At 39.3% G+C, this 115343-nt stretch carries 93 protein-coding genes; 42 read left to right on the top strand and 51 right to left on the bottom strand.

The genetic code is table 11. The features are described 5' to 3' along the window. Positions 1 to 934: 934 nt before the first annotated feature. On the bottom strand, positions 935 to 1630 hold the full coding sequence (locus HRT55_RS13345; RefSeq protein WP_291622020.1) for a DUF4386 domain-containing protein: 696 nt from the start codon (positions 1628 to 1630) through the stop codon (positions 935 to 937). A gap of 4 nt (positions 1631 to 1634) precedes the next feature. Further along, a complete protein-coding gene (locus HRT55_RS13340; RefSeq protein ID WP_291622018.1) occupies positions 1635 to 2096 on the bottom strand; it encodes a DUF6326 family protein in 462 nt (153 codons plus the stop codon). Positions 2097 to 3030: 934 nt separating this feature from the next. On the opposite strand from HRT55_RS13340, the gene HRT55_RS13335 reads away from it, so the two are divergent. Continuing rightward, positions 3031 to 4683, top strand: a complete 1653-nt coding sequence (locus tag HRT55_RS13335; protein WP_291622016.1) for a PepSY domain-containing protein — start codon at positions 3031 to 3033, stop codon at positions 4681 to 4683. A 148-nt stretch (positions 4684 to 4831) separates the two neighbouring features. Here the strand turns inward: HRT55_RS13335 and HRT55_RS13330 are convergent, their stop codons facing one another. The 18 genes from HRT55_RS13330 to HRT55_RS13245 all read right to left on the bottom strand — a co-directional run bounded on the left by HRT55_RS13330 (position 4832) and on the right by HRT55_RS13245 (position 29455). After that, positions 4832 to 7153 carry a TonB-dependent receptor gene (locus HRT55_RS13330; protein WP_291622014.1) on the bottom strand — a complete coding sequence of 774 codons (2322 nt, stop codon included), beginning with the start codon at positions 7151 to 7153 and terminating at the stop codon, positions 4832 to 4834. A 429-nt stretch (positions 7154 to 7582) separates the two neighbouring features. Beyond that, positions 7583 to 9595: a TonB-dependent receptor gene (locus HRT55_RS13325; protein WP_291622012.1), complete on the bottom strand. Its 2013-nt coding sequence runs from the start codon at positions 9593 to 9595 to the stop codon at positions 7583 to 7585. After that, positions 9596 to 9946 (bottom strand): Plug domain-containing protein, encoded by a 351-nt coding sequence (locus tag HRT55_RS13320; protein WP_291622011.1) that lies wholly within the window; start codon positions 9944 to 9946, stop codon positions 9596 to 9598. 66 nt (positions 9947 to 10012) lie between these two features. Next, entirely contained in the window at positions 10013 to 10696 is a 684-nt protein-coding gene (locus HRT55_RS13315) for a hypothetical protein (protein ID WP_291622009.1), read from the bottom strand. Positions 10697 to 10845: 149 nt separating this feature from the next. Then, positions 10846 to 11148 (bottom strand): cytochrome C oxidase subunit IV family protein, encoded by a 303-nt coding sequence (locus HRT55_RS13310; RefSeq protein ID WP_291622007.1) that lies wholly within the window; start codon positions 11146 to 11148, stop codon positions 10846 to 10848. Between the two features lie 11 nt (positions 11149 to 11159). Continuing rightward, positions 11160 to 11780 carry a cytochrome c oxidase subunit 3 family protein gene (locus HRT55_RS13305; protein ID WP_291622005.1) on the bottom strand — a complete coding sequence of 207 codons (621 nt, stop codon included), beginning with the start codon at positions 11778 to 11780 and terminating at the stop codon, positions 11160 to 11162. Between the two features lie 129 nt (positions 11781 to 11909). Then, a complete protein-coding gene (gene ccoG, locus HRT55_RS13300; protein WP_291622004.1) occupies positions 11910 to 13292 on the bottom strand; it encodes a cytochrome c oxidase accessory protein CcoG in 1383 nt (460 codons plus the stop codon). Positions 13293 to 13461: 169 nt separating this feature from the next. Beyond that, complete coding sequence (locus HRT55_RS13295; RefSeq protein ID WP_291622003.1) at positions 13462 to 14886, bottom strand: sigma 54-interacting transcriptional regulator; 1425 nt, start codon at positions 14884 to 14886, stop codon at positions 13462 to 13464. Between the two features lie 445 nt (positions 14887 to 15331). Further along, positions 15332 to 16309 carry a hypothetical protein gene (locus HRT55_RS13290; protein ID WP_291622002.1) on the bottom strand — a complete coding sequence of 326 codons (978 nt, stop codon included), beginning with the start codon at positions 16307 to 16309 and terminating at the stop codon, positions 15332 to 15334. Positions 16310 to 16564: 255 nt separating this feature from the next. Then, positions 16565 to 18040 carry a tetratricopeptide repeat-containing sulfotransferase family protein gene (locus HRT55_RS13285; RefSeq protein WP_291622001.1) on the bottom strand — a complete coding sequence of 492 codons (1476 nt, stop codon included), beginning with the start codon at positions 18038 to 18040 and terminating at the stop codon, positions 16565 to 16567. 11 nt (positions 18041 to 18051) lie between these two features. Continuing rightward, positions 18052 to 20172, bottom strand: coding sequence for a TonB-dependent siderophore receptor (locus HRT55_RS13280; protein ID WP_291622000.1), 2121 nt, complete (start codon positions 20170 to 20172; stop codon positions 18052 to 18054). A 391-nt stretch (positions 20173 to 20563) separates the two neighbouring features. Further along, the gene (locus HRT55_RS13275; protein ID WP_291621999.1) at positions 20564 to 21922 is read right to left on the bottom strand and encodes a sensor histidine kinase; all 1359 of its coding nucleotides are present in this window, start codon (positions 21920 to 21922) and stop codon (positions 20564 to 20566) included. Between the two features lie 96 nt (positions 21923 to 22018). After that, a complete protein-coding gene (locus tag HRT55_RS13270; RefSeq protein ID WP_291622353.1) occupies positions 22019 to 22717 on the bottom strand; it encodes a response regulator transcription factor in 699 nt (232 codons plus the stop codon). Between the two features lie 186 nt (positions 22718 to 22903). Then, positions 22904 to 24259 (bottom strand): HAMP domain-containing sensor histidine kinase, encoded by a 1356-nt coding sequence (locus HRT55_RS13265; RefSeq protein ID WP_291621998.1) that lies wholly within the window; start codon positions 24257 to 24259, stop codon positions 22904 to 22906. Further along, positions 24249 to 24944, bottom strand: coding sequence for a response regulator transcription factor (locus tag HRT55_RS13260; RefSeq protein ID WP_291621997.1), 696 nt, complete (start codon positions 24942 to 24944; stop codon positions 24249 to 24251). Before HRT55_RS13260 ends, HRT55_RS13265 begins: the two co-directional genes overlap by 11 nt. A 29-nt stretch (positions 24945 to 24973) precedes the next feature. After that, on the bottom strand, positions 24974 to 26110 hold the full coding sequence (locus tag HRT55_RS13255; protein WP_291621996.1) for a type 1 glutamine amidotransferase domain-containing protein: 1137 nt from the start codon (positions 26108 to 26110) through the stop codon (positions 24974 to 24976). A gap of 94 nt (positions 26111 to 26204) precedes the next feature. After that, on the bottom strand, positions 26205 to 28721 hold the full coding sequence (locus tag HRT55_RS13250) for an FtsX-like permease family protein (protein WP_291621995.1): 2517 nt from the start codon (positions 28719 to 28721) through the stop codon (positions 26205 to 26207). Then, positions 28715 to 29455, bottom strand: coding sequence for an ABC transporter ATP-binding protein (locus HRT55_RS13245; protein ID WP_291621994.1), 741 nt, complete (start codon positions 29453 to 29455; stop codon positions 28715 to 28717). Before HRT55_RS13245 ends, HRT55_RS13250 begins: the two co-directional genes overlap by 7 nt. 364 nt (positions 29456 to 29819) lie before the next feature. Here HRT55_RS13245 and HRT55_RS13240 point away from each other — a divergent pair, with 364 nt between their 5' ends. Beyond that, the gene (locus tag HRT55_RS13240; RefSeq protein ID WP_291621993.1) at positions 29820 to 30557 is read left to right on the top strand and encodes a helix-turn-helix transcriptional regulator; all 738 of its coding nucleotides are present in this window, start codon (positions 29820 to 29822) and stop codon (positions 30555 to 30557) included. Between the two features lie 52 nt (positions 30558 to 30609). On the opposite strand, the gene HRT55_RS13235 is transcribed toward HRT55_RS13240, so the two are convergent. The 9 genes from HRT55_RS13235 to HRT55_RS13195 form a co-directional block, all read right to left on the bottom strand. Further along, positions 30610 to 32442, bottom strand: coding sequence for a methyl-accepting chemotaxis protein (locus HRT55_RS13235; protein ID WP_291621991.1), 1833 nt, complete (start codon positions 32440 to 32442; stop codon positions 30610 to 30612). Between the two features lie 191 nt (positions 32443 to 32633). After that, positions 32634 to 34886: a molybdopterin cofactor-binding domain-containing protein gene (locus tag HRT55_RS13230; RefSeq protein ID WP_291621989.1), complete on the bottom strand. Its 2253-nt coding sequence runs from the start codon at positions 34884 to 34886 to the stop codon at positions 32634 to 32636. Then, positions 34883 to 35494: a (2Fe-2S)-binding protein gene (locus HRT55_RS13225; RefSeq protein WP_291621986.1), complete on the bottom strand. Its 612-nt coding sequence runs from the start codon at positions 35492 to 35494 to the stop codon at positions 34883 to 34885. The genes HRT55_RS13230 and HRT55_RS13225 overlap by 4 nt, the downstream gene beginning before the upstream one ends. 35 nt (positions 35495 to 35529) lie before the next feature. Beyond that, positions 35530 to 36180 (bottom strand): nucleotidyltransferase family protein, encoded by a 651-nt coding sequence (locus tag HRT55_RS13220; RefSeq protein ID WP_291621985.1) that lies wholly within the window; start codon positions 36178 to 36180, stop codon positions 35530 to 35532. Then, on the bottom strand, positions 36170 to 37246 hold the full coding sequence (locus HRT55_RS13215; protein ID WP_291621983.1) for an XdhC family protein: 1077 nt from the start codon (positions 37244 to 37246) through the stop codon (positions 36170 to 36172). The genes HRT55_RS13220 and HRT55_RS13215 overlap by 11 nt, the downstream gene beginning before the upstream one ends. Before the next feature lie 109 nt (positions 37247 to 37355). Continuing rightward, complete coding sequence (locus HRT55_RS13210) at positions 37356 to 40460, bottom strand: MlaD family protein (RefSeq protein WP_291621981.1); 3105 nt, start codon at positions 40458 to 40460, stop codon at positions 37356 to 37358. A 2-nt stretch (positions 40461 to 40462) separates the two neighbouring features. Continuing rightward, the gene (locus HRT55_RS13205; RefSeq protein WP_291621979.1) at positions 40463 to 41125 is read right to left on the bottom strand and encodes a paraquat-inducible protein A; all 663 of its coding nucleotides are present in this window, start codon (positions 41123 to 41125) and stop codon (positions 40463 to 40465) included. Beyond that, positions 41112 to 41759, bottom strand: a complete 648-nt coding sequence (locus tag HRT55_RS13200; protein ID WP_291621978.1) for a paraquat-inducible protein A — start codon at positions 41757 to 41759, stop codon at positions 41112 to 41114. Before HRT55_RS13200 ends, HRT55_RS13205 begins: the two co-directional genes overlap by 14 nt. A 168-nt stretch (positions 41760 to 41927) precedes the next feature. Beyond that, a complete protein-coding gene (locus HRT55_RS13195; RefSeq protein WP_291621976.1) occupies positions 41928 to 42884 on the bottom strand; it encodes a c-type cytochrome in 957 nt (318 codons plus the stop codon). Positions 42885 to 43129: 245 nt separating this feature from the next. Between HRT55_RS13195 and yihA the strand changes: the two genes are divergently transcribed. Continuing rightward, positions 43130 to 43816: a ribosome biogenesis GTP-binding protein YihA/YsxC gene (gene yihA / locus HRT55_RS13190; RefSeq protein ID WP_291621973.1), complete on the top strand. Its 687-nt coding sequence runs from the start codon at positions 43130 to 43132 to the stop codon at positions 43814 to 43816. Between the two features lie 96 nt (positions 43817 to 43912). Here the strand turns inward: yihA and HRT55_RS13185 are convergent, their stop codons facing one another. From HRT55_RS13185 to HRT55_RS13170, 4 genes are all read right to left on the bottom strand, one after another. Next, complete coding sequence (locus HRT55_RS13185; protein WP_291621971.1) at positions 43913 to 45718, bottom strand: ABC transporter ATP-binding protein/permease; 1806 nt, start codon at positions 45716 to 45718, stop codon at positions 43913 to 43915. Between the two features lie 548 nt (positions 45719 to 46266). Next, on the bottom strand, positions 46267 to 46548 hold the full coding sequence (locus HRT55_RS13180) for a hypothetical protein (protein ID WP_291621969.1): 282 nt from the start codon (positions 46546 to 46548) through the stop codon (positions 46267 to 46269). Between the two features lie 113 nt (positions 46549 to 46661). Then, positions 46662 to 47045 (bottom strand): HsmA family protein, encoded by a 384-nt coding sequence (locus HRT55_RS13175; protein WP_291621967.1) that lies wholly within the window; start codon positions 47043 to 47045, stop codon positions 46662 to 46664. Positions 47046 to 47180: 135 nt separating this feature from the next. Continuing rightward, a complete protein-coding gene (locus tag HRT55_RS13170) occupies positions 47181 to 47939 on the bottom strand; it encodes an MBL fold metallo-hydrolase (RefSeq protein WP_291621965.1) in 759 nt (252 codons plus the stop codon). Positions 47940 to 48278: 339 nt separating this feature from the next. Here HRT55_RS13170 and HRT55_RS13165 point away from each other — a divergent pair, with 339 nt between their 5' ends. Next, positions 48279 to 49379 (top strand): HDOD domain-containing protein, encoded by a 1101-nt coding sequence (locus HRT55_RS13165; RefSeq protein ID WP_291621963.1) that lies wholly within the window; start codon positions 48279 to 48281, stop codon positions 49377 to 49379. A 186-nt stretch (positions 49380 to 49565) separates the two neighbouring features. Here the strand turns inward: HRT55_RS13165 and HRT55_RS13160 are convergent, their stop codons facing one another. The 5 genes from HRT55_RS13160 to HRT55_RS13140 all read right to left on the bottom strand — a co-directional run bounded on the left by HRT55_RS13160 (position 49566) and on the right by HRT55_RS13140 (position 56209). Further along, positions 49566 to 52655: an efflux RND transporter permease subunit gene (locus HRT55_RS13160; RefSeq protein WP_291622351.1), complete on the bottom strand. Its 3090-nt coding sequence runs from the start codon at positions 52653 to 52655 to the stop codon at positions 49566 to 49568. Positions 52656 to 52667: 12 nt separating this feature from the next. Beyond that, entirely contained in the window at positions 52668 to 53789 is a 1122-nt protein-coding gene (locus HRT55_RS13155; RefSeq protein ID WP_291621961.1) for an efflux RND transporter periplasmic adaptor subunit, read from the bottom strand. Positions 53790 to 53905: 116 nt separating this feature from the next. Further along, complete coding sequence (locus tag HRT55_RS13150; protein ID WP_291621958.1) at positions 53906 to 54628, bottom strand: TetR/AcrR family transcriptional regulator; 723 nt, start codon at positions 54626 to 54628, stop codon at positions 53906 to 53908. A gap of 259 nt (positions 54629 to 54887) precedes the next feature. Next, on the bottom strand, positions 54888 to 55235 hold the full coding sequence (locus tag HRT55_RS13145) for a hypothetical protein (protein ID WP_291621956.1): 348 nt from the start codon (positions 55233 to 55235) through the stop codon (positions 54888 to 54890). 107 nt (positions 55236 to 55342) lie between these two features. Beyond that, complete coding sequence (locus HRT55_RS13140; RefSeq protein WP_291621954.1) at positions 55343 to 56209, bottom strand: LysR substrate-binding domain-containing protein; 867 nt, start codon at positions 56207 to 56209, stop codon at positions 55343 to 55345. A gap of 493 nt (positions 56210 to 56702) precedes the next feature. On the opposite strand from HRT55_RS13140, the gene HRT55_RS13135 reads away from it, so the two are divergent. Beyond that, positions 56703 to 57869 (top strand): S-(hydroxymethyl)glutathione dehydrogenase/class III alcohol dehydrogenase, encoded by a 1167-nt coding sequence (locus HRT55_RS13135; protein WP_291621952.1) that lies wholly within the window; start codon positions 56703 to 56705, stop codon positions 57867 to 57869. 221 nt (positions 57870 to 58090) lie between these two features. Next, positions 58091 to 58933: an S-formylglutathione hydrolase gene (gene fghA / locus HRT55_RS13130; RefSeq protein ID WP_291621950.1), complete on the top strand. Its 843-nt coding sequence runs from the start codon at positions 58091 to 58093 to the stop codon at positions 58931 to 58933. Between the two features lie 123 nt (positions 58934 to 59056). On the opposite strand, the gene HRT55_RS13125 is transcribed toward fghA, so the two are convergent. From HRT55_RS13125 to HRT55_RS13105, 5 genes are all read right to left on the bottom strand, one after another. Then, positions 59057 to 59515 carry a GNAT family N-acetyltransferase gene (locus HRT55_RS13125; protein WP_291621949.1) on the bottom strand — a complete coding sequence of 153 codons (459 nt, stop codon included), beginning with the start codon at positions 59513 to 59515 and terminating at the stop codon, positions 59057 to 59059. A gap of 1 nt (position 59516) precedes the next feature. Further along, complete coding sequence (locus tag HRT55_RS13120) at positions 59517 to 59909, bottom strand: DUF2750 domain-containing protein (protein WP_291621947.1); 393 nt, start codon at positions 59907 to 59909, stop codon at positions 59517 to 59519. A gap of 83 nt (positions 59910 to 59992) precedes the next feature. Then, a complete protein-coding gene (locus HRT55_RS13115) occupies positions 59993 to 61138 on the bottom strand; it encodes a lipocalin-like domain-containing protein (RefSeq protein WP_291621946.1) in 1146 nt (381 codons plus the stop codon). A gap of 23 nt (positions 61139 to 61161) precedes the next feature. Next, entirely contained in the window at positions 61162 to 63636 is a 2475-nt protein-coding gene (locus HRT55_RS13110) for an FtsX-like permease family protein (protein WP_291621944.1), read from the bottom strand. 4 nt (positions 63637 to 63640) lie between these two features. Beyond that, a complete protein-coding gene (locus HRT55_RS13105; protein WP_291621942.1) occupies positions 63641 to 64309 on the bottom strand; it encodes an ABC transporter ATP-binding protein in 669 nt (222 codons plus the stop codon). A gap of 436 nt (positions 64310 to 64745) precedes the next feature. On the opposite strand from HRT55_RS13105, the gene HRT55_RS13100 reads away from it, so the two are divergent. From HRT55_RS13100 to HRT55_RS13080, 5 genes are all read left to right on the top strand, one after another. Then, positions 64746 to 66353 carry a diguanylate cyclase gene (locus tag HRT55_RS13100; protein WP_291621940.1) on the top strand — a complete coding sequence of 536 codons (1608 nt, stop codon included), beginning with the start codon at positions 64746 to 64748 and terminating at the stop codon, positions 66351 to 66353. Positions 66354 to 66723: 370 nt separating this feature from the next. Next, positions 66724 to 67563: a bifunctional demethylmenaquinone methyltransferase/2-methoxy-6-polyprenyl-1,4-benzoquinol methylase UbiE gene (ubiE, locus tag HRT55_RS13095; RefSeq protein WP_291621938.1), complete on the top strand. Its 840-nt coding sequence runs from the start codon at positions 66724 to 66726 to the stop codon at positions 67561 to 67563. 2 nt (positions 67564 to 67565) lie between these two features. Beyond that, complete coding sequence (locus HRT55_RS13090) at positions 67566 to 68267, top strand: SCP2 sterol-binding domain-containing protein (protein WP_291621936.1); 702 nt, start codon at positions 67566 to 67568, stop codon at positions 68265 to 68267. Positions 68268 to 68333: 66 nt separating this feature from the next. Further along, a complete protein-coding gene (ubiB, locus tag HRT55_RS13085; RefSeq protein WP_291621934.1) occupies positions 68334 to 69899 on the top strand; it encodes a ubiquinone biosynthesis regulatory protein kinase UbiB in 1566 nt (521 codons plus the stop codon). Between the two features lie 81 nt (positions 69900 to 69980). Beyond that, positions 69981 to 70391, top strand: a complete 411-nt coding sequence (locus HRT55_RS13080; RefSeq protein WP_291621932.1) for a response regulator — start codon at positions 69981 to 69983, stop codon at positions 70389 to 70391. A gap of 236 nt (positions 70392 to 70627) precedes the next feature. Here the strand turns inward: HRT55_RS13080 and rep are convergent, their stop codons facing one another. Next, a complete protein-coding gene (rep, locus tag HRT55_RS13075) occupies positions 70628 to 72661 on the bottom strand; it encodes a DNA helicase Rep (protein ID WP_291621930.1) in 2034 nt (677 codons plus the stop codon). 112 nt (positions 72662 to 72773) lie between these two features. On the opposite strand from rep, the gene HRT55_RS13070 reads away from it, so the two are divergent. The 10 genes from HRT55_RS13070 to HRT55_RS13025 all read left to right on the top strand — a co-directional run bounded on the left by HRT55_RS13070 (position 72774) and on the right by HRT55_RS13025 (position 86865). Further along, positions 72774 to 73025 carry an accessory factor UbiK family protein gene (locus tag HRT55_RS13070; RefSeq protein WP_291612525.1) on the top strand — a complete coding sequence of 84 codons (252 nt, stop codon included), beginning with the start codon at positions 72774 to 72776 and terminating at the stop codon, positions 73023 to 73025. A 103-nt stretch (positions 73026 to 73128) separates the two neighbouring features. Then, positions 73129 to 74541: a phosphomannomutase CpsG gene (locus tag HRT55_RS13065; RefSeq protein ID WP_291621928.1), complete on the top strand. Its 1413-nt coding sequence runs from the start codon at positions 73129 to 73131 to the stop codon at positions 74539 to 74541. 22 nt (positions 74542 to 74563) lie between these two features. Next, on the top strand, positions 74564 to 75655 hold the full coding sequence (locus tag HRT55_RS13060) for a GNAT family N-acetyltransferase (RefSeq protein WP_291621926.1): 1092 nt from the start codon (positions 74564 to 74566) through the stop codon (positions 75653 to 75655). 3 nt (positions 75656 to 75658) lie between these two features. Continuing rightward, entirely contained in the window at positions 75659 to 75946 is a 288-nt protein-coding gene (locus tag HRT55_RS13055; RefSeq protein ID WP_291621923.1) for a phosphopantetheine-binding protein, read from the top strand. 12 nt (positions 75947 to 75958) lie between these two features. Further along, complete coding sequence (locus HRT55_RS13050) at positions 75959 to 76768, top strand: hydrolase 2, exosortase A system-associated (RefSeq protein WP_291621921.1); 810 nt, start codon at positions 75959 to 75961, stop codon at positions 76766 to 76768. Then, positions 76768 to 77634: a hydrolase 1, exosortase A system-associated gene (locus HRT55_RS13045; protein ID WP_291621919.1), complete on the top strand. Its 867-nt coding sequence runs from the start codon at positions 76768 to 76770 to the stop codon at positions 77632 to 77634. The genes HRT55_RS13050 and HRT55_RS13045 overlap by 1 nt, the downstream gene beginning before the upstream one ends. A 175-nt stretch (positions 77635 to 77809) precedes the next feature. Further along, the gene (gene wecB, locus HRT55_RS13040; protein WP_291621917.1) at positions 77810 to 80092 is read left to right on the top strand and encodes a non-hydrolyzing UDP-N-acetylglucosamine 2-epimerase; all 2283 of its coding nucleotides are present in this window, start codon (positions 77810 to 77812) and stop codon (positions 80090 to 80092) included. A 129-nt stretch (positions 80093 to 80221) separates the two neighbouring features. Continuing rightward, entirely contained in the window at positions 80222 to 82966 is a 2745-nt protein-coding gene (gene prsT / locus HRT55_RS13035) for an XrtA/PEP-CTERM system TPR-repeat protein PrsT (protein ID WP_291621914.1), read from the top strand. A 142-nt stretch (positions 82967 to 83108) separates the two neighbouring features. Continuing rightward, entirely contained in the window at positions 83109 to 85907 is a 2799-nt protein-coding gene (prsT, locus tag HRT55_RS13030; RefSeq protein ID WP_291621912.1) for an XrtA/PEP-CTERM system TPR-repeat protein PrsT, read from the top strand. Positions 85908 to 86097: 190 nt separating this feature from the next. Continuing rightward, positions 86098 to 86865 (top strand): PEP-CTERM sorting domain-containing protein, encoded by a 768-nt coding sequence (locus HRT55_RS13025; RefSeq protein ID WP_291621910.1) that lies wholly within the window; start codon positions 86098 to 86100, stop codon positions 86863 to 86865. A gap of 241 nt (positions 86866 to 87106) precedes the next feature. On the opposite strand, the gene HRT55_RS13020 is transcribed toward HRT55_RS13025, so the two are convergent. Further along, on the bottom strand, positions 87107 to 87409 hold the full coding sequence (locus tag HRT55_RS13020) for a cytochrome c (protein ID WP_291621908.1): 303 nt from the start codon (positions 87407 to 87409) through the stop codon (positions 87107 to 87109). Positions 87410 to 87611: 202 nt separating this feature from the next. Between HRT55_RS13020 and HRT55_RS13015 the strand changes: the two genes are divergently transcribed. The 6 genes from HRT55_RS13015 (at position 87612) to HRT55_RS12990 (ending at position 93315) form a co-directional block, all read left to right on the top strand. Beyond that, on the top strand, positions 87612 to 87923 hold the full coding sequence (locus HRT55_RS13015) for a DUF3630 family protein (protein WP_291621907.1): 312 nt from the start codon (positions 87612 to 87614) through the stop codon (positions 87921 to 87923). Further along, positions 87923 to 88402: a DUF523 domain-containing protein gene (locus HRT55_RS13010; protein WP_291621905.1), complete on the top strand. Its 480-nt coding sequence runs from the start codon at positions 87923 to 87925 to the stop codon at positions 88400 to 88402. The genes HRT55_RS13015 and HRT55_RS13010 overlap by 1 nt, the downstream gene beginning before the upstream one ends. Positions 88403 to 88560: 158 nt before the next feature. Then, complete coding sequence (locus tag HRT55_RS13005) at positions 88561 to 89100, top strand: DUF4442 domain-containing protein (protein ID WP_291621903.1); 540 nt, start codon at positions 88561 to 88563, stop codon at positions 89098 to 89100. 398 nt (positions 89101 to 89498) lie between these two features. Beyond that, on the top strand, positions 89499 to 92447 hold the full coding sequence (locus HRT55_RS13000; protein WP_291621901.1) for a hypothetical protein: 2949 nt from the start codon (positions 89499 to 89501) through the stop codon (positions 92445 to 92447). A gap of 47 nt (positions 92448 to 92494) precedes the next feature. Further along, complete coding sequence (locus HRT55_RS12995) at positions 92495 to 92692, top strand: DUF1289 domain-containing protein (RefSeq protein WP_291621900.1); 198 nt, start codon at positions 92495 to 92497, stop codon at positions 92690 to 92692. Positions 92693 to 92793: 101 nt separating this feature from the next. After that, positions 92794 to 93315 carry a hypothetical protein gene (locus HRT55_RS12990; RefSeq protein WP_291621898.1) on the top strand — a complete coding sequence of 174 codons (522 nt, stop codon included), beginning with the start codon at positions 92794 to 92796 and terminating at the stop codon, positions 93313 to 93315. Between the two features lie 31 nt (positions 93316 to 93346). On the opposite strand, the gene queG is transcribed toward HRT55_RS12990, so the two are convergent. Continuing rightward, on the bottom strand, positions 93347 to 94549 hold the full coding sequence (queG, locus tag HRT55_RS12985; RefSeq protein ID WP_291621896.1) for a tRNA epoxyqueuosine(34) reductase QueG: 1203 nt from the start codon (positions 94547 to 94549) through the stop codon (positions 93347 to 93349). 80 nt (positions 94550 to 94629) lie between these two features. On the opposite strand from queG, the gene HRT55_RS12980 reads away from it, so the two are divergent. The 14 genes from HRT55_RS12980 (at position 94630) to HRT55_RS12915 (ending at position 108656) form a co-directional block, all read left to right on the top strand. After that, positions 94630 to 94788, top strand: coding sequence for a hypothetical protein (locus HRT55_RS12980; RefSeq protein ID WP_291621895.1), 159 nt, complete (start codon positions 94630 to 94632; stop codon positions 94786 to 94788). Further along, complete coding sequence (locus HRT55_RS12975; RefSeq protein ID WP_291621894.1) at positions 94785 to 95141, top strand: NAD(P)H-hydrate epimerase; 357 nt, start codon at positions 94785 to 94787, stop codon at positions 95139 to 95141. Before HRT55_RS12980 ends, HRT55_RS12975 begins: the two co-directional genes overlap by 4 nt. A gap of 134 nt (positions 95142 to 95275) precedes the next feature. Further along, positions 95276 to 95764, top strand: a complete 489-nt coding sequence (tsaE, locus tag HRT55_RS12970; protein ID WP_291621893.1) for a tRNA (adenosine(37)-N6)-threonylcarbamoyltransferase complex ATPase subunit type 1 TsaE — start codon at positions 95276 to 95278, stop codon at positions 95762 to 95764. 17 nt (positions 95765 to 95781) lie between these two features. Continuing rightward, a complete protein-coding gene (locus tag HRT55_RS12965) occupies positions 95782 to 97116 on the top strand; it encodes an N-acetylmuramoyl-L-alanine amidase (protein ID WP_291621891.1) in 1335 nt (444 codons plus the stop codon). 6 nt (positions 97117 to 97122) lie between these two features. Further along, positions 97123 to 99096, top strand: coding sequence for a DNA mismatch repair endonuclease MutL (mutL, locus tag HRT55_RS12960; protein WP_291621889.1), 1974 nt, complete (start codon positions 97123 to 97125; stop codon positions 99094 to 99096). Positions 99097 to 99145: 49 nt separating this feature from the next. Beyond that, the gene (gene miaA / locus HRT55_RS12955) at positions 99146 to 100087 is read left to right on the top strand and encodes a tRNA (adenosine(37)-N6)-dimethylallyltransferase MiaA (protein WP_291622349.1); all 942 of its coding nucleotides are present in this window, start codon (positions 99146 to 99148) and stop codon (positions 100085 to 100087) included. Between the two features lie 162 nt (positions 100088 to 100249). Then, positions 100250 to 100501, top strand: a complete 252-nt coding sequence (hfq, locus tag HRT55_RS12950) for an RNA chaperone Hfq (protein ID WP_291621887.1) — start codon at positions 100250 to 100252, stop codon at positions 100499 to 100501. A 54-nt stretch (positions 100502 to 100555) separates the two neighbouring features. Beyond that, on the top strand, positions 100556 to 101842 hold the full coding sequence (gene hflX, locus HRT55_RS12945; RefSeq protein WP_291621885.1) for a ribosome rescue GTPase HflX: 1287 nt from the start codon (positions 100556 to 100558) through the stop codon (positions 101840 to 101842). Positions 101843 to 101905: 63 nt separating this feature from the next. Continuing rightward, the gene (gene hflK / locus HRT55_RS12940; protein WP_291621883.1) at positions 101906 to 103054 is read left to right on the top strand and encodes an FtsH protease activity modulator HflK; all 1149 of its coding nucleotides are present in this window, start codon (positions 101906 to 101908) and stop codon (positions 103052 to 103054) included. Positions 103055 to 103057: 3 nt separating this feature from the next. Next, positions 103058 to 103945, top strand: a complete 888-nt coding sequence (gene hflC / locus HRT55_RS12935) for a protease modulator HflC (protein WP_291621880.1) — start codon at positions 103058 to 103060, stop codon at positions 103943 to 103945. A 420-nt stretch (positions 103946 to 104365) separates the two neighbouring features. Then, a complete protein-coding gene (locus tag HRT55_RS12930) occupies positions 104366 to 104965 on the top strand; it encodes a hypothetical protein (RefSeq protein WP_291621878.1) in 600 nt (199 codons plus the stop codon). A gap of 127 nt (positions 104966 to 105092) precedes the next feature. Continuing rightward, positions 105093 to 106388, top strand: coding sequence for an adenylosuccinate synthase (locus HRT55_RS12925; protein ID WP_291621877.1), 1296 nt, complete (start codon positions 105093 to 105095; stop codon positions 106386 to 106388). A gap of 505 nt (positions 106389 to 106893) precedes the next feature. Continuing rightward, positions 106894 to 108135: a malic enzyme-like NAD(P)-binding protein gene (locus tag HRT55_RS12920; protein ID WP_291621875.1), complete on the top strand. Its 1242-nt coding sequence runs from the start codon at positions 106894 to 106896 to the stop codon at positions 108133 to 108135. A gap of 128 nt (positions 108136 to 108263) precedes the next feature. Next, on the top strand, positions 108264 to 108656 hold the full coding sequence (locus tag HRT55_RS12915) for a hypothetical protein (RefSeq protein ID WP_291621873.1): 393 nt from the start codon (positions 108264 to 108266) through the stop codon (positions 108654 to 108656). Here the strand turns inward: HRT55_RS12915 and HRT55_RS12910 are convergent. From HRT55_RS12910 to HRT55_RS12900, 3 genes are all read right to left on the bottom strand, one after another. Continuing rightward, the gene (locus tag HRT55_RS12910; RefSeq protein WP_291621872.1) at positions 108653 to 109156 is read right to left on the bottom strand and encodes a histidine phosphatase family protein; all 504 of its coding nucleotides are present in this window, start codon (positions 109154 to 109156) and stop codon (positions 108653 to 108655) included. The genes HRT55_RS12915 and HRT55_RS12910 overlap by 4 nt on opposite strands. An 84-nt stretch (positions 109157 to 109240) precedes the next feature. After that, complete coding sequence (gene sthA / locus HRT55_RS12905) at positions 109241 to 110668, bottom strand: Si-specific NAD(P)(+) transhydrogenase (protein ID WP_291621870.1); 1428 nt, start codon at positions 110666 to 110668, stop codon at positions 109241 to 109243. Positions 110669 to 110768: 100 nt separating this feature from the next. Beyond that, the gene (locus tag HRT55_RS12900; RefSeq protein ID WP_291621868.1) at positions 110769 to 111887 is read right to left on the bottom strand and encodes a fatty acid desaturase; all 1119 of its coding nucleotides are present in this window, start codon (positions 111885 to 111887) and stop codon (positions 110769 to 110771) included. A gap of 196 nt (positions 111888 to 112083) precedes the next feature. Between HRT55_RS12900 and fabR the strand changes: the two genes are divergently transcribed. Beyond that, a complete protein-coding gene (fabR, locus tag HRT55_RS12895; protein ID WP_291612443.1) occupies positions 112084 to 112716 on the top strand; it encodes an HTH-type transcriptional repressor FabR in 633 nt (210 codons plus the stop codon). Between the two features lie 2 nt (positions 112717 to 112718). On the opposite strand, the gene trmA is transcribed toward fabR, so the two are convergent. Together trmA and HRT55_RS12885 are read right to left on the bottom strand one after the other, a co-directional pair. Further along, positions 112719 to 113813, bottom strand: a complete 1095-nt coding sequence (gene trmA / locus HRT55_RS12890; RefSeq protein WP_291621866.1) for a tRNA (uridine(54)-C5)-methyltransferase TrmA — start codon at positions 113811 to 113813, stop codon at positions 112719 to 112721. 487 nt (positions 113814 to 114300) lie between these two features. Then, on the bottom strand, positions 114301 to 114786 hold the full coding sequence (locus HRT55_RS12885) for an RNA-binding protein (RefSeq protein ID WP_291621864.1): 486 nt from the start codon (positions 114784 to 114786) through the stop codon (positions 114301 to 114303). Between the last annotated feature and the right edge of the window lie 557 nt (positions 114787 to 115343).

The raw sequence follows: 115343 nt of genomic DNA, 5'->3' as shown, positions 1-115343 counted from the left end.
CGACTTTAAACCATTCATTCAACAGTAAATTTTTTATATTTCAAGTTATTTAAGCAAGCCCTGAGTATTCGTTATTGAGCTAAGGCGTACCTACAACATCGAAAGCAATGCGGAAATCATTTAAATGTTGAGCGCACAATATTCGTATGATGCAGGCACATGATCTGAACACGTTAATTATGGTGGTATTCAGACTTAAAGGACTATATAGCGCACGGAGAAGTCCTTAGCGGCAATTTGTATTCAGCAGCCTTTTAAGGGGAGTGGAGTGCTCTAATAGTGTCTTGCGGGTATTTAATGTGACTTATCTCAGTTGAATAATCACTGATGCATTTAATTAAATGTACTTGATTAAAAAATTCCACGAGTAGCAATATTTTTACTCGCTGTTAAAAACAGTTTGATTTACATAGACATCCACACCTTTGAAATAATAAAATTTAAATCAAAATAATAACGACAGGAGAGTATAAGTGGCATCGTTCATAGAGTTTTTACAAGGTAATCCTTTATATATCGTTGGCTTGTTTTTTTTAATTATTTTTTTATTGTCAGTTTGCTTAAAAAAGCAATTAAATTGTTAGTGATAGCGTTTATATTATTCATAGGCTACAGCTATTACCTGAACGATATCTTTGATGAATACCAAAGTTCAAATGAAGGTTTTGGGCTATTGGAAAGCAAGGCGGAAAAACTAGTAGATAAAGTCAAAGATACATTAGATCAATAATCAAACTTGAGCAGGTGAAACGGAATGAAAGTAGCAAACTTTTAACAGCCACTTGACTAACTTGATACTAATTGCATTTTGGCTTTAAAGTTAGCTCAACGTTAAAGCGATCAAAACCGCTCTGTAAAGATCTATCCAACTTTGAAGTTAGGTTGCAGAACTGGTTATTGCCAGTCCTGCTACTTTATATATAAAGCTACGCGATTACACAGATTTAAGCTTATCAATTGACGGATCTTTTGCCCCCATGATAAGTAACCATAAACATGTACCAATTTCAGCAATTGATGCAGGTAATCTGACAAAACTAGGAATATCTAGCTCTGGCAGTAGTATTGCTCCGGTAAATCGAATCAAATAACTAATACAACCAAACATTAATAAGATGCCAAAGACTCTCGGTATCAGTCCTGACTTAAATACTAAGTAGCCGAAAGGAAATAACCATAATCCCCAAAAAACTTGAACTATTGTTATGCCATTATTGTATGAACGTAACATTGTCATAACTTGGGCACTTATTTGTTGTGGGGAATATAGCTCTAATAGCGCGGTGTTATTTATGACTGTTAATACATCCAATTTTCCAATCAAGTTAAAAATAGAAATAGGCACACTAATCACGGCAAAAATGACCATAAAAAGGGCAACTTCACGGTTAGTTTTTTCAAATAATTTAAAAAGAGCAAAAGGTAATGCTAAGAAGGCGATGTAACATAAAACGCCACTAAAAATACCCACCCGGAATAAAAATTCTGCAGTTTTGATATTCTCTACAGTTAAAGCTGGGTTATCCCACACTATGAGTTGAGAGGGAACGTAAGCCAAACTCACAATGCCAGTAAGGACAACAATCAAGTAGAGTAAACCAGCAAGTCTAGCATTTTGATTTATTGACATTAATTTACCCTTGGTCTGTATTAAGGTTATTTTTCTGGCAGTTCAACTGCTCATTAGCTTTTGGCCAATTCCAAGCACTCCAAACGATGAACAAACAAATAAAAATTTCAATAACTCCCATCAATATATAGAAGCTCCGCCACTCACTAATTGAAGAGTAAACGGTTAGTGTCATGATGATGGCATAAAAAGCGCCAAATAAGATATTGAGTACCTTACTAAATTTTGCCCTTTGACCTAAAGAGAGGTAAACCATTAATGCAGGTACAGACATTAGCACTGCGACGATAACAAGCTTCATTGGTGTTGTGGTGCCTAGTCCCATAGCTCCATCATTGAACCCCATAACTCGGCCCGGTATCATCAGCGAAATAAAGTCAGCATAAATGAACATGAACATTAAGCTTGCCCATAATGCAGAGAGTTTTATTTTTATATTTATTTTAATGTCTTCTAGTTGCTTCATTTTATTTCCTTTAAGTAGTTAGCCGTAGAGAGCAAACATAGTGCCATTATATATAATGCGATTAAATCAGTTACTTATGTTGTTATAGGTAATCAATTATTGTCAAATCAGTTATTGTTTAGTAAATATCAAAACAGCGGTTAGTAAATTCGACCAGTGCTAGCAGTCAGTTGTTCCATTTCGATATTAATATAGTGCGATAGGTGATTCATTATTAAATAAATGCTATCAATTATCATTTGCTTTTGTCCAGCTATTGCTTAAAACTCTATCTCGCCTTATCATAAATAGAAATAATAATTGTTATTGTTTGCAGCTGTGATTTAGAGAGTGTTATGTTGTTAAGTTTTATTCCCGCCTGGCTGGCCTGCTTTATTTGGTACGGTACCAGTTCACGGCAAACTTTTTTGAAAAAGTCGCTACCAAAATTAGTTAGTAGCATTACCGTAGTAATCCTACTATTGCTGATGTTAGTTATTTTATTGCAGCATTTGCCGACCGTTTCGGCACTAATAACCGGTTTTTCGTTGGTTTGTTGCTTTCTCCCCTTAGTTACTCTGATAAGTGCTTATAAAAAATATTACTTACATCTCAGTAGTGCTTTGATTTTTTTACTAGCGCTATCTTCACCTTTTATTAGTTGGTTAGGACTTAATTTTGGGAGCTATAGCTGATGTGGTCACGTACTTTTGCCGGGTTTTTATTAGGCTTATTGATATCCGTTTCTGTGGTGTTAAATCTGAATCTGCTGTTACCAATAAAAGAAGATACCATGTTATTAATTGGACTTTTGTGCGCTTTCCCTATTTGGGCAGGTATACAAGTCTGGGCTTATTCATTTACTAGTGCGAAGAAGGCTTGGTTAAAGCTAACTATGGTTCTTACGCCCTCGGCTTTACTCAACCTTCTACTACTTTCACTGCGGTAATTAAAGATGAAACGTGATGCACTAAAATCGCTAACCAATGCGCATGCTTGGGTTGGCCTAATTATTTCTACCATATTATTTATTATATTTTTTGCCGGCTCGTTGAGTTTGTTCCGTGAAGACATTATTTCTTGGGAACGCGACCCTTACTTTGTCAGCAGTGAAGAGCTTGAAACTTTTTCCATTGATGCGGTTATTAGCCAAGTAGCAAAAGATTATAAGGTGAATACTCATGGCTACTTTATTTTGCAGATGCCAACAGCAGAGCTGCCAAGTACGAATATATATTTTGAAGAAAAAATAGTAGCAGAGGCTAATCTACCTGATGATCTTGAGGATCATCTAGACGAGCATGTTGAAGATCATATCGATAAACACCTGATCATTTCACCAGACGGTAAAATACTGGGTGATGGCAATGCTTTTGAATGGGGAAATTTCTTATATCAACTGCATTACAATTTACATATTCCTGAGGTGGGTTTGTACTTTGTTGGTGTGGTGACCTTATTCTTTTTTGTCGCGCTACTAAGTGGTGTCGTCATTCACTGGCGTAAGATCATCAGTAAATTCTTTCAATACCGTAAAGACGGTAAAAAAGATAAATTACTCGATGCCCATAACTTGATAGGCGTTATGGGTTTACCATTTCATATTATGTACGCATTTTCAGGTTTGGTATTTAACCTATTAATTGTTTACCAAATATCTTATGCGGTTGCCCTGTATGGCGGTGATCAAGCTAAGTTATTTAAAGCCGCAGGTGTGGTTGATATTCACCTTGAGGAAACGAATGTTGCCATTCCGGTGCAAGGTTTAGATAAGTTATTGCTAACAGCAAAATCATCTCTAGGGGAGGTAGATATAATACGTATGTCTATCGACCATTTTGGCGATGAAAGTGCCTCGGTCACCTTTCGTGGTGATGATAAAAGTCAATTTTCAACGCGCAAAGAAGTGACGTACCATATTGCCTCGGGTCGTGAGCTTTATCTGACCAAAAATAATTATGATAATGATATCCGCGGTGGTTTAGCGGTTATTGCTAGCTTGCATTTTGGTGACTTTGCTGGTTATTCACTACGCATATTGTTTTTTGTCTTGGGTATAGGTACCTGTTATATCATTTTAACCGGCAACTTAATGTGGTTACAAAAAAGAGCTAATTTACGTAGTGAAAAACAAAATAAACTTGGCTTACAACTCGTTAGGGCAATGACCACAGGTGGTTTTATTGGCACTATTTTCGCGACAGCGGTAGGTTTTCTGTGCGCTAGGTTATTGCCATTAGAATTACTGGGTCGTAGTGATGTAATTGGCCAAATTTTCTTTGCTTGTTTAGCGGCTAGCTTGATTGCTTCATTACTGATTAAAGCGCAACAGCAGTTCGCGGCAATCTTCTTAAAAATTACCGCACTGGCTTTAGCGATGATACCTGTTTTAGATTGGTTAATGTTGTCACAAGGTATTGTTGTTATGTTTAACGCAGGGCACTTTGATGTACTTATTGTCGAAGTCATGTTGTTAAGCTTAGCGTTATGTTGTTGGTTAGTATCATCAAGGTTATTTAGTAGCGCAGAAGCTGTTATTGATGAGCAGCTAATAAACACGGATGAACTTACTGAAAATTCAATAGGTAAAGCCAGTGTCATCAATTAAAGTCATTCGTTAAGTTCAGTCGCTAAGAGATTTTTAACATTTTTTAGTCTCTAGAGTAATGAATAATAAAAAAGGAGCCAATTGGCTCCTTTCTTATATGTAGTGAAATTTAGTGACAGTGTAAGTTAACTACTCTGTCTTGAACTAACTAAAAACTCCCTCTAACACTGACACTAATTTGTCGAGGTTTACCTAGGGTAATATAGTGGGTTTGTCTGGTAGCAATGTATTCATCATCAAAAATGTTTTTACCAATTAGATAGACTCCGACACTTTGCCATTCATAACCTAGTTGCATGTTGACTAAGGTACGGCTGTTATTATGCAAATCAAAGTTTGCATCTTCTTCGGTTAGACCTCGAGCGTATGGGTTAACGTCTGCTAGTGAGTCACTGGCATAATTGGCATTTACATCAGCAAAGAAGCCACTATCAGCAACATAAGTACTGCCTATAGTGGCAGTCCATTCAGGTGAGTTAGCAAAGCTACGACCCGATAGGTCAATGCTTCCTTCACCTGGTATTTCCAAGATATAGTCAGTAAATTCACTCTTCGCCTGACCGAGTGCTGAATAGAATGTCAATTGATTATTAAGCTGATAATTTACTTCCACTTCAAAACCTTTTACCGTTGACTTAGCGGCATTTCCAGTTTCGGTATCAAAAGTATTTTCAGATAACTGTGCCACTACTTGTTGATCTTGCCAATCAACATAAAAGATATTGGCATTCGCTATTAACGCACCCTCTAACCAACTAGAACGTAAAGATAGCTCATAGTTATCGGTATACTCAGCATCGTATTGGAATGACTCTGCTCTCGCATCATTGGTGCCAACACCACCGGAACGGTAGCCTTTTTGAAAAGTAAAACTGGTGGTTAAGTCTTCGGTCCAGTGATAGCTGGCGCCTATTTTAGGCAATAAGGTATTAAAGTCAGCATCAACCAGTGGGCTAGTCTTGCTTGCTTGTTGCAATGTGCCGAGAATGTATGCATTTAAGCCGGTAACTAAAGGGATGATGCCTTGATAAGGGGTGCCTTGATAACTAGCGGGATCAGGCATTAATTGACCATTTAGTAAGCTTAAATTTGCGCTGCCAGCATTTTGTTGTTGCTCACGATCCCAGCGTAAACCGGCATAAATATCCCACTGCTCAGATATTTGATAAACAAAGTCAGTGAAAATAGCATAGCTAGTTACTTCACTTTCTGTGGTTGAAGTATTTAAATAGCTTACTGGATCAAAAGCACTGTACTGGCTCATAACTAAATCAGCGGTACCAGCATCTAAGCCATAGTTTCTTTGTAAGAAGCCGCTATCTAAACCAACACTCGCTAACTTGGTATAAGAAGTACCAGAAAGATCGGTGTTTATTTCTTCATTGGAGTAGTAAGCACCGATAATGCCCTGCAATTTTTCATAATCAAAATTAAAGCGTAGTTCCTGACTGAGGCTATCAACATCGGCATCATAAAGTCGGGTGCCTAGATCTGCCGGGGTATTATCACCATCCCAGTCATAACCTGAATTGACAGCAGAATAGGCGGTAACGGCGGTGAAACTCCATTCATCATTAAGCTGATAGTCAACCGCTAGTGTGATCAAGTCGGCATCATAAAACTGTTCTTGTTTATCATTGTTATTGGTATAACGCTGGTCATAAGTGCTGCCAGTCTCCGCTTCATAAACACCGAAGGTGCCACGGGTGTTTTTAGCATGGGTGTAGCTTAGTTGTACTTCAAGGTCTGGTATCGCATCGGGAGTCAGTAAAACTTTTAGCCGATAGAGATCATCTTCATTAAAATCGCTGGTCTCGTTACGGGTAATATTGGTATTAAAGCCATCTATTTCCTTATGCTCGCCGCTAAAACGGAAGGCTAGTTGGTCTTCGATAATACCGCCACCAAAAGAGAGCGCAGCTTCTTTTTCACCGTATTCACCGCCCTGTAAGCGATAAATACCTTGCCATTCATCGGTGGGCTTTTTGGTGTTTAAAATTACCGCACCGGCTAAAGCATTACGACCTTGTAGTGTTGATTGAGGGCCTCGTAAAATTTCTACTTGTTGTGCGTCCCAAGTAGAGAAACCACCGCCGATTATCATCTGTCTTGGTAGCGCCGCGCCATCAACATAAACACTGGCTAAATAGCTATTACCACCACCAGAAACATTTTGACCGTTTATGCCACGAATGCTAAAGCCATTTGACGGCGTTGCGTAAGCATTGGCGGTAAAGCTAAGAGCATCATTAAAATTAGTTATATTTTGTTGTTGAAATTGCTCACTGGTGATAACAGCGACACTGGTGGTGGTTTCTTGCAGAGTCCGCGCAATTTTTTGACCGGTGACAATAATTCTTTCAATTTGCTGTTCTTGCTCAACAACTGCTTGAGTATCGGTATTTGCGCTGACTGTGGCAGACAATAAAAGACCAGCACTTATTGCGCTGGCCACGAGAGATAATTTCATTAGTTAGACCTTTAGGATAACGGTATTGGTAATCGGAATGATAGTCGTTTGCATTAACTGGTCTGATGTTATCAGTAAGTACTGATATTGAAAACAACTTTGTACAAATAGATGACAACTTCTAACGGGTAATTAATATGCTGGTTTGAACTAGTCGAAATTCTTAGGTGAAAGTACTAGCTTGTGTGTCTTGGAATTAATTGGCAATAACATATATAGGTAATTAACAGGCAGAGTAATAGTTAAGAATAATAACCAGTAAAATCATTGTATAAGCGGGCAGATGATTCTTATTTTTCGTGCATGTTATTTGGCTAACTCGGCAAGTTTTATGCTGGTAGATATTGCTGAGGTCAGAGTTAGACTGAAAAATAGCTGTTTTTGAAAACCAGTAGAGAACCTAGGGCTCTCTACTGGTAATTTAGTTAACTAAAAACTGCCTCTAACACTTAAACTAAGCTGCCTTGGCTGACCGATAGTAAGGCGCTCTTCGCCATTATATTCTAAATACTCTTTATCAAAAATGTTGCTGCCTAGTAAGTAAACACCAATAGAGTCCCATTCATAACCCAACTGCATATTAACTAATGTGCGGCTATCATTTTGCACATCATAATATTCGTGGCCGGGTTCGTGGCCACTAATATAAGGGTTAATATATCCTGGTGAAGTACTGGCATAATTAGCGCTGACATTGGCAAATAAACCATTATCAGCGGTATAAGTAGCGCCAATATTTCCGGTCCATTCAGGGGGATCGGCAAAACTTCTGCCTGATAAATCATAAACATCATCGCCATTAACGGCACTTATGCCACTCGTTTTGGTGTTTGATTTAGGTGCGGCAACTAAAAATTCAGTAAATTCACTTTTTGCCTGCCCGATTGATGAATAAAGTTTAAACTGGCTATTTACTTGGTAATTTAGCTCTAGCTCAAAGCCCTGTAGTTTAGAGCTACCGGCATTTTTTGTCTCACTATCATAAACATTACCAGAGAGTTGTATTCTGACTTGTTGATCTGTCCAGTCAATATAAAAGATATTTGCATTAGCGACTAAGGCACCCTCTAACCAAGTAGAGCGTAATGAAAATTCATAATTATTGGTATATTCTGGGTCGTACTGATATGCGGTTGCGGTTGCGGTATTAGTACCGACACCGCCAGAGCGATAACCTTGTTGAAAAGTAAAACTAGTGGTTAAGTCTTCATTCCAGTGATAGCTAACACCAATCTTAGGTAATACAGTGTCAAAGCTGGCATCAACTAACGGGGTTGTGCCATTCGCGTTTTCGACACTATTGTGGATAAAGGCATTAAGTCCGGTGATTAATGGTATGATCCCTTGATATGGTGTGCCTTGATAACTGGCAGGGTCTGGCAGTAAATGGCCATTGTTCAATGCTACCGTGCTATTGTCGGCATTTTTCTGCTCTTCACGGTCGAAACGTAAACCTGCGTAGATATCCCATTGCTCGGTTATTTGATAGACAAAGTCGGTGAATAACGCATAACTGGTCACCTCTGTTGTTGTCTCGCCAGTATTAACATATAGAGCAGGATTAAAAGCGTCATATTGCGCCATTACTAAGCCAGCGGTTCCCGCATCTAGACCATAATTTCTCATTAAAAATTCATCATCTAAACCGGCTCTATCTAATGATAAACTACTCAAGCCAATAGTTTTACTACCTATGTCTTCATTAAAATAGTATGCACCGACTATGCCTTGCAGGTTTTCATAGTCAAAGGTCAAACGTAATTCTTGACTAAATGTATCAATGCTCGTGTTCCAATTATTTCGACTTAGCTCTTCAGCAGTGCCATCGGCATCTCGAATTGAACCGTCATCAACTGTAGAATATGTGGTTACTGAGGTAAAATTCCATACATCATTGAGTAGATAGTCAAGTTTTAACGATACTAAGTCGGCATCATAAAATTGCTTATTGGCAAGATTGTTATAGACATAAGCATGACTATAAACAGAAAATTCTTTAGAGGCGTTGCCATAATTAGGATTGTTAATCCAGTTCAGGCCGCGCTCATTTTCGGCATGGGTATAAGATAACTGAGCGCTAAGGTCTGGCAGGGCATCAGGGGTCAGTAAAAACTTTAAGCGATAAAGTTGATCTTCGCGAGCATTGCCTGGTTGCTTAAGGGTAAGGTTTTCAATAAAACCATCGGCTTCTTTATGTTCACCGCTAAAACGAAAAGCGAGCTGATCTTCAATAAGGCCACCACCAAAAGCGATTGCCGCTTCTCTTTCGCCGTATTCACCAATTTGCAATCTATACTTGCCTTGCCATTCATGCGTTGCTGCTTGAGTATTCATTATTATCGCACCAGCTAATGCATTTCGGCCTTGCAGGGTCGATTGTGGTCCCCGTAAAATTTCTACCTGATTGGCATCCCAAGTAGAGAAACTACCGCCGTCTATCATTTATCTGGGCAATGAGGCACCATCAACATAAACACTGGCTAAATAACTATTACCGCCACCTGAAACATTGGTACCGTTAATGCCACGAATACTAAAACTACCATCGGCAGTTGCATGGGTATTTGCTGTTATCGTTAGGGCATCATAAAAGCTGGTAATATTTTGTTGCTCAATGTCCTGTGCGGTGACAACGGCAACACTGGTGGTGGTTTCTTGTAGGGTACGGGCAAATTTCTGACCGGTAACAATAATTCTTTCAATTTGTTGTTCTTGCTCATCGACTTGCTGAGTATCAGTATTTGCGCTGACAGTGGCAGACAATAACAAACCAGCACTTATTGCACTGGCCACGAGAGATAATTTAATTTATTAAAAAGGAGCCTTTTATGGCTCCTATTTTTTTACTAACTAGCAGTATTAAGGCGCTACATAACTCAGGGTACTGATATACATTAAGCTATCTACTTGCTTGCCGGAATGCATGGCTTGTTTATCTACCGTATGAACACTAGTCAAAATAAAACGTCCACTTTCGTGAGATTTAATCTCAATTTGACCGAGGTTATTGGTGGTGAACTCATGTTGTTTTTTACTTGGTGTAAGTAATGATACTGATTTGTTCGCTAAAGGTTTACCGGCAAAAATGGCAGTGAAAATATTGCCATTAGCAGTAACGGGTACTAGTTCATAAGTTAACTTTGCCATGGTTTCACTGCGACCAACACGGGCTTGTAAGATACCGCCTTGCAGTTTTCCTTCACTAGTTTTCCAAAATTGCCACCAAGCACTATCATCCATTTGCCAAGGTTGCCAAACTTGATCACTAAATAAGCGGGCATCACCTGTGCCATGCACTAGCGCCTCGAAGTGATCATTTTTTTGTGTAAGTGCTGTAATGTTTTGGCGATCTGCAATAAAAACCTGTGAACCGATTAATTTATCTATTTCACTGCCTACTTCTGGTTCTCCCGGTTCCCCAAGGTAAACTCTAACCGGGCCATTATCGTCTCGCTCTAACCAAACTTCGTGGGCGTTACTTTGGTAAGACGTCAGTGCGACTAGCGTGGTAAATAATACTGTTCTAATGCGTAAAAATGACATTGTGATAGTTCCTTATCGCTAAAATTATGAGATCACTATAGTAACAACAAACCACAGATAAAAACAATTCTCATTTGCATCTAAGTGTTTCGCTAGGTTTTAGTTAAGGTTATTGAGTTAACTAAGCTCAAGTGAAAATATGGATATAGTCACAATGTGGTTAATGCCGCTAGCTCTTCAGCAAATAACTCAGTTAAAAAAATCAGGGCAGGAAAAACATGAAAGTAGCTACGCATAAAAAATTGAATGGTACTATTGGCATGATTAAGCTCCATAAAGTAGTCCATTATACGCCGGCCTTTATAAGCAATAGAGCCACAAATTAGCGCGGTGATAGCTAGGCTTGGTTCGGCAGTTTCTGCCACCAAGGCATTGGCTGCGGTAATTATCATTAACAAAATCCAGGAAAAATCGAGCGCACTTATTGAGTTTAGAGATAAGTTATTTTTCATAATAAATATTCCTAACGTAGTACATACAAAAGAGGAAAAATGATCACCCAAGCCAGATCAACCATATGCCAGTAACAAGCAATGGCAGTAAAACCGATATGATTTTCCTTGGTATAACGACCGACTTTAAGTTGGTGAATGGCCCAGAGTAAACTACCGCTAGCCCAACCCACATGTAATAGATGATTGAAAGTCATGTAGTAATACATGGTGTAGAATTCATTGGTATTGGTTTCAATACCTTGGCCGACATTCCAATGGTATTCCCATACTTTAATTACTAGGTAGATGCCACCACAAAAAACCGCTCGCCATAGCCATTTTATACTTTGTTCAGGGTCGTCAATACGAATGGCTGCTAGCGCCTTAGCAACAAAAAAGCTACTAGTGATTAAGGCAAAAGTATTTAACATACCCGCTAAAGTATTTAACTCTAGTGGACCTTGCTCAAACTGCTCTGGGTAGTGCGCTTTCGCAATAAAATACACCAAGAAAAATAAAGCGAATTCTGTCATTTCGGCGAAGATACCCACCCAAACAGCTCTGTTTCCGGGGATTTTGTTAACCGTCTCCGGCTCTGTAGTGACTGAGCCACTACCGTTTAAATGAAATTCAGTTGCTGTAATACTCATATAATTCCCTTACTTAAAAGGCTAGATGGCTTACTAATAGGTTTAGATAAAGCAGGCCACTTGCCTTTTGGGTGAATTACTCGTTTAAGTTACTTCAATGAGTAACTTAAAGTTGTTATTTAAAAGCGCTTAATTGCGAAAGAATACGCTACTCTTTTGCAAGATAATGTCGGGTTGTTCGATAGCTTGAATAATGAAGTTAAAGGTCGTTATTTTTTTCTTTAACTCATAGCCATCAATAGCCAAGGTGATAGGGATCTCTTGCATAACACCAGCGCCAATAAGTACTTTTTTATCAAGTTTTACTTCACTGCTCGCTAAACCATCGACATTAATTTTAAAGTGCAGTGGCACCTGACTTTTGTTTAGAATTTTTAAGGTGAAGGTGTTTTCTACTACCCCTTCAAAATTAACACGATACAAAGCCGTTCTATCGCGAATTACATTGGCTTCTAAGGGGATTCTGCTATCAATAGCAAAAACCACTAAGGCGGTAAAAATTAAGGTTAAGCTAGCATAAGAGACAAGTTTGATATTGAACCTGTTGGTCTCTTTTCCTGCTAATGCTTGCTCACTGGTATAACTTATTAAGCCTTTGGCATAATTAAACTTTTCCATGGTTTGGTCACAAGCATCAATGCAAAGGCCACAATTGATACACTCATATTGAATGCCGTTGCGAATATCTATGCCAGCAGGGCAGACATCGACACACAAGTTACAATCGACACAATCACCTAAACCGAGTGCTTTTGGGTCGTCTTTACGTTTACGAGGCGCCCTGTTTTCACCACGCTTGCTATCGTAAGCCACCATAAAGGTATTTTTGTCGAACATGGCCGACTGAAAGCGAGAGTATGGACAAAAGTGAATGCAAAGATGTTCTCTCATCCAGCCGGCGTTTACATGTGTGCATACGGCAAAAAATAACACCCAGAAAGTTACCGCGCCACTCAAGTCAAAGCTGAATAGTCCACGATATAATTCACCCACTGGGACAAAGTAAGAGATAAAAGTGGTTGCGGTGAGCAGGGACATCAGCAACCAACAAATATGCTTGAGGCTTTTACGGCTAATCTTGTTCATTGTCCACGGGGCTTTATCCAAGGCTATACGTTGATTACGTGTGCCCTCAGTTCTGTGTTCAATCCAAACATAGGCTAACGTCCAAATTGTTTGTGGACAAACATAGCCGCACCAGACACGGCCAAGCCAGGTGGTAATAAAAAATAAGGCAAAGGCTGCAGCCATTAATACCCCCGCCAAAAAGATAAAATCTTGCGGCCAAAAGGTAACGGCAAAGATACGAAATTCTTGGCTAACGACATCGAATAATATCGCTTGTTGGCCGTTAAATTGTACCCAAGGCATGGCAATAAACATCATCATCAGAAGCCAACCGATATTTCGGCGAACTTGTTGGTAAAAACCTTTTTGCTCTCTTACATAGACACCGCCCTCGGCTTTATAGGGTTTGATGATCAGGTGCTCTTCTTTGATATTAAACTTCATTAATTACTACAGGGTCATAATTGAGTAATTACCCTATATCAATAAACGCGCCACAAAATTCGTTGTTTAAGTCGTTGTATTTTAATGTAAATTAAATTTATTGTAAAAGGTAAAGCCACGATATATCGTGTAGTGGCGATATGTCGTGGCTGTTTGCTTTGAGACTGGATTATAGGCGGGATATTTTCAATTTTTTCATTCGTGAACGCAAGGTACTATCAGGTAAGGCAAGTATTTTCGCTGCACCATTATCACCACCAATGCGCCAGCTACAATCATTTAGTACTTCAATAATATAGGCTTTTTCTATCTCAGCTAAGGGCTTATTGGCACTGTTGGTAACGCTATGGCTCTTACTGAAATTTTGACTAATATTGAGCATGCTGGTAGTTGATAAAATGACTTCGCGTTCAAGAATGTTTTGCAGCTCTCTGATATTACCAGGCCAGTGATAGTTGGCTAGTTTGGTCAAACTGCGTTTGTTAATGCCGGTAATATTTTTATTTAACTTAATATTAAGCTGTTTAAGAATACTGTTGCATAACAAGGGGATGTCTTCAATACGCTGCCTTAATGCCGGCATAACAATGGGAAAAACATTTAACCGGTAGTACAAGTCCATACGAAATTTACCTTGCTCAACCATGGCGAATAAATCTTGGTTGGTAGCAACAATAATGCGTAAATCCACTTTAATGGTTTTAGTACCGCCAACACGTTCAAATTCTCGCTCTTGTAACACTCTCAGTAATTTACTTTGCGCCTCGGGGCTTAATTCGCCAATTTCATCTAGAAATAGTGTGCCTTTATCGGCTAACTCAAAGCGACCTTTATGTCTTTCGATCGCGCCGGTAAAGGCACCTTTCTCATGACCAAATAATTCTGACTCGAGTAAGTTAGCACTAAAGGCGGCGCAGTTTACTTTGACTAGTGGCGAGTTATGGCGTTGACTGAGTTGATGTAAATTACGGGCGACCACTTCCTTACCTGTGCCATTTTCACCAAGAATTAATACCGTACTGTCAGTTTTAGCGACCAAGTTAATTTGCTTGAGCATATCTCGAAAGGTTTTGCTGTTACCTTCTAAGCCAGAGCCACTCCAGCTTTCATTAATTTCATCTTGTAAGTAAGTATTTTCTGCTTGCAGCTTTTCGGTCAGCTCTTGTACGGTTTTTAAGGCATATTTGAGCTTTTCATCCGCTAATCGTTGCTGGCTGACATCGCGAAAAACCGCGACCGCGCCTATCAACTCACCCTCTTTATATACGGGTGTTGAAGTGTATTCTACCGGGAAGCTAGTACCATCTTTGCGCCAGAACACTTCATGGGTAATTTTACGCTCTACGCCATCGCGCATGGTATTGTAAATATTACATTCTTCGCTAGGGTAGGGCTCACCATTTGCATGGCTATGATGGTGATATTTATGGATATTTTTACCAAGTAATTCGGCTGACAGCCAGCCAGTCATTTGCTCAGAGGCCGGATTAACAAACACGGCATTACCGTCTATATCAAAGCCATAAACACCTTCGCCGACGGCATTAAGCAGTAGTTGTGAGTCAGCTAAGAACTCTTTTATATTTGCGGCCATGCTTTACCTTCTCTTGCTTATACCAATTGAATTAATGAATGCACCACTTAGCGAGAATTAAAAGGCTTAGAGGCAAGGCAGTGATTGAAGAGAATGGTTATTCCCTTGTCAAAATCAATAACGCCCCATATAAGCCTTTTAAACTCGCCCTTCGGGAGCTCAGTAGCAAACTGATCACATCAAAAAATGAATGAAATATAGAATAATTATGTTTAACTCATTTTTTTTGCTCTAAGCTCGCTACTGAAGCTCTAAGTTGGTCGATTCACTATTTCAATTGGTATTATACGTCAATACACGATATATCGTGGTGTAATGTTAGTTTATCAGTAATAAGGTAAAAGTTCTGGCGGTAGAACAACAAAATTTAATTATAAAAAAGGCCAGTGTTAAAAAGTAACACTGGCCTTGATTTTCGGAATTTTCACTGCGAGCAAAATAGCCGTTATGATTTACTTAACGCTGCTAATTCTTTTTTAGCTAAAAAATTATCCATTTTTGAACGCAGTAATTTATATAACAAAATTGAACCGTCTATTTCTTCTTTACGGTTAGTTAAGCTCTCAATATTTAACCCTAGTGGTAAATCATAAGGCAGAATTGCATCTAATATTTGTTGCAAGCTGTTAACACAATTTCTAATTGATTCGTATAAAGGGTTATCTGCATTAAGAATACGTAAACTGGTCGCCTCTGGAACATTGACGCCTAGCCATTCAATGAATTCTAAGGTCTTTTTACTGCCACATGGCGAGAATGTTAAGATCAAGCGCTGTGGCTTTAAGCCTTGTTTTTGGCATTCAATCGCATAACGGGTAAGTAAATCTATGGTCGCTTGTGGATTGTAAATAGCTTGAGAAATAAAGAAACTACAACCTTGTTTGTGTTTGGTAATTAAACGCTCATGTTCATTTTTCTTACTGGCATGGCGCTCGGCAATAGTGACACCACCAATGAAAAAATCATGAGGGTTATCTACTAAGGTTTTATAAGCATCAGCCAAAGGTAAGGAAACTTTATTATCCTTTGACGGGCTACCAACCAGCACCACATCCTTCACGCCATATTTTTCCCATGCTTCGTTCGCCCATTCATTAAAGTCATCACCATTAGATTGAATAACACTTTTATAAGTAATTACCGGGTGATTAGATTTTTTATTCAATAAAGAAGAATAAAGTCTCGTATCATGGGTTGATTTAAACGGGAAAGGTCTAGGTTTACTAATACGTGAATTTTCATCTTGAATGTCATAAACAATCAGACCATCAAAGTCGATATCACTAACGCGCTCAAGCAATTTGTCGGCAATCTCGCTCACTTTATCAAGTGGTGTATCACTTTTAGGTGGTGTGGTACCAATAAAGTAGACACCTCGATTAATATCATTGTATCTGGTTTGCAGCTCTGATTGCGTAGTCAAAATATTTCTTCTTTATTTGTTTTTTGGATGTTTGGGCGTTTAGATGGCTATATAGTCATTTAAATAGCCGCTTTTGTCAACCATTGAGTGTTGTCTAATGTGAAATATTATTCAGTTAAGGGGTAAATTGGATATTTATGAGGTTTTATCAGAGATGTAAAAAGCGAGTGCTTTGTTAGAGCACTCGCTTTTAGTTGATCTATGGTCAGATTAGCCATGCTGATCAGTTCACTGTAACCTTCATTTAGCTGAGATTTATTCAGCTTGTGCTGCCTTTATCAATGGCGCTAGATAACATTGGTAATTTCGCCAGCGCGCTTTAGAGCTTTGATATAAGGGTTGTCGAACTTGCCAACGGCTTGGTGTTTGTACGGCACGATCATTTTTATGAAAATTTAATACACGCTCATCCCATGGTAAGCCGATAAAATCAAGTAATCGACGGCTTTGCCACTCTATTTCAGAGACTGTGTCTTCATAGTTAACCTCAAGTATTTGCAAACCACTCACTTGATTAAAATGCTGCATAAGCTTTTTATAGCCTTGCCAATAATAAGCAATATCGTCAAGATCAGTGGACCAACTTTGGCTTGCATTAAAGTTCTGGGTAAAAATCGATAAGCCGCAATCCCTAATATCCCGAGTACAGTGAACTATACGAGCATTCGGAAATGCCATAGCGACCAAACCTAAATGCCAAAAGTTAAGAGGTTGCTTGTCGACAACTTTACGCACTGTATCAGGGGCACGTTTCCCCGAATCAACAAGATAATCTTCTGCTAGTTCTTGAACTTGCTGTTTGGACAAATGACTGGCCGTTTCCGGCCATGAAATTTCACCATTACCAAGCCTATCGGGTGTTCCTGTTGCCAAATCAGTTAATACATTCAACTCACCTGCACCAAAGCACTGAGGATGAGAGGCTAAAACTTGCTCAGTTAGCGAAGTACCTGAACGTGGCAAGCCAACAATAAATACTGGCTGATCGGATTGATTACCCCAACCCCGACGTTTTTTGAAAAAGTCGATAGAAAATAATTCAATCATAGTTTCGATATGGGCATCAAAGGATTTACGGTTGAATGCGCCTGAATCTTTCCTGCGAGCGATATTCGCAACAGTATAAGCCTCGAATGCGGCATCATAGTTTTTTTGTTGTTCGTATGCTTTACCTAAGCCGTATCCAACGAGCGATTTTTCTCTATTTTCAAGACTTTCAAGCATATTTTCAGCTTGCTCAATTTCTTGAGAAATATCGATATACTTGCTTAAGTCGAGTAGACTAGCTAGCGCATCTTGTTTTTTAGGCGCAGACTTTATTGCTTGTCGATAGGCATCGGCAGCTTGCTCTGGTTTGCCAATATCTTCGAACAATTGCCCTAGTCCTAAATAGCTAATATATGAATTAGGCTCAAGCTTAATCGCATTGTTATATTCACGCTCTGCTTCGATAACATAACCTAACTTTTGATGGCTTGTTGCTAACATTTGACGTGACATCAAGTGATTTGGCTCAGCTGAAACTGCCAGTAAAAAACACTGTCTAGCCTCTTCAAATTGACTATTGGCATCAAGTAGCTTAGCTAAACCTATCCAAGGGGCTGCAGCCTTAGCATTAAGTTTTATAGAACGCTTAAATGCATCAAGCGCGCCAGCGAAATCGCCAGCGCAGTTAAAATCATTACCACGGTCATACCAATTTCTTGCCGTTAAGGCATTGGTATTTACCATTTCAAAAGCCTCTACATATTCCAACGAAGTGTCATTGTAACAGTGCGGGGAGCACCTAATACAGCACCATAGCGGAATTTGTTAACGCCAGCCACTTGCGTATTTTCAATGTATTTTTCATCAGTTAAGTTCAAAATACCTACAGATACATTAATATTCTCAGTAACAGGGTAGCTGGCGTTTAGGTCGGCAACATTATATCCGTCCCAAGTATGCTCAGCCATAATATTATTTTGACTTTCACCGACATGACGGAAACCGCCGCTTACTATTAGACCTTCTAACGAACCAGATTGCGATTCATAGTTAAGATACATGCTTGCGGTTACCTCTGGGAAAACTGGCGCTGGCACCTCGTCACTACTTTCGATATCTGTATAGCCAATATTAAAGGTAAAACTTAACGCGTCGGTGATAATAGTGTTCGTGGATATTTCTATGCCTTGAACATCTACTTCATCAGCAATAATGGCATAATCAGGATCATTTGGATCTGTTATTGCTACTCCTTTACGTTGAGTTGAAAAAACACCAGCTTGGAATGAAACTCTGTTATCAAACAAGGAGCCTTTTGCGCCAATTTCTATACCATCAGATGTTTCAGCTTGTGTTGGTGAACCATCTTTCAGTACGCGGTATTGAGGCACAAATGCTTGGGCAAAACTTGCATAAACGTTTATATCTTCGGTTACCGAATATGAAGCACCAAGTCTGGTGGTTAAATCACTGTCATTGTAACCATAAGCACTTCGGCGAAAGTTATTTTGCTCTAAATCGTCATAACGAATACCAGCAGTAATGGTAAGATTTTCACTTGGGCGAAGTGCAGTTTCAGCAAAAATTGATTTAAGTTTTGCGTCTGTTGATTGGAAAAGTTGAAACTCACCGTAGTTTGCTTCATCCCAACCGTAATGAGGCATGGCAATTTCATCTAGCGATATTTTTTCCCAGCGATAATTTTCTGCGAATTCACGTGTCCAATCATCTTCTTGGTGAGCTATACCAATAGAAAAATCCTGATTTTGTCCCCAAAAGTTCGCTTGGTAAGCAAGTTGTGCGTCAATAAAAGTCGCATTTAGTTCATTTTGTGCTGCATTTTCAGATAGGTAGGTATAATCACCCGTGGTAAGTCCATCATAGCTATAAATGCCACCAACATGTTTATAATCCATATCAGTTGATTGTTTGCTACCACGTACTGTTAACTTTAAATTATCTAAAAACTCATGGTTAAGTTCGGCATTGTAAAGAACATCTTCGGAATTTACTTCACCGTCAACGAAGCCAAGAAAAGTATTCGTATCTATACCTGCTGGGATTTCACCATTAGGGGTTGGAAAGCCGCCATTTGGATTGGATTCATTTTTACGGTAGGCAACACTGGCTTTTACTGAAGTATCATCACTGATATTCAATATCGCGACCGGGCGAATAGCGGTTGTAGTACGGCCAACGTGATCAGCGTCAAATTTATAATTTCGATAAGCGCCGCTTACTCGGATTAATACTGTATCTGAGTGGCCTATTTCACCTATGTTGACATCAAAATCAACACCGGCACTACCAAATTGGTCAGCACGTAATTTTACACCAGCAAAACTTTCAAGTTCAGGCGATTTTGTCACGGTATTGATAATACCACCGGCACCAACAGGACCCGATGCGATAGAAGCTGGACCTTTTAGTATTTCATAACGTTCTACGAAGGAGTCATCACGTGCGCCCGCGCCTCTAAAGTTATTCTGGACACGGTTATCTACCAGAATAGGTGCGGCAAATCCTCGAGAAAGAAAGCTGGTGGTACCTGAGCCATTACGATCTTCGGTACGGGCAATATTAGGTAATGTAGTTAACGCTTCAATTTGACGAGTAAAATTACGAAGCTCTAGCAGTTCGCTGTCGACAATATCTAATGTAAATGGCAGTTCTTTGGGTGTAATAGCAATACGGTTGATTAGTGATTGTTGAAATTTGCTGGTAACAACAATTTTTTCAATTTCTTGCTCTTTAGCAGCCTTGTCTTCAGCAGAAAGCAACTGAGCATTATCTTCCTGTGCATTAGCACCAAATGATGCGGCAATCGCCAACGCCAATAATGTTCGTTTGTACTTATAGAAATGTATTTTTTTCATTTAATGTACTCATGTTTTAAAGTAGTTAATAATTATTGTTTTATTATTCAGGGAGTGTGATGAACTCACTAATTAGCAGTTGAAACTATTTTTTTGATACAGGATATTCAGCATTTCCCAATATTTTTCAATTGGATTTTAGGCTTTAGAAAGGTAAATAAACTCTGTCTGTTTCGATTTTTAGCTGCATCTTTGGGCTTTCTGCCAGTTACCATGCAAGATGCATGTTTCTTGAATGGTAACTGGCAGAAAGCTGAAATCATTTGCTTAACCCTGATATCGGGAGCTATAAAATATTTAAAGCTACTTTAACAATAAAGCAAATGATAATAATTCCCATTCGCCTGTATTCTCTACGTTTATCAGCAAAACTAAAGTACTTTTACAATTGTTACATTTGTCGGTTACATTTTTCGTCGGATATTGGCAGTAATATAGTTATTTTCAAGCCACTTTTTACTCGATTTGTGGCAAACACTTGGCCATGGCAAGCAATAATTTGTCGTTGTGCTAAAGCCAAGCCTAAGCCAAAACCAGGATTAATAGTTTGCACTTGTATGGTAGGGATGCGATAAAAGGCTTTGAATATATCAGCCAAATGCTGGTGCTCTACGCCAACACCGTCATCGGCAATAGTTAATACTATTTCATCTTCTTCAATAACAAGTGCCAATAGCACTTCGTGCTTGGCATAGCGCAGGGCATTTCTAATAATGTTTTCGAAAGCTTGGCCAAGTAAACGGCTATTACCATAAAATAGTAATGACTCAGGTAGCTCTCTGTTGATTACTTTATCTGGGAACTCAAAACTACCATCGTCAAGAATACTGTCGAGCAAGTCGACCAAATCAAAATTTTCATCACTGGCTTTTGGCTCCTCATTATCTAACCATGCAAGGGTTAGTGAATCTTCAGCAAGTTTACGCATACCTTTAACTTCTAGCGCGATACGTGCCAGCATTTCTTGGCTATTAAGCTCCGATTGCGCACAAGCGAGTGCCATTTCAATGCGCGTTATTGGTGTACGTAATTCATGGGAAAAGTCGGCTATAAATTCTCGCTGGCGAGTTACCATTTTACCTATGCGCTGGGCCATGGCATCAAAGGTCTGCGCGACATGCGTAAATTCATCATTACGATTACCCAAATGAGTACAAACTCGGGCGCTAAAATCACCTTGGCTTAACTTGCGACTGGCTTGCTCTAATCGACGTAATGGTTGCATCATATGTCGGTACAGCAAGGCGGTTAATAAGCTCAGTAGCACCACAGGTAAGGCAATTTTTAACACTAAAGAGGTTATGCCCCAATAACTTCCTGGTCGCATTCTTGCCGGTAATTGCATTAAGAAATGGCTTGTTTTATCAGCAAAGACAACACCCATAACAGGGTTCTCTTTAAAATATAAATGAATCTTCCAGCTGACATCTCTGCCTAAAGTAAATTCTTCAATATAACTCTTTGATAAGCGAGTGCCCGCTAAAGGCTTTAGCCGAGATTGCACAACCGATGCCCAGGTATGCTCTTGCTGTTGAATTTTTTTCATATAGGCGGTTAGCGCAATGATGTCACCTTGAAGATAAAGTTGCTCAGCCTGATCTGCATAAGCAAGTATTTGTTGTTGATGCTCCGTTGCTATATGACTCATACGCAGTTCAGTGTGATTGGATAACAGATCAATAAGCCAATACAGAGCCATTGAACCGGCGACAATAATTAAGCAAAGCTTCCAAAAAAACTGTTTATTCATAATGTTGGTCTCAAAGAGGTTAACTCAGCACCAGTTAGCATTAAGGAACTTAAGTAAAAAGGAAAAACGATGTCTAGCGGGCTTAGTTTAAGTATTTTATTTAAAGCAATAACCGCGGCCATGGGCGGTTTCAATGCGGTTAGCTGACATACCGGCGGCGATGAGTTTTTTTCTTATCCGGCTTAAGTGCATATCTAAACTACGGTCATACAAGCTAAACTCACGATCTAGTACTAAAGGGTATAAAAAAGGCTTACTTAATACTTCATCTTGGTGGGTTACTAAGGCCCAGAGCAACTTGAATTGAATGGCAGTTACTTTGATGGCTTGTTGAGCATATGAAAGTGTCATGTCATGTTTATTGAGTTGTAACATATCAACTTCAAGGTGTTGCTGGCTGGTCGATTTAACTGCCTCAGTAGGATCAACTAAGGTGCGTCTTAATATGGCTTCAATACGAAATAGTAATTCAGTGATATTAAAAGGTTTAGCTAAATAGTCATCTGCGCCTTGTCGAAAGCCTTGTATTCTTTCTTCTTCCGCGCCACAGGCAGTGACCATAATCACTGGGGTTTTTTTATGTTTTCTTAATGAGGTTAATAGCGAGAAGCCATCAAGCTTAGGTAAGCGAGCATCAAGTAAAATGAGATCAAAGTTTAATGATAATGCTGCCGATAGACCTTGCTCGCCATCGGTGCATTGATGAACGTGGTAATGATGCTTAGTTAGTAAAGCTGTAACTTGCTCGTTAAGTGCTAAGTCATCTTCTATGATCAAAATTCGCGCTGGCGGCAGCATAATTAAACACTCAATATAAAAACTGACCGATATCATACCTCTTTTATGCAAATAGTTCTTATTAAGTTTTGAGTGGGTTTAACTTGTTAAGTAATTAATATTATATGAATTTAATTACTTAGCTTAGCGGGTATTTGTATGCCGAAAAGCTCTGACAGCAAAGGCCTATGCTAAAAGGGGTTATTAACTACTAAATAGCACTGAAATCTCGGTCCCCTTATTTATGGCGTTACTGCTACCGTGACTAGGACTCGTGCTGGTACTGCTCACTTTAAGTTGCCAGCCTTGATGTTCACATAAACGTTTCACTATAGATAAACCAAAACCATAGCCGGTACTTTGGCTGCCTTTTACTGCAAGTTCGGTAACTTTGTCGGCAATATCAGCTTCTATACCCGAGCCAGTATCGGCGATAATCAAACGATTATCGAGATAACTAATGCGTACCTCACCCGTGTATGTGTACTGAAAAGCATTGCTGATTAAATTATCTAGCAATACTTTTAACATGCCTTGCTGCAGGTAAAGCCTAGTATTGGTATTGTCGTCAACGACAACTTCAACGGCTTTGTTATTAAGCAAATAACTGTGATCGATAACGGCTTGTTCAATTAAGGCGATTAAATTCACTGCCGATTTATCAACAGAAGTTTGCTCTTCTCGTGCTAATGATAATAAGGTCACAACGGTTTGCTCCATTTGCACACTGGCATCACCAATACGCTTCATTAGGGTATCGACGGCTAGGGCATCATTAGCTTGTTGATCTGCACTTTTATCTAGATTATGGCGGCTTTGATAAACTTCTACCGTATTTTTAATGATGGCAACGGGTGTACGCAGCTCGTGGCTGACATCACGGGTAAAGTTCTTTTCTCTTGCCAGAGCTTGTTTAATTCGCGCCATGGTTTCTTCTAAGGTAGTGGCTAAAATGCCAATCTCATTACGAGGAAATTGCTCGGCAAAATTATCAGGAATATGTTCAGGTGCTACACCATCAACCAAGTCAGCAAGCTGTTGTAATGGCTTAGCGGTGTTACGGCCTAATAACCAAGCAATAAGGCAGGCTATTATCATTAAAACAAAGCTAGCAGCCAGTAATAAACGTAATAAGCTGCCACTCATAGGTCGCACTAACAACATGTCACTCACTTCGGCTAACAAATAAACTTCCTGAAAATCAGGTAGGGCATACAGATGGTAGTGCAGACCTTTTTTACCAAAAAATTCGGCTCGTTTGGGCTCTGTAACTAATTTTGAGGTCACTGCATCCGGTAAAGTGTCTTTGGAAAAGTGCAGTTGCATATTGTTACTGCGAGGTTTTGGCCACTGACCTTGCTGCTGATAACCTTCAGTCAGGTATTTAGCTTCGTTATCCATAGTATTGTAGATAAAGTTATCTTCTAAATCATAGATAAGTGAGAAACTTAAGAGGCCATAAAGACTTGATAGTACAAGGGTAAATATACAAAACTGCGCGACAATACGTCGACTTAAGCTGTGATGTTTTTTTGCTGGAGTGACACTGCTATTTATCATTTTCAATATCCAAAACAAAACCAACACCATGGCGGGTTTTTAACAGTGCAGTGGCAAAGGGTTTATCCAACACAGTGCGTAGCTGATAAATATGTGAGCGTAATGCGTCTGACTCAGTCGGTGCATCACCCCAAAGCTGTTGTGATAATTGTGAGCGACTGACCACCTGCGGGTAAGCATCAATTAACACAGTTAAAATACGATAACCCATGCTATGTAAGTTGAGTAACTGACCATCACGCTGCACCGTTTGACGTTTTTTATCGAGTTGTAACGGGCCAATATTAACCACGTTTTCGCTTTGCAATAAATGTCTTCTTGATAGTGCCAAACAACGCACTTCTAATTCTTGCAAGGAAAAAGGTTTTGTTAAGTAATCATCAGCACCGACAGTAAAACCAGAGACTTTATCGTCAATACTGTCTCTAGCGGTAAGCATTAATATAGGAATATGACGAGTAGACTTTGTCCTAACTTGTTGGCAAACCACTAAGCCATCCATTACCGGCAGATTTAAATCCAGAATAAGCAGATCATAGTGATTATTCAATGCTAGATCTAAGCCTTGCTGTCCTTGCGTGGCAAAATCAAGCACATGACCTTTAGCTTCTAAATAGTCAGCAATATTGCGTGCTATATCGAGCTGATCTTCTACTAATAAAATCTGTAATGCTGTCGATGTCATATTGCTACTGCCAAGTTAGTTATTAATTACTATAGTGTTTTTAACATATCTTTCGCTGGTTGGTAATCAGGTTTTTCCAGTAATAATTGAGCTAAGGTGTTTTTTGCCATTTCGGCCTTGCCTAGCTTTTGTTGTGCTGTGGCGATTTTCATATCTAACATAGGATTATTCATTTCGGCTTGTGCTGCTGTCATTAGCATTAAAGCATTGGCAATTTGACTATTACTTTCGGCCACTTTTAGATAATAAAAACCGTACATGCCCACTAACGGTAAGTGATAATCTGCTTGATTTTCTTTTAAGGTGGTTAATGCGGTCTTATCACCCGCTAACAATTTAGCCACTAGCGCTAAGGTTTTGTCACCTTGGTATTGCTCAGTAACAACGGCTTTAATACCTAGGCTGTTTACCAAAGCATTAGCTACCCCCACGGTTGAACTTGGGTTTTGTCCGGTAATCAAGCGACCATCAATAGCGACGTGACTTAACATAATATCACTGGCTTGAAACTTACCACCACGCTCAATCAATTTGTCTTCTAACAGAAAATCAAATTTCGCTAACCATTTTTTACCAAACAGCTGTTCTTCCACATTGGTAAAACCATTAATAGCTTTGTTAGCAACTAGGTAGCTGCCGTCATTTAACTTAACATCTACTAAGGCGGCTGGACCATGACATACCGCGGCAACTGAGCCTTGTTGTTGATAGATATCAGCAATTAAAGTTTGTAACGCTTTATCTTTAGGTAAGTCAAACATAGCGCCTTTACCGCCAACAATAAAAATACCGTTATATTTACTGGCATCAACCTCTCCCGTGGCTAAGGTATGGGCTAATTTAGCCATAATACTTTTATCAGCCAGCGCCTTGGCATTGTACACTTTGCTAGAGTCGTATTTACCGGCCTCAACTATACCGCCTTTCGCGCTGGCAACATCAACACTAATGCCATTGGCTTTGAAAACTAAATAGGCTTTAGAGAATTCATCAAATTCATATCCGGCTGATTTATCCTCTTGGCCATAACCACTTACCACCATTAAAATCTTCTTACTTACCGAAGCAGCGCTAACTTGCAGGGTTATTAACATTAGGATGATTAGTATCAAACTGCTTAACTTAAAAGTAGTCAGGTTATTCATTTGTTGTTTACGATTTTTCATTGCCGTCTCGCTTATCTATCCATTTATTAGTTGCGCTTAGCATGTCAAAATCAATGTGAAACAAGTGTGAAATGCTCGGGAATATAATAATTATTTATTCTGTCATTAGTTGTCTAATCGAGCTGTTAAGGCTTTTTCTGCTGGCAATAATACCGAGTGAGGTAACACTGGCTAAAATTATAAATAAGGTGACAAACAGCCAAACAAAGTCTGGTTGATAATTTAGCGAGAATTGAGATTTATAAATGAGTAAACCAGCAAGGTAAGTACCCACTATTGCGCCAGCAGCAGCAATCATGGCCGTAATAAGCCATTCAATAATATTAAGTTTTAAACAAGTCATTCGATTAAAACCAAAACTCATAATAATACTATTCTTCTTTTGCTCGTTCGCTTCAACCGCATTAATTGACGCCAATATAACGATGCCAGCCAGTAAGATAATTAGCATTGAGAAGCCTGATATCACCTTAGTTATCATGGCTAAAAGATTGTCGAAACGCTCGGTCATCTGCTGCAATGACACCATACGCAGAGTCGGAAATTTTTGCCATAACTCAGCTAACAGTGGCTGCTGTTGCTCACTTACTTCTAAGCTTGCCATGCTGTAATGGTTAGCTTGAATATGGGCGATCGCTGCTGTTGGTATTTGTATCCAAAAGGTAATAGAGCCGTTACCTGGTTTGAACTCATGACTGGCTGTTATGATAAAGCTATAACGTTGGCCAGAGATAATAAAAGTTAATTCATCACCTAACGACAGACCCATATCGGTCAGCACTTCTTGCTCAACCGATACTTGTTGCCAATTATCGCTATCAGCTTGCCACCAAGTACCCGAAAGAAGGCGATTATTACTTGGCAGCTGGTTATTCCAATGCATTCTAATTTCACGGGAGAAAGTGGCCAAACTATCACTTGGTTTGTCCGTATGCTCAGCCAGTGATTGCTCATTAATTTCAATTAGCTTGGCTTGCATATAACTTTTATTTTGACGAATAATAATATTATGTTCACTGGCCCAGTTTTTCAGGTAACTCAGCTGATCATTGGTTGCTTTCGACACCATTAAGTTGCCATCATGCTGTCGCTGATAAGATGACATAGTCTTGCCTAAATCATGCATTAACATCAGGGTAAACAGCAATAAAAACGCCGATAACCCGACACCTAAAATTTGGGTACTTTTACTGACTAAACGTTGTTTCATCATAAAAAATACAAAGGGTAATAAACCTGATAAATTTTGCGTAAATTTTTCTCCTAAGGTTAATACTAACCAACTTAATAGCAGTATTAATACTATGGTCACCAACATTGCGCCTACTAGCATCATGGTTAATAAAGCATTATCTGAGTAAGCCAAAACAACTATCACTAATACCGCGACAGAGACCAGCTTTTGGCCAAAGTTACTGCCAGTATTTTTTGCGCTAGTAAATAACTTACCGACACTGCTATTAAGTAATGAGTACCAAACCGGTAAGTAAAACAAAGCAAATATCAGACTAATAAAAGCCAAGGTTTTCAGGCTAAGACCATAATGCCATTGCCACTGTAAATTTGGAAAATTGTCAGTTAAATAATGAATGATCAACCAATGACAAGCTGCAGCAGCAAGTAGCGCAATAGGCAATAATAACAACAGGGAAAAGCACCATTTCAATATTGAAACGACAATGCCCGTGCTTTTTGATGCGCCTAAGCTCATACAGACAGCAGAAAAATATTGCTCTTTGTTTTGGTGTTTTAATGCTATTTGTTCAATGGCAATAGCCGCCATAAAGAATAAAATAATAGATGCTAGGCCAATAAAATTTTCTGTGCGTTGCCAAAACAATGCCAGTGGGTGATTACCTTGTTTATGAACAAGTTGCGCTGCTGGTAAATGTTGTTGTTGCCAGTCTTGTAAGGACGATAATTGTGTTGAATCAAGGGCTAACAAATAACGATAATTAATAAGGTTTTCACTAAAGTTAAGTTTTGCCATATCGGCAATATTTATCATGGCGCGCATAGCAACATTATGGCCTGCCATTAATCTATCTGGCTCATGTTTGATTAGCTTGGTGAAGACAAATTCTTGCTTGGCAATATGAACAATATCGCCAGTTTTTAGGTTAAAACTGGCGAACAAGCGGCTATCAAACCAAATTTCACCTTGTTTGGGACCAGTTAAACTTTGCTCTGTATTACCAGCTAGTGAAGTCGCGGTTAGCAACTCTCCTTGTAAGGGATAACTATCAGCCACTGCTTTTAAACTAATATATTGCCAGCTGTCTTGATGACTGAAGTTAATTTTAATTTGCTGCGTTGCTACCAATTCTTTTACCTGTTCAGATAAATCATTAACCTGTTGGTTGGTAAAAGGTTGCCGCTGACTTATTTTCGCATCGGCGCCTAATAATCCTTGTAGATTTTGCGTTAAATACTGCTGAACACTAAAACTCGATTGGGTTAACGCCAACATAAAAATAAGCAATATCGTTTGTGTCCAGCGTAATAATCGTTGCTGTGGCAAATGGTATTCCTGGCGATAAAACTGCCAAGCCAATTTAGTTCTTTCTAATAAGGTTCTGCTTTCTATTAAGGCTCTACTTGTTATTAACATGCTGCCTCCAAGTGTCCTATTTTAGTGTTGTAACCTTTGAGCTGAGTTAAGCCGTCATGGGTTAAGTTAAAAACATGTTCGGCTTTATTGGCTAATACCTGACTGTGAGTCACCATGATCAAAGCGGCATTGCTGTCTTTACAACAATTGAGCAATATATTGGCAATATCTCCAGCACTTTTTTCATCTAGATTACCTGTCGGTTCATCGGCAAAAATAAAGCGAGGCTCAAAAACTAACGCTCTGGCAATAGCTACTCTTTGCTGTTCTCCGCCACTGAGTTCATTTGGGTTATGGTGAATACGGTCTTGCAAACCTACTTTTGTCAACATCACTTTCGCTTTGCTAATAGCCTCTTTATCACCACGTAACTTTAGCGGCAAAGCTACATTATTAAGCGCCGTTAACTCGGGCAGTAAATGAAATTGCTGAAAGATAAAACCAATATCCGGTCGTAGCGCTTCTAAACTAGACTCTTGTTTACCTTTGACACCGTCTTTAACATAAACACCTTGCCCTGAGCTAGGTAGCTCTAAACCTGACATCAACATCAGCAAGCTAGACTTTCCCGCACCGGATGGTCCCATAATGGCGTACGACTGCCCTTGTCTTATGGTGAGGTTTAGCTGTTCGAATAAGGTGACCTTTGTATCATTAAGCGCAAATGATTGGCTAATATTACGTAATTGAATATAGCTGGCTTGAATATTACTGGAGTGAGTAGTACTAGACATGGTTTGTTGCCTTTAATTGCATCAGTTCGCATTAGTGACAACAAGGTTAAAAGGGTCGGTGTGAAATCAATGTGAAATGTTATTTCAAAACTTCCCATGTTAGGTTTTTATATCGCATCTAGATGCGAGTATTGATATCTTAATGCATGGCTAGTGTTGATATTCTTATCTATATGGCAATATTCCCAAATATTCAGCTAGTTATTTCTTTTGGAATAACTAAGAATACCCTTAGCTACTAGGCAGTTAATAATAAAAATTTATAGTTATTACTAATTGGTAGTAAAACAAAGTAATCAGCGGCCGGCGCTTTACTTATAACTCTATAGATAAAGTATTAATCAAATTATATGGGATATTAGCCATGACATTAGGTGAACAGTTAAAGAAATTACGTGCAGAAAAATCGCTAAGTCAGCCGGAACTAGCCGAACTTGCCGGTATCGAGCAATCTTATTTATCAAAACTAGAAAATGATAAGTCACTGCCTTCTAATGAAGTCTTTAGAAAGTTACTCAGTGCATTTTCGTTAACAGCGGAACAACTGATTGAGCCGCTAGAGAAAAGTTATATCAAGAAAAACTTATTAGTGATTGCTGATATCGAACAACTATATCAACAAGCAAGTGTTAAGCAGCTAAAGCAACAGCGTAATTTACTCTATATCGCCAGTAGTTTAATTGTCTTTGCTGTGACCCTGTTTTATCTTGGTTATAGCAAACAAGTTTTTAATGAAAATCTTTATGAGTATCGCTCATATGGCGTGGTGTTGGCAGGAGAGCCAAGTGATATCTTCCAGAACTGGCACGCGCTCATTAATATTAAAGATCGTAATGAGAAAGATGAAATTATGCGACAGCAAAAAGTTGTTATGGCGCAGCGTAGTGACATTCTGGTAAAGCTAATCCCTGAAAACAAAGGCTACTATTTTGAGATGCCCGTCGAAGGGGGTAGTCGTTTATTCCAAAGATCAAAACATGACATGCCTTTACAACAACCCAGAGCTATCAACGCTTGGTTGCAAGTATTGGGTGTTCTGTTAATGATTAGCGGTATTATGGGCTTTGTCTTAGAACGTCGTTTGTTTAAATTGCCCCGTTAGCGTTCATAAGCAACGATTATTTCGTATAGTTTAATCGTTGCTTATCAGTATATTAACTTAGCTTGTGTGATAGTAATTTATAGGTCTTTTCATTGGCTAATGAGCAATTAGAGACACTCGATTTTGCTTGTCCTAATAAATCGGTATTTTTGTCTTTAATATAGGTGATGCTCATGGCTATTTCGTGAATAGCAGCTGTTTGTTCCTGTGTCGATCCTGAAATAGTTTCCGTCATTTGATTTATGGTTTCTACATAACTCATAACATCAGATAGGGTAATACATGAAGTCTCAATATTAGAAAGATTGGCAAGGCTGTTATCTTTGCACTTTTCAACATTGGTGACGGCATGTTTAGTGAGTAATTGCAGCTCATTAATAATTTCAGTTATTCGCCTTGTTGATAATTGCGTTCTGTCGGCGAGGTTCCTTACTTCGTCAGCGACAACTGAAAAACCCCTGCCATGTGCTCCAGCACGTGCCGCTTCAATTGCGGCATTAAGTGCTAATAAATTTGTTTGCTCGGCAATACTTCTAATTTCATTAATAAAGTCGCCGATGGATTGGCATTTTTTTTCTAGTAAACTGATATCCGCTGAAGAATTTACCAGCTCATCGGCATTACCAGATAATGATGAAGCTAACTTATCAAGTTGAGTTTTATTGAGCGTTACATGTTTTGCTATTTCTTGTGCTGTATCGGTAGTTAGCTGAATATTTTGTGCCACTTCCCGAGCACTTGCTTCTAATTCTATGGTCGCAGCAGATACTTGCTCACATTGGGCTGATTGTTCAATAAGGTTAGCCTCGGTCAGTTGAGCATTTTGTTCGACTTGCACACTGACCGTTTGCAAGTCTTTAACGGCTTTATTCATTTTATCGGTAAATCTAATAAAACGGTTAACGGCGTCCACTACCTCGCCAAATTCATCATCTGTTTCTTTCGGAATTTGTAAGGAGAAATCCCTACTTTTAACAATATTTTCAATGCTTGCGACGGCATTTCTAATAGGCAAAATAACAATGTTTATTAACTTAAAAATGAAGACAGATAATGCAATTGAAATAATAATAAACAAGCTAAAAGATATAGTCGTGGCGAAGGTCTCTTCTTTTTCTATGAATGCAGTTGCATCAGTGATAGAAACTTGTAATAAGGATTCTGCATTATGTATTGCTGCGCGCATATCGCCGATAAGGCCTTGAGTAGGTGATAAACCAATTTCACGGTTAATATCGGCATAGGAGTTTATTGAATTTTGATAATTATTAATCAAATTGGTTATGTTTAGGTTATTGGGAAAGCGGGATTTTAATTCAGTTATGCTGATGGCAAGCTTAGTGAGATATTCTTCGTTATTTCTAAGCATGTAATCTTTTTCATGCCGACGCATAGTAAGTAAAATTACTTGGCTTGCTAAATCACTTTGAGATGCGAAAGCTTTTTCTAATTCATGGGTAGCACTACGTAGTTGGGCATATTGTCCTGAGTTTTTGTCTAGGCCCTTAATTACCATTAGTTCAGTTAGTTGGCTGAATGTGTTTTTATACCTCGAAAATAAGTTTGTTAGTTGAGTTAATTGAATATCAGCATGTATGTTTGTATTTTGTTGCTCAATATCTTTTAAAAGGGTAACAAGTAATAAATTATTTTTATTGAATTTTTCTAGATATTTCAACTTTTTCCGAAGCATAAAATCTTTTTCATTACGACGTAATTGCAGCGAATATATTTTTAATTGTTGAACATCATGTTTTAGCTTTTTAAGCTGGCCTATTTGGTTATTAAAATAACTTGTTGTAGTTAGCAGCAGTAACAATGCAAAAATAACCGCTGCTAATAGGATGAGTAGTTTTCGTCTAAGTGATAGGGTTTGGGAAGGCATAAAGAATCTCCGTATTTTAAATTATTCAACCTTGAATACACTAAAGGTAGCACAAATCAAAATAACCAATAATCTTAATAGTTATCATTTAGAATAAGGGTTTAAATATACATTATACAGTTACTCTATTTAGCCGCTTTGAATTGATAGCTGCCCTAAATGATAAGTTGGCAGCATCACTTTTTATTGCTCTAAACGGTAAAGACCTTGCTTACAGGTAAATCACGAATACGTGTTTTGCTGGCGTGATAAATAGCATTTGTGATACTTGGCGCGACTGGTGGTACACCGGGCTCACCAATACCACCCGGAGGTGCGTCAGACTTAACAATATGAACATGCATTTCAGGTACTTGGCCAATACGTGCTACCGGGTAATCATGAAAGTTACTTTGCTGTACCTGGCCATCTTTTACTGATATCTCACCCATCAAAGCAATGGATAAACCAAATACCATAGCACCTTCCATTTGTGCTTTAACCCTATCAGGGGTAATCACAATGCCGCAATCTACCGCGGTATGCATTTCAAGTACGGTGACTTTATTGTTAACTACTTCCACCTTAGTTGCTGCGGCAACAAAAGAGCCAAAGCTACGTAAAAAGCTAATACCCCAACCTTGGTTTTCTGGCAGTTCTTGCTCAACCTTTGCCTTATCACTAATTAAGTTGATTAGGTCTTTCATGCGTTTGGTATCAATTGGGTGGGCAGCTAAGTCTAAATTATAATTAGAGTATTTGAAGCCATTGTCATTTGGATCGACATGACGATCTGCACCGAGTAAATTGAGCCACATCTGTCTGGTGGGCAGTTTTGCTTTTACTGCTAATTCATCGACAAAAGAACCCAAAGCAAAGCCGTTATTGATACAGGCAACTGAGCGAACCCAGCCAGGTCTAACAAAAGAATCGACCGCATGTTTTTCGATGCTTAAATTTTTTAAGGCAAAGGGAATATCACCAAAACCAAGCGCTAGCTGATTATCACTAGGAACTTTAGCTTCGGCATTCCACAACCAACCAATAGGTGGGTAAGCATTACGACTTATCCAATGATCGGCACTGCCATTAGCTGTTAATTCTGCTTTGCAGTAATTGGCTGAAATTGAATGGTAATAGCCATGTTGAATATCATCTTCTCGACTCCAAATGACTTTTACCGGACGCTTGCTCGCCTTAGCTAGTTCAACCGCTTCAACAATAAAATCAGCCTTGGACTTACGACCAAAAGCGCCGCCCATTAGTGTGACATTAAGCTCAATATTGTCTTGTTCGTCTTTTTCTAATCCTAACTCACGGGCAACAGTACCCTTAGCCCACTGAGGGTTTTGAGTGCCGGCCCAAATGGTACACTTTTTACCGTTAACAACAGCGGTCGCTGCTGGAGTTTCCATTGGTGCATGGTGAATGTAAGGCACAGTGTAGGTTGCTGCTATGGTATTATTTTCATTATATTGATGGTTATAAACATCGCCTTTACTGGCAACTGTTTCACCTTGTTGATTCACTTGTTTGACTAACTGTTTACTAAACTCATTGCTGTTATGGTTTTGTTTGTCACCTAGTTGCCATTTGATTTTTAGTTTTTTACGGCCTTCAATAGCGGCCCAAGTATTGTTGGCTAATACTGCGACACCACCTAAAGGATTGATACCTACTGGAATGCTGCGTGTTTTGAGGGCGATAACATTGACCACACCTTTTACTTTTAAGGCTTCACTGGCATCAAAGGAGATCACTTTACCGCCAACCACAGGCGGTCTGACGATAGTGGCAATGAGCATATCGGGCAGTTGAATATCTTGGGCGTATTGCGCTTTACCGGCAACAATATCATCTAGGTCGGTTAACTTGACGTCTTTACCAATAAGTGAAAAGTCACTATTCGCTTTTAATTTAATGGTTTTGCTATCAGGCGGGGTTAGTTTGGCGGCGTGACTGGCAAGCTCACCAAAGCTAATTTTTTCACCGGTAGCGCTATGCACAACATAATGTTTATGTGCTTTAACAGCGCTACGAGGCACTTGCCAAATATTAGCGGCAGCTTGCTCAAGCATATCCCGGGCAACAGCACCTATTTGACGAATGCTGGTGAAATGATTACGAATAGACGCTGAGCCTGCGGTACCTTGTGAGCCGTATTTTGCGTCGGCTTTGGCTTGTACAACCGTTACTTTATGCCAATCAGCTTCTAGCTCTTCGGCAATAATTTGTGGCACACTGGTGCGAATACCTTGTCCCATTTCACTGCGATGACAAACTAAGGTCACCATAGAATCGCTGGCAATACTGACAAAGAAGTTTAATTCATGGCTGAGTGCGCCGGTCGATGACTTGGCTTGTGCCGTACCAACAGGCAAGCTGATACCTAAAACAAAAGCACCCGTTGAAATACCAGCAACTTTTAAGAAACCACGACGACTGACATTTTCAATAGCGTTCATGATGATGCTCCTTGCTTCTTACTAGCAAACTGGCTGGCAGAAAAAACTTCAACTTTGCTTTTATTTGAAGGTGAAGTGCTAACAGGTAAGGTGCTATCAGCTGAGTTACCTGTAGCTGAATGACTGGCTGATAAGCTACTTGCTGATGAATGAGTCGCAGCAGACTTTATTGCAGCCTTAATGCGCTTATAAGTGCCACAGCGACAAATATTACCTTGCATATGTTCAATGATTTGCTCATCGCTTGGTTGAGGAATGGCTTGTAATAACGCAGCTGCACTCATCATTTGGCCACTTTGACAATAACCACACTGGGGCACTTTGAATTCACGCCAAGCAATTTGTACGGCACTTTCACCCAATTTACCGTTATGATCTGCTAAACCTTCAATGGTGGTAATAGCTTGCTCAGCAATAGCCGAGACTGGTGTCACACAAGAGCGCATTGCCTGGCCATTAACATGTACTGTGCAAGCGCCGCACTGTCCTGCTCCGCAACCAAATTTGGTGCCGGTGAGTTTTAACTCATCACGCAGGGCATAAAGCAGTGGCATTTGTGGATTAACATCAAGCTCAACAGGCTTATTATTTAAGGTCATTTTGATCATACTGGCTCCAGGTTTTGACAGTGTGAAGGTGTGTTTTAGTGTAAGTTATTCTCTTGTTGAGAGTGTTTTAACTCTTGTCTGACTTGCTCTAAATCAGCCAAGGTATCAATATCTAATTTTGCTTTTGCACAGCCGATTGCATCTTTTTGTAAGGCATGCTGTTTTAATAGTTGTCCGGCACCTTTATCACCTTGCAGCTTTATCAATTGTGGAAAGTATTTTTCCGGGAAAATAGCGGGCGCCATTAACTGCCCATCGCACAGGGTGGCAATGATTTTATTCGGTTGTTTTTTGCTAGCACAGAGTAACGCTTGATAATGATCGGTGCTGATTAAGGCTTGATCCGCTAGGGCAATCAATACATGACTACTATGGGCTTTAATAGATTGCACCGATTCCGCTAGGGTATGGCCCATGCCTTGTGACCAGTGCTGACTGGCAATGATCGAAATTTCAGCAGGTAATCTTGTCTTAATAACATTTTTATTTGCCCCTAAAGTTACATACAAAATGTTAACGTCAGAGTGCTCAAGTAAAGGCTGTAATTTATCAATACTACTAACAATTAGCGGCTTACCATCAATGTTAGCGAGTTGTTTAATAGCGTCACAACCGACTTGATTGGGTGCTGAATCTTGAAAACGTTGGCCTTTTCCTGCCGCTAATAAAATTATATTAACTTGCATGATTCGCAACTTTCGTGATGTTGCTTATCTGACTTTGAAAGTAACCTAAAGATTGACCTGATGCTTGCTCTACTGCGGCATGTGCCTGAGATAATATGGCTAGGGCAATAGATTCTGGCAGCTCACCACCAAGATCAAAACCTATGGGGTTGGCTAATTTATTCATTAACTTATTAGGTAAGTCAGCTGTATTCATCCCTGCTTGTTCTAGTACCTGTTCCGTTCTGTGTTGTGGTCCCAATAGACCCAAATAACTAGCTTCGGCTAAATTAACTTGGCTGTTAATCAGTTGTAAGGCGCGAGCATCGAGGGAAACGTTGTGATGCATTATCACCACGGCATCAGCTTTGGGTAACAGTAGGCTCTGTTCTAGCTCAGTATAATCTTGATTAATAACGACATCGGCCTCTTTAAAATAGGCAGCTCTAGCGTAGGCGGTTCTGCTATCAACTAAACAAATAAACCAACCTAAGGTATTGGCCATTTTAACCAGTGGTTGTGCATCTAAACCTCCACCAAAAATAACTAAAGCGGGTGCTGGTTTAATAGTAATTAGAGGTTCAAGGGCGTTGACTGGCTTTGATAAAACTTGATTGTTAGCTTGATAGGGTTTTTGAACGGCGCTTTGCTCGATAGTCGAAGAGCTGCTTTCGCTATAGAAGTTATCAATATGATAAAAACAAGGGTTACGGTTATCGAGTTGGCTTTTTAAAGTGACTAAGTCGAGGTAGTTATTATCACGGTTAATCGGTTGTAGTAATACCTTCACTAAACCGCCGCAACCTATGCCCAGTTGCCAGGCAATATCGCTATCATCTTGCATATCGTAACAGACAGTAATGTTAGTGTTTTTATGCCAACATTTTTGTGCTTGCCGCATTAAATCTGCTTCTAGGCAGCCACCGCTTAATAGGCCATAACTTTTGCCTTGGCTATTAATGAACATCATAGCGCCCGCTTTACGGTAAGAGGAACGTTGGGTTTCAATGATGCTGGCAAGCACCCATTGGCAGGAGTCTTTTTCGGTAAACCAATTAGCTAATAATGCTTTGAGGCGATTACTCATTTATTATTGCGTTCGCTTATAAAGTGAATTAGCCAAGATAAATGAGAAAGTCGCCAAATTAAACTGTTGTCGATAATTAAAATGTAAGTAATTAATTAATGTATTTACTCTACCTTGCGTCTACTGCAGCGTTTTGTTGGTTAATGGCAATTTTAGGTTGCCATTCTAACCAGTCTTTATCGACACCTTGATGTAAGACGAAACTTGCTGGGAGTGATGTCGAGTCTTTATCAAGCTCAGGTGTAGCAAAGGCAATGCCACCAGCAATCAGAGTTTCTATCGATTCAGAATCAATACTTACCCCAGAGAAAATGCCGGCTTCAATCTTGATACCACTGGTATTCCAAAACTGACTTTGGCCGTTTACGAGTGGCGCGTAACGTTTGGCAATATTGATAAAAATATTCACCTGATCAGCTGTCGGTGATAAATCAATACCAATGACTTTACCTACCTTAATTTGACGATACAAAATAGGGTTGCCGACACGTACCGAACCAAGTCGTGCGGCAGTTAACTTAACATTTAAGCCATAAGCTAATTGCTCAACCGTAGGTGCTAATTCAAGGGCTTGAAACTCATATTTCTGCTTAGTCTCTGCTGAATGCGAAGGTAATAAACCAATAAAAGCACCATCGAGTAAAGCGGCAACATTTTTTGAACCGACTAAGCCTATTTGTGGTTCAATTTTCCAAAATTTAGTACCTTGTCTAGCGTATTGACTACCTAAATCATTGAGTAACACCAGTGTGGTAACGCCAACTTTATTTTTGCTAAAAATTAAACGCTCAACCACACCGACGGCTTGTTCTTGATAGACCACCTTGGTATTTACTTTTAAGCCGGAAATATCATTAAATTGGATACTAATTGCCTGGCCGGCGTCTTTGGCATGTTCTTCATGTTTAAATAAGGTAAACGTTGCCAGTTCTTCAACTGGCGCTTTCGTTGTTAACGAACTCGTTAGTGCCGTGTCTGGAGTGTAAAAGCTGATACCACCACGTAAAATGGCATCAAGTGATTCAGTTTTTACTACGAAGTCGCTGATACCACCAGAAATACTAATACCGCCCGCATTATAGAAGCGGCTGGTACTTTGTAATAAATCTCGGTGCTCTTCATCAATGGTGATGCTGACTTTAATATTATCATCTGCCTTATCTAGGCTGACATTATCCACTTGACCAATGGTTATACCGCGGTAACTAACCGCACTACCCGGTGTTGCTACGCTGGCGTGTTCAGTGAGTAAGGTAAGTTGTAAACCTGGCGCGCTGGCCGATTTTACCGGCGGTTTGTTAAATAAGTTAAACTGCGTTTGTACATCACCTTGACCCAAGTTAAAGGTGATGTAAGTACCACCAAACAAAGCATCAGTATCGCTAGCACCGGACAGGCTTAAACTGGGCTTAACTAAGTAAAATTGGGTATTTTCCTTTAAGATATACTGATATTTAGCTAATAAACCTAACTGTAATTGCTGGTATTCCCCTTGGCTATGAACTTGATGAATGGCACCAATTTCAATACCACGATATAAAACACGGGTGTTGGTGCTTACTTGTTCACTGGCAGCAATATTCAGGGTAAAGCTCACATTTTGCTCGGCCAGTTTGTTATTAGCATACAGTGAAAAACTATCACCATTTTTAACCAATTTCCTTTGTGTATCTTGATTATTGCTATGGCTATTTCTTTGATTAGAAAAAGCAATACCACCGGTTAACATACTCTGTAGTGATTGGGCTTGAATATCGATCCCCAGTAAACTTGCCGATATCTTCACGCCGGAATTATTGTAAAATCGACTGCTATGATTCACATAATGACTAAATTCGGGTTGCACATGAATATGAATTAAATGGCGCTCAGGTGCCGTGGTTTCAATGGCTTGTATATTACCTACTACTTGCTGCTTGTAATAAACATTGCTACCCACTTGTAATGAGCTACGGTCATTACTGGTTAACATTAAGTGCAAACCTGGTTCGCTATATTTATAAGGTGGCTTATTACTAAACACTTTAAATTTGTTGCGAGGTTTTCCTGCTAACGAAGGCCTGATGCTAATGTAGCTACCGGTTAATAAGGTCTTAGCGTTAGATAAGCCGGTAAGACTAATTTGTGGGGCAACAATATAGAATTGAGATTGCTCTGTTAAATAAGGAACGACACGTGGATTCACTTTAGCAATAGCGGTAATTTTTCGACTAACGGGGTCTATTTTACTAAATGACTCAATAACACCAATTGTAAGGCCTTGGTATAAAATTGCTGCATTGTGATCAATGCCAGAATTCCAATCCAAGGTTAACTCTACTTCATGACCCATTTCAGCGGATTGAAAATCAGCATGTAAGGGAAATTCTTGGCCATTTTTGGCTGGAGCTAAATCTTTTTGGTAACTTAAAGTATCTACTGCAATGCCGCCCGCCATTATCGAAGCTAAAGAATCGGTATTGATTTTAACTCCACCAGAGAGTGAGGCAGTAACTTGTATGCCACTGGTGTTATAAAATAAAGAGTTCTCCTTTACCAAATGGGCAAACTCGGGTTCAATGAAAATGTTAATGGCAATTTTCTTACTGCTTTCTATATAGTGATAACCTGTGACATAGCCAATGGGAATTTGTTTGAAGCTAATAGGTGAATTTTCACTAATAGAGCCTAATACGTCGGTATGTAAGGTCAGGTGTAAGCCTGGGGTCGACATATCTAACGTCGGTGCTTCTGTTAAGGCAATAAAGTGATCCTGACTCTCGGCATCATTTCTGGTATCAGGCAGGATAGTGATATAACTACCCGAAATTAGCGTTTCTAAGCCAGAGACACCTTGCAAAGAAATATCAGCACTAACTAACCAAAAACGGGTGTTTTTGGTTAAGTAATTAGCAAAGTTTTTAGAAATTTCAACTTCGGCAATAACGCGTTGCAAGTCTGCCGAAGGTACAACTTTTTTTACTAAGCCGGTTATTAGGCCTTTAAAGCGAACTTCAGTTTTATTGGGCACTATGCCTGAGCCATTATCAAACTCTATGGTGATCAAGGTACCTTGTTCAGAAACTACCTTTACCGTAAGCCATAAGCCAAAAATTAAGGCAATAAAAGGCACAAACCAAATAATAGATATGCCCTGACGTGGGACAACTTCAGCATGGTTTTTGTCAGTGCTTTGATTATGCTCAGAGGCAGCAATATCTTTGTTATGGGTCATTTCTATCCTTTTTCTTCTGGTAAAGTTCTTGGTAGAGTGTCTGTGGAAATTGGTGCTTGTGCTGTTGCCTTCTTATCCCATAACAAGCGAGGGTCAAAACTATTGGCAGCAAACATGGTAAAAATTACTGTAATGGTAAAGTAATTTATCGCGGGACCTGCGGCTACCGAGGTAACAAAACCAAGCTCTACTACGGTAACCATTAAAGCAACAACAAAGACATCAAGCATTGACCAAGGTCCTAAAAATTCAAGTGCATGGTAAAATTTGCTATGTTTGTCTGGTTTTAAACGTATGCCTGTATGTACTTTGTAAACTAACACAAATAAGCCAATAATTTTTAATAAAGGCACTATGATACTGGCAGTAAAAATAATGATGGCTATCGGATATAAACCATAATCAATAAATTCGCCGATACCGGACAAAATGGTGGCTTCACTTGGTATACCCAATTGATAGACAATCATTATCGGATAAAGGTTCGCCGGAATAAAGGCGATTAAGGCGGCAACATTCCAAGCTAAAGTGTATTGTAAAGAGTTCTGTTTACGTTGATAAAACATGCCGTGACAGCGGCTACACTGCTGCGGTTCGGCCTGTAAACTATTAAGCTTATGGCATTTAGGACATAAAGCTAAGCCCTTACTTTTAGCTGTGTTCATTAGCACAATTCCTCGGGAAAGCCCGCTCTAACTTATCCCAGATATAATCTTGGTCGAGTGCCGCAGCTGACATGGTAGAGCAAATTAGCCAGAAGACAAAAGCAAATAAGCCAAGGTTGATTGATAGTTCAGTATCATCAATCAACTTATACATAGATACAACAATGCCAAGCATAAAAACATTGAGCATAGCCCAGTTATCAAGGTAATGATAAGCGCGAAAAAAGTTTAGCAGTGAAGGTTTCAGTTTGTGAAATTTAAAACTGTAGGAAATATAAAATGCGCCGGCTAAGCGGACAATGGGCACAGCAATAGCAAAGAGAAAGACCAAACAGGCGATCATAAAAAAGCCACGGTCAATCAGAACCAAGATACAATCAAATAATGACGCTTGATGGAATTGCCCAGCTAAGGTAACACCCATGATAGGCAATAAAATTGCTGGTAACATTAGCATTAAACCGGCAAGCGACCAGTTAAAGCTACGCTCAATGGAGTCAACCTTACGTTCAATTAAGGTGCTGCCACAGCGGTTGCATTTGGCCAGTTGTCCTTGTTTTAATTGCGGCTTGTCATAGAGTGCATCACACTGCTGACAAGCGACAAAGAATGTCGGGTTAATTTTGCTGTTCATTTAGCTGCGATTTATCCATTAATTGCGATTTTCCCATTAAATGACTAATTTTCAATTTAGTTGTTAGCTGTCTACTTAATTTCGAATTATGCAAAAATATCATAAAAAAAAAGCAGCGATAAACGCTGCTTTTTTTAGATATTTGCTAATGAAGCAAGCAAGTCATTATTATTTTAATGACGTGATGTATTGTGCAACCGCTTCAATATCAGCATCTGATAATTTAATGGCGATGTTACGCATAATACCATTGTTATCATTACCACGACTGCCGTCACGGAAACTAGTAAGTTGCTTTTTCAAGTAATCTTTACTTTGACCAGTAATACTTGGGAAGCCAGCTTGTTTCATGCCTTTACCTGCAACACCATGACAAGCAATACAAGCAGTAACACCTTTATTAGCATCGCCGCCAATGTATAATTTATGTCCGACTTCATTTGACTCGCCAGTACCTGCATTTTTGCTTTGCACAGCAAAGAAAGCGGCTAAGTCGTTCATGTCTTCTTTCGATAACGCTGCAACCATACCCGCCATTACTGGGTCGTTACGATCGCCTGATTTGAAATCAGCTAGTTGCTTTGCAATATAGTTAGCACTTTGTCCCGCAAGGCTAGGGTACATAGGTACTAAGCTGTTACCGTCAGCGCCATGACAAGCGGCACAGGCTAGTGCTTTATCTTTACCGGCTGCTACATTACCTGCATAAATTGCTGATGCTGGGGTAGAAGCGACAATTTCAACATTACCAGCAGCTGGAGCACTTACTGGCGCTGCATCTGTACTAGAGCCAGTACTTGCTGATGCTGCCGCTTGCTCATTGGCACTAGGTAAACCAGAAAAATGAGCCGCTAAATCAGCCATATCTGCTTCAGATAAGTTAGCCGCCATAGGCGCCATCATGGCATCGGTACGTGCGCCAGATTTAAAATCTTTTAATTGCTTAATGATATAAGCGTCATTTTGACCGGCAAGGTTAGGGAACATAGGACTTGCACTAACACCTGTAGGACCGTGACAGGCGCTACAAGTGACTGATTTTTCTTTACCTGCGTTAGCATCTGCGGCTTGTACAGCACTTACGGAACTTAAGGCTACAAGTAGCGAAAAGATAATTTTTTTCATTGAGTTGCTCTCTGCTTGTCATTAATCACTTAGCTTTTTGAATATTATAATAGCTATCTAATTAAAAAATGATAAAAAAGTATGATGGATGTGTCGGCATTTTACACGAATATTGGCCCCGTGTAATAGTGGAGAAGAAAAAATCAGACAAAAAAAACCGTGATTTCACTGTTTTGTGCATTTTTTTAATAATATTTGTCGAAGAAAAACGCTATAATGACGAAAATTTTAAACGAGTTAAGCCCTTGTCTTCTACAAAGATACATTTAACTAAAGCCGCCTTTACCATTAGCGCCCCAGATATTCGTCGTTTACCAGCTGATTCTGGTATTGAAGTCGCCTTTGCGGGCCGCTCTAATGCAGGTAAATCTAGTGCCTTAAATACGCTAACCAATCAAAGAGGATTGGCGCGCATAAGTAAAACCCCAGGTCGAACTCAGCTTATCAACGTGTTTGAAGTAGCAGAGAATCGACGCCTAATCGATTTACCTGGTTATGGCTTTGCCAAAGTGCCATTAGAAATGAAGAAAAAATGGCAAAAAGCACTGGGTGAATATTTAGAAAAACGTCAGTGCTTAAAAGGCATAGTCATTTTAATGGATATTCGTCATCCGCTAAAAGACTTAGACATGGATTTAATTCAATGGGCAGCAGATAGCGAATTAGCTACGTTAGTTTTGTTGACTAAATGTGACAAGTTATCACAAGGTAAACGTAGCGCTGAAGTGCTTAGCGTTAAGAAAGCCTTAGCACCATTAAATGCTGATATTCGAGTACAAGCTTTTTCATCACTCAAATATACCGGCAAAGAACAGGCCGATGCCATTATTTGTGATTGGCTTGAACAGGAAGCTGAAGATTATGACTTGCCTGAAGCAACTGATTCAGGCGATGAAGGTGACAATATCTTACCGGAAGATTTTCAGAATTAATTAAATCAACAGCCCTTTATCCAAATGAAAAAAGGAGAACGCTTTAGCGGTTCTCCTTTTTTTGTATCTGTATCTCCTCCTAAATGTGTTTTCAGCTTAGCTTACTTGTTTAAACTGTAGCTCCACTAAGCGCTGATATAAGTCACAGGTTTGCAATAATGATTGATGATCGCCGATATCAACTAACCGGCCTTGATCTAATACCGCAATATGGTCAGCATGTTGTATGGTTGAAAAGCGATGAGCAATAATAATGGTGGTGCGACCACGCATCAATTCTTCAAGTGCTTGTTGCACATAATGTTCACTTTCACTATCAAGAGCACTGGTTGCTTCATCGAGCAATAATATATGCGGGTCTTTTAATATTGCCCGAGCGATGGCTATACGCTGACGTTGACCACCAGAAAGACGCACACCACGTTCACCTAGATAACTATTATAGCCTTGCGGCAATTGACTGATAAATTCATGAGCGTGGGCTTTTTTAGCGGCAGAGATGACTTCTTCATCGCTAGCATCAGGCTTGCCGTAGCGTATATTATGAAAAACATCACTGCTAAATAGTGCCGGCTGTTGTGGCACCAAGGCCATTTGTTGGCGAAGGTCTTCCGGGTCAAGTTGGCGTATATCAGTGCCGCCTAAGGTTATACGACCTTCTTGTGGATCATAAAAGCGCTGTAGCAGTTCAAATAGCGTGGTTTTTCCTGCGCCGGATGGGCCAACTAAAGCCAATACTTTACCTTGCTCCGCGACTAAGTTAAGTCCTTGCGTTGCTGCTTGATCTGGTCTTGAAGGGTAGTTAAAGCTCACTTCTTCAAAAGTAATTTCTGCGTTAAGATCTTTTGCCGATACCACATTTTCTATCGGCGGAAGAATATGGCTTTTAACGTGTAAAATCTCAATGAGTCTTTCGGTCGCACCAGCAGCGCGCTGTAATTCACCTAGTACTTCTGAAATGGTTGCTAAAGAAGAAGCCACTAAAATGGCATAAAATACAAAAGCGCCTAAATCACCGCCGCTCATTTTACCGTGGATCACGTCACTGCCACCGACCCATAACATGCCGGTGATAGCGCCAAAAACGATAATAATAACACCGGCAATTAAGGTGGCACGTTGTTTTATACGACTACGACCAATATCAAATGACTTTTCAACTTCTTTAGCAAAAGCGTGCCTTTCTTGTTGCTCGTGGGTATAACTTTGCACTGTTTTAATATGTTCTATAGCTTCGCCCGCATAACTACCAACATCGGCCATTGAGTCTTGGCTCTTACGTGATAATTTTCTCACTTTACGGCCATAAAATAAGATGGGTACCAAAATAAATGGCACTGAAATTAAAACAATAATGGTTAATTTAATATTAGTGGCAAACAACATTACCAGTGCGCCTAGCAGCATTAAGACACTGCGAATCGCCATAGAAAATGAAGAACCTATGATACTTTGTAATAGCGTGGTATCAGTGGTGATGCGTGACATAATATCGCCACTGCCGTTGGTCTCAAAATAGCTAGGGTGCAAAGTAATGACATGATTAAATACCGCCAAACGTATATCTGCACTGACTCGCTCACCTAACCAGGAAACTAAATAAAAGCGAGAAAATGTACCGCCGGCAATTAATACGGTAATTGCCAAAATAAATAGCACAGCTTGCTGTAATTGCTCAATGGACTGTTGAGCAAAGCCCTCATCAATTAACATCCTAACGCCTTGACCAACAGACAGCATTACCGCAGCAGTAAAAATAAGGGCGATAAAAGCGGCTAATACATGACCTTTATAGGGACGAATAAATTGAATTAGCTCAAAGAGGATGGCAACTTTCTTATCTTGAGATTTTTCAGTTGCAACTGTGTCGGTAAGTGAGCTGGCCGAGGAGTGTTCAGACATAAGGTCCCTTAGTCTTTACTAGCTCAGTTAAGAAGCTAGTGGATGAAAATATTGCCAATAGTCTACGCTTTTAGTGAGCATTGAACTAGGCAGTAATATCTTAATATGGGCACATTAGGGTAAAAGTAACGCTAACTTAGCGCTAAATAAAGGCAAAATATGTAAGTGAAAGTACTCCATTAAGTCAGTTGCAAGTTCGGTGGGCGGGGGAAGTACCCATGTAAGCGTTATGCCTAACAGTTCTTATCAATAGTGGGCGGCAATGGTCACTAAATTTCAGGCATAAAAAAGCCGATGTCATTTTCTTCACTATTAAATAGTTAAGAACTACATCGGCACACTAGCTTATGGGGAAGCTACAAAAAATTATTACAATAAGTGTTCGCTTAAGAACAAGTGTACTATAGAGCAAGAACTCTATATATGTAAAGCTATTTATAAAGTATTAGCTCTATTTATTTGTTCTGGATCATTGTTTGGGCGTTTATACAGTTATTGTGCAGTGATAATTATATCAGCACAATAACGATTGAGCTTAGCTACCAATGCTACTTTCGGATATCAATACTAACTTGAGTATCAATAGTCCCTTCATCATCAATAACAATAACCGCTTCATTAAGTAGCATGACTACCAGCATTTCTTCAGCTTCGTTGCGAATAAAACTAAGCTGATAACCATAATTATGCATTGAACTTACAGAAGCTTGCTGGGCAACACTAAGTTTCGACCATAATGCATGTTCACTAGGACATTCGTGCCTGCGTTCCTCTAAAACCACTTCATTCTCACTTGTTAAATGCTTGGTGTTCTTAATAACAGAAGACATAGATTATTGCGTCCTAGTATCACTACAACATATAACTAAGGTATAGCAGTTTTCAATGTATATTCAATAATGATGAGCAGTGACTCGTGTAACTATACTCATTAATGATTACGCTAACCCGCTAACCCGCTAACCCCAAGGTATAAGCCAGAAATATAAGAAATCATCCAGAAAGCCCAAACAAGGATGCTAAAGCGATGGAAAGTCTTTTGTAGCTCAATATCATTATTCCGGATTGCTATGAATGCCCAAAAAAAGTGGAAAATCATCAAGAAAAGACCGAGGAAACCTGAAATAGAATGAGCGGTAAAGATAAGGTGACCGACATGCAAGTACATGCAAAGTGTACCAATAGTATCTGTAATAACACCAAGGCCAAACATGGCCAGATGCCACTGCTTTAATTTTTTATGGTAATAGTCATTCCAGATGCCAATAGAATAAAAGATCAGGGCGAGGGTGAAAAAAATTGCTCCTGTTAAAATTAATGGTGTCACAGCTTTATCCTTTAGAAAAATTTAAAGGCATGATTTTAATCTAATTGATAATTAATTGCATTAGTGAGTTGTTGAGGTGAATCAATATAGTTATCAGCCAAACACCGCTAGTGGCGAGTAGTCATTGTTTTGCTGCTACTTAGATGGCATAAACTTGAAGGAATTCTTTAGCTTTGTCTTAACCGAGCGCCAATGAGTTCTGGGTATTTTAGGCGCTAACGCCAATATATGTTGGTAATCATACTCGGATAGCCTTACTTCCCCGCCATGCGCAAGGATAATACTGTCGGCCTTTAGCGCGATTATTTTGTGCAGTGAAGCTCGATAACGATTAGGATAAAAAATAGGGAAGGGTGGAATAAATTTATTTTTAACTTTGACCATTAAATCGGCAACATAAACCTTATTGCTGGCTAGGTGATGTAAAGATAAATCTCTATCAGTATGCCCTTGAGTAGCTAAGGCAACCCAGTCTGAAAAGCCCGGTAACGGCTCACCATCATTGAGTTTATAGTCAGCTATTAATTGGCTTGAATACCAAGTCTTTTTGCTGGGTTTTTTCATGCGTTTGGCGACCCATTTAGCTAACAATATGTCGGTAAGGTGCATAAGCCGACCCTCTAGACCTGAATACCACTGACCAGCAACATTGGCCGTGGCAATTTTACAGCCAGTTATTTTTCGTAAGGTATTAGCGGCACCAGCATGATCAGGGTGCATATGAGTTACCACAATCAAAGTTAAATCATTAAAAGGGCGCTGTAAGGTCTGGGTGATAAAATGCTTTAATACAGGGATGTCTGAACGACAGCAACCATCAAGCAGCAACAGCTTATCTGGATATTCTGCCAGTAAAATTGTTTGAATATGACCGTCAAGGTGATGTAGTTTCATAATGAAATAGCTATTAAGTGTATTTTGGTTGCATACAGTACCTTAAAATAAACTGCCTAATGATGCACTATTATTTTCAATAAGAAGTCGATTAAAGCTCAAGCCATTGCTTGAGATTTTTTTTATCTTTTTTTACCTGAGCGCTTTTGCACAAGTAATATCTTGATGTGATTTATTCATTGCGCCAATGCTTTGTCTGGCTTTGGGCTATTCTTAATTTATACCATGGATATAGATAAAACTGTTGTGGGATAGTGACTTTAGAGATTGTATTGGCAAACTATCGTGGAACCTAGCAATTAAAAGCGCGCTGCGAACTTAATAGGACTCAAGTATCATATGTTTAAAGAGGTGGTAAAGCTATTATTCCCCAGTAGTGATGCTGAACAGCAACCCAATTATTTTTATTTTGAAGAAGATAAGATCTCTGCTGAAGAACTGCAGCAAAAAGCAATCGATAAATTGCACAGCACTAACCAAGTCAAACCGCTGAGCTTGGTTAGTGCTGAAGAGGCACACCAGCAAAGCTACTATGATTTTTTATTTGGCCAATCAACAGCAGCTGTGCAGCATGATGAACTATCACGTTATGTTGCCGATAAGGTTGCCGTTTTGCTGAAAAATCCTAGTGGTATGCTAAATGTCATGCCGGTTTTACCTGCTTCTCTTCACAAGGTGATGGCTCATTTGCGTGATGATAATTTTGATACTGAGCTTTTGCTTGATTTAATTCAGCAAGAACCCTCAATAGCCGCAAAAGTCATAGAATTGGCCAACTCCTCATTTTATAACCACAGCAATAAAGCAATAACCGATCTCAAATCCGCTTTTATGTTGCTTGGTAGTAATGGTCTTATTGAAGGGGTAATCAATGGCTTTGTCAGTAAGTTAACCCCACAATCACAAATATACTTTAAGCACTATGGCAGCAAAATTTGGCAACATAGCCTTGCCTGTGGTGTTATCAGTAAAGAATTAATAAAGGCATCTCCTGATAAAAATGAGGCAGCACAAGGCTACCTTATCGGCTTAATTTGTAACTTGGGTGATATGATTATTTATCAATTATTGATGGGTGCCTTTGCTTATGTACACCCAGACTGCCAACCTAACTCTTATGCTTTTAAAGAATTAATGCAGCAGAAGTCAAAAAAGTTAACCTATCACATCGCTAAACATTGGCACTTTCCTCAGTCAATATTAGAGGCGCTTACTGTGCAGGTGAAGTTAACTAATTCGGCTAAGTTGTCGGCTGCTTTTAGTAAGCGCCCTATGGCGTGTTATGTTTATGAAGCCAATATCATTAGTGAGCTGATGATGATGTTGGAACACCATAATAAAAGCCAAGAAGAGGTAACTGAGACGGCGACAGCATTACTCTATAGTGACGAAGCGAAACAGTATATTGAGCGGCGCTTAGCCGACAGGATTAACAATTAGTACAGTTTTTTCCTTTCGCTTAACATGGCGATGTAGCCCAGGTTATCGAGCGATAATTCACGGCAATGACTAAACAACGTGATAAAAAGTATTAATGGCGCACTAAAAAAGCCACAAGTGCTATGTACACTGTGGCTTTTTGTATGCTTAACCGAGGTTTAAGGGTCTAATAGATCTAATGTATATCTAACAGACTTTATCGAGTGCTGCTTGTGATACATCAAATTCGTGCTCGTCCAATTTATGCCTTTTTTCTGCCAGCAATAAATAAAAGCTAGGTAAAATAAACAAGGTAAATATGGTACCAATAAACATACCTGCTACTAAAACAATACCAATACTGTTACGCGCTTCTGCGCCTGCACCAGTAACCAATACCAAGGGAAAGTGCCCCAAGATTGTTGCTGCTGTGGTCATTAAAATTGGACGTAAACGTGTGGTTGCTGCTTCAGTTACCGCAGTAAGTTTATTCGCGCCAAGCTCCTGAGCATGGTTAGCAAATTCTACAATTAAAATACCATTTTTAGCAATTAAGCCAATTAAGGTAATTAAGCCTATTTGCGAATAAATGTTAATGGTGGTTAATTCCATATAAGGGATTAACAAGGCACCAGATAGCGCTAATGGCACACAGCCTAGCAACACCACTAAGGGATCTCTAAAGCTATTAAATTGTATCGCCAGTACTAAAAATACGATCAATAGTGATACCGCCAGTACCATAATTAAAGTATTACCCTCTTGGCGTAACTGACGAGATTCGCCAGCATAATCAATGGAATAACCTAGCGGTAACATTTCTTTTGCCGCATTTTCAATGGCAGATAAAGCCGCTTCTTTGTTTGAACCTGGGGCAGTGACGCCGAAAATTCTAAAGGAAGCTTGTTGAGCGAATGTACCTAGCTCTCTAGGCACAGTTTTCCATTTTAACTCAGCCACCGCCGATACAGGTAATAGCTCACCGGTAGGTAGTTTAATATTCAACGATAAGATAGCTTCGGTTTTACTGCGCACTTCGTCATTAACTATGGGTATAACGCGATATGCTTTACCATTCGCATCAAAACGATTAACAAAATTGCTGGACAATAAAACCCCCAATTGCTCACTTACTTGTCCAACACTCATTCCTAAATCAGCAATTTTTTCTCGGTTTAGTTGTAGCTCTATTTGCGGAAGATCTATTTTTAAATCGGTATCTGCGTAAAGAAATTGACCACTGGCAAAGGCTGCCCCAACAAGTCGATCGGCATATTGCTTCATTTCACTATAAGGGGCAGATGCTTTAACAATCATTTCAATTTCAAACTGACCTGAACTCGGTAAAGAAGACGGTAGAATAGGAAACATATTTAGCCCAGGTATTTGCGCTAATTTCCCGTAAATTTGTGGTACTAATGACTGGGCGCTATAGTCGCGATCATCGGCACTAACCAACTCTAAACCACCAAAACCACCGCCACCAAAAATGATCTGCCAAATTTTATTCCCACCTTCAATTTCTTGCAAGCTTGCCACTACAGGATTCATTTGCGCGACGTTATATTCTAACGAAGCATCAGGTGGTGATTGAATGACAAACATAACCATGGCTTGATCTTCTACCGGTGCTAATTCCTTTTTCGAGTGCAGATAAAAAGGCACACTAAGCAGCGAGACCACAAAAGCAATAAGAAAAACTTGTCCTTGCCACTTAAATATCTGCGTTAATAATTTGGCGTAGCTCGACTGCAGTTTTTCAAAGAGATGATTAACTTTACCGGTGAACCAGCCTTCCTCACCACCTTGAGGTGAAACATAAGCGCTCATAATAGGTGATAAAGTAATAGCAACTATACCTGAAATAATAACGGCAATAGCTAAGGTAAAGGCGAACTCTTTGAACAATACGCCCGTTAGGCCTGATAAAAACCCGATAGGCGCATAAACCGCTGCCAGTGTTAACGTCATCGAGATAATAGGCACCAATAGCTGGCGTGAACTAATCAAGGCGGCATCAAATCTTGACATGCCTTGACGCATAAGTCGGGCGACATTTTCTACCACAACAATGGCATCATCGACCACCAAGCCCACCGAGAGTACGATAGCTAATACGGTTAATAGATTTAACGAAAAGCCCATCATAGACATGGCGGCAATAGCACCTAAAATAGAAATAGGTATGGTGATTAATGGCACTATGGCGCTTCTAAAAGAGCCCATTAATAATACCACTACCAAGCCAACTAAAATGACGGTTTCAGCTAAGGTGGTAAAAATTTCAGTTAACGCATCACGCATATACAAGGTGCCGTCATAAGCATAATCAATTGAAATACCATGAGGCAGGGTTTTGTTTAGCTCAGCTACTGTTTTATATAACCTATCACCAATGGCAATTTCATTAGCGCCAGGCAATGGCCAAATAGAAATATAAACGGCATCTTTGTCGTTTAGTCTAGCGGTAACACTAGTATCTTCAGCGGCGAGCTCAATTTTTGCGACATCTTTTAAATAGATATTAGCGCCATCTAGTTCACTGATGACCAATTGTTGAAACTCTTCAACACTGCTCAGTTGGGTATTGGCAACGATATCAATTTTTTGTCGACTATTTTCCACATAACCTAACGTGGCTATGGTGTTGTTGGTCGCTAAGGCTTGATAAACATCACTGGCGCTTAAGTTAAATATTTGCAGTGCCTCGGCATTTAACCACACCCGCATTGCTGGTGTTCGAGCCCCTTCAATACCGACTCTTTGCACGCCTTCAATAGCATTTAAAACTGGATTAACTTGGCGAGTTAAATAATCAGTAATGCGCGATAAGTCATTACCATTGGCCTGGACATTTAAATAAAACACCGCAAAAGGCCTATCTGCACGACTAACTGATACCATAGGATCTTGCGCACCTGCAGGTAATTCAAAACGAATTTGGCTTAAGCGCGCGGTTAATTCTGCTAGCGCTAAGGTTGAATTTTCATTGAGCTTTAACCAAGCGGTAACTTTCGAGCTACCAGAAGTGCTGGTCGAGTCGACATATTCAACCCCAGGCACAGTAGCGGCAACGCGCTCAATTGGCTCAGTAATAAAACCTTGCACCACATCAGCAGCCGCGCCGATATAATAGGTTTCAATAACTAATGAAGCACTTTCAATTTTTGGGAATTGCAGTACTGGAATTTTGCTTGCTGACCATAGGCCGGCAATACAAATAATAATAGACAAAACAATGGCGACCACAGGTCGTTTGACAAAAATGTCCATAATTGATGGTTTACTTTCTTGCATCATAATCCCTTATTATTGTGCACTGGCATCAGTAGAAGGTGCTTTAGCTGCGACTTCAGCAGCTTCGCTGGCAAGGTATACTTTCATGCCTGGGTATAATTTAAATGCACCTTTATTTGCAACAAGCTGACCAGCTGCAATGCCACTAAGGATCATTACTCGTTCACCTTGTCGTTCACCGAGTTCAACAGGAACTTGTTTAGCGCGATAACTTCCTTCACCAGCAGGTTCTAAAACAAAGACATAGTCACCTAAGGCGTCGCGTTTTATTGCTAAATCAGGTACTGATGCGAGTGTTGCTTGTTTAGCAATGGGCACTATCACAGAGACCAAGGTATTAGGTTTTAATGCTAAGGTTGCTGATGATATTTGCGCGCGATATTTTAAATGACGTGAAATACGTGATAACTGTGGGTCAATAGCAATTATGCTGGCATCAAATTCAGCCGCTTGATTCATTGGGCTAATTTTTACCGTCGAACCTAAACTTAGCTCTTGGTAGAGCTGCGGTAGATTAAAGTCAATCCAAGTAAAATCATTAACACCAACAAGCTCAAGTACCTGACTATTTTTATCTAAATACTGACCAATTTCCAAGCTATGAATACCTACTTTGGCGGTAAAAGGCGCGGTTAAGGTTTTTTTGTCTATTGCGGTTTTGATTACGCTTATATCAGCTTGTGCTATTTGTACAGCGGCACGAGCTTGGTCTACTTGCTCTTCACTAATAGTACGATTTTTGTGTAGTTTAATATTGCGTGCTAAGGTTTGTTGCTCCAACATTAATGTTGCTTTAGCGGCCATTAAACGGGCATCTTCATCCCTATGGTCTAACTCGAGTAATACCTGGCCTTTATGAACTAGACTGCCAGAGCTAGCATTTAAATGGATAATTTCACCGGCAAGTTCGTTAATGAGCATTAAAAATTTAAATGCTTGTACTTCACCACTGACTTGAATATGTTTTTGGTAGTTAATATTACTGACTTCTATCGCAGTAACTGTTGCTGCTGGCTCAGGCATGCTGGCAGATTGTGCCTTGGCCGCTTCTTGTAGCGATGATTTATAGCTATATAAGCCAAAAACTGTTCCGGCTAATAATATAATAACCACAAGCCATTTAGTTATATTCATGATTGTTCCTTTATCCCTTTTATTTAAAGCGCATAACTAATAATTTAAGCGTTTTTACTGTAGTGCGACTAATTTGTTTAATGATAGTTAATCTGTGCTGGTATTGGGTTGTTAACTTACCTAAGTCCGGCATTGGTTAGCATTAGACACACTTTTTTTATGTCATCATTGGCTATTTTTTGCTGCCAATCATAACTATTGACTAAGCGTTGCATAGTGCGAATATGTAAATCATCGGGTGTTAGCGCGAGCATCTCATCTGTGGAACTTTCTTCATGATTATTAAGCCGGCAATGATGTAAACGTACCGTTTGAAAATAACCCACTGATAATGACCAAGTGCCTAAGTTTATTTCTTCAATATCTCGGCTGCCTGAGGTTAATTCACCTGAATCTGCAGCGGCTTGCATAAACTGTTGAAACATAGTTTGGCACCGTTCACCGCAGGCAATCATTTGCGTGAGCCAGCGCTGTGAGCAGCGTTTCATCATAGCGTCAGTGTTAACAATGCTTTCGAGCTGATTATCAAAGTTATACATTTGTACTTTGGAAAAATCTAACAAGCTGGCGGCAATAATGCGCTCAGGTGTTGTTAAGGGCAGTGCCAGTACCTTTTTGAAAACTGATTGTCGCTCTTGATACATACGAGTAGCTAAGGCAATGAGTACATCTTCTTTACATTGCACGAATTTATAGACAGAGCCCATAGACAGACCTGCTAATTTGGCAATAGCAGACATAGAAAAGTCTAACAAACTACTATCTTCGATAGCCTTAATTGCCGCACATATGATTAACTTTTCTTGTTCTTCTGCACTAAATCTTGGAGCTGGAGCCATAGTAAACCTAATGTGAAATGTTATTCGAATGTCGTTCAAATGTCGTTCAAATGTTATTTTAACTAACTTTTTGTTAAGTTCAAGTACAAATCACTTATTATCGATAACATTTATAGCTAGTCACTATGAATAACTACTTAGTCGATAAGAAAGCTAGCTGATTAGATGCCATGAAACCAATACTGCACTCACGCTACATTTGCGGGCAGTAGTCGCCGTACTTGCTATAGGGAAGTTTTTACTAGTGGCAGGAGAAAAGTTAACTAAATTGAGCTTGCTCTAATTGTAACCAGTTCAATGCCACTTCACGATCTGAATAAATTCGTAAATTCCATGCTACCGGTCTAGGGATTGACTCTAACATATAGGTGGTACTTATCTTTGTTGCTTGATTGTAGGCGACAACAGCCATGGCGTGAATCTCGGTTAAGTTGCCAATAGTTACTTGTGCATCAAAATCATAAGAATAAGCGTTCTCTTTGTTAATAAGTAATGAAAATGGACTTTGCAGGTGGGCCAGTAAAAATTCATGAAACTGACTTACCATAGCAAGGTTCATTTCCACACCCTCGTTAACTATCACCTCGGCAATACTATCGCTAAGCAATATAATTCTTGTGAACGAGAGTTCATATAGTTTGATATTTTTCTCCTAGCCTTGGACGCCCAATTACTTTCCTAGTATAGCTGAAGGCTAGCATTTAGATTTGGCCGTTAGGCTAGGTGCTTAGCAAGGTAATCAACGAGCAATCTAATTTTGGCTGACAGTTGTCTATTATGAGGATAAACAGCCCAAATACCTTCATCAGGCTCGCGGTAATGGTCAAGTAAGGTGATTAATCGGCCTTGTTCTATATGCTCTTTCACATAGTAATCGGGTAATTGCACCATACCAATACCTTTTAATGCGGCATCAACTAAGCCATAACCCGAGTTGAAGCGGAGACTGCCACTGACGCGGATATTTTTCTCCTTGTTATTCTCTCGAAAGCGCCAGTAATCCAAGGTGCCTAATAGACAATTATGTTGCTTCAATTCAGAAAGAGCATGGGGAGTGCCGTGTTTACTGATATAAGCAGGTGCCGCACAGACATAATTAGTCCGCTTGGCTAACTTCTTGGCCATTAAAGTCGAGTCATTAAGTTTGCCTAGTCGAATAGCGAGGTCGTAACCTTCATCAACTAAATCAATTTTTTGGTTAGTTAACTTTGCCATTACCTGAATATCGGGATGTTGCAAAATAAAATCATTTATTAGCGGTAGTACTTGTTGTTCGCCATAAGTCACTGATGCAGTGATTTTTATCTTGCCTTGCGGAGTGGATTGTAAGTTGGTTATTGCTGTTTCAGCTTGCTCTAGTCCGTCGAGAACGGCTCGGCAATGTTGATAAAATAATGTGCCTTCTTGGGTCAGTGATACTTTGCGAGTAGTGCGATATAACAATTTAACTTTCAGGCGGTTTTCTAGGGCGGTGATCTGGCGGCTGACTTGTGCGGTTGATATGGCTAATTTCTTAGCCGCTAAGGTAAAGCTTTCCGCTTCTGCGACATAAACGAATTCACTGATACCTTGCCAATTCATGATTGTTACCTATATGTAAAAGTGATTTGTTAAAATAGGATATTATCATTTTTATAGAAACAAATATAATAGCCCTCATACTTTACTTGGCTATAATTATTTAGTGTTAGTTAAACGTTAGTTAAACCTTATTAGCAGATAAGCTTGTTGTTAGCTTTAGCTTTTTAGCAATAGACTACACTTGATAGCCATACTTACTACCCGTTACCACTCAAGATGCATATTTCAGAGTGCTTGAGCAATTTGAATTCAAGGCATATCAATGTAGCCATGGTTATTCCATTTCAAATGGATGTAACGATGAAGTGATGTTGCTCAAGTGCTTCTGCGATGGTTTTTAAATGACTTTATGCGGCGTTAAAGGACAAAAATATAGAATAACTATGTTTACGTTCTTCTCCTTGCCTAAAGTCATTTAAATTCCCACTGAAATCGAGCACTTTGAATGGTGACGGGTATATACTCTTTGAAAACGATAAAAGCGAGAATACCTATGTCTGAAAAAATGACCGAACAAATGCCGAAAGTAAGCGCTGACAAATTTATTAAATCGAAAGCCGCTATTGCTTGGGGCCCGAACCAACCGTTATCTATCGAAGAAGTCGATGTAATGCTACCTCGCAAAGGTGAAGTATTAGTTAAGGTGATTGCATCAGGCGTTTGCCATACCGATGCTTTTACTTTATCTGGAGATGATCCAGAAGGTATTTTCCCAGTGATTTTAGGTCATGAAGGTGGCGGTATTGTTGAGCAAATCGGTGAAGGTGTTACCAGCGTACAAGTTGGTGACCATGTTATCCCATTGTACACACCAGAGTGTCGCGAATGTAAGTTCTGCTTATCGGGTAAAACTAACTTATGTCAAAAAATTCGTGAAACCCAGGGCAAGGGGTTAATGCCTGATGGTACTACCCGTTTTTATAAAGATGGTCAGCCGATCTTCCATTACATGGGCTGTTCAACATTCTCTGAATACACAGTATTACCCGAGATTTCATTAGCGAAAGTTAATAAAGCAGCTCCATTAGAAGAGGTGTGTTTGTTAGGCTGTGGTGTTACTACTGGTATGGGCGCGGTAATGAATACTGCAAAAGTTGAAGAGGGAGCGACAGTCGCCATCTTTGGTCTTGGTGGCATTGGTCTTTCAGCGGTGATTGGCGCAACTATGGCAAAAGCCAGCCGTATTATTGCCATTGATATTAACGAAAGTAAATTTGAGCTGGCGAAAAAATTAGGTGCTACCGATTTCATCAATCCAAAAGATTACGACAAACCAATTCAAGACGTTATTGTTGAAATGACCGATGGCGGCGTTGATTACTCGTTTGAGTGTATTGGTAATGTAAACCTAATGCGTTCGGCTTTAGAGTGTTGTCACAAAGGTTGGGGCGAATCTATTGTTATCGGCGTTGCGGGTGCAGGACAAGAAATATCAACGAGACCTTTCCAATTAGTGACTGGTCGAGTATGGCGTGGCTCTGCCTTTGGTGGTGTTAAAGGTCGTACTGAGTTGCCTGATTACGTAGAGCGTTACTTGGCAGGTGAATTCAAGCTAGATCATTTTATTACTCACACCATGGGACTAGAAGACATCAATGAAGCATTTGAGCTGATGCATAAAGGCGAGAGTATTCGTAGTGTTATTCACTTTGATAAATAGCCTAAGCTATCGATAACATTAATATTAGGCATGCAGCTGCCTTATAAAACAAAATTTCTTATTCATGGATGAATAAGCAAAGCTTATATGGACATATTCACAGCGTTTTTGCGTAATAATGGCGGCAATGCCTAAAACCGCTCTCAATTGAAATTATATTCTGTTCATCTTGAGTATTTTATCATTACGAGTTGGGTGCACAGGGTATAGAAGGAAAAGTTATGACGATAGAATGTCTAAGTACTAATAAGATGTTTGGCGGATGGCATAAACAATATAGTCATCAAGCCAAAAGCTTAAATTGCAGTATGCGTTTTGCTATTTATTTACCACCACAAGCATCCAGTAGCCATAAAGTGCCGGTGCTTTATTGGTTATCAGGACTCACTTGTACCGATGAAAATGTCATGCAAAAATCTGGCATACAACGAATTGCCGCTGAGTTAGGTATCGCTATTGTTGCTCCTGATACTAGCCCTCGCGGGGAAGGGGTTGCCGATGATGACGGCTATGATCTAGGGCAAGGGGCAGGTTTTTACCTTAATGCTAGCCAAGCGCCATGGAATCGTCATTATCAAATGTATGATTATATCGTTGATGAGTTACCAGCACTAATTGAAGCAACTTTTCCGGTAAGTAATAAACGTGCTATCGCTGGTCATTCTATGGGTGGACATGGCGCTTTAACTATCGCGATGAAAAATCCTCAGCGTTATAGTTCGGTATCAGCTTTTAGTCCTATTAGTAATCCAATCAATTGCCCTTGGGGACAAAAAGCCTTTAGTGCTTATCTGGGGGATGATAAAGAAAGCTGGCGTGAACATGATGCTAGCGAATTAATGCGAAATGTTAAGCAATTTGTGCCGGCGAGAGTGGATCAAGGCGAAGCAGATAACTTTCTTGAACAGCAGTTAAAGCCAGATACTTTGGTGTTGGCGGCAAAGAGCAATGGCTACCCGCTTGAGCTTAATCGTCATGAAGGTTATGACCATAGCTATTACTTTATTAGCAGCTTTATTGAACAGCATTTACGCTTTCACTATGAGCACTTGCTCACAGCCTAGCATGACAACTTAAAATCAAAGCTTTCTAGCATGGGATAGCAGACACAAAAAGGCCACTTAGTAACTCGTTACTAAGTGGCCTTTTTATTGAATATATTCGGCTTGTGCAGCGTGAATACTCGCTTAGCTAATATTCTTAGTCATAAAGGTGCTGTAAGGATCTTCTTGATAATCAGCAAAGGGCGGGCAAATTTCAAAGCCAAGTTGTCGATAGAGTTTTTTAGCGGGAAGGAATGCCTCCATGGTACCGGTTTCTAAACTGAGCTTTTGGTAACCACGACTACTTGCTTGGTCGATCATATGCTCCACTAGTAACTTAGCAACGCCCTGGCGTAAAAAGCTTTTAGCGGTGCGCATGGATTTTATTTCGCCCTGGCTGTTATCTAGCTCTTTTAAAGCACCGCAGCCGGCTAATTCATTATTTTTCCACACAGCCCAAAAGGTGATGTCTGCATGGGACAATGCTGCTAAATCCAAGGCATGCACACTTTCAGGCGGCGAATGGTGCAACATATCTTGATGATGTTCTTCTAACAAGGCTATGACTGCGGGATGAGTTAGTGCACCGATGCGTATATCCATGCTACTTTCGATTTTGCTTTTTAGTTTCTTTGAGTAGTGCTTGTTCAAATTCTTCAGGAAATAGCACTAAGCCTTGGTTATCTTGATTAGGGAAAACCACTAAAGCTAGTTCATCATCGGTTAGGCCCATGCTCCAACGACTGTACCATTTAGCCAAGGATATTTCCTGAGGCTTACATGCTTGCCACTCACCTGTTGCCCAACGCTGAGCAAACTCTTCATTAGGCCATACTGGTACACAATCTTCATCGTCAGTATTGAGCATCATACAGCCATGTTCATCAGCTAAAATCCAAATTCTTTTATTACTAACAACTTGCTGTAATAAATAGCTTAAACGCTTTTCATCATCATATTTTTCGATAGTGTTGAGTTGTTCAGTTGATATAGTCATGGGCAGGAATGGCTGTTTGGAATAATTGTTAATTATTTTATCGTGTTATCTATACACAAACAACAACAGCCTTTAACTGCTGGTTACTTATCACTATAACCGGTCATTTCGACAAAACCTTTGCCTTGATGACTACCACTAAAAGTCACCATACCTTCAAAGTACTCAATACCAAAGCGCATTATTTGTTGCTCATTAATTACTTGTACGCTTATATCTATATTTTCTTTAGCAATAACTAATGAAAATGATTGCGGATAGGGTGAGTCACTGCTGGAGTTATGGTTATCGTTGTTACTGATTAGGGAGATCTCGTTTGATGTTATGCTACGAATCTCGCCATTGCGTGCCATTATGCTGCCATAGAAGTAATCTTCGCTGTCTGAGCGAACACGAAAAACCATCAGAGCAGTGCTCTCATTTAAGCGCAGAGAAAACCAGTCCCAACCTTGTTGGTCTTGTCCTAACATTTGTGAAGCCCATTCGCGATCGAACCAAGCTTGACCAGTCACTTTTTGCCACTTACCTTGCCAATAGACCTTGCCTGTCACTTCAATAAAGGGCTGAGAATAATAATGGCTGGCGATATTTAAACTAGGGTGCTTAAGGCTAAAGCCCTTTTCGCCCTGCAGAAAATAGTCTTGTTTAGTTGAGAGCTTTAATTCTACCTGCCAATCATTTTTTGCTGCAGTCACCACTGCCGTTTTCTTTATTAAGGTATCTGCTTCACTCGGTATTGAACCCACAGCTGAGCCATAAACTAGGCGTGCTGGTAGTAAAGTAGATGTCGATTGCCATTGCCAGTCATCAATTGTGGCATTAAAGGGCTCAGTGGTTATGTTGACGTTGCCGAGCTCTTCGCGGCCATTTCTATAAGCTGTGTTATGGCTTTGTGCATCTGCTAAAGCGGCATGAGCAAAGTACCAGTGTTTATCGCCAACCGCACGGCGAAAGAGGGTCCATTGGCTCGATAATGACTGGCCATCTTCAGTTGTTAAAGTAGCGGTTAGATACCACCACTCTTGGCGATAAGCTTTTTGTGGTGCATGGGCGTGTGGAAAAATTATCTGATTATCTCGTGATGGACTAACATATTGTCCGTCAGCATCGGTAAGAAGTTTTAGCGGCTGGCGTTTTTTATCCGCATCTTCACTACAGCCAGTAATAAGTAGCGTACAGGCGAGCAAGATCAATAGCGGTGTTAGGCAATGTTTTAAATAATGTCTCAAGCAATGCCTTAAGCATAAATTTGTCATGACAAACTTGCCCTCACATTGATCTTATATAAGGGAATAGCTAATGCAGGTATTAATATGATGAGCCCAGTAAAGCTAGTGATGACAAATGGCGCGATATCTAATACTAACGGCATTGACCAGCCAAATGATGCGGGCAGCACTTTTGCTACCAAGGCTTTAGCCAGTACACCAGCTACCGGCCAACTCAGTAACAGCACACCAAAAGCTAACAATAACCACTGTATTAACATGTGACTAAACAGTTCCATACGGCTATAACCTAAGCTACTTAAGGTCTGTAAATCTGGTTTGCGTGCCAATTCTAAATTATTAGCGGATAAAAATAGGCCAAAGCAAGCAATAATCAGTAAAACAAAAGCAATGGCCTGAGTGAGTACAAAGGTTTGCTTAAAGATTGCTAGTGCCATAGCTTTGATTTGTTCAGGTATAAATATCTGCTGGTCATCAATACCTAGCTGTTCAGCTATCGCGGGTATAGTTAACTTGTTAATGCCATTAAAGTAGACACCAAAGCCACGTTCTCGCCAGCCTGAAAGAGGCACTTTTCTTGCTTTTAACGGTATTTTGACCGAGTAGCCTTGATTGCCATAGTCATAAAAAATAGCTGTTATGGTACAAGTGAGTGTTTGCGAGCCTTGTTTTATGGAGAATTGTTGCTCTAGAACTAAGCCTTTTTTCAACGATAGTTGCTCGTTGATATAACAAGTAAATTGCCCAGTAGGCTTTTGCTTAGATGACTTTGCTTTAAACAATAAACTGTTTTGTTGTTTTACTGATATAAGTGCGTGCACTGCCAGGGTATCATCACCGTATTTGGCGGTCGTCTGTTTGAAGACCACATATTCATCAATATTGTCTTGCTGTTTAAGCCAGTCCTCCACCTTGTTTTTTTGCTTGGGATTAAAACTGATAAAAATGTCAGAACTCAGTAGCTGATCTAAATAGGCGGTGAACGATTTTTCAAAACTGTTGACCATAAGCGCAGCGGAAATGCTGGCGGTGAGTGCTAGGTAAAATGCAGCTAAGGGTAAATAACGTCTACCCACCTGCTGGCGAGCGTCTTTAACAACAAACTTGAGCCGAAATGAGTGGGTAAAATAACTCATACCTTTCAGTAAGTAGCTCAGTAAATTAGGTAATAAAGCGACACTGGCAATTAACAGCAGGCCATATTTTATCATTAATTGATGCCAGGAATTTTGTGCATAAACATCCGGCCACAGCAGGAAAATAGTCAGCAAGGTTACACCGATTGCAGCACTTGCTTTATAGTTAAATGGCTGAGGAACATCGCGCGCTGTTAGTGCGATTTTTGCTGAGCTAATAACTCTAAATTGTTTTAACAATGCCAAAAAAACGGCGACGCCAGAAATGACAAATGCCCACAAGCTATATAACCAATGCCATTGAAAATGTCCGGTTTGTCTTAGCTGATAAAGCTGTTCTAAGGTAATACCTAATATCGGCAGCAATATTGAGACTAAAACAAAAGCGATGGCAATACCTATTATGCTGGCTAGCAAGGTTAAGGCAAAAGCTTCACACAGCATAACTTTTTGTATGCTGGTTAGCTCTACGCCGAGTAAGCGCAACTTTGCCGCTAACTCACCACGCTTTTGCCATGCTTGATTAGCGGCTTGAAAAGCGATAAATAAACTGACGATAAAACCTAAAATGGCCAGTGCCGATAAATTTAAATGCAAAGCATCGGCAAAACCTTCCCGCTCTTCTAGTGACCAGGCCTCTTGTATGGATAAATGTTCAGGTAAGGCTGTTGCCAGCCTGGCTTTTTCAGCATCGCCAATAGCGCCAGCCATTAAATGACTAAAGCCTTTAATATCAGGGAAAAGTTGCCAAGCAAGCGGTAAGTCAATTAAGGCAACTTTACCCCAATCATTGATTTGGTGGTAGTTAACCTTTAGTGACTGCCCATCAGCTAATGTAACTTGCTTCACTTTATTTATAGCTGTTGCTAAATCAAGGGTTGAATCTTCAGTTAATGCCTCAGTTAAAGTATTCGTTAAGCCAAGGGATTCTGCGTAGTCACTGCTTAGGTTAATGCGATCAGTAATAAAACTGTCTGGCATAGTCAATACCAGTGGCAGAATATCCATGGCTCTAAAGGTTATTTGTTTACCGGATGCGAGGGTCTTACCAAAAAGGTGAATTGGCGAAAGTTGATGAAAGCCTTGTGCTGTTAACTTGCTAAAGTCATCGATAGAAATATTGTCGCCTTCATCGGCAACAATATAAAAGCTCACTGGAGATTTTAACCGGCTATTGGCTTCTTGGTACTGTTGCTCACTGGCATGATTTAAGACCAGAATACAGAGTAAAGTGCTGGTGGCTATGGCCAAACTTAAAATAAAACCAAGGTTTAATAACGGCTTGTTTGTGTATTCAGCAAGGTGCGCTTTTAATACTAAGAAAAACTCGCTATTTCTTGCTGTGCTCGGATTTTTTTGCATCAACTTAACCGCTAACTAAGCTGATAGAAGAGTCTTGTAAACGGTAGATCTTATCCATACTCGCAGCCACATCAGCGCTATGAGTAACCATAAGTAGTGCCGTATTGTTAGATTTGGCCAGTTTGACTAACTGTTCTACTACCTGACTGCTATTCTTTTCATCTAAGTTACCCGTTGGTTCATCGGCAAGCAACAATTTTGGCCTACTGTTTAGTGCGCGGGCTATGGCTACTCGCTGCATTTCACCCCCTGATAAGGTTGCCGGATACTTTTTTAATAAACTGCTAATACCCAGTTGCTCTGCTAGGGCTAAACCATGCTGAGCATCATAACGACCTGCGAGTTTGGCGCTGAATTCAATATTATCTTGCACTGATAAGCTAGTCAGTAAGTTAAATTGTTGGAAAATAATACCGATATGTTGTTTGCGTAACTGACTAAGTTGTTTATCACTGGCTTGTGTTAATGAGGTACCTGCTACCGCAACTTTACCTTGCTGAATTGGCTCAAGACCGGCTATTAAATTGAGCAAGGTTGTTTTACCACTACCACTATCGCCCATTAATGCTACACATTCACCTGGAGCTACGGATAAGTTTAAATCGACTAGTAGATCGCGATGATTATCTCCATCGATGATCTGATGGTTGAGCGATTGGATAAATAAGGACAAAACAATTCCTTTTTGTATTGCGGGAGGCAGCTAGCTAATAGCATTACAGTGAACAATATAATGCAAATAGGTGAGAGTAAACAACAAGTAGTAACAGTTTTGTAACAAGTAAGCAGTTATCTATCGAGTATATATTTCCTCACTCAGGATAATTTAAAGACAAAACGCTATATAAGTCACTTTGCTTTTTACCTTGGATTAAATCATCTGTACTTTCAAAAAAGCGACTTAATCGCTCTAGCTTATGCTTTTATATTGTACTGATTTTGCCAGATACCTCTTGTGCTAATCATATTATGTTATTAATATCCCTAATAAATATCACTTCTTGGGTGCAATTACCCTAAACAGTACATATCCTTTAAGGCTACCAATATAATGGTTGCTGATTATTGTGAAAAATAGCGCTAGGGATGAAGTTGACTAAGGATTTTAAATGGCTGTAAAAGTCAACAATGCAGCAATGCAAATTTTTGTCATGATTGCTGGTATCTTACTATCTACGCTAAGTGGCTGGTTCCTTTATGATGCCGAAGAAAAAGCCATTATTAGTGAGTTCCAAAAAGATATTGATGAACGCGCTGCCTCGTTATCCCGAGAAATAGAAATCAACATTGAAGCTTTATATACAATAGCGACACTGTTTAGCCAAGACAACATTCCTGATTTTCATACATTTACCATTCAAGCAAGAAAAACCTTAAGTCGCCATAAAGATATCCAAGCATTGGAATGGGTGCCCCGTGTGCCCCATGCGCAGAGGCAAACTTTTGAGACAGCGTTAAGAAAGGACTTTGTAGATTTTGAATTCACTGAGCGTAAAGCACAAGGCCATATGGCTGTGGCGCAACAAAGGCCTGAATATTTTCCCGTTTATTATGTCGAGCCCTTAATAGGTAATGAAGCTGCTTTTGGTTTTGATTTGGCCTCAAGTGATACCAGACGAGAGACTTTAGAAAAGTCCCGCGATAGTGCTACGGCACGAGCGACTGCCAGTATCACCCTGGTGCAAGAAAATAACAGCAGTAAAGCTTTTTTAGCCTTTTTGCCGCTCTATAAAGGCCAGCCAAGCACCTTAGCTAAGCGCAAACAAAACCTACAGGGCTTTATTCTGGGGGTGTATCGTATTGCCGATATTTTTGCTAGTTCAACATTAAATGACGAATTGCTAGGTTTAGAAATCGATGTTGTTGATGATACCCAGCCGAATAATATTGATTTACTCCATAGCCATAGTTCATCAACAGGCTTTACCGTTGATAAAAACATTATCTATAAGAAAGCACTGCCTGAAATATTAGGACGTAAGTGGAGCTTAATTGGTTCACCTACACAAAGCTATATTTCGGTAAGACGAAGTGTCTTACCTTTATTTGTTGTTGGCGCCGGTATCATCTTTACCCTATTTATTACGGCTTATATTCGCAGTATTACCAAGCGAGCTAATTTGGTGCAACGCATTGTCATCGAAAAAACTAATGAACTGAACGAAGCCAATAAGCGCTTAAAAAAGCTCTCTAGGATTGATGGTTTGACCGGTATTGCCAATAGGCGTTTTATGGATGAATTTTTAGATAGGGAGTGGTTGCGAGCTATCAGACAAGAATCATCGGTGTCCTTTTTGTTAATCGATATTGATTTTTTCAAAGCCTACAATGATAACTATGGTCACTTAGCGGGTGATGAGTGTTTGAGAAAGGTTGGCGCTTGTCTTAAGCAGCAAGTCAATCGCGCTGTTGATATGGTTGCTAGGTATGGTGGTGAAGAGTTTGCATTTGTTTTACTTGATACTCATGACGTTAAATTGATTGCTGATCGTTGTCTAAAGTCGATTGAAGCGTTAAACATTAAACATGAGTTTTCCCAGGTTGAGGCGGTGATAACTATTAGTATTGGTTATTGTTCAATAGTGCCGCAAAAGGGCAGTGATCCCAGTAGTCTTATTGCTGCCGCGGATGAAGCATTATATAAGGCTAAAGAAAGAGGCAGGAATAACGCGCTTGTTAATTTAACTGCTAATTTACCGCAAGATTTTAGTATATAACTATTCTTTATTAAGCTAATTTACTTTATTTCAGGCAAAAAAAACCGATAGCAAAGGCTATCGGTGAGTTAGCTATGAGGAAAGCTAGAATATTCAATTATTACAACAAGCGTCCGTATAAGGGAACGACAAGAAGTATAGAGTAGAGACTCTATTTTCGCAAGTTAATTGTGTAACTTTATTTCACTATTGTTGTTTTATTACGTAATGTGCATACCGATAGATACCTGCTACTATGATTATTATTAATTAATGGTGAGAACACTTGCGTTAAATCAATAAAAAAAACAGTGGGGTATTTGGTGATTTAGCATGCATACAGTAAACTAGCGGCAATTATCGTTTCAATCTTGCTTTAAGTGAAAATACCATGTCATCTTCAGATCAACATTCGCAAAATAGTGACTCATCTACTAACGCCTCGGCACCATCAGATATCGACACTTCAGCCGATAACTCAACCGACAGTAAAAACACTACGCATTTTGGTTATAAAACTATAGAAAAAGACGATAAAATCTCTATGGTTGCTGGCGTTTTTCACTCAGTTGCCAAGCAATATGATGTGATGAATGATTTAATGTCATTTGGTATTCACCGTTTGTGGAAACGTTTTACTATTGATGCCAGTGGTGTACGCCCAGGTAATAAGGTGTTAGATCTAGCTGGTGGTACCGGTGATTTAACCGCTAAATTTTCTAAACTAGTGGGCCGTGAAGGTAAAGTCGTATTAGCTGATATTAACAGCTCAATGTTAAATGTTGGCCGTGATAAATTACGTGATAAAGGCTTAGTGCAAAATATTGAGTATGTACAAGCAAATGCTGAATATTTACCTTTTGAAGAGAATACTTTTGATATTGTCACCATTGCTTTCGGTTTACGTAATGTAACCGATAAAGATAAAGCTTTACGCTCTATTTATTCGGTATTAAAACCCGGTGGCCGTTTACTTGTTTTAGAATTTTCAAAGCCAGAACATGAGTTATTGAATAAAGCCTATGATTTTTACTCATTCAATATCCTACCTAAAATGGGTGAGTTGGTGGCAAAGGATGGTGAAAGCTACAAATACTTAGCTGAGTCAATTCGTATGCATCCGGATCAAGAAACCTTGAAAAGCATGATGGATAACGCCGGCTTTGAACAAACTAGTTTTAAAAACTTAACCGGTGGCGTAGTTGCCTTGCATAAAGGTTATAAGTTTTAACCATGCAAGCTTCGAACAACAAGGCATTAACCCCACTAAGCGCTCAAGCGAGTTCTAGCACTCCATTTGCTGAAGGCTTATTATTGCCACAAGTTGCCACAGCAACACTTGAATTGATTATTAATAAAGCCTTGGCTTTAAACAATAATAAAGCTATCTCTTTTGCCGCTTTAAACCAAAAAACGCTAACCCTTGCCTTAGCAGAACTTTCATTTGAATTATCTTTTACCGTCAATACGGGCTCTAGCCCAGCGATGGTGATGGTCAGATCGCAAGTTGATACCAGTGACTGTACGATAAAAACTAGTATAAAAACGCTGACAAAGTTAAAAGCTAATCAGTCGCTGACGCAATTAATCAAACAAGATGAATTGGATGTTAATGGTGATATCAAAATAGCACAACAATTTGCTAACATAGCTCAATCACTTGCCATAGACTGGCAATCTGAGCTCGCTAAGCACCTTGGTGATGTACCCACTCATAAATTATTACAGTTTGGTAATAAAATTACCAAATCAATATCAGCAACAGGCAAGCAAATAGAAGCTGATATTTGCGAATATCTAGTTCATGAGAAACGCTTAGTGGTAACCCTAGGTCAAGTAAGTGCGTTTAATGGGCAAACCACAGCAATTGCCAGCGAAGTTACCGCAATCTCTGCGCGTATCGATAAACTCTTTGCTAAGTTGGCTGCTAAATAATTCAGCTTAGTTGACGAACATTGCCAATTGAATATTACTAATAACGTATAGGAATTAATAATCACCGTGAGTAGCCAACGTCTATATCAAATCGTTAAAACCTTCTTGAACTTTGGTCTAGACAAAATGGTACCCCCAGGTCTGTTGCCTTGGTATGTCAAAGTTGGTAGAAACAGTTTGTTTTGGTTGAGAAACCAGCATAAAGATAAAACGCCAGAACAAAGATTTCGCTTAGCGATAGAAACGCTAGGGCCAGTTTTTATTAAGTTCGGTCAAATGCTATCAACAAGGCGTGATTTATTACCGCCCGAATTAGCCGATGAGCTCGCCTTGTTGCAAGACCAAGTAACCCCCTTTGATGGCGAACAAGCAAAGCAACTTATTATTGCTGCCATGGGCATTGAGGTTTTTGAACAACACTTTAAAGATTTTGACTCCACACCTTTAGCCTCAGCATCTATCGCCCAGGTTCATACCGCAACTTTAGTTTCAGGCGAACAAGAGCAAAATATCGTTATCAAGGTTTTGCGCCCTAATATCAGCGAAACAATTTTAGCGGACATTAAAGTTATGTCATTGTTTGCTGGCATCGTTGCGCGTTGGTTACCCGATGGTAAGCGCCTGCGTCCTAAAGAAGTGGTGGAAGAATATCGTAAAACCATTTTAGACGAATTAGACCTTAACCGTGAAGCGGCCAATGCTATTCAATTAAAACGTAATTTTGAGCAAGGTAGCGAGTACGATAAAGCGCTTTATGTGCCGGAAATTCACAGTGAGTATAGCTTTGAAAATGTCTTGGTGATGGAACGTATTTATGGCATTGGCGTTGGCGAAATAGATACCCTAAACGAGCAGGGTGTCAATATGAAGTTACTGGCTGAACGTGGTGTTGAAGTTTTTTTCACCCAAGTATTTCGCGATAGTTTCTTTCATGCCGATATGCATCCAGGTAATGTTTTTGTTAATGCCACTAACCCTGATGACCCCACTTGGATTGCTATAGATTGCGGTATTGTTGGTACCTTAAATCGAGAAGATAAACGTTATTTAGCAGAAAACTTTGTTGCCTTTTTTAATCGTGATTATCGAAAAGTTGCGCAATTGCACGTTGATTCTGGTTGGGTGCCAGCAAGTACTAGTGTTGATGAGTTTGAGTTTGCTATCCGTACAGTTTGTGAGCCTATTTTCAATAAGCCGTTATCGGAAATATCGTTTGGCCAAGTGCTGGTTAATTTATTTAATACCGCCCGCCGTTTTAATATGGAAGTACAGCCGCAACTGGTCTTGCTGCAAAAAACCTTATTGTATATCGAAGGTTTAGGTCGTCAGCTCTATCCGCAGTTAGATTTATGGCAAACGGCAAAACCATTTTTAGAAAACTGGGTGAAAGAGCAGATGGGCTTTAAAGCTGTCTTTGGAAAAATTAAGGCTAACTTACCGTTTTGGAATGAAAAGCTGCCTGAAATGCCCGATTTAGTGTATGACTATTTGAAAACTAGTCGTGAAAACCAGCATCAACAAACTCTATTGATGCAAGCTATGTTGGCGCAACAAAGTAGACAAAACCAAAAACTGGCTTATAGCGTGATTGTTGCCGGTATTATTATCGCCTCAGCCATACTGCTCAACTAGTAAGCCTTTTCTAGCAAAGTTTGTCTTTTTAAACTGATGATCTATCTTTAGTTGTTACTCATTTAAATTTTGACAGTAACTATGGATAGTCATCAAGCTCAAGCCAGTTCTAATGATCGCAGTATCTTATTAATAGATGATCAGCGTATATTCCTTAAGGCAATTTCAAAAGTTTTAGGTGAATGGGGTTATCAAGTCACTGGCTGTACTTCACCAATAGAAGCCTTAGCGTTACTAAAAGAAAACGCTTATTCTTTGGTGTTGTGCGACTTATATATGGATAGCTTTAGCGGTTATAAATTACTGTATAGATTTTTGCAGGAAAAACCAGCGCAAGTGTGTTGCTTAATGACCAGTGCAGAAAATGATGAGCCTTTACTAAGGAAAACCTTAGCTTTAGCTAATGTCAAAGCTTTACTGAGAAAACCTATTTCCTACCAAGAGTTAAAAAAAATACTTACCGATATGCGAAGGGTCACAGTAGCTAGCTAATCCTGCTTTGTTTATTCGATTGTGCAACATGCTCTATGCTTTGCGCACCTTTTTTATAGCTAAAATCCGTCAATTTACATAATCGCAGGCTTATTTTTTAGCTTCTTTGGCTTTAGCCAGCTGAGCACGTAACCTGCCGTACCTTGTTTATTGGATTGTTCAACGTGCTCTCGGTCTTTTTCTTTGACGCACCTTTCTTACTAGTTAAAAGCCGCCAATTTAAATCATCTGCGGGCTTATTTTTTAGCTTCTTTAGCTTTAGCCAGCTGGGCACGTAAACCTGCCATACCTTGTTTATTGGATTGTTCGACGTGCTCGACAGTTTTCTTCTTCGACGCACCAAGCTCCCAATTTAAATCATCTTGTGGCAGCTCATGTAAAAATCGACTCGCTTCAGTGCGAGAGAGCTCACCAAACTGTCTGCGCTCTCGTGCGTAAGTAAATATTAACTCACGCTTAGCGCGAGTAATACCAACATAAGCAAGGCGACGTTCTTCTTCAACACTGCCTTCATCAATACTGGCTTGATGAGGTAATAAACCTTCTTCCATACCAATAAGAAATACATAAGGGAACTCTAGGCCTTTAGAAGCATGCAGAGTCATTAATTGCACTTGGTCGTTACTCTCTTCCTCTTCATTTCGCTCCATCATATCGCGCAAGGTTAAACGGGTGACAATTTCTGGCAAGGTCATAGGTTCTTGGTCATCACTGCCTTCGAGCATCTGGGTAACCCAGCTAAAAAGCTCAGTAACATTCTTCATGCGCATCTCGGCAGCTTTTGCACTGGGCGATGTATCGTAGAGGAAGTCTTCGTAATTGATTTCACGAATCATTGATCGTAATACTGCGGCAGTATCACCTCGCTCAGCTTGATCGCTAATATTAACTACCCATCGAGTAAAGGCTTGCATCTTCAATAAGCTACGACCAGTTAAGGTTTGCTCTAAACCGAGCTCAAAACTGGCAGCAAACATACTAATTTGACGCATATTTGCGTAAGTGCCGACTTTTTCTAACGTAGCAGGGCCTAACTCACGCTTAGGCACATTAACAATACGTAAAAAAGCATTATCATCATCAGGGTTAACCAATACTCGTAGGTAAGCCATGATGTCTTTGATTTCAGCGCGAGAGAAAAATGAAGTACCGCCACTTATTTTATAAGGGATACGGTTTTGCATCAGCGCTTTTTCAAGTAAACGTGATTGGTGGTTACCACGATAAAGTACCGCGTAATCTTTATATTGGCTGCGATTCATAAAGCGATGACCAATCAGCTCTCCAATAACACGTTCAATTTCATTTTCTTCATTTTTTGCTTGGATAACTCTTAGTTCAACGCCGTAGGGAAGGTCACTAAATAAGGCCTTATCATAGATGTGTGGGTTATTGGCAATGAGCACGTTAGCACATTTTAATATCCTGCCACTGGAGCGGTAATTTTGCTCTAACTTGATCAACTTTAAGTTTGGATAATCCTTACCTAGTTGTACTAAATTTTCCGGTTTGGCACCACGCCAAGAATAAATGGACTGATCGTCATCACCTACAACCGTTAAGCGTGCTCGCTCACCGGCAAGTTGTTTGACTAATTCATATTGACTGGCGTTGGTATCTTGATATTCATCGACCAATAAATAGCGAATTTTATTTTGCCAACGTGCTAATACTTCGGGGTAATTTTTCAGTAACAGTGTCGGGATAAGGATCAGATCATCAAAATCTAAAGCATTATAAGCTTTCATGTGTTTATGATAACGCTGATAAAATTCAGCACATTCAACGCTGTCAGCATCATTGGCAGATTTTATCGCGTCATCAGGCAAGAACAAATCATTTTTCCAATTTGAAATCTTACTCTGTAGTTTACTGAGTAAATCTTTATCACCATCGAGTTCATCTATGGTTAATTCTTTCAGTAAGGCTAAGGAGTCTTGATCATCAAATAAGGTAAAGCCAGGTTTATAACCTAGGATTTTTATTTCCCGGCGAACAATATCAAGACCAAGTGAGTGGAAAGTAGAAACCGTTAAACCACGGGTTAAGTCTTTGCCCAACATTTTTTGGATACGTTCTTTCATTTCACGTGCCGCTTTATTGGTAAAGGTTACCGCGGCAATATTACGGGCTTTGTAATCACATTTTTGAATTAAGTAAGCAATTTTTTGACAAATAACCCCGGTTTTACCTGAGCCAGCGCCTGCCAATACTAGGCATGGGCCGCTAACATATTTTACTGCTTCATTTTGTCCGGGATTAAGTTTCATTACGCTTTTGCTTCACTATTGGAAATAAACTGTCGAACCAATGATTTTACCTGTTTTTAGTCATTGGCAAAACAGTTACAATGCTAGACAAGTAAAAAAATAGGAAATTATTATGATCAATGCTAAAAAAATTGAAGAAATAGCTAAACAAGTCACCGATGCTATCCCATCAAGCCTGAAAAATATGGCCAATGAATTTGAAGATAAAGCCAAAACTGTTTTGCAAAATAAATTGTCACAACTTGACGTGGTCACACGCGAAGAGTTTGATGTGCAAACACAAGTATTGCTCAAGACACGTGCTAAATTAACCGAACTTGAAGCTAAGCTAGTAGAACTTGAAGAAAAAATAGCAGCAAGCTAGCAACAAAATAGTCAGTTAATCACCAAGCGTTAAAGTTTAACCCTATGATTTTTTAAATCACTCATAAATTCATGCCAAATATTAGCAAGGACGAGATTATTCCATGTCATCATCTAAAGTCGCCTTAACATCAGGCCCCTCTGCAATTACCTGTTTCAAAGCTTATGATATCCGAGGAAAATTAGGCGAAGAATTAAATACTGATGTTGCTTATCGTATCGGTCGTGCTTTTGCCCAACATACCCAAGCAAAAACGGTAGTGGTTGGTGGTGATATTCGTTTAACCAGTGAAGAATTAAAGCAGGCACTGTCTGAAGGCTTAATGGCGGGCGGCACTAATGTTATCGATTTAGGCCTAGCGGGTACAGAACATATTTATTTTGCCACTAGTCACTTAGAGTGTGATGGCGGCATCGTCGTGACCGCAAGTCATAATCCTATTGATTATAATGGCATGAAGTTAGTACGTGAAAACTCAAAACCCATTAGTGGTGATACTGGCCTGTTTGATATTCAAGCCCTTGCTGAGCAAAACGACTTTGTTGAAGTAGCTGATAAAGGTACTTTAACAACGATTGATATTACCAAACCTTATACCGAGCACTTGTTAACCTATATTGATAACAAAAATATCACACCATTAAAGTTGGTAGTGAATGCCGGCAATGGCACCGCAGGTCCAGCGCTTGATGCCATAGAAAGCGCGTTTAATGCCTTAAATGTACCTGTTGAATTTATTAAAGTACATCATCAACCCGATGGCAGTTTTCCTAACGGTATTCCTAATCCACTATTAATAGAAAATCGTGCCGCGACGCGTGATGCTGTCATTAAACATGGCGCTGATATGGGCATTGCTTGGGATGGTGATTTTGATCGTTGTTTCTTATTTGATGAAAATGGCGACTTTATTGAAGGTTATTATATTGTTGGTTTATTAGCAGAAAACTTTTTAAGTAAAATTGACGGTGATAAAACACAAGCCAAAATTATTCATGACCCAAGGTTAACTTGGAATACCATCGATATTGTCGAAAAATCGGGTGCACAAGCTATTCAAAGTAAAACCGGCCATGCTTTTATCAAAGAGCGCATGCGTAGTGAAGATGCTATTTATGGTGGTGAAATGAGTGCTCATCATTATTTCCGCGATTTTTTCTACTGTGATAGCGGTATGATCCCTTGGTTATTAATTGCCGAGTTACTTTGTTTACGTAAGCAGCCATTATCAAGTTTAGTGAAAGAGCGCATCGCGGCTTATCCATCTTCAGGTGAAATTAATAATAAAATTGTCGACCCTAAGTCTGCTATTGCTCGTGTGCTGGATTTTTATCAAGCCCATGCGCAAGTAATTGATAAAACCGATGGTATTAGTATGGAATTTGGCAATTGGCGCTTTAATTTGCGTAGCAGTAATACCGAGCCAGTGGTTCGGTTAAATGTTGAGTCTAAAGGCGATAAAGCCTTGATGCAGGAAAAAACTGCGCAAGTATTAGCTTTATTACTAGCTGAGTAGTCTTTTTATGGCAGAGAGCTTAATGGCCCAAAGTGTAGATTTTTCTTACCGTGAGCTTTCATTTACTGAGTTTACTCATAGCTATAAAAGCACTATGCCTAAAGCGAGGTTATTTGAGCTAACCTTGCCTTGGCTTACAGCAACTGCAGCCTTTATGCTCCCTGAAAACAGCCAAGTACTGGTGCATTGTCTATTTCAAGTCAGCAAAGGACAAGAGCCAGTATTAAGCATTGCTTGGCCTTTGGTTCACAACCAAGCTGAGAAAAAGATAACGTCACTAACCAGTTTTTATTCTGCGGTGGCCGAGCCCATCTTCTTTTCCTCACCAAGTAAAGCAAGTATGGCGCAACTGCTCACTTATATTCAGCAACATCACCAATGGCATAGTATGCAGCTCGGTGCTTTTGAAGAAAGCCTAATCAGCCAAGCTCTTCTTGAGTCTTTTCCTTATCAGCGGATTTTTTCTAGCACGGACAATGTCTATCAATCAGGCATCAGTGATTACGTCAGCTATTATCAACAAAGGCCCAGTCAATTACGTAATACTATAAAAAGGCGTGAGAAAAAACTGTGTAAAGCGCACCAATACCGCATCGAAATAATTACTGAACTTAGCGGGTTTTCCTCGGCGTTTTCGGCTTATAAAAATATTTACCAACAAAGCTGGAAGGGTGATGAGTTTAGTTTCGATTTTATTGAGCAAGTATCTCTAGCTGCGTTACAGGAAAATAAATTACGTTTGGGGGTATTGTTTATCGATGATGAGCCAGCGGCAGCACAGCTGTGGTTCTTACAAACTAGCCATAATGATAGCGGAGCTGTTGAAGCAACGGCCTCTATTTTTAAGTTAGCTTATGCACCTAAATATCAAATGTATTCGGTCGGCTCTATTTTATCGTTAGCTTTATCTGAACATGTCATCAGTAAAGATCAAGTCACAGCTATTGAGTTTGGTATGGGCTCTGAGCCCTATAAACAGGATTGGTTGAGCGCGAAAAGAACACGACAAAGCTATCAAATTTTTAATCAGCATAGTATCTATGGTAAGTTAGCTATTATTCGCCATCTAGTGCTACCGAGGCTAATTAAAATATTCACAAGGAAAAGTAAGTAAATAATGACTTCTGCACCATTTACCGAGAAAAATAGCGAGCAAATAAGTGAACAAACTACTGCGCAACTGATTAAGTTATTAATCGCTATTATTCCAAACTATGAAGAAAGTTTCTGGCATGTCGATACCGAACTTTTTGGCGCCATTGCTGAGTTTGATTCAATGACTTTAGTCACCTTGATCGGCGAAATAGAAGAGTCTTTCGATATAAGTCTTGATGATGATGACATCAGTGCGGAGAATTTTGCTTCCGTGGCTAGTTTGACCGAATTAGTCCTAGAGCGTACTTAAGCACTTTTGGCCATGATATCGACTCATGTTGAATTTTATCAAGGCGCGAAAGGGCCATTATTTCGCATAATACGTACTCCAGAGCACGTACTTGCTCATCTGCTATTTATTGCTCCCTTATTCGAGCAAGCAAATCAAACCCGCCACCATATTACCCGTTCAGCTATTAATGGCTATCACCAAGGCTTGCAAACTATCGTTTATGATCACTATGGCACAGGGGACAGTGGTGGTGAACTAGTCGAGGCTAGCTTGGGTTTGTGGCAGCAAGATATTTTACTCCAGTTAGAAAACATCAAAGCTAATTCAGTACAAGCGATTTACCTCTCCTTACCCTTATCGGCGGTATTATTATTATCGGATGAAATATTAAGTCTTGTTGATGGCTTGATACTTTTGCAACCAGACTTTAACGGTAAACGCTTTGTTCAGCAGTTTAAGCGGTTAGCACTAGTAACTAAGTTAACGCAAGCTGATAAGAAAAACTCCGCTGAAATGAATGGCCAAGAGAACCTTGATATTGCCGGTTATACCATAGACAAAAAGCTGCTCGAACAGTTCGCAGGGCAGAGTTTATCTCAGCTAACAAGTTTTAATGTCGATTGCTATTGGTTTGAATGGTTGGCCAATACAGATGAGTTGAGCCCAGGCCGACTAAAGCAGCAGCAAGCACTAGCCAATAAAAATAATAAACTGATTGTACAGCAGGTAGCCGCGGTTAAATTTTGGCAGGCAACTGAATTACAACTTAGTACGGAGTTTTTAGTGCAAGAGCAGTTAGCTTTTAGTCAGTTACTATCGAATTCAGCGGAAATAAGCTGATGATAGAGCAAGGTGTTATTTTTAATAGTCAGGGTAAACAATTAATCGCTATTGAACATTTGCCCAGCTCAGCAATAACATCAGTGACCAGTAATCAGCAACAGCCTAAGAAAGGTTTAATCATTGTTGTTGGCGGACCACAAACCCGTGTTGGTAGTCACCGACTGTTTGTTTATTTGGCCAGGGCGTTAGCTAAACAAGGCATCACAGTCTTTCGTTTTGACTATAGTGGTGCTGGTGATAGCGAAGGTGAATTGAGTAGTTTTACTGAAATTCAACATGACATTGATGCTGCTATTCAAACCTTTAAAACACGTCATAGTGATATAACTGAACTGGCTTTATGGGGGTTATGCGATGCGGCATCGGCCATTTTGCTTTACCTTAATGATTACCCTGCAGAAGACAAAATAAAGCAGTTATTCTTGATCAATCCTTGGGTCAGGCAAGCCGAAACACAAGCACAAACCTATCTTCGTTCGTATTACCTTAAACGATTAATGAGTAAAGCATTCTGGCGGAAACTGTTTAGTGGGAAAGTGCAAGCACAAGTAGCGTTTACCGAAATTAATCAGTTCCATCAGCAAGGTAAAGTAAGTAATAAAGTTCACCTTGAGGACAATTTTGTTACTCAAATGCTACAGGGCTTGGACAAGTTTACTGGTCAGAGTCATGTCATTCTCAGTGGTAATGATTTAACCGCAGATGAATTTAAGTTATTAGTTAAAAGTAATAAGCATTGGCGCCAGATAATGGCTAGCGCTACTATAACTCAGCAAGTCATTAGCCAGGCTGATCATACTTTTTCGCAACAGCAAAAGAAAAAGCAACTGATAGCATTTACCGTTAATACTTTAGTTAAGTAAAATAGTTAACCTGAACTCTGGATAATGAATGTCATATTACTTATACAAAGCTCAGGTAAGTTAACAGTTCGTTAAAAAATTCACTTGAGTTATGTTACATGTGTTAGTAAATGCTTTACAATTAGCCAAGTAGATAAATCAGCAGAATAAATCTAGAAACTTTTAAGGAAGCAAGATGAAAATAGGGATCATCGTTGGCACTCGCCCAGAAATAATCAAAATGGCGCCCGTTATTCGTGAATGTAAAAAACGGGGTATTGCCTATTTTATTATCCATTCTAATCAACATTACTCTGAAGAGATGGATAGTATCTTTTTTAAAGAACTAGAATTACCTGCACCAGATTATAATTTAGGTGTTGGTTCGGGTTTACATAGTAATCAAACCGGTAATATTTTGATTGAGATGGAGCCTATCTTAATGCAAGAAAAACCTGATGTAGTGCTGGTACAAGGCGATACCAACACTGTACTTGCTGGCGCATTGGCTGCATCAAAGCTTGATATCAAGGTCGGCCATATTGAAGCAGGCTTACGTAGTTATGATCGCACTATGCCAGAAGAAACTAACCGCATATTGACTGATCATATGAGTGAGTACTTATTCGCCGTTGGTCCTAATCAGCATGCTATTTTGGCAAAAGAAGGTATTGATAGCGATAAAATATTCACTGTCGGTAATACCGTTTCTGACTCTTTATTTCAGCATTTAGATATTTCAGCTAGCACCAGTACTATTTTGGCAGACTTAGGGGTATCGTCAGGTGAATTTTTCTTAGTTACCGCTCATCGTGCGGCCAATGTCGATGTCATGGCAAACTTATTAGAACTGTTGGCATTATTTGATAAGTTACATGCAAAATACAGTCAAACTATTGTCTGGCCAATTCATCCAAGAACCCAAGCTAAACTGAAAGAATTCTCTATTGAATTGCCGAGCTATTTACAGCTTATCCCACCCATTGGTTACTTAGACTTTATTCAATTACAAAAACATGCTCAGCTTATTTTAACCGACTCTGGCGGCATTCAAGAAGAAGCTTGTTTATTAGGTGTTCCCTGTATTACTTTACGCGAAAACACCGAGCGTCCTGAGTCTATTGAAGTCGGTGCTAACGTATTGGTAGGCCGTGATGCCGATAAAGCGTTAGCTGCGGCAGATAAATGGCTTGCCAATGATACCGGTAACTTTAACTGGGATAATCCTTTTGGTGATGGTCATGTTGCTGAAACTATTTTAGATATTATTACTAATTCAGTGCCAAATACTCTTGATGCTGAAATTATTGCTAAGCACGAAACATTGAGTGTTATCGGTATGGGTTACATGGGTTTACCTATTGCTAGCTTACTAGCTGAAGCCGGTTATAAGGTTACCGGTGTTGATTTAAATAGCGATAAAGTTGCCGCTATTAATAAGGCGCAATGCCCCTTTGATGAAGCCGGTTTACCTGATCTAATTACTAAGGTTGTTTCCCAGGGCTTCTTAACAGCCAGTACTGAAATACCTTCAAGCGAAACCTATTTAATTGCTGTGCCGACACCACATAAAGATAACAGCTGTGATCGCAGTTATGTTTTTAGTGCTGTCGATGCGATTGCGAAAGTGGCTAAAAATGGTCAAACCGTTATTGTTGAATCAACTATCTCACCACAAACAAGCTTAGCGGTAGTGCAACGTTTTGCCGAAGCAGGTTTAACTATTGATGTAGTTCATTGTCCGGAGCGTGCTATTCCAGGACAAACCTTGCATGAGCTTGTGCACAACGACAGGATCATCGGTGCAGCCAACCCAGCAGCACAGCAGAAAGTTAAAACGATTTACCAAAGCTTTGTTAAAGGCGAAGTGTTTTTAACAGATTTAACCACAGCCGAATGTATCAAGTTAGTTGAAAATACTTCGCGGGACGTTGGTATTGCTTTTGCCAATGAGTTATCACAAATCTGTGCAGAGCTTGAAGTGGATGTCTATGAAGTTATTCGTCTCGCTAATCGTCATCCAAGAGTAAACGTGTTAACACCAGGCCCAGGTGTCGGTGGACATTGTATCCCAATAGACCCTTGGTTCTTGGTTGAAAAAACCAAAGCGGGTGAGCTTGTCCGTTTAGCCCGCGCGATTAATGATAAACGTCCAAGTATCGTTGCCCAGCAAGCCTTGGATTTATTGGCGCTATCAGCGAGTTCATTGGCAGGAAAAAGGATTGGGATTTTGGGCGTCGCCTATAAAGCCAATGTTGATGACTGCCGTGAATCACCTGCTGATGCCATTCATCAGCATTTTATTCAAGCAGGAGTAGCAGTGAACTATCATGATCCCTTCGTACCTAGCTGGCATTGTGAGCGTCAAGAGTCGCTAACAGCCATTGATGATTGGGCTGATGTATTAATCTTGGTTACCGATCATGAGTGTTATGGCAATTTGGCGTTAGCTACGCCACTGCTTAATACTCGAGCATAAAAATAGCCCATTAGCTTTGCTGTTAATGGGCTTTATTTTTTGTTAGCTTAAAATATAGATCAAGTTTGCCAAGACGATAGCTAAGGTATTAGCTTCAATAATAATTAGAATAGCAAAAGGAAATTCGAGATGAAATTTGTAAAAGCCTCTCTCTGTTTAAGTATCGCACTGGCACTTACTGCCTGTAGTGAACAAGTCTCCGATGAATCACATCTAGAAAATGCCAAAAGTTATCTCAGCAATGAGCAAATAAACGCAAGTATTATTGAGTTAAAAAATGCTATTCGTGCCGATGGAAAAAATGCTGAAGCACGATTTTTACTGGGTAAAATCTATTTGGATTTAGGTGATGGACTTGCTGCAGTAAAGGAACTTGAACGAGCTCATCAGTTTAACTATGCCGCTAATAAGGTCGTGCCATTACTTGCTCGAGCATATACTTTAACGGACAGCGATGCTGATGTTTTGGCCTTAAGTGATGAGGCGGAAAAGTTGGCTAATGAAGAGCAAAGCCATTACTTAGCTTATAAAACCTTGGCGGCATTGCGTAGTGAGCAACCTGAACAGGCAAAAGAGAGTGCCGCTGTAGCGCAGTCTATTGCCAATCAAAGTTTATATAGCATGTTGGCTATGGCTTATCTGCAATTGGCGGAGAATAACTATGATGAAGTGAAAACCTTAATTTCACGGATTTTAGCCATAGATGCTCAGCAAGTCGATGCACTTATGTTGCAAGGGCAAGTATCAATGGTGACTAAGGACTATGCACAAGCAGCGCTAAGTTTTAAAGAATATTTAGATTTACAGCCTCGTTCAGGCATTGTGCAATTATTGTTAGCGGATGCGTTACTTAAGTCAGGTCAAGATGAAGAAGCTGAAAAGTATGCCGATGCCATCTTAGTCCGAATTGATAGCCAACCTTTTGCCCATTATATAAAAGCCATGGTTGCTTTTAATAGCAAAGTATTTGATAAAGCCAGTGAACATGCGGAAAGGGCATTATCGGCGAATTTTAACCAAGCTAATTTAAGATTAGTCGCGGGTGCTAGTGCCTTTTATCTAAAAAACTGGCAACAGAGCCATCGTCATTTATCTACGGTGGTTAAATACTTGCCGAAAGATCATCAAGCTAGGCGCATGTTGGCTGTTACCCAGTTGGAACTTGGTTTCGTTGATGAAATAAGTGCCACAGTAGGTGATTTTTCAGCAAGCCGAGAGGGTGATGCACAATTTCTTTCTTCATTAAGCTATAAACTACTAGAGTTAGGCGCAATGGCGGAAGCAAAAAAATTACTTGAGCAAAGTGCAGCGACTACTTCTACTAATGCTGGAGATAACGCTAGGCAGGGTATTTTAAAGTTGATGATGAATGACCCCTCAGGTATCCAAGACTTGCAAGATGCGGTTAAACTTGATCCAAGCTTTATTGAGGCTGAGTTAGCATTAGCTTATGCTGCGCTACAAAATAATGATATTAAACAAGCGCGTGAGATAGCCATTAAATGGCAGGATAAATATCCTGAAAAATCTGGTGGTTATAACTTAATGGCAAGTATTGCCATTAAAGAAAAAAAATATGATAAAGCAGAGCAATCGTTAAAGCAGAGCTTAACGTTAGAACCCGATAATATCTTCGCACTTACTGAGCAGCTTAGGTTAGCTCGTCAACAAAAAAATGAAACTTTGAGTAAAGAGCGCGTTGATTATTTAATGAAACTTGCGCCAAGCAATAATAAAGTCTTGCGACATTACTTTGGCATCTACCGTAATGAAATGGCATTAGAGAAATTACAAGCAGCCTACCAAGCGGATAACAAGGATATTAACAAAGCGATATTAGTGGCTGAAGCTCTGGTGAGTTTAGCGCAATATAAGCAAGCCGAAAATTTACTGACTGACTTTGCCGATATGCCTAAATTACCAAAACGCTATTGGCAATTAGTGGTGTTTAACCATAGAAAACAGCATGACGGTAAGAAAATGGAATCGGCTTTAGATAGTTGGTTAAAAGCTAGCCCATACCATATAGAGCCTGTGGTGCTATTAGCCGATTTACATGCTAACCGTGGTAATAATGAGCGTGCCTTGAATGTAGTGAAACGTGGTTTAGATTATCATCAAGATAATTTGGTGTTACAGCTGGTAAAAATGCAATTGCTGCTTAATAGCCAACAAATTACACCGGCTAAAAGTCTCTATAAAACATTAGCTGTTACCGGTATTAACGATGCGTTAAAACAAGGCTTTCTTGGGCGGATTCTACTGTTAGAAGAAAAGCATAGTCAAGCAGTACCTAAACTAACCAAGTTCTATCAAGTTTACCCAAGTAGTCAAAATGCCGTATATTTAGCGGGTGCTTATATGGGCAATAAAGAAGAGCACAAAGCGGTCAAAGTACTAGAGCATTATTTAACTATAGAGCCTAATGACAGTCGTATTAAAACTATGCTGGCGGGTATTTACTTAGAGGACGACACCAATAAGGCCATTGCTATTTATGCTGACGTAGTTAAAAATCAACCGAAAAATGTTATTGCTCATAATAATTTAGCTTGGCTGTATTTAGAGCAGAGTAAACTCGATAAAGCATTAATACATGCAAAAGAGGCTTTTGCCTTAGCGCCTCACATTCCAAATATTGCCGATACTTACGGTAAAGTGCTGCTTAAGTCGGGTGATAAAAGGGCGGCATTAAAATATGCCACTAAAGCTTCTGATTTAGCTCAAGGACAGGATATTGATATCCAACTTAATTATATTGAAGCACTGATTGCCAATAGTAGAGCAAATGAAGCAAAAGACTTATTAAGTAAAACATCTCCGCAAACAGATGAGCAAACTGAGAAAAAAGCTCAATTACAAGCACAATTATAATTAGCTTAACTGGCAACAAAAGCGACTGCTACGACAGTCGCTTTTTTTATAGTCGCGAGGAATATGGCTTCATTTTGTCAAGTTACTATTACCCTCGCGCTAACTCAAAAAATCAGCTCTAAATGCCAATAAAGGATTTATCATGAATAAAATAATAATTACATCAGCAATAACCTTGGCGCTTACCTTGAGTGCTTGTAGCGAGCAAAAGACTGCCGAACAATTAATGGCAAGTGCAAATGTGTTTAGCCAACAGGGTAAATTTGCTACGGCTATTATCGATTATAAAAACGCTGTTAGATTAGACCCGAAAAATTCTGCTGCTAGGTTCGGGCTTGGCAGGGCGTACCTTAACCAAGGCAACTATATTAGTGCCGAGAAAGAATTAGAAAGAGCGGTGGCCCTTGGCGCAAGTTTTGCGCAAACGGCAACACTATTAACACAGGTAAAAACTCGTCTCAATAAATCTGAAGAAGTTGAGCAATTGGTCAGAGCAAGTGAAGACCTCAATGATAGTGACTATATTGTGATCTTGACCTATGCCGGCATGAGCGCGCTAACGGATGGGTTAGTGACTAAAGCACAAGATTATTTCTCTCAAGCGGCTGCAATTAATCAAGAGAATGTTTTTAGTCAACTTGCTAGTGCCTATTTACTTTACAGTGAAAGAAAGTTCGCTGCAGGTCTAGCGCTGAGCAATAGCTTGCTAGCAGGAGATAGCTATTTTTTCGAGGCATTGCTGTTACAAGGCTATTTAAATTTTGCCTCAAATAACTTTGAACAAGCAAGCCAGGATTTTTCGCGCTATATAATTGCTTACCCTTATGATAATAATATTCGTTTTTTTCAGGTGAATACCTTAATTAAAGCGCAAAAATTTGCCCAAGCAAGTACGCTGAATGATAGTTTATTAAAGGCTTTTGAAAATTCACCACTCGCCTTGCAATACAAAGCTCAAATTGCCTTTCAACATGGTAATTATATGTCCGCTAGGGAGTATGCGAGTCAAGCTGTTGGTCTTAATGATACTTTTGTCATTGCCAAAATGATTGCTGGAGTTAGCTCTTATAAGCTTGATGAATTGGAGCAAGCTTACGGTTATTTGATTACTTTGGAGAGTCTGTTACCAACAACACATCCTATTAATGTTATTTTATTATCAATAAAAATTAAACTAGGTCACACCGATGATTTAGCCTTGTCGGTGGCTAAATTGAATGAAATAAAAAATAATGACAGTGATAGCTACTTATTACAAATCACCAGTGCCGAGTTAATGAAGGCTGGGGACTATGCTAGTGCACAAACATTAATAAATAAAGCTGTACAGGTATCGCCCAATAATGCTGCTCTACAAGTTCAGCAAGGCTCTTTATTACTAAGTCAAAGAGATTTATCCGGAATTAAGTCGTTAGAGCAAGCACTAACTATTGACCCAAGTTTACACGATACCGAGTTCGCTTTGGCTCGTCAGTATTTGCGCGGTAATGAAGTCGCTAAGGCACAAGTTATTGCCAATAAGTGGCTAGACTCTGACAGTCATCAGGTGTCAGGCAATATCTTAAACGGACTTATTGCCATGAAGTTAGAAAAGGTAACTGCAGCGGAAAAATATTTTCAAAATGCTTTGAAAATAGCACCTAAAAGTATCAGTGCCATTTATAATTTAGCAATCGTTGCCGCTTTTCATAAACAAGCGACAAAGGCCATTGCTGGCTTTAAAGAGGTCATCGAGCTTAGCCCTAATCATCATAACGCTATTCGCCGCTATACTGTTTTGCAAACAAGGCAGGGACGTTCTGCAGAGGCTATTTTATTTTTAAATGCGTTACATCAGCAAAGTTTACTCAATGGTAAGCCTATCCATAAGAATTTAGTTATGGGTTTGGCTCAAAACCTACGTATTAGTAAGCAGGTACCTGCAGCCATTTCATTGTTAGAATCGATCAAAAGTGAAAAAAACTTGTCGCCACGTTATTGGGCAGTCTTGGCGGCTAGTTATACGCAAATGCATCAGTTTAAACGCGTGTTAACTACCTATGAACAGGGTTTAAAAGAGCATGGGAAAAGTTATATTCTTCGTGTAGGTTATATTGGCACACTGGAAAAACTAAAACAATTTTCACCGGCCTTAGCGTTAACTAAAAAGGCAAATATAGATTTCCCTGACGACGATAACTTGATGACCATGCGAGCCTATTTAGAGCTAGCTAACAATAATATTCAAGCCACTAAGCAGCAATTAAAAGTATTAAAAGATAAAGGTGTCTCTAACAATATAATAACCATGACAACAGCTAAGGTTGCGATACAAGAAAAGCAATATGATCTAGCAATTGAACTTTATAGTGAATTATATGAGCAAGTGCCTAATAGCACTGGAGCCATTAACTTAGCAAGAGCCTTGCAGTTCTCTAAGCAAGGCGCTGAAGCTGAATTGGTTTTAGAAAACTACCTTACTAACATTGTTAACGATAATAGGGTGAGAATGTTACTTGCTGAGCTTTATGACATGAACAATGTCGATAATAACAAATCAACCAAGATCATTTCTACCTACCAACAAATTGTCAAGGATCAACCTAATAATTTAGCTGCGTTGAATAATCTCGCTTGGCAGCAGTATCAAAGTGACGATTTAGTTAATGCGCAATTGAATATCGAAAAAGCCTTGTATTTAGCACCAGATAATAATGCTATAGCAGAAAGTTATGGGGTGATTTTAGTTGCTAATAAGCGCTATGAAGAGGCGATTGAAGTGCTCGTTAATGTCATTAATCAAGGCTCAATAGATATCAGTGCTAAAGTGAGCTTGGCAGAGGCCTATATTGCTTTGCAGCAGCATAAACAAGCAAAGCAGGTCTTATCTGGTTTGAGTGCCCATGATAGTAAGTTAAATGTAAAAATAGCTAAGTTGAAGCAAGAGGTAGAGCAATATTAAGCTAGTTATGCAGGTGCCAGTCACTGTCAGTAAATTTTACAAGTTTGTGACTTGCTTAATAGCTGTATAAGGCAGTAAGTAGTTTAACTTATGATTTATAAGCGAAATGGTGAAAGTTTTCGGTTTGGCATAAAAAATGCTTAGTACGTGGAGTATTATAAAAAACTTTGAATATCTATAAGGAAATTCTATGAACTTATTGAAAACTATTGCAGCAGCGTCGGTAATTGCACTGGCAAGCTTTGGTGCTAATGCATCACAAATTACTTCTGGTGGCATTACTTGGGATCCTGATTTTGATAATGGATTTTTTAGTGATTTTACTTCGAATGGCTTTTTTAAACAGTACTATGTTGCGGGTACTTCACGAAATGGTATTACTGCAGGTGATATAATCACTGATTTTAGTTTGGTAACTCTTGCAGACACTTTGCAAGGTTATGGCTTTTTAACTAGTTTAAATGGTCAAAATCAGGGCGAATATTGTGTGACTTGTCAGATGTTAACTTTCACTTTTACTGACTTCGAACTTGTGAATCTAACAGGTACTGGCTCACCAATATTCTCTGGTGGTAGTGCTGCGGTTTATGCTGATACTGGTGGTTTACCTACTGATTATGCTTCGGCATCGGATGATGTACTTTGGTTAGAATTAGAGGCTGTGATGAATCCGTTAGCAGGTGATGGTGCCGGCTCTACTATAGATGTAGCAGGCAATGTAACTGATGGTGCATTTGGTAATGCATATTTTAATGTTATTGGTGGTTTAGTTGCTAGTAATTTTGATACCAATGGTCAGATTTTTGGTAGTGACTTAGCTTATAGCTCTGTTCGTACTGGAGGCACTGATGCCGGTACATTTATTATGAATGGTAACTCTATTCCAGAGCCAACTAGCTTAGCTATCTTTGCTTTAGGTCTTTTAGGCTTAGCTGGTGCAGCTCGTCGTAAAGCTTAATGCTGAAGTTATATTGATTGAATTGGTAACCTAGTTATCCGTTTAATTGAAAATTTAAAACCTCCATTAGGAGGTTTTTTTATGTCTAAACTTTAGCAATTACCATATAAAGTGTTTAGCTAGTGGTGACAACAAAGCTAACAACGCTAGGTTGAAAATCACCGACAAAAAAGCCCAGTTTAACTAAGTTAAACTGGGCTTTTTACAGGACTGATTTTATTCGGACAGAAAAAGCGGAAGCTTATTTCATGTTAGCGTAGTAAGCCGCTAAATTCTCTATATCAGTAGGAGAAAGCGCCATAACCATACCTTTCATGGTCGGGTCATTACGTTTTCCTGATTTAAAATCGGTAAGTTGCTTAACAAGGTAAGCTTCTTTTTGACCAGCTAAGTTAGGGTAAGTTGGTACCGCTGAAATGCCAGCAGCGCCGTGACAAGCCGCACACATCATTGATTTAGCTTTACCGGCTTCTGCGTCACCAGCAAATACAGGCGATGCCATCATAACTGTTGCTGTTGCCACAGCAAGCATAAGTTTATTCATAGTTTCACTCTCTTTGGTTCAAAGGTATTTGTAACCAAGGTAAAATGCAAGCATGCTACTCAAGTTACAAAGATAAAATCCTATCTTGAGTATATGGAAATTAGACTTACTTGTCGTTGATTTTTTTGTTAAAACCCCTGATTAACATCAAACTTTCATCGTATAATTAGCCATATTCGATAAGATAATAAAATGGTTTATTATGATCCCTGAAACAAACTCGCAGAGTATTAAGTCGCTCACATACCAAGCAGACCATCTCAGCGTTTATTTTGAAAATGACTGGTACCAAGAAAACATTGCAGCCTTAATAACGTTACTATTTTCGTCAATCATGCCTGTTACTATTCAAGAGAAGATAATTGGCGCAGACCGAGAAAATATTCGCTTTTCTTGGCAAGAGCATTATTTTGTGTTGAATTTTGATTATTATAGCCAATCTTGTTGGTTAGAAGGGTTAGGTAGTAAAAGCACTGAATATTTAGTTAATTTATATGCGGCGCTAGAAAGATAATGGTTAGCAACAAAAAATGTTTTGACAAGATCTTGATTAGTGCCTGCTTTCTAGGTGAAAGAGTACGCTATAACGGTGTAGTTAAAAGCTTAGTCAGTCAATTGCTAAGTCAATGGCAGCAACAAGGTCGTTTTATCTCTGTATGCCCTGAGGTTATATCAGGCTTACAAGTACCAAGACCTGCAGCAGAAATAAATCCTAAGACCAAACAAGTACTAACTATTGAATCCGTTGATGTTAGCCAGCAGTTTGAGCAAGGAGCTCAGCAGGCCTTAAGTTTATGCCAGCGGCATAATATTCGTTTTGCCTTACTAAAAGAGTCAAGTCCATCCTGTGGTAGCAATACCATATATGATGGTTCATTTAGTCAAAAAAAGATTGTTGGTGAGGGCATCACGACAAAACTGTTGCGTCAACATGGTATTCAAGTGTTTTCCGAGCATTCCCTTGCTCAGCTACAGCTATTATTGGACCAGTAAGTTTGCAGTTAATTCTGTCTAAATTGGATTGTGATACTGTTGATAGCAAAGCCTATGAGTGCAGGAGCTTACTTAATGGGTAGACTTGGCCTCAGAACTGTTCCGTTTAAACAGCTGAAATAAAAAACTACTTGCAGGTCTGACCAGTATGGATAACAATGCAAACATCAATTAATTTATCAAAGACGCTACTTATGGCTAATCAGTTTAATAATATTGTATCAAAAATCAATTCAGCACCTAGCTTTCTACGCTCTTTTTTATTAACAAAATTGTTCACCAGTAAAGTTAAATTTGCCGGGACAAGCGGTATTAAAATTAATGAGATTACAAACCATAAAACGCAGTTGTTTTTAGCTAATAAAAAATCTGTACAAAATCATATTGGTGGCATACATGCCATTGCTGCGGCTGTGCTTGCTGAGTCAGCAACGGGTATTGTTTTTGGTATGAATGTGCCTAATTCAAAGTTGCCCTTATTAAAGTCTATGCAAGTCAATTATCAAAGGCGTATGCAAGGGAGTTTAAGTGCTGTAGCTCAGTTAACCGATGAGCAAATTAAACTGATTGAACAAGAAGACAAAGGTAGTGTCTTTGTGCCTGTAACTATTGAAGATGAATCAGGGCAATCCCCGATAGAGTGTCAGATGGAGTGGGCATGGGTAACTAAAAAAAGTGGCAAAAAAAACACTAGCTAAGAGCAAACTAAAGTTGTAAAGCTTAATTTCTTACTTGCCTATATACCCGTTACCATTCAAAGTGCTCGATTTCAGTGGGAATTTAAATGACTTTAGACAAGGAGAAGAACGTAAACATAGTCAGTCTATATTTTTGTTCTTTAACGCTACATAAAGTCATTTAAAACCCATCGCAGAAGTGCTTGAACAACATCACTTCATCGTTACATCAATTTGAAATGGCGCTACATGGATGTAGCTTAGAAGAGAATGCAGGAGCATATTCTCCTGAATAACCATGGCTACATTGATATGCCTTGAATTGAAATTGCTCAAGCACTCTGAAACATGCATCTTGAATGGTAACGGGTATATGGTATAAAATATTGTTCAAAGGAACTGAACTATGTTGATGAGTAATGACTACAAATAAAACGGATAAAAACGCTGCTAATTTGCCTAGAAAGCAAATACTTGTAGCGCCTACTAACATTGCTAGTAAACCATTGCATCAACACTTTAGTGGCTATTTACTGGCAATATTATTGATTGTTGGTGCCGTATTATCTTCAGCACTATGGCTTTCGTTTCAGCAAGCTAAGCTATCTCAAGCGTTAATAAGTGAGCAGCTAGTACCCTTACAAAGACAACTTATACAACAAAGCTATCTGAGTAAAGCGAATAAGACTATTGCTGAAATATTACAAAGCGTCAATACGAATGACGTTATAGCCTTACAACAACAGCTGGCTTTGCAAAGTAAAAAATTGTCATTATTAAAATCGCAGCATAAAAACACTTATCAACAATGGTTTACTCAGAATAATGCTGCTACGAGCCTTATAACCCGCATTGAAGCTAATCAGTTAAGAAATATACAGTTAAAAGCTAAATCCTTAATTCAGCTCGATACTTTGCTTGATGCCCTAACCATCCAAGTAGAAAATCAAGATATGGACTCGAATAAAGTACAGCTATTAACGGAGTTACATCGAAAATTAACCAAAATAGTTACTCTGCTGACCCCGCTAAGTTTACAAACTTCGCTTGGGACATTCGAGCAATTACGTCAGCAAATCGATGAAGTATTTATTGCTGATTATGCTAATAAATTAGCGAGTCAGCAGCATGAAAGCCAGAGTATGGCTGATATTGTTAGAGACCTTATTCACTTTGAAGATCTTACTTTAACCGCTGGTTTACTGTCAAAGTGGCAAGGGAATTTGCGTTTGATGGCTGATTATCAGCAAGAAAGGGTCTCTCAGCAACAGAAATTGCGTATTATTCTTGCTGACTTATTAGAAAATAGCCAAGTCCCTAACTCAACAATTCATCCTCATATCGCAGCGGATAAAGAAACTATAACGGCTCAACGATTACCAATATGGCAATGGCTTATATTTGCTACTAGCTTGGTGAGCATTTTTGTTTTGCTATGGTTAGTGCGAGTAAGGATTAAGCTTGCTAGTCAATACAGTGTTAATTGTATTACTCGTGCCTTAGACGGCGAGTTTAGCCAGTTGAACATAAAAGATAAAAGCATTTTCATGCAATTTTATCAGCATAGTTTTCATACTGAGGAGTCAGAGCAGCTGATAAATAAAATAGTAAAAACCTATGCCAGTAATTATAGCGAGCAAGAGTATCTAGCACTAAGTGATAAAAACCAGCAGCTTGCAGGGGTAATCGTTAACCATAATGCGGTTCAAGAAAAATTAAATATCGAGTTAGAGCGAATCAAACTGAATGCCTCAAAAAAATATCAAGCACAATTATTACTTGAGCAACAACGAGGTAAAGTACTTTACTTAGCCGCTATAAAGCAACTAGTGCTATTAGGGCGTAGTGCTATTACCTCGAGTATTAGTACTAGCCATGAAGGTGAGCCAGGGAATTATTTACATTATGCTCACCTTCAAGGCCGAGACTTAGCTTTAAAGCTAAGGCAAGCGAGTTGTTATCGTTACTTGCAAAGTAGTGACGCCGTACTTACCTTGAGTGATGTCAATCTTGTTGGTCAAATCCAAGCAATTTTATTTAATCTAGATGCCCAGTTATACCGAGGTAAAAATAAGTTACGATTGAACATTGATAAAAAAATTCTTGCCGAAGTAAATCTCGATGCCGAGCTCTTTGCAGAAATGTTTGCAGCTTTTATCCAGCTGCTATTGTCTAAGCAGATTGATAGGCACTTAGAGCTAAATTTACGTCTAGTTGATAAAAATAATGGCCAACAAAAAATATGTTTTAGTGGTCAGGTAAAAGGTGGCGATAAAATTGAGCAATTGCCGCAAGTACTACACAGTTTTATTGATGAAGAGGCCGAACAAAATGAGCTTAGCCAGTACTTTAAAACATTATTGCACTACCAGCATGGTGATAATGTTAGCGCTAACTTAGCCGAACAGGGCTATCAGTTCAGTTTCACACTGCCGTTGGCGATTACTAAAATTACAGAGCAAAAAAGTTATCCTGTGCTGTCATTACCAGGGTATGCAGTGGGTATTGAAAAATCTTGTCTAACATTAGCTGCTAAATATTTGGTTATGCCGATAGAGGTATTGCTAGCGGTACAAGAGCCGATTAAATATCAACGCTTGCAACAATTGTTGCAAGCCATAGGCTTACAAATTACTTTTGTAAGCTGTGCATTGATGTTAGAAAAAAATTGGCAAAGTGGTCGTTTTGCTATTTTGTTGACTGAAATTGACTGCTTAGCTTTTACCAGTTTTCTGGTGGATGAAGGTGAAGATAACTCAGGGCAATACGCCCTTACGAGAGGTATTTTTAGCTTGGCCAGTTCTGTAGGTTTTTCCAAAAATCCGGTAGGGTATGCTCATTGGCTGATGGGGAGGTTAAATGCGGATAGTAGCGTCGATGAATTAATTACTGCAATGCAACCTTGGCTCAAAGAACAAGTAAGTAGCGAGCTTACCCCGAATAATAAGGCACAATTGATACCAGGAAAAGTTCTTGCGTTTAGAGATAAGCAAGATGAAAATATTGTGACAGCAGCAGCAACTGATTCGCCAAGCTTTGATTTTGACCAGTATTTGCAACACCAAGGTTCAGCTGAGTTAGCGCTTTATATGATAGAAGAATATACCACTGAAAATAGCCAGTTAGTGGCAAAGTTAAGTCATGCATTTAGCATAAACGATGCTCACAATGCTGATAGTGCTATCCAAGCATTACAGGTTAACGGTAAAATACTGGCGGCAGATAACTTACTGCATTTATGTCAGCATTGGCAACAATTGCTAAATAATAAAAACTTAGATAACAGTGAACAAATACAAATAATTCTCTTGAGTAAAACAAAACAAGCGGTGCAAGCGATCAGTCAATATGCAGATGCCATCGTCTAGGTTAAGTTTATGGTAGTAAGCCTTCACATAAATTTATAGGGAGTATCTTGAATAGTAATAAGAAAATAAGCTTAACTAACAGCCCATGTGTTAGAAATTGCTGTTTAGATGGTGATGATATTTGTTTGGGATGTTTCAGGCACATTGATGAAATAGTAGCGTGGCGGAGCTATTCTGAGCAAGATAAGTTGCAGGTTGCAACCCTATGCCAACAAAGACGAGAAAATAGTGAGGATAACTCTTAGCAATACTTGTTACGTAAGTTATCATGCTTCTGCCCAAGTGCCCAAGTGCCCAAGTGCCCAAGCAAGTTAAGTAAATAATCGAATTTTTAAAAGGACTTTTTGTGATTAATAAGAAAACCCTCAAGTCAATGCTCTCCTTTAGCGAGAACCAGCATCCCGGCCCCAGTTTTATCGTTATCTATATTGCTACTTGGCTTGCCTGGCATAATCAATTATTTACCAATTTCATCAATACTCAGGGCGATTTTTTTACTAAAGTGTCAGCCGCGTTGTCCGCTATTGAAGACAATCAATATATTGTTGTGTTGTTACTTACCTGTTTAATTTTTATGGTTCGTCTTGGCGCGAATTATTTAAGCTTTAAATCTAGGGAGTTGTTAAATTCCGCCGATGATGATGCCGTTAATGCAAGAGACGATCAAAATTTTGCAAAAAATACAGATATTGCGAACTTGATGGCGACCCTAACAAAAACTCGACAACAATTAGCTGACACAAGGGCACGTGAGAAAAAAGCACTTACTGAGAAAAATAATGCCATTAAGAAGTTATTAAGTGTGCAGCATGAGCTAGATGAAGCAAAAGCGGATATCAATATGTTAAATAAAAGCCAAGCTAGCTAAACTTAGAGCCTAATGCTTAGGCACCATAAGTCTAAGCATCTCTACTAAGGCCTTTCTCGACTGAGCGGATTAAGCGCAATGTTAATCTATGATTTTTCCCTTGCTCAGCAGCTACCTTTTCGGTCAGAACTTTTTTATTTTTTTGCTGAGTTAATGCCCAGCTAATATGTTCTGCAACCAGTTCACTTACCTCAGGCTGTTTTTCAATTAATGCACTAACAATATTGTCACTATAAGGGGCATTGCCTAATGCCACAGCAATATTACGTAGCCAACTTTCAAAGCCAATGCGCCTAATCGGTGAGCCTTGCAACGTGTTAAGAAAGTATTCTTCTGACCAAGCGAATAACTCAAGTAAACTGATATCATCGAGATTGTTTCGTGCTTGAAAATCATCCTCAAGACTGAGCTTAGCGTATTTGTTCCATGGGCAAATTAATTGGCAATCATCACAACCATAAATTCGATTACCCATTAACGGGCGTAATTCTTCAGGAATTGCTTCGGGTGATTCAATGGTGAAATAAGAAATGCAGCGTCTAGCATCAACTGTATAGGGTGCTACTATCGCCTTAGTTGGGCAAATTTTAATACAGGCGACGCAGCTGCCGCAATCATTAGTCTTGTTTTGTGTTTCAATGGATTTAGTCGCATTGACACTATATTCATTACTGCTTACCGGTAGCGGAATATCAACAAATAACTCACCTAGAAAAAACCAAGAACCGGCTTCTTTATTGATCAACAAGGTATGTTTACCCGCCCAGCCTAAGCCGGCTTTTTCGGCTAGTGGCCTCTCCATTACTGGCGCTGAATCAACAAAGGGGCGGCAATTAAAATCGCTGCAGTGCTCGGAGATTTTCTTACCTAATTGCTGTAAGCGTTTGCGCATTAATTTATGATAATCACGACCAAGGGCATAACGGCTTATATAAGCTTTGTCTTTATCTTTCAGTATGCTGGCAAATTGAGCATTTTGTGGTAGGTAATCTAAACGTACACAAATGACTCTAATAGTACCGGGTACTAATTCCGCTGGTCGCGCTCGCATTAAACCATGGCGTGCCATGTAATCCATGCTGCCGTGGTAGTTATTAGCTAACCAAGCTTCGAGTACACTTTCATGAGCCGTTAGGTCAATATCACTGATGCCTAAATCAGAAAAACCGAGTTCTTTACCCCAAGCCTTGATTTTTTCGGCCAATTCTTGATAGTTAATAAGAGACATTGTCATACAATTAAAGTTAGCTTTAGCTCGTTTGTTAAACCATTGATTGAAGAGAATGGTTATTCCCTTCTCAAATTGGTATCACCATGAAATTATCGCTAAGTTTATCACAAAATCCGCCCGTGACGTCAGTGTATGGTGTTAACCAGCTCTTGAAAAATGAAGCTAAGATTGCGCAAAGTCAACACATAGCAATTTATGGTCTTATGCAAAGTACCGGTAGCGCCGTTTTACCCAGCTATTGAAAAATTGGCCTAATACCAGACACATATTAGTACTGTGTGGAAAAGGCAATAATTGTGGCGATGGTTTTATTGTTGCCAAATTAGCCCCGAAAGAAAAGATAAGTGTTTTACTTACCTGTGCTGTTAGTCAGCTAAAGGCTGACGCGCTACTGGCTCAGCAAAGTATGATTTCTACCAGTGTTTCGCTTGTTGCCAAGAGCTTGAGTGATGCTAATAATGCTCAGGGCTTGGCATCAGGTGGTATGGGTGACGTATTAAGTGGCATTATTAGTGCTTTAGTGATGCAAAGTGATGATATTTTTACGCAACATGCTTGGCAGCCTATATTCATGGCGCGTCAGCTGATATTATAGCCAATAATAATGGTCAACGAGGTTTGTTAGCCAGTGACTTATTTGTACCCTTGCAGCAATTGCTCAAAGGTAAAAAACCAAATCCGTCATAATAGTAGTCGCAGCAATAGCCGCAATAAATATAGAAAAGCAAAATGAAACAATTAGAATATTTTTTAGCTGATGAAGCCGCCACCATTGCCATTGGATCAGGGCTGGCAAAAGTACTTAAAAGTGCCACAGTTCAGCAACTCTTGGTGGTTTATCTTAATGGTGACTTAGGTGCAGGAAAAACCACGCTTACTCGCGGCTTTGTTCGAGGTATGGGGCATCAGGGCAATGTAAAAAGCCCAACTTATACCTTAGTTGAACCCTATGAGTTAGATAATTGGCGAGTATTTCATTTTGATTTGTATCGTCTTGCTGATGCCGAAGAATTAGAATATATGGGCATCAGGGATTATTTTAATAATGACTGTTGCTGCTTTATTGAATGGCCAGAAAAAGGTACTGGCCTCTTGGCTAAAGCAGATTTAATCATTAATATGGCTTATCAAGATGAACAAAGAGTCATCAAGCTGCAAGCTGAATCTACACATGGCGAACAAGTAATGACAGCACTTGCACAAATTATAAAGTTATAAAAAATTGGGGGAGTTGGATGTATCACAGGGTTCTTCTAGCGCTAACAAAGTTACGCGTATTTAGTGTGTTATGTGTTTTTAGCTTATCGATGTTATTTTCGGTAAGTGGCTTTGCTGCTAATAGCATTGATGGCATTCGTGTCTGGCCGGCGCCAGAAAATACTCGCATAGTTTTTGATGTTAAGAAAAAACCTGATTACAAGTACTTTACCTTAAGTAATCCAAACCGCTTGGTTATCGATTTTACCCATACTAAAAATACTGTGCCGCTAAAAAACCTTGCTGCTAATGACCCTCGAGTAAAGCTTTTTCGCTCCAGTATCAATAAAGGCAAAACTCGCTTGGTATTAGAGCTGAGCCAATCTTATCAACTCACTGTTTTTCCTTTAGCGCCAGCAGGTCAATATGGTCACCGTTTAGTTATTGATTTATATGATAAAAAAACAAGAATAAAAAGCACTACTAAAGAAAGAAAAAATATAGGCGATATTGTCATTGGTGTTGTTGCGGGTCATGGTGGTGAAGATCCTGGTTCAATTGGCGGTAAAGGGACCTATGAAAAACATGTAACTTTAGCGATAGCTAAAAAATTGCAGAAGCTAATTAATAAAGAAAAAGGCATGAAGGCGGTAATGATTCGTACCGGTGATTATTATGTTAATTTAAATCGTCGTACCAGTTTAGCTCGAGAAAAAAATGTTGATTTCTTAGTCTCCATTCATGCGGATGCATTCCATACCCCTGGACCTAGTGGCGCCTCTGTCTGGGTTGTGACTAAACGTAGGGCCGAATCAGAGATGGCTAAGTGGTTAGCAAATAGAGAAAAGAAATCAGAGTTGCTTGGTGGCGGCGGCGGGGTAATCAAGAATACTTCAGATAGCCACTTAGCGCTGGCTTTAGCGGATATGAGTAAAGAGCATTCCCTTGGCGTAAGTTTTGGTGTTGCTAATAAAGTGATCAAAGAAATGAAAAAAATCACTAAAATGCATAAAAAGACGCCACAAAATGGTAATTTTGCTGTGTTAAAGTCCTCAGATATCCCCTCTATTCTGGTCGAAACAGGTTTTATTTCTAATCATAGAGAAGAGAAAAATTTAACTTGGCCTAAACATCAGCAGCGGTTAGCTAATGCAATTCATACGGGCATTAAAGCGCACTTTCTTGCTTATCCTCTAACAGGCTCATATTTTGCTTCTGTTGGCTACAAAAAGCATAAGGTACGTAGTGGTGAATCATTATCGGTATTGGCTAAACGTTACAATATATCTATGAGTAAACTTAAATCCATCAATAACTTAAAGTCTAATTCTTTACGAATTGGTCAAACGTTAAAAATTCCCCGTACTGGATAAGCCCCTATGACTATTGCGATATTGCCGGCACGTTTGGCTAACCAAATTGCTGCTGGCGAAGTGGTAGAGCGCCCTGCGTCTGTTATTAAAGAACTGATCGAAAACAGTTTAGATGCTGGTGCCACATCAATTCATATTGATGTTGATAAAGGCGGCATCAAAAAGATAAAAATCACTGATAATGGTCATGGCATAGTTAAAGACGAATTAACCCTGGCGTTAAGTCGTCATGCAACCAGTAAGATCAAAGATTTAAATGACCTAGAAGCGATTGATAGTTTGGGGTTTCGTGGTGAAGCATTAGCCAGTATTAGCTCAGTTTCCCGGTTAACCTTAACCTCGAAACCGAACACTCAAGCTACTGCATGGCAAGCCATCGCAGAAGGGCGAGATATGTTGGTGCAGATAAAGCCTGCGGCTCACCCCGACGGTACTAGTATTGAAGTACTCGACCTGTTTTTTAATACGCCCGCTAGGCGTAAGTTCTTGCGTACAGAAAAAACAGAATTTAATCATATTGATGAAGTAGTACGTCGCATTGCACTGGCCCACTTTCAAGTCAGCTTTATGTTAACGCATAACGGTAAAACTGTTCGTCAATACCGTATGGCGAGTACGCATGCACAACAGACGAAACGTGTAGCTAGTGTCTGTGGACCAAAGTTTATTGAACATGCTGTTGAAGTCGATTGTCCCCACGACAATATGAAGCTATCTGGCTGGTTAGCAAAACCAAGTTTCTCACGCAGTCAAAATGATCTTTGCTATAGCTATGTTAACGGTCGGATGATGCGTGATAAGTTAATTAATCATGCCATACGCCAAGCGTATGCAGATTTATTGCCGCCTGATACTTATCCAGCCTTTGTCTTATTTTTGCAACTTGATCACAAAGAAGTGGATGTGAATGTTCATCCAGCAAAACATGAAGTACGCTTTCATCAAAGCCGCTATGTACATGATTTTATCTATTCTGTTTGTCATAAAGCGTTGACGTCAGCGTTAGCAGGTGAGGAGTTATTTACTACCCCTGATAGTGATATTACCTTAGCACCCGAGCAGTCCTATGCTTCTGTAGATGAAATCGGTACCAATGAAGCTCAAGTTAGCCAGTCGCCGAGCGTGAATGACCCATCAGTGAACTACCCGCGGGCAGATTATGTCACACCGTTACAGCCAGTAAATGAGGCTAGTCATCGTCAATCGGCTTATGGTTATAGTGGTAATGACAGGCAAGCAACGAGTAATAGAGTTTCTCCAGCGGCAGTGACTAACTATCAAACATTAATGACGCCTTATAGTGACGTTGTAAGTGAAGTGCCGCTTTCAATAGCATCTGATAAAGAGTTTGCACTCGAACATGAGTTAGCCAATCAGCAAGGCTCATCAAATCAGAGCATCTTGCTAAGCTTACAGCAACCTGGGTATGCACTTTATGAAGTCGATAAAAAAGTAAGAGTTCTATCGCTGTTTAAATTAGCAACAAATACTTACAGTAAACTTGTTGAGCAAAGCTGGCAGAAAAACAGTGAGCAAGCAGGTAGCACTATTGTCGGCTTAGTCAGTCAACCTTTATTATTACCCGTGATGGTAAGTCTTTCTGACCAGCAATTAAAGCTGGCCATAGCGGAACAAGAACAACTGACCAAAGCGGGTGTTATATTTGTTGATCAGGGCAGAAATAAAATACAAATAAGGCAATTCCCGGCGTTATTGCGTGAGCAAGATGTAAGTCGTGCCTTTATCGTCATTATTGATGAGCTTATTCAACAGCATAATACTAATGACAGTGAGCAACTTAGTGAAGATAGCTTTTATCATAGTATTGGCTTTGCTATGGTTTTAACGCAATACGATGCAATACAGGCAGAAATTTTATTAAAACTGTCAAGAAAACTGTTTAATGGACAACTTAGTGAACAATTGCTCTTGAATTCTATTGCCCTTGACCTTACATCTCATATTAAGCAGTTGCTTTAATTCCTTTAGTTAATTTAGATAGAGTTCAGTATTCGTGTCAGTTGAAAGTATCACAGAGTCAAATCAGCCACCTGTTATTTGTTTAATGGGGCCAACAGCATCGGGGAAAACCGCCTTGGCCATGGCACTGCAAGAAGCGTTGCCTTGCGATATAGTCAGCGTCGACTCCGCGCTCATTTATCGAGATATGAATATAGGTACAGCTAAGCCAAGCAAAGCAGAATTGGCTCAGTATCCTCATCGACTTATTGATTTACGTGATGCTAGCGAGAGCTACTCAGCAGCCGATTTTTGTCGAGATGCCTTAGCTGAAATTGCTGAGATCAGAAGTAATAACCGTATTCCATTATTGGTCGGCGGTACTATGATGTATTTCAAAAGCTTAATTGAAGGGATTTCGCCGTTACCGACGGCAAATGCCGAAATACGCCAAGAGATTGAGCGTGAAGCTTTGGCAAAAGGCTGGCAAGCAATGCATGATCAGCTAGCGGAAATAGACCCCGTTTCAGCCTTACGAATTCATCCAAATGATCCACAACGCTTAACCAGAGCCCTTGAAGTGTATAGGCTAACAAGTAACACTTTGACACAATTGACTCAAATAAAAGGTGCTAAGCTCGGCGGCGATGTTCTACAATTAGCGATAACGCCTCAAGAGCGAAGTACGCTACATGAGCGAATTGCCTTACGTTATCAACAAATGATTGCCATGGGCTTTGAACAAGAAGTGATTAAGTTAAAATCACGAGGTGATTTACATCAAGATTTACCTGCTATTCGCTGCGTAGGCTACAGGCAGATGTGGCAATACCTTGATGGTGAATTTGATCATGATGAAATGATTTTTCGTGGTGTTTGTGCAACTAGGCAATTGGCTAAAAGGCAATTAACTTGGTTACGCAATTGGCCTGATTTACACTGGTTAACAACGGATGATAACACTAACTTAGCACAAGTTTTATCACTGCTTAATAGCAAGAAAAATGCATAAGCAAATATAAAGCATTAGTTGAAAATTGATGTATAATTAATTCGTTAGCTATTTAATACAACGTTTTGTTGTGTTGTTTTCATAGTAAATTTTTCAGAAACTTTGTTACTGTTCTTCAAGTTTTACCAGTAACGTTTTAATAATAATAAAAGGGACCATATAATGGCAAAAGGGCAGTCTTTACAAGACCCATTCTTAAATGCTTTACGTCGTGATCGCATTCCAGTTGCAATATATTTAGTTAACGGTATTAAGTTACAAGGACAAGTAGAATCGTTCGATCAGTTTGTTATTCTCCTTAAAAACACTGTTAGCCAGATGGTATATAAGCACGCTATATCTACCGTTGTACCTTCACGCGCTGTTAATACAGCACCAGTACCTAGCTCGGATGATCAATCTTCTGATGCTTAAAGCTTTTTATCTTTTTTTGAGTACGTTCAATCATGGCACTAGGATTTAACGCTATTGTTTGAACGTTATCAAGCGGGTGAGCAAGCCGTACTTGTTCATTTAGACTTTCCAGATGAAAGCTGTAGAGAAGACCTAAACGAATTTAAAATGTTAGTGTCTTCAGCAGGTGTACAAGCTTTAACCGTGGTAACAGGTAAGCGAAATACTCCACACGCTCGTTTTTTTGTTGGTTCAGGTAAAGCTGAAGAAATACGAGACGCAGTTCATTTAGTTGGCGCTAATGTTATTCTGTTTAACCATAGTTTAACACCTTCTCAAGAAAAAAATATTGAGGCATTATGTGAATGCCGAGTTGTTGATCGTACTACTTTAATTCTTGATATTTTTGCCCAAAGAGCTCGAACTCATGAAGGTAAGTTACAAGTCGAATTAGCACAACTACGGCATATGAGTAGTCGCTTGATTCGTGGGTGGACGCATTTAGAGCGACAAAAAGGTGGTATCGGTCTTCGAGGGCCAGGTGAAACACAGCTAGAAACAGATAGACGGTTATTACGTGAACGCATGGTTAACATTCGTAAGCGTTTAGGGAAAGTTGAAGTACAACGGCAGCAAGGGCGTAGAGCTAGAACTAGAGCGGAGTTACCGACTTTATCACTCGTGGGCTATACCAATGCTGGTAAATCAACGTTATTTAATACCCTAACTCAGTCTGAAGTTTATGCGGCGGACCAACTTTTTGCGACTTTAGATCCAACGTTAAGAAAAATGGAGTTACCAGGTGTTGGTCGGGTTATATTAGCTGATACAGTAGGCTTTATTCGTCATTTGCCTCATGATTTAGTAGCGGCATTTAAAGCAACGTTGACCGAAACTCGTGAAGCCGAGTTGTTATTGCATGTGGTTGATATTTCAGATGACAGGCGTAGCGAGAATATCGAACAAGTAGAATATGTACTTAAAGAGATAGCAGCTCACGAGGTGCCTCAGTTGGTTATCTGTAACAAAATTGATAACTTAGATGATATTGAACCGCGTATAGACAGAGACGATCAAGGTATTCCAATTCGTGTTTGGCTTTCGGCACAAGCGAATATTGGTGTTGAGCTGTTATTTACAGCACTTGCGGAACGATTGGACATAAAAGTTGTGAATCACCAATTGAATATCCCGCCAAGTGCAGGAAAATTACGTGGTGAGTTGTACAAGTTAAATTGCATTACCAGTGAGGTTTTTGATGAGCAAGGTTATTGTCACCTTGAAGTGAATATGCCATCGCGGGAATGGGACAGATTAATTGCGACTAAGTACAGTGAATTAGTCGATTATATCGAACATTAAGTTAAATAATTTTAATTATAGCGGCGATAATTTTATTTTTTGCCGATTTTAGTGGAGAACAATATGGCTTGGAACGAACCGGGGAATAATGATAAAGACCCCTGGAAAAATAAAGGTGGCAAGAATCAAGGTCCACCTGATTTAGATGAACTTCTTAATGATCTTGGTAAAAAAGTTACCGGGATATTTGGTGGTAAAACCACCAAAGGTGGCTCTGGCTCAGGCAAAAGCTTTTCTAGCATTGGTTTAAGTATTGCTTTGATCGTTGCTTCAATTGTTTATGCCTTTAGTGGTTTTTACACCATTAAGGAAGCTGAACAAGGTATTGTCCTACGTTTTGGTGAATACTCAGGTACAGTTGAACCTGGTATTAACTGGAAGTGGACCTTTATTGACCGCATCATTCCGGTAGATATACAAAGTACCCGTGATATGCCTTCATCTGGCTTTATGCTAACTAAAGATGAAAACGTAGTACGTGTAGAGATGCAAATCCAGTATCGTGTTGTTGATCCCCGTAACTATGTTTTCAGTGTAACTAATGCTGATGATAGCTTGAATCAATCACTTGATAGTGCGCTTCGTTATGTAGTTGGTCATGCCGATATGGATGACATCCTAACCAGTGGTCGTGAAAGTATTCGCCAATCGGTATGGCAAGAGTTAGAAAAAATAATTGAACCTTATAATTTAGGTTTAATTGTTGTTGACGTTAACTTTAAAGATGCTCGTCCACCAAATGAAGTGAAAGATGCTTTTGATGATGCGATTTCGGCACAAGAAGATGAAGTTCGTTTCTTACGTGAAGCCGAAGCATATGCTAGAGGCATAGAGCCTAGAGCGCGTGGCCGTGCTAAGCGTATGGAACAGGAAGCAATTGCCTATAAAGCTCAAATAGTGCTAGATGCAGAAGGTGAGGTAGCTCGTTTCGAAAAAATCTTACCCGAATATCAGGCTGCTCCGAAAGTAACACGTGAACGTTTATATATTGCCACCATGGAAAAAGTATATGGCAATACTAGTAAGGTTATGATTGATGTTGAAGGGAGTAATAATATGATGTACTTACCTTTAGATAAAATTATTCAACAGCAAAATACCAGTAAACGCAGTAATAAAACTTCTTATGCTCCATTAACTGAACCTAATATAAACACATCACCTTCGTCATCGTCAGACCGCTCTGATAGATTCAGCAACGGGAGAAACTAAACAATGAAAAATTTTATCATTGCGATAATATCGCTACTTTTCATTCTTGCGGTATCGTCAGTTTTTGTGATTTACGAAGGCCAACGTGGCATCGTATTCCAATTCTCAAAGATTAAACGTGATAGTGCTACTGATGAAATGATGGTGTATAGCCCGGGCTTACATTTCAAAATTCCATTTATTGAGACAGTACGTAAACTAGATGCGCGTATTCAAACATTAGATGAACCAGCAGATCGTTTCGTAACATCAGAGAAAAAAGATTTAATGGTCGACTCATTTGTTAAATGGCGCATCGTTGATTTTTCTACTTATTACCTGCGTACTGGCGGCTCTGTGGATAATGCTCGTGCATTACTTAAGCAGAAAGTTAATAACGGCTTACGTACCGAGTTTGGTAATCGCACCATTAAAGAAATTGTTTCCGGTGATCGCTCTGCGATCATGAGTAAAGCTTTAGAAAGTGCGTCAAGTAGCCGCGAAGATTTAGGCATTGAAGTTGTTGATGTACGTATTAAAGCGATTAACTTACCGACTGAGATAAGTAATTCTATTTATGAGCGTATGCGTGCTGAACGTACTGCTGTTGCTAAAGAGCATAGATCACAAGGTCAAGAGCAAGCGGAAATTATCCGTGCAACTATTGATGCTAAAGTAACTATAATGTTAGCTGAAGCACAAAAGAACTCTTTTACCGTACGTGGTGAAGGTGATGCCATTGCAGCGAAAGTCTATGCCGATGCTTATACCAAAGATGCTGAGTTTTATAGCTTCTACCGTAGTCTTGAAGCATATGAAAAGAGTTTTAGCAGTAAAAATGATATCATGGTGGTCCAGCCTGATAGCGAATTCTTCCGTTATTTAAAAGGCGGCAGTGCAGTTAAAAATTAGTTAGCACTCAAGTGTTATAAAAAGCCAGCATATCTGCTGGCTTTTTTGTACCTAGTAAAAAATATCTTGATGCAGAATCAGCTGTACTTAACCTGAGCTCTGTTTAAGATATATTTAACTTATTGAAACTATGAGCTAAATAACTTAGTGCTACCTCTAGCTTGATAGTTTTTCTTAATTCCAGGCTAATTTACGCGTCAATAGCTGGCCTATTGCAAGTGAATTTAACGCAGAAGTAAGTAAAAATAGCGGCTAGAGAAACATTTGTTAAGCCGAGTTCAGGTTACTTAATGCAAATGAACACTATGAAACAAATAACCTGTTTAACTTCTGTTATATTCAAGGAGATTAACTCTGAGTTATAGATAAATAGCAGTAGTAAGCGCTACTGTAGAGTACCCATTCAATAAAGGTAAAAAAATGACAATAAGAAAATATCTTATCGCGGCAATCGTATCGTTACCAATGACAACAACGTTAATGGCGGCAGAAGCTCCTTTAGTTTCAATTAAGACTCAAGATGACTTTTTTAATAATATAAGTAAACTCTGTGGTAAATCCTATGAGGGTAAAGTTTCTGTTGATAATTCAGATGGTGGTAGTTTTGCTAATAAAAAACTAGTTATGCATGTGCGCAAGTGTACTGATAGTCAATTACAAGTCCCTTTCCATGTTGGTGACGATGCTTCACGTACTTGGATAATTACTAAAACTGGCTCAGGTTTGTCGCTAAAGCATGATCATAGACAAAAAGATGGCAGCAACGACAATTCAACTATGTATGGTGGCCATACCAATGACGCTGGTTGGGCAGAAGTACAATCTTTCCCTGCAGATCAATACTCTAAAGAACTTTTTGTATCTAATGGTATACCACAATCTGTTGGCAATACCTGGCAAATGTATATATATCCAGAAAAATTTACTTACCGTTTGATCCGTCAAGGTAGAGAATTTAGAGTAGATTTTGACTTAACTAAGCCAATTAGTACGCCAATTACGCCATGGGGCTATGAATAATTATTGAGCTAACTTGTTAACTTAATAGGTTATTTTAAAAGCAGCCTAAAAAGCTGCTTTTTTCTCTTGGACTACAAATAGATCTTTGGTAAAATCCCCGCCTAATTTACTTACGAAATAGTAAAACATGGGCAAAAATGTAGTTGTTCTCGGTACCCAATGGGGTGACGAAGGTAAAGGTAAGATCGTAGACTTACTAACTGATAAAGCTAAATATGTAGTTCGTTATCAAGGCGGTCACAATGCTGGCCATACTTTAGTGATTAACGGTGAAAAGACCGTGTTACATCTTATTCCATCGGGCGTATTACGTGATAACGTAAAATGTCTAATTGGTAATGGTGTAGTTTTATGTCCTAAAGCTTTAATGACAGAAATTACCATGTTAGAAGCCAAGGGCGTTCCAGTACGTGAACGTTTATTGATTAGTGACGCATGTCCACTAATCCTTCCTTACCATAACGCTTTAGATGCTGCGCGTGAAATTGCACGCGGTAGTAAAGCCATTGGTACTACAGGTCGTGGTATTGGTCCAGCATATGAAGATAAAGTTGCACGACGCGGTTTACGTGTTGGTGATTTATTCTGTGCAGAGACATTTGCGGTTAAACTAAAAGAGATTGTTGAATATCATAACTTCTCATTGGTTAACTACTATAAAGTTGAGCCAGTGAACTATGAAGAAGTACTAGCTGATGCGTTAGCTGTTGCAGATACCATTAAAAAGATGACGGCTGATATTTCAGAAATATTAGATCAAGCGCGCAAAGCGGGTGAGTCAATCATGTTTGAAGGTGCTCAAGGTACTTTACTTGATATCGATCATGGTACTTACCCTTACGTAACCTCTTCAAATACTACTGCCGGTGGTGTTGCTACAGGTTGTGGTGTTGGACCTCGTCATTTAGATTACATCTTAGGTATTACCAAAGCTTACACTACGCGTGTTGGTTCAGGTCCTTTCCCTACAGAGCTGCATGATGATATCGGTGAACATTTAGGTACCGTTGGCCATGAATTTGGCGCAACTACAGGCCGTGAACGTCGTTGTGGTTGGTTTGATGCCGTTGCTATGCATCGTGCAATTCAAGTAAATAGTATCACAGGTTTTTGTTTAACTAAGCTTGACGTACTTGATGGTTTAAAAACATTAAAAATCTGTATTGGTTATAAAACTGAAGCAGGTGATATTATCACTGTGCCACCTACGGCAGCTGAAGGTTATGAAAAGGTTACGCCTGTATACGAAGAGATGCCAGGCTGGAGTGAAATCACAGTAGGCGCAACATCAGTTGATGCCTTACCTGAAAATGCTATTGCTTACATCAAGCGTATTGAAGAAATTACCGGTATACCAGTAGATATCATCTCTACCGGTCCAGATCGTGTTGAAACGATTATTAAAGTGAATCCTTTCGTTTAGGAAAGCTTTAGCCGCCCTTAGTGAATAAAGGGCAGGGTATGACTAAATAATAAAGTCCAGCCAAGTGCTGGGCTTTTTTTTGACTTTTTTTCTGAGGATTTTTTTGATTAAATTACCAATGATGTGTAAGTGATCGGATGTCTTGATTAATTCATTTCGGTTATCATAGTACGCTATATATGGCATGCAGATAGATAATGTCTTTTAGATAGCTTTAAGTATGTTCTAGCATAGCTAAGCTAGATTATTGCTTGAATAGTTAATTCGATATAGTCGATATTTATCAAATTGATATGTTTTTATCGTATGCTAGGGTCTTATTCGTTATAGCTTACATAAATGTCATATAGCAAAACAGACTTGTATTGAGCTATTTAATTGCAATACCATATAAGTAAGTAAAAGCTAGTATTAATAATCACGATAATAATAAGAAAAAACAAACATAGCTATACTTGCACTAACAACAAAAACTAACACTATTAATAACGCATTAGGAACTATCATGACAGATCTACGTCAGCAAGCTTTAGATTACCACTCCCTACCTACGCCAGGTAAAATTAGTGTTGCATTGACAACATCAGCGGAAACAAGTTATGACTTGTCACTCGCTTATAGCCCCGGTGTAGCTGAGCCTTGTCGTGAGATCGCTAAAAACCCAGATGATGTTTATAAATACACAGCTAAAGGCAATACTGTTGCGGTTATTACTAATGGCACGGCGGTCTTAGGTTTAGGTAATTTAGGTCCTATGGCGTCAAAGCCAGTTATGGAAGGTAAGTCGTTACTATTCAAACGCTTCGCCAATATCGACTCTTTTGATATCGAAGTAAAACATAAAACGATTGAAGAATTCGTCAATACTGTTGCCAGTATTGCGGATAGTTTTGGTGGTATTAACCTTGAAGATATTAAAGCGCCGGAATGTTTCGCCATAGAAAAAGCGCTAATTGAACGTTGTGCGATTCCGGTGTTTCATGATGACCAACACGGAACAGCGATAGTAACAGCTGCAGGCATGATGAATGCGCTAGATATCCAGGGTAAAGATATTAAACAAGCTAACATCGTCTGTTTAGGTGCTGGTGCTGCAGCAATAGCGTGTATGGAATTATTGATTAAGTGTGGTGCCCAGCGTGAAAAAATTTACATGCTAGATACTAAAGGTGTAATACACACTCGTCGTACTGATCTAAATGAATATAAAACACTATTTGCTAACAATACTGATAAACGTACCCTTGATGATGCTATCGAAGGGGCTGACGTTTTTGTCGGTGTTTCAGGTCCAAATCTTCTATCTCAAGAGCAAGTACAATCCATGGCGAAAAATCCTATAATTTTTGCTTGTTCTAACCCAGATCCAGAAATTAAACCTGAGCTTGCCCTTGCTGTGCGTGATGACTTAATTATTGCTACTGGCCGTTCGGATTATCCAAACCAAGTAAATAACGTTCTGTGCTTTCCATTTATTTTCCGTGGAGCATTAGACGTTCGCGCTCGTACTATCAATGATGCTATGAAAATAGCTGCAGTGCATGCCATTAGAGCACTAGCCAAAGAGCCAGTACCAGCGGAAGTACTTAAAGCGAGTGGTGTGAAAGTCCTGACCTTTGGTAAAGATTACATCATTCCTAAACCTATGGATTCTCGTTTGTGTGCCGCTGTTGCTAAGGCTGTTGCCCAAGCTGCAGTCGATTCTGGTGTTGCCGCGCTAGAAATGCCTGAGAACTACATGGCTTAGTAGTTATTGGCTAATGAATGTGAGGGCAATGTCACTTTACCTTAGTTAGTCCTTGATTGTTTTGACAACAATACAAATAAAGGTCATGGTATAAAAATTACCTTGGCCTTTTTTATTGGATAATTATTATGAAAAAAACTTTAATCGTAGCGGTTACACTGACCTTATTAGTAGCTGGTTGTTCACAAGCACATGATGTATCAAACAATGAAAATAAAGTGACTGAGCTAAGGGAGAGCGATATGGATAAATCAGCAAAAAAAAGTTGGCAACAAGTTACCGTGAAGTACTTGAACTTTGAAGGTGGTTTCTACGGCCTAGTGTCGAGTACAGGTGAAAAGCTTTTACCAATGAACCTAGCCAAGGAATACCAATTGGAAGGTACAAAATTGAAAGTGAAAGGTCAGCTGATTAAAGATATGATGACCATTCAACAATGGGGAGAACCCTTTAAAATTACCGATGTTGAGTTAATTAAGTTAGGTAAGAAGCAGGAGAAAAACACTGGCGCTAAGTATTAATGCTGCTTGCATGCCAAGGGCTGTTTAAGTAGTGTTAACTGGCTTTTATCTTCAATAAACTGCACTTGATACAAGTTTTGATAATCATTCTCACTTAAATCCGCTACTTTTTGCTCACTCAATAACTGAGTAAGTTGCGGAGTAGTATTACTATGGCCAACAATTAGGGCATTCTTTCTGTCTTGTTTCAGATGCAGAGCAAATTGATTAAGCTGTTTAGGATTATATTGCTTGATTGCAATGTGTTGCTGTTTAGCAAGTGGCGCAGCAGTAGACATGGTTCTTTGGTAACTCGTACTATAAATAGACTTTATATTTACAGTGCTAAGTAAAGTGGCTAATTGTCTTGCTCTAGCCTTACCACATCGAGTTAATGGTGGGTTTTTACTGTCAGCCTGCTTTTCAGCATGCCTTACCAGGTAAAGAGTAAAGTTATCGCTCGCTAGACAAGGTTGTAATAATAAAAAACCGGCAGTCATTAAAGTTAACTTTTTCATCATATAGCTTTATCGTATTATTTTCTTTAAATAAAAGTGTACGGTTTAGAGTGGTAAGTATTTACTATCACTCTAAACCATTAAAGCCTAAAACAATCTATTTAAACCATTTAAGGCTGCAACACGGAATGCTTCTGCCATAGTAGGATAGTTGAAGGTTGTTTCAACAAAGTACTCTATGGTGTTGCCACCATTCTTTTGCTGCATAATAGCCTGTCCAATATGAATAATCTCAGCAGCATTTTCACCAAAACAATGAATGCCTAAGATTTCTTTAGTCTCACGATGGAAAAGGATTTTTAAGGAGCCAACCAGATTATTAGAAATTTGGGCTCTAGCAAGGTGCTTAAATTGAGCACGACCAACTTCATAAGGTATTTTGGCTGCGGTGAGCTCCTGCTCAGTTTTACCGACAGAGCTTATTTCAGGAATAGTGTATATGCCTGTGGGTATATCAACAATTAACTTAGCTTTACTCGTACTATCAACCATAGCTAAAGCGGCAATTCGACCTTGATCAAAAGCAGCACTAGCCAAACTTGGGTAGCCAATAACATCACCAACAGCAAAGATATTATCTACGTCAGTTTGATAACAATCATTTACTTTCAACTGACCGCGACTATCTGCTTTTAAGCCAGCAGCGGTTAGGTTTAAATCTGCAGTATTACCGGTACGGCCATTAGCAAACAGTAAACAATCGGCGCGCATTTTTTTACCCGATTTCAAGTGTACAATTACTGCATCATCACTCGCTTCAACGCGTTCAATCTCTTCACCATGTCGAATAACTACACCGCTATTCCATAAGTGATAACTGAGCGAATCAGACATTTCTGCATCCAAGAACGACAGTAACCTTTCACGGGTATTGATTAAATCTACTTTTACCCCTAATCCTCTAAATATTGAGGCGTACTCACAACCAATAACACCAGCACCATAAATAATGACATGCCTTGGAGCATGTTTCAGGCTCAATATACTATCGGAGTCATAAACGCGGGAGTGATTAAAGTCAATATTAGCTGGTTGGTAAGGTCGAGACCCGGTAGCAATAACTATTTGCTTAGCGGTTATTTTTTCTTCTGAACCATCATTGTGTACAACACGTATAGTATGTGCATCTACGAAAGATGCCTCACCGCAAATATGTTCTACCCTATTACGGTGATAAAAGCCGCTTCGTAAGTTCACTTGCTTACTAATTACCGATGAAGCATGGCTTAATATATCTTGAAAGGTTAATTGTTTTTTATGGTCGCTTTGTTTGAATAGTGGGTTGGAATTAAATTCAATTAAGCGTCTTACGGATTGGCGTAATGCTTTTGATGGAATAGTACCCCAGTGAGTACAACCACCACCCACTTGATGATGGCGTTCAATAATGGCCACCTTTTTTTGGCGCTTAGCAAGGTTCATTGCTGCCCCTTCACCGCCAGGGCCAGTACCAATGATAATTACATCATAATCAAAACTTTTTACTTCAGTTTTACTTGTTTTTGATTTAGTCAAAAGAAGTCCTCAAACCTTGCTCATTCATTTTATTTGAAGCAAAAATTTTAACAGGATTTGAGGTAAATGGTAATACAGTTTTTAGACCATTTTATTGATGTTAACCGAGTTTTTCCGTTAAAGTCTGCCAACTACGACGCTGCTCAGTTAATCTTAGCTTTAATTCTTGGTAATGAGCCATCAAATCTGATTTTTCAACCTCAACGCGTAGGTGTTCTCGTCTTGCTTGTAATACTTTTTTACGAACAAGGTAATACTCGTTAATCTTATTTACCAGTAATTCATACTCTTGTTGAAGGTATATAAGAGTTTGCTCAGTATTGGGGTGAGTAATTAACTTAGCTTTAGTATGTTTCAGTGTCATGGCAATACGCATTTTTTCTATTTTGTCTTCAGGGCTAACACGTAAATGATGAGTTAGACCTAACCAATGACAGCTTTTAATTAACCATTTTGTTGGGTCAAATTGCCACCATCGAATACCATTCCGGTAATCATTTTCAAAAATATGATGATAATTATGATAGCCCTCACCAAAAGTCAGATAAGCTAATAAACCATTATCTCGAGCGGTATTCTTATCACTATAGGTCTGTTTTCCCCAAATGTGAGCCAATGAATTGATGAAGAAAGTTGTATGGTGACTCATTACCAGGCGAAAGAATCCTACCAGTAATAAACTATTAATTAAATTGCCATGCCATAAACCAAAAGCAACCGGAATACCTATATTCATTAACAGCATTAGTAGTAAATAATGTTTGTGTTGCCACATAACGATGGCATCTTTCTGTAAATCTCGGACATTTTTGTAATCATGATATCGATTTGCTTGATACTCCCTACACATCCAACCTATATGAGAATACCAAAAGCCCATTTTAGCTGAATAGGGATCGACATCATTTTTATCAACATGCTTGTGATGTATTCTATGGTCTGAGGACCAATGTAAAATACTATTTTGTAGGGCAAAGGCGCCACCTAGTGCAAATATGAAACGTAAACTCCAATGTGCTTGATAGGTTTTATGCGACCAGAGTCGATGGTAGCCTGCAGTAATTGACATGCCACAATAAATAAAACAAAGCACAGCAAAGATTATTTCTGTGTTATCAAAACCATAAGTTAATGCACGATAAGGTACAGCTATAGCGGCTACTAAAAAGGTAACTAAAAAAAGTGTAACATTAGGCCAAATGACAGCGGGTTTTTTCATTTTTTTCTCTAAAATAGTATCAAACAAGTTTAAGCGTACACGTGTACGCTGTTATAGCTATTTTAGCTAGATCATCCGACCAGTCAAGTGTGTTTATTAATTATATTTATACTTATTGGGCAAAACTGACATTTATTCGCTATTACAGTATGATAGCTAAAGAAAATAATTCGGTATTTTTACAAGAGCAATGAGCATGAGTGGTGTAAGAGCACAGCAGAAAGAAAAGACCCGTCGCCAACTAATTAATGCGGCTTTAAAACAACTCAGTGCCGAGCGTAGTTTCTCTAGCTTAAGTTTACGCGAGGTAGCAAAAGAAGCCGGATTAGCGCCAACTTCTTTTTATCGTCATTTTTCTGATATGGATGAATTAGGTTTAACTCTGGTAGATGAAGCGGGTTTAACGCTTAGACAGTTAATGCGTCAAGCACGACAACGTATAGCTAAAGGTGGCTCTGTCATTCAAATATCAGTGCAAACATTTATGGAGTTAATTGAAAGTAATGGCAATATTTTCAGACTCTTACTACGTGAGCGTTCTGGAACTTCTGCAGCTTTTCGTGCCGCAGTTATTCGAGAGATACGCTATTTTACTATGGAGTTGTGCGATTATTTACAAAAAGCTAACCAATTAGACGCAGATGTCGCTTATATGCAAGCCAATGCAGCGGTAACCATTGTTTTTAGTGCTGGCTCAGATGCTCTTGATATTGAAGACAAAGCAGAGCGCGATCAACTTGCCCAGCAAACTATTCAGCAACTACGCTTCATTGCTCGCGGCGCACTTGAGCTCAGTGATCGTCGTAAAAAATTGAGACGAAATCGTTAGTTCTACTTCCTTGTTAGTATTACACCTGTTTCAACATGGTGGGTGTAAGGAAATTGATCAAACAAAGCGAATTTATCAATATTATGGGTTTTTACCAGTAGAGTTAGGTTGTCTTTTAATGTTTCAGGGTTGCAAGATATGTAGATAATTTTGTTAAAACGACTTACCAATTCAACGCTATCTTTATCCAATCCTGCACGTGGTGGATCAACTAACACAGTATCGTAGTTATATGCTGTTAAATCGAAACCTTCTAAGCGTCTGAATTTTCGCTCGCCATTCATTGCCTGGCTAAACTCTTCACTCGACATACGAACAATATCGATATTATCAATATTGTTTTTACTAATGTTTATTTGGGCAGAACGAACCGATGTTTTAGATATCTCTGTACCTAGTACTCGCTCAAAGTTTTCAGCAAGTGCAATACTAAAGTTACCATTACCACAGTACAGCTCAATTAAATCTCCACTAGAATTTATCGTCGCTTGCTGAGCCCATAACAGCATTTGCTCATTTACGCCGGCATTGGGCTGGGTAAAGCTATTTTCTACTTGCTGATATACAAAGGTCTTTTCCCCAACCTGTAATGATTCCATCACATAATCTTTATCAACAATAATTTTTTGCTTTTTTGCTCTACCAATAATATCAACAGGAGCAATAGTAGATAATTGAGCTTTTAACTTTTCGGCTTCAATTTGCCAATTATCTTCCAAAGGCTTGTGGTAAAGCATGCTTATTAATAGCTCGCCACTTAATGTCGATAAAAAATCTACTTGGAATAGCTTGAAGCGTAATTCTTTATGGCCTTTAATAGCAGTTAACAAAGCTTTCATCGCTTTATTAATTAATTCGCTGGCAACAGGGAAGTCGTCTACTCTAAATTTTTCCTTAGTTTTACTATCAAACATAATGTAATAAAGATCATCACCATCATGCCAAACCCTAAATTCAGCTCTTTGACGGTAATTTAAGGGGGCAGATGGATATAAATCGGCAGGTGGTAACGCAAAGTCACTAAATAACTCAGCCATATCTTGTTGTTTTTTAGATAATTGCGCATCGTAATTATCGGGATGAATGTGACTAAACATAAAAGTGCCTTGTATAAAGAAATAGAGATAGGAATAACAGCGCGGATTTTACTATCGACTTAGCTTTTGTCTAGCCTTTAATTCATATAATTAATAATCAAAGTAGAACTAAAAAGTTAAAGTTTTAGCTTATATTGCCAATGATTTAGTCTGTAGTAAAAGTAAATCATGGTTAATTGAACTCACTCTTCGGATATTAAGGTACCAGCAACTACTAAAAATCATAGTAGTTCTCCAGTCTCTATTAAAGTAAGTGCAAGTGTTTACTTGGATGAAGTTATTAACAAAAAATAGCGAGTAAAGCAGAGTTGAGTATTACAATGGATGACTGTAAGGCTTTAATTGCTGCTTAATATGAAGGTAAGCTGCTTGGGTATAGCAAAAAGGAAACTCGTTAGCACAGTTAATGTTAATGCGGTAATTAAAAGCCATTTAAAAAGGCCACTAACCTTCGTTAGTAGCCTTTTATATTTTACTCAATCAGAGATTAATCATCTAGATTATTTTCATCTGTTCGTTCAGGGCGTTCTTTTGCTTCTCTTACTTTAAGTGTACGCTGTTGAAACTCTGTATCATTCAAAGCTGAGATAGCAGTATCTAAATCATCAGCAGCCATTTCAACAAAACCGAAACCGCGACGTTTTCCGGTATGCTTATCTTTCATTAAGCGTACAGAAAGTACCGCGCCATGATTGGAAAAAAGTTCTCTTACTGCGGTTTCATTTGCTCTATAAGGTAAATTACCAACATAGAGTGTTCTAACATCTTCATCTGCAACATTAGTGTTACTGTCTGTAGATGAACGAGAGCTAGTTGAGGACTTACCAATAACTAGAGGTGCAAGAAACGCACTAATAAATACTAGACCAGCTACAAGAGTAGAGCTAACTGGCATGGTAATATAAGCGACAATGTAAGCGATGATGGCAAAAACAACAGCAATGATGACTGTTTGTAAAGTTGGAGACTTCATATAAAGATACCTAATTATTATTTTAATAAACTAATTTAACTGCTTGAATATATGCAAATAGCAATTCTATGTTACGCAGCTTTTTATAATGTGCAACTATCAAGTGCAAAATTTATGCAATTAATCTGCTAATAAAGTACAAACACCAAGAATTGCTACTAGAATAGATGTTTAAATATACGTGTTGTGGTTTAAGTAAACGAACGATTCAAAAAATAAGGTTTTATGTTAAAAAGCTATTGACCTAAATTTAAAACTCTCTACAATGCGCTCCAGTTCCAAGGGGTTCACGCAAATTGAGTCATCAAAGAACTGTTTTGATAAGTTATCTACTTGCTTTTAAGGTGAATCAGTTAACTTAACGTTGAGTTTTAAAGTGTTTTAAAATACTTTACTTTTAATTAAGAAAAAACGTTGACTTCAAAACTCGGAAGCGTACTATACGCATCCTGCTTCGGGGCTACAGCAACGAAGCCAAGTAAATAACGAATGAGATTATTTGCTCCTTACCTTCTTCAAGGTGAGATTCTTTAACAATTAGTTATCATGCAATTTGT

This window comes from Colwellia sp. (genome assembly GCF_013214175.1).
GTDB lineage: Bacteria > Pseudomonadota > Gammaproteobacteria > Enterobacterales > Alteromonadaceae > Colwellia.
The sequence above is the reverse complement of the archived record's forward strand: the minus strand, read 5'-3'. Positions and strand labels throughout refer to the sequence as shown.

Coding starts and splice junctions, on each gene's coding strand:
- fghA (WP_291621950.1), top strand. CDS start 58,091: ATGACGATAGAATGTCTAAGTACTAATAAGATGTTTGGCGGATGGCAT.
- queG (WP_291621896.1), bottom strand. CDS start 94,549: ATGACAATGTCTCTTATTAACTATCAAGAATTGGCCGAAAAAATCAAG.
- HRT55_RS13220 (WP_291621985.1), bottom strand. CDS start 36,180: ATGCAAGTTAATATAATTTTATTAGCGGCAGGAAAAGGCCAACGTTTT.
- HRT55_RS13050 (WP_291621921.1), top strand. CDS start 75,959: ATGATATCGACTCATGTTGAATTTTATCAAGGCGCGAAAGGGCCATTA.
- HRT55_RS13205 (WP_291621979.1), bottom strand. CDS start 41,125: ATGAACACAGCTAAAAGTAAGGGCTTAGCTTTATGTCCTAAATGCCAT.
- HRT55_RS12930 (WP_291621878.1), top strand. CDS start 104,366: ATGACAATAAGAAAATATCTTATCGCGGCAATCGTATCGTTACCAATG.
- HRT55_RS13325 (WP_291622012.1), bottom strand. CDS start 9,595: ATGATAGACGGCGGTAGTTTCTCTACTTGGGATGCCAATCAGGTAGAA.
- HRT55_RS13200 (WP_291621978.1), bottom strand. CDS start 41,759: ATGAACAGCAAAATTAACCCGACATTCTTTGTCGCTTGTCAGCAGTGT.
- HRT55_RS13345 (WP_291622020.1), bottom strand. CDS start 1,630: ATGTCAATAAATCAAAATGCTAGACTTGCTGGTTTACTCTACTTGATT.
- ubiE (WP_291621938.1), top strand. CDS start 66,724: ATGTCATCTTCAGATCAACATTCGCAAAATAGTGACTCATCTACTAAC.
- hflK (WP_291621883.1), top strand. CDS start 101,906: ATGGCTTGGAACGAACCGGGGAATAATGATAAAGACCCCTGGAAAAAT.
- HRT55_RS13060 (WP_291621926.1), top strand. CDS start 74,564: ATGGCCCAAAGTGTAGATTTTTCTTACCGTGAGCTTTCATTTACTGAG.
- HRT55_RS12915 (WP_291621873.1), top strand. CDS start 108,264: ATGAAAAAAACTTTAATCGTAGCGGTTACACTGACCTTATTAGTAGCT.
- HRT55_RS13230 (WP_291621989.1), bottom strand. CDS start 34,886: ATGAACGCTATTGAAAATGTCAGTCGTCGTGGTTTCTTAAAAGTTGCT.
- HRT55_RS12925 (WP_291621877.1), top strand. CDS start 105,093: ATGGGCAAAAATGTAGTTGTTCTCGGTACCCAATGGGGTGACGAAGGT.
- HRT55_RS12980 (WP_291621895.1), top strand. CDS start 94,630: ATGAAATTATCGCTAAGTTTATCACAAAATCCGCCCGTGACGTCAGTG.
- HRT55_RS13265 (WP_291621998.1), bottom strand. CDS start 24,259: ATGATAAATAGCAGTGTCACTCCAGCAAAAAAACATCACAGCTTAAGT.
- HRT55_RS13335 (WP_291622016.1), top strand. CDS start 3,031: ATGAAACGTGATGCACTAAAATCGCTAACCAATGCGCATGCTTGGGTT.
- HRT55_RS13315 (WP_291622009.1), bottom strand. CDS start 10,696: ATGTCATTTTTACGCATTAGAACAGTATTATTTACCACGCTAGTCGCA.
- HRT55_RS13150 (WP_291621958.1), bottom strand. CDS start 54,628: ATGGCTCCAGCTCCAAGATTTAGTGCAGAAGAACAAGAAAAGTTAATC.
- HRT55_RS12900 (WP_291621868.1), bottom strand. CDS start 111,887: ATGAAAAAACCCGCTGTCATTTGGCCTAATGTTACACTTTTTTTAGTT.
- HRT55_RS13080 (WP_291621932.1), top strand. CDS start 69,981: ATGGATAGTCATCAAGCTCAAGCCAGTTCTAATGATCGCAGTATCTTA.
- HRT55_RS13135 (WP_291621952.1), top strand. CDS start 56,703: ATGTCTGAAAAAATGACCGAACAAATGCCGAAAGTAAGCGCTGACAAA.
- HRT55_RS13160 (WP_291622351.1), bottom strand. CDS start 52,655: ATGCAAGAAAGTAAACCATCAATTATGGACATTTTTGTCAAACGACCT.
- HRT55_RS13155 (WP_291621961.1), bottom strand. CDS start 53,789: ATGAATATAACTAAATGGCTTGTGGTTATTATATTATTAGCCGGAACA.
- ccoG (WP_291622004.1), bottom strand. CDS start 13,292: ATGAAGTTTAATATCAAAGAAGAGCACCTGATCATCAAACCCTATAAA.
- rep (WP_291621930.1), bottom strand. CDS start 72,661: ATGAAACTTAATCCCGGACAAAATGAAGCAGTAAAATATGTTAGCGGC.
- tsaE (WP_291621893.1), top strand. CDS start 95,276: ATGAAACAATTAGAATATTTTTTAGCTGATGAAGCCGCCACCATTGCC.
- HRT55_RS13015 (WP_291621907.1), top strand. CDS start 87,612: ATGATCCCTGAAACAAACTCGCAGAGTATTAAGTCGCTCACATACCAA.
- HRT55_RS13185 (WP_291621971.1), bottom strand. CDS start 45,718: ATGTCTGAACACTCCTCGGCCAGCTCACTTACCGACACAGTTGCAACT.
- trmA (WP_291621866.1), bottom strand. CDS start 113,813: ATGTTTAGTCACATTCATCCCGATAATTACGATGCGCAATTATCTAAA.
- HRT55_RS13195 (WP_291621976.1), bottom strand. CDS start 42,884: ATGAAAAAAATTATCTTTTCGCTACTTGTAGCCTTAAGTTCCGTAAGT.
- HRT55_RS13235 (WP_291621991.1), bottom strand. CDS start 32,442: ATGCCTTCCCAAACCCTATCACTTAGACGAAAACTACTCATCCTATTA.
- HRT55_RS12920 (WP_291621875.1), top strand. CDS start 106,894: ATGACAGATCTACGTCAGCAAGCTTTAGATTACCACTCCCTACCTACG.
- HRT55_RS13275 (WP_291621999.1), bottom strand. CDS start 21,922: ATGAATAAACAGTTTTTTTGGAAGCTTTGCTTAATTATTGTCGCCGGT.
- HRT55_RS13110 (WP_291621944.1), bottom strand. CDS start 63,636: ATGCAAAAAAATCCGAGCACAGCAAGAAATAGCGAGTTTTTCTTAGTA.
- HRT55_RS13070 (WP_291612525.1), top strand. CDS start 72,774: ATGATCAATGCTAAAAAAATTGAAGAAATAGCTAAACAAGTCACCGAT.
- HRT55_RS13215 (WP_291621983.1), bottom strand. CDS start 37,246: ATGAGTAATCGCCTCAAAGCATTATTAGCTAATTGGTTTACCGAAAAA.
- HRT55_RS13340 (WP_291622018.1), bottom strand. CDS start 2,096: ATGAAGCAACTAGAAGACATTAAAATAAATATAAAAATAAAACTCTCT.
- mutL (WP_291621889.1), top strand. CDS start 97,123: ATGACTATTGCGATATTGCCGGCACGTTTGGCTAACCAAATTGCTGCT.
- HRT55_RS13125 (WP_291621949.1), bottom strand. CDS start 59,515: ATGGATATACGCATCGGTGCACTAACTCATCCCGCAGTCATAGCCTTG.
- HRT55_RS13245 (WP_291621994.1), bottom strand. CDS start 29,455: ATGTCTAGTACTACTCACTCCAGTAATATTCAAGCCAGCTATATTCAA.
- HRT55_RS13330 (WP_291622014.1), bottom strand. CDS start 7,153: ATGAAATTATCTCTCGTGGCCAGCGCAATAAGTGCTGGTCTTTTATTG.
- HRT55_RS13165 (WP_291621963.1), top strand. CDS start 48,279: ATGTTTAAAGAGGTGGTAAAGCTATTATTCCCCAGTAGTGATGCTGAA.
- HRT55_RS13305 (WP_291622005.1), bottom strand. CDS start 11,780: ATGAGTATTACAGCAACTGAATTTCATTTAAACGGTAGTGGCTCAGTC.
- HRT55_RS13055 (WP_291621923.1), top strand. CDS start 75,659: ATGACTTCTGCACCATTTACCGAGAAAAATAGCGAGCAAATAAGTGAA.
- wecB (WP_291621917.1), top strand. CDS start 77,810: ATGAAAATAGGGATCATCGTTGGCACTCGCCCAGAAATAATCAAAATG.
- HRT55_RS13120 (WP_291621947.1), bottom strand. CDS start 59,909: ATGACTATATCAACTGAACAACTCAACACTATCGAAAAATATGATGAT.
- prsT (WP_291621914.1), top strand. CDS start 80,222: ATGAAATTTGTAAAAGCCTCTCTCTGTTTAAGTATCGCACTGGCACTT.
- HRT55_RS13005 (WP_291621903.1), top strand. CDS start 88,561: ATGCAAACATCAATTAATTTATCAAAGACGCTACTTATGGCTAATCAG.
- HRT55_RS13090 (WP_291621936.1), top strand. CDS start 67,566: ATGCAAGCTTCGAACAACAAGGCATTAACCCCACTAAGCGCTCAAGCG.
- HRT55_RS13280 (WP_291622000.1), bottom strand. CDS start 20,172: ATGAAAAAAATACATTTCTATAAGTACAAACGAACATTATTGGCGTTG.
- HRT55_RS13210 (WP_291621981.1), bottom strand. CDS start 40,460: ATGACCCATAACAAAGATATTGCTGCCTCTGAGCATAATCAAAGCACT.
- HRT55_RS13025 (WP_291621910.1), top strand. CDS start 86,098: ATGAACTTATTGAAAACTATTGCAGCAGCGTCGGTAATTGCACTGGCA.
- HRT55_RS13180 (WP_291621969.1), bottom strand. CDS start 46,548: ATGTCTTCTGTTATTAAGAACACCAAGCATTTAACAAGTGAGAATGAA.
- HRT55_RS13100 (WP_291621940.1), top strand. CDS start 64,746: ATGGCTGTAAAAGTCAACAATGCAGCAATGCAAATTTTTGTCATGATT.
- HRT55_RS13295 (WP_291622003.1), bottom strand. CDS start 14,886: ATGGCCGCAAATATAAAAGAGTTCTTAGCTGACTCACAACTACTGCTT.
- prsT (WP_291621912.1), top strand. CDS start 83,109: ATGAATAAAATAATAATTACATCAGCAATAACCTTGGCGCTTACCTTG.
- HRT55_RS13240 (WP_291621993.1), top strand. CDS start 29,820: ATGACATTAGGTGAACAGTTAAAGAAATTACGTGCAGAAAAATCGCTA.
- HRT55_RS13285 (WP_291622001.1), bottom strand. CDS start 18,040: ATGGTAAATACCAATGCCTTAACGGCAAGAAATTGGTATGACCGTGGT.
- hfq (WP_291621887.1), top strand. CDS start 100,250: ATGGCAAAAGGGCAGTCTTTACAAGACCCATTCTTAAATGCTTTACGT.
- HRT55_RS12965 (WP_291621891.1), top strand. CDS start 95,782: ATGTATCACAGGGTTCTTCTAGCGCTAACAAAGTTACGCGTATTTAGT.
- HRT55_RS13045 (WP_291621919.1), top strand. CDS start 76,768: ATGATAGAGCAAGGTGTTATTTTTAATAGTCAGGGTAAACAATTAATC.
- HRT55_RS13260 (WP_291621997.1), bottom strand. CDS start 24,944: ATGACATCGACAGCATTACAGATTTTATTAGTAGAAGATCAGCTCGAT.
- fabR (WP_291612443.1), top strand. CDS start 112,084: ATGAGTGGTGTAAGAGCACAGCAGAAAGAAAAGACCCGTCGCCAACTA.
- HRT55_RS13000 (WP_291621901.1), top strand. CDS start 89,499: ATGACTACAAATAAAACGGATAAAAACGCTGCTAATTTGCCTAGAAAG.
- HRT55_RS13310 (WP_291622007.1), bottom strand. CDS start 11,148: ATGAAAAATAACTTATCTCTAAACTCAATAAGTGCGCTCGATTTTTCC.
- HRT55_RS13020 (WP_291621908.1), bottom strand. CDS start 87,409: ATGAATAAACTTATGCTTGCTGTGGCAACAGCAACAGTTATGATGGCA.
- HRT55_RS13140 (WP_291621954.1), bottom strand. CDS start 56,209: ATGAATTGGCAAGGTATCAGTGAATTCGTTTATGTCGCAGAAGCGGAA.
- HRT55_RS13170 (WP_291621965.1), bottom strand. CDS start 47,939: ATGAAACTACATCACCTTGACGGTCATATTCAAACAATTTTACTGGCA.
- HRT55_RS13065 (WP_291621928.1), top strand. CDS start 73,129: ATGTCATCATCTAAAGTCGCCTTAACATCAGGCCCCTCTGCAATTACC.
- hflC (WP_291621880.1), top strand. CDS start 103,058: ATGAAAAATTTTATCATTGCGATAATATCGCTACTTTTCATTCTTGCG.
- HRT55_RS12885 (WP_291621864.1), bottom strand. CDS start 114,786: ATGAAGTCTCCAACTTTACAAACAGTCATCATTGCTGTTGTTTTTGCC.
- HRT55_RS13250 (WP_291621995.1), bottom strand. CDS start 28,721: ATGTTAATAACAAGTAGAGCCTTAATAGAAAGCAGAACCTTATTAGAA.
- HRT55_RS13255 (WP_291621996.1), bottom strand. CDS start 26,110: ATGAAAAATCGTAAACAACAAATGAATAACCTGACTACTTTTAAGTTA.
- HRT55_RS13225 (WP_291621986.1), bottom strand. CDS start 35,494: ATGATCAAAATGACCTTAAATAATAAGCCTGTTGAGCTTGATGTTAAT.
- HRT55_RS12910 (WP_291621872.1), bottom strand. CDS start 109,156: ATGATGAAAAAGTTAACTTTAATGACTGCCGGTTTTTTATTATTACAA.
- HRT55_RS13010 (WP_291621905.1), top strand. CDS start 87,923: ATGGTTAGCAACAAAAAATGTTTTGACAAGATCTTGATTAGTGCCTGC.